General features: G+C 62.1%; 81 protein-coding genes, 1 tRNA gene and 5 pseudogenes. 40 read left to right on the forward strand and 47 right to left on the reverse strand.

Annotation, left to right across the window (positions count from 1 at the left end):
* Positions 1–49: 49 nt before the first annotated feature.
* Positions 50–126 (forward strand) — tRNA-Met (locus tag HHL25_RS22505).
* Here HHL25_RS22505 and HHL25_RS22510 read toward each other — a convergent pair.
* Complete coding sequence (locus HHL25_RS22510) at positions 83–1,813, reverse strand: recombinase family protein (RefSeq protein ID WP_169595566.1); 1,731 nt, start codon at positions 1,811–1,813, stop codon at positions 83–85. The genes HHL25_RS22505 and HHL25_RS22510 overlap by 44 nt on opposite strands.
* A 12-nt stretch (positions 1,814–1,825) precedes the next feature.
* A complete protein-coding gene (locus tag HHL25_RS22515) occupies positions 1,826–2,020 on the reverse strand; it encodes a hypothetical protein (protein ID WP_169595491.1) in 195 nt (64 codons plus the stop codon).
* 514 nt (positions 2,021–2,534) lie between these two features.
* Between HHL25_RS22515 and HHL25_RS22520 the strand changes: the two genes are divergently transcribed.
* From HHL25_RS22520 to HHL25_RS22570, 11 genes are read left to right on the forward strand one after another with little or no spacing between them, the layout of a single operon-like run.
* Positions 2,535–4,754 carry a ParB/RepB/Spo0J family partition protein gene (locus HHL25_RS22520; protein WP_169595492.1) on the forward strand — a complete coding sequence of 740 codons (2,220 nt, stop codon included), beginning with the start codon at positions 2,535–2,537 and terminating at the stop codon, positions 4,752–4,754.
* On the forward strand, positions 4,751–5,095 hold the full coding sequence (locus tag HHL25_RS22525; RefSeq protein ID WP_169595493.1) for a TrbC/VirB2 family protein: 345 nt from the start codon (positions 4,751–4,753) through the stop codon (positions 5,093–5,095). Before HHL25_RS22520 ends, HHL25_RS22525 begins: the two co-directional genes overlap by 4 nt.
* The gene (locus HHL25_RS22530) at positions 5,095–5,376 is read left to right on the forward strand and encodes a VirB3 family type IV secretion system protein (RefSeq protein ID WP_169595494.1); all 282 of its coding nucleotides are present in this window, start codon (positions 5,095–5,097) and stop codon (positions 5,374–5,376) included. Before HHL25_RS22525 ends, HHL25_RS22530 begins: the two co-directional genes overlap by 1 nt.
* Positions 5,377–5,385: 9 nt before the next feature.
* Complete coding sequence (gene trbE, locus HHL25_RS22535) at positions 5,386–7,932, forward strand: conjugal transfer protein TrbE (RefSeq protein WP_169595495.1); 2,547 nt, start codon at positions 5,386–5,388, stop codon at positions 7,930–7,932.
* Positions 7,929–8,699, forward strand: a complete 771-nt coding sequence (gene trbJ, locus HHL25_RS22540; protein WP_169595496.1) for a P-type conjugative transfer protein TrbJ — start codon at positions 7,929–7,931, stop codon at positions 8,697–8,699. The genes trbE and trbJ overlap by 4 nt, the downstream gene beginning before the upstream one ends.
* A gap of 14 nt (positions 8,700–8,713) precedes the next feature.
* Positions 8,714–9,028, forward strand: coding sequence for a putative entry exclusion protein TrbK-alt (gene trbK-alt, locus HHL25_RS22545; RefSeq protein WP_169595497.1), 315 nt, complete (start codon positions 8,714–8,716; stop codon positions 9,026–9,028).
* Positions 9,025–10,311 (forward strand): P-type conjugative transfer protein TrbL, encoded by a 1,287-nt coding sequence (gene trbL / locus HHL25_RS22550; protein ID WP_169595498.1) that lies wholly within the window; start codon positions 9,025–9,027, stop codon positions 10,309–10,311. Before trbK-alt ends, trbL begins: the two co-directional genes overlap by 4 nt.
* Positions 10,308–10,997, forward strand: a complete 690-nt coding sequence (gene trbF / locus HHL25_RS22555; RefSeq protein ID WP_169595499.1) for a conjugal transfer protein TrbF — start codon at positions 10,308–10,310, stop codon at positions 10,995–10,997. Before trbL ends, trbF begins: the two co-directional genes overlap by 4 nt.
* 20 nt (positions 10,998–11,017) lie before the next feature.
* A complete protein-coding gene (gene trbG, locus HHL25_RS22560; RefSeq protein WP_169595500.1) occupies positions 11,018–12,058 on the forward strand; it encodes a P-type conjugative transfer protein TrbG in 1,041 nt (346 codons plus the stop codon).
* Positions 12,055–13,251 (forward strand): TrbI/VirB10 family protein, encoded by a 1,197-nt coding sequence (locus HHL25_RS22565; RefSeq protein ID WP_169595501.1) that lies wholly within the window; start codon positions 12,055–12,057, stop codon positions 13,249–13,251. Before trbG ends, HHL25_RS22565 begins: the two co-directional genes overlap by 4 nt.
* The gene (locus HHL25_RS22570) at positions 13,248–13,481 is read left to right on the forward strand and encodes a DUF2274 domain-containing protein (RefSeq protein WP_169595502.1); all 234 of its coding nucleotides are present in this window, start codon (positions 13,248–13,250) and stop codon (positions 13,479–13,481) included. Before HHL25_RS22565 ends, HHL25_RS22570 begins: the two co-directional genes overlap by 4 nt.
* 201 nt (positions 13,482–13,682) lie before the next feature.
* Here HHL25_RS22570 and HHL25_RS22575 read toward each other — a convergent pair whose 3' ends face one another.
* Positions 13,683–15,059 carry a hypothetical protein gene (locus HHL25_RS22575; RefSeq protein ID WP_169595503.1) on the reverse strand — a complete coding sequence of 459 codons (1,377 nt, stop codon included), beginning with the start codon at positions 15,057–15,059 and terminating at the stop codon, positions 13,683–13,685.
* 167 nt (positions 15,060–15,226) lie between these two features.
* Here HHL25_RS22575 and HHL25_RS22580 point away from each other — a divergent pair, with 167 nt between their 5' ends.
* Genes HHL25_RS22580 through HHL25_RS22590 form a run of 3 tightly spaced genes read left to right on the forward strand, consistent with a single transcriptional unit; the run spans position 15,227 to position 19,118 of the window.
* A complete protein-coding gene (locus tag HHL25_RS22580; protein ID WP_246701951.1) occupies positions 15,227–15,619 on the forward strand; it encodes a hypothetical protein in 393 nt (130 codons plus the stop codon).
* A 58-nt stretch (positions 15,620–15,677) separates the two neighbouring features.
* Positions 15,678–17,816 (forward strand): ATP-binding protein, encoded by a 2,139-nt coding sequence (locus tag HHL25_RS22585; protein ID WP_169595504.1) that lies wholly within the window; start codon positions 15,678–15,680, stop codon positions 17,814–17,816.
* The gene (locus tag HHL25_RS22590) at positions 17,817–19,118 is read left to right on the forward strand and encodes a hypothetical protein (protein ID WP_169595505.1); all 1,302 of its coding nucleotides are present in this window, start codon (positions 17,817–17,819) and stop codon (positions 19,116–19,118) included. It abuts the gene before it with no gap.
* A 3-nt stretch (positions 19,119–19,121) separates the two neighbouring features.
* Here HHL25_RS22590 and HHL25_RS22595 read toward each other — a convergent pair whose 3' ends face one another.
* From HHL25_RS22595 to HHL25_RS22605, 3 genes are all read right to left on the reverse strand, one after another.
* Complete coding sequence (locus HHL25_RS22595) at positions 19,122–19,913, reverse strand: nucleotidyl transferase AbiEii/AbiGii toxin family protein (protein ID WP_246701952.1); 792 nt, start codon at positions 19,911–19,913, stop codon at positions 19,122–19,124.
* Between the two features lie 82 nt (positions 19,914–19,995).
* Positions 19,996–20,607 (reverse strand): type IV toxin-antitoxin system AbiEi family antitoxin domain-containing protein, encoded by a 612-nt coding sequence (locus HHL25_RS22600; RefSeq protein ID WP_169595507.1) that lies wholly within the window; start codon positions 20,605–20,607, stop codon positions 19,996–19,998.
* A gap of 59 nt (positions 20,608–20,666) precedes the next feature.
* Positions 20,667–21,197, reverse strand: a complete 531-nt coding sequence (locus HHL25_RS22605) for a very short patch repair endonuclease (protein ID WP_169595508.1) — start codon at positions 21,195–21,197, stop codon at positions 20,667–20,669.
* Positions 21,198–21,480: 283 nt separating this feature from the next.
* On the opposite strand from HHL25_RS22605, the gene HHL25_RS22610 reads away from it, so the two are divergent.
* The 7 genes from HHL25_RS22610 to HHL25_RS22640 all read left to right on the forward strand — a co-directional run bounded on the left by HHL25_RS22610 (position 21,481) and on the right by HHL25_RS22640 (position 34,169).
* Positions 21,481–22,884, forward strand: coding sequence for a DNA cytosine methyltransferase (locus HHL25_RS22610; protein ID WP_246701953.1), 1,404 nt, complete (start codon positions 21,481–21,483; stop codon positions 22,882–22,884).
* 117 nt (positions 22,885–23,001) lie between these two features.
* A complete protein-coding gene (locus tag HHL25_RS22615; protein WP_169595510.1) occupies positions 23,002–24,480 on the forward strand; it encodes an ATP-binding protein in 1,479 nt (492 codons plus the stop codon).
* Positions 24,473–27,199 carry a Z1 domain-containing protein gene (locus HHL25_RS22620; protein WP_169595511.1) on the forward strand — a complete coding sequence of 909 codons (2,727 nt, stop codon included), beginning with the start codon at positions 24,473–24,475 and terminating at the stop codon, positions 27,197–27,199. The genes HHL25_RS22615 and HHL25_RS22620 overlap by 8 nt, the downstream gene beginning before the upstream one ends.
* Positions 27,189–28,178 (forward strand): PD-(D/E)XK motif protein, encoded by a 990-nt coding sequence (locus HHL25_RS22625; RefSeq protein ID WP_169595512.1) that lies wholly within the window; start codon positions 27,189–27,191, stop codon positions 28,176–28,178. The genes HHL25_RS22620 and HHL25_RS22625 overlap by 11 nt, the downstream gene beginning before the upstream one ends.
* Entirely contained in the window at positions 28,175–30,256 is a 2,082-nt protein-coding gene (locus tag HHL25_RS22630; protein ID WP_315853113.1) for an AIPR family protein, read from the forward strand. The genes HHL25_RS22625 and HHL25_RS22630 overlap by 4 nt, the downstream gene beginning before the upstream one ends.
* 325 nt (positions 30,257–30,581) lie before the next feature.
* The gene (locus tag HHL25_RS22635) at positions 30,582–32,135 is read left to right on the forward strand and encodes a restriction endonuclease (protein WP_169595514.1); all 1,554 of its coding nucleotides are present in this window, start codon (positions 30,582–30,584) and stop codon (positions 32,133–32,135) included.
* A 348-nt stretch (positions 32,136–32,483) separates the two neighbouring features.
* Positions 32,484–34,169 carry a hypothetical protein gene (locus tag HHL25_RS22640; RefSeq protein WP_169595515.1) on the forward strand — a complete coding sequence of 562 codons (1,686 nt, stop codon included), beginning with the start codon at positions 32,484–32,486 and terminating at the stop codon, positions 34,167–34,169.
* A gap of 51 nt (positions 34,170–34,220) precedes the next feature.
* On the opposite strand, the gene HHL25_RS22645 is transcribed toward HHL25_RS22640, so the two are convergent.
* From HHL25_RS22645 to HHL25_RS23795, 4 genes and pseudogenes are all read right to left on the reverse strand, one after another.
* Positions 34,221–35,399, reverse strand: coding sequence for a hypothetical protein (locus HHL25_RS22645; protein WP_169595516.1), 1,179 nt, complete (start codon positions 35,397–35,399; stop codon positions 34,221–34,223).
* Positions 35,400–35,736: 337 nt separating this feature from the next.
* A complete protein-coding gene (locus HHL25_RS22650) occupies positions 35,737–39,561 on the reverse strand; it encodes an nSTAND3 domain-containing NTPase (RefSeq protein ID WP_169595517.1) in 3,825 nt (1,274 codons plus the stop codon).
* A gap of 178 nt (positions 39,562–39,739) precedes the next feature.
* Positions 39,740–40,672: a DUF4365 domain-containing protein gene (locus HHL25_RS22655; protein WP_169595518.1), complete on the reverse strand. Its 933-nt coding sequence runs from the start codon at positions 40,670–40,672 to the stop codon at positions 39,740–39,742.
* Between the two features lie 348 nt (positions 40,673–41,020).
* Positions 41,021–41,131 (reverse strand): annotated as a pseudogene (locus tag HHL25_RS23795) (transposase); the annotation flags it as partial.
* A 111-nt stretch (positions 41,132–41,242) separates the two neighbouring features.
* Between HHL25_RS23795 and HHL25_RS22665 the strand changes: the two are divergent.
* Entirely contained in the window at positions 41,243–42,442 is a 1,200-nt protein-coding gene (locus HHL25_RS22665; protein ID WP_169595519.1) for an aromatic ring-hydroxylating oxygenase subunit alpha, read from the forward strand.
* 72 nt (positions 42,443–42,514) lie between these two features.
* Here the strand turns inward: HHL25_RS22665 and HHL25_RS22670 are convergent, their stop codons facing one another.
* Positions 42,515–43,927 carry an aminotransferase gene (locus HHL25_RS22670; protein WP_169595520.1) on the reverse strand — a complete coding sequence of 471 codons (1,413 nt, stop codon included), beginning with the start codon at positions 43,925–43,927 and terminating at the stop codon, positions 42,515–42,517.
* 221 nt (positions 43,928–44,148) lie between these two features.
* Here HHL25_RS22670 and HHL25_RS22675 point away from each other — a divergent pair, with 221 nt between their 5' ends.
* Genes HHL25_RS22675 through HHL25_RS22685 form a run of 3 tightly spaced genes read left to right on the forward strand, consistent with a single transcriptional unit; the run spans position 44,149 to position 47,001 of the window.
* On the forward strand, positions 44,149–45,069 hold the full coding sequence (locus HHL25_RS22675) for an ABC transporter permease (RefSeq protein WP_205927989.1): 921 nt from the start codon (positions 44,149–44,151) through the stop codon (positions 45,067–45,069).
* Positions 45,066–45,887 (forward strand): ABC transporter permease, encoded by an 822-nt coding sequence (locus tag HHL25_RS22680; RefSeq protein WP_169595521.1) that lies wholly within the window; start codon positions 45,066–45,068, stop codon positions 45,885–45,887. The genes HHL25_RS22675 and HHL25_RS22680 overlap by 4 nt, the downstream gene beginning before the upstream one ends.
* A 7-nt stretch (positions 45,888–45,894) precedes the next feature.
* Positions 45,895–47,001, forward strand: coding sequence for an ABC transporter ATP-binding protein (locus tag HHL25_RS22685; RefSeq protein ID WP_169595569.1), 1,107 nt, complete (start codon positions 45,895–45,897; stop codon positions 46,999–47,001).
* 2 nt (positions 47,002–47,003) lie between these two features.
* Here HHL25_RS22685 and HHL25_RS22690 read toward each other — a convergent pair whose 3' ends face one another.
* From HHL25_RS22690 to HHL25_RS22705, 4 genes are read right to left on the reverse strand one after another with little or no spacing between them, the layout of a single operon-like run.
* Positions 47,004–47,258 carry a hypothetical protein gene (locus HHL25_RS22690; RefSeq protein WP_169595522.1) on the reverse strand — a complete coding sequence of 85 codons (255 nt, stop codon included), beginning with the start codon at positions 47,256–47,258 and terminating at the stop codon, positions 47,004–47,006.
* A gap of 9 nt (positions 47,259–47,267) precedes the next feature.
* The gene (locus HHL25_RS22695; RefSeq protein WP_169595523.1) at positions 47,268–48,488 is read right to left on the reverse strand and encodes an aminomethyltransferase family protein; all 1,221 of its coding nucleotides are present in this window, start codon (positions 48,486–48,488) and stop codon (positions 47,268–47,270) included.
* The gene (locus HHL25_RS22700) at positions 48,485–50,044 is read right to left on the reverse strand and encodes a phytoene desaturase family protein (RefSeq protein ID WP_169595524.1); all 1,560 of its coding nucleotides are present in this window, start codon (positions 50,042–50,044) and stop codon (positions 48,485–48,487) included. Before HHL25_RS22700 ends, HHL25_RS22695 begins: the two co-directional genes overlap by 4 nt.
* A complete protein-coding gene (locus tag HHL25_RS22705) occupies positions 50,031–51,650 on the reverse strand; it encodes a phytoene desaturase family protein (protein ID WP_169595525.1) in 1,620 nt (539 codons plus the stop codon). The genes HHL25_RS22700 and HHL25_RS22705 overlap by 14 nt, the downstream gene beginning before the upstream one ends.
* 340 nt (positions 51,651–51,990) lie before the next feature.
* On the opposite strand from HHL25_RS22705, the gene HHL25_RS22710 reads away from it, so the two are divergent.
* Together HHL25_RS22710 and HHL25_RS22715 are read left to right on the forward strand one after the other, a co-directional pair.
* Positions 51,991–52,659, forward strand: coding sequence for a TetR family transcriptional regulator C-terminal domain-containing protein (locus HHL25_RS22710; protein ID WP_169595526.1), 669 nt, complete (start codon positions 51,991–51,993; stop codon positions 52,657–52,659).
* 24 nt (positions 52,660–52,683) lie between these two features.
* The gene (locus tag HHL25_RS22715) at positions 52,684–53,757 is read left to right on the forward strand and encodes an ABC transporter substrate-binding protein (RefSeq protein ID WP_169595527.1); all 1,074 of its coding nucleotides are present in this window, start codon (positions 52,684–52,686) and stop codon (positions 53,755–53,757) included.
* A 101-nt stretch (positions 53,758–53,858) separates the two neighbouring features.
* Here the strand turns inward: HHL25_RS22715 and HHL25_RS22720 are convergent, their stop codons facing one another.
* Positions 53,859–54,791 (reverse strand): ABC transporter ATP-binding protein, encoded by a 933-nt coding sequence (locus tag HHL25_RS22720; RefSeq protein ID WP_169595528.1) that lies wholly within the window; start codon positions 54,789–54,791, stop codon positions 53,859–53,861.
* Positions 54,792–54,941: 150 nt separating this feature from the next.
* Here HHL25_RS22720 and HHL25_RS22725 point away from each other — a divergent pair.
* Positions 54,942–55,321 (forward strand): annotated as a pseudogene (locus HHL25_RS22725) (DDE-type integrase/transposase/recombinase); the annotation flags it as partial.
* 57 nt (positions 55,322–55,378) lie between these two features.
* Here HHL25_RS22725 and HHL25_RS22730 read toward each other — a convergent pair.
* Entirely contained in the window at positions 55,379–56,248 is an 870-nt protein-coding gene (locus HHL25_RS22730; RefSeq protein WP_169595529.1) for a LysR family transcriptional regulator, read from the reverse strand.
* Between the two features lie 99 nt (positions 56,249–56,347).
* On the opposite strand from HHL25_RS22730, the gene HHL25_RS22735 reads away from it, so the two are divergent.
* Genes HHL25_RS22735 through HHL25_RS22745 form a run of 3 tightly spaced genes read left to right on the forward strand, consistent with a single transcriptional unit; the run spans position 56,348 to position 58,175 of the window.
* Complete coding sequence (locus tag HHL25_RS22735; RefSeq protein WP_169595530.1) at positions 56,348–57,355, forward strand: zinc-dependent alcohol dehydrogenase family protein; 1,008 nt, start codon at positions 56,348–56,350, stop codon at positions 57,353–57,355.
* A 28-nt stretch (positions 57,356–57,383) separates the two neighbouring features.
* Positions 57,384–57,674, forward strand: coding sequence for an SDR family NAD(P)-dependent oxidoreductase (locus HHL25_RS23590; RefSeq protein WP_169595531.1), 291 nt, complete (start codon positions 57,384–57,386; stop codon positions 57,672–57,674).
* A gap of 27 nt (positions 57,675–57,701) precedes the next feature.
* Positions 57,702–58,175, forward strand: coding sequence for a nuclear transport factor 2 family protein (locus tag HHL25_RS22745; RefSeq protein ID WP_169595532.1), 474 nt, complete (start codon positions 57,702–57,704; stop codon positions 58,173–58,175).
* Positions 58,176–58,636: 461 nt separating this feature from the next.
* On the opposite strand, the gene HHL25_RS22750 is transcribed toward HHL25_RS22745, so the two are convergent.
* Together HHL25_RS22750 and HHL25_RS23735 are read right to left on the reverse strand one after the other, a co-directional pair.
* On the reverse strand, positions 58,637–58,978 hold the full coding sequence (locus HHL25_RS22750; RefSeq protein ID WP_205927990.1) for a nuclear transport factor 2 family protein: 342 nt from the start codon (positions 58,976–58,978) through the stop codon (positions 58,637–58,639).
* A gap of 298 nt (positions 58,979–59,276) precedes the next feature.
* Positions 59,277–59,540, reverse strand: a pseudogene (locus HHL25_RS23735) (SDR family oxidoreductase); the annotation flags it as partial.
* Between HHL25_RS23735 and HHL25_RS22760 the strand changes: the two are divergent.
* A pseudogene (locus HHL25_RS22760) lies at positions 59,489–59,617 on the forward strand (alcohol dehydrogenase); the annotation flags it as partial. The pseudogenes HHL25_RS23735 and HHL25_RS22760 sit on opposite strands and share 52 nt — an antisense overlap.
* A 64-nt stretch (positions 59,618–59,681) precedes the next feature.
* Positions 59,682–61,177, forward strand: a pseudogene (locus HHL25_RS22765) (aldehyde dehydrogenase).
* Between the two features lie 571 nt (positions 61,178–61,748).
* Here HHL25_RS22765 and HHL25_RS22770 read toward each other — a convergent pair.
* The 3 genes from HHL25_RS22770 to HHL25_RS22780 all read right to left on the reverse strand — a co-directional run bounded on the left by HHL25_RS22770 (position 61,749) and on the right by HHL25_RS22780 (position 64,705).
* Complete coding sequence (locus HHL25_RS22770; protein ID WP_169595533.1) at positions 61,749–62,951, reverse strand: NnrS family protein; 1,203 nt, start codon at positions 62,949–62,951, stop codon at positions 61,749–61,751.
* 162 nt (positions 62,952–63,113) lie between these two features.
* Positions 63,114–63,587, reverse strand: coding sequence for a hemerythrin domain-containing protein (locus tag HHL25_RS22775; RefSeq protein WP_169595534.1), 474 nt, complete (start codon positions 63,585–63,587; stop codon positions 63,114–63,116).
* A gap of 221 nt (positions 63,588–63,808) precedes the next feature.
* Positions 63,809–64,705, reverse strand: coding sequence for a LysR family transcriptional regulator (locus HHL25_RS22780; RefSeq protein ID WP_169595535.1), 897 nt, complete (start codon positions 64,703–64,705; stop codon positions 63,809–63,811).
* Between the two features lie 469 nt (positions 64,706–65,174).
* On the opposite strand from HHL25_RS22780, the gene HHL25_RS22785 reads away from it, so the two are divergent.
* The 4 genes from HHL25_RS22785 (at position 65,175) to HHL25_RS22800 (ending at position 76,280) form a co-directional block, all read left to right on the forward strand.
* Entirely contained in the window at positions 65,175–71,993 is a 6,819-nt protein-coding gene (locus HHL25_RS22785) for an Ig-like domain-containing protein (protein WP_169595536.1), read from the forward strand.
* A 179-nt stretch (positions 71,994–72,172) separates the two neighbouring features.
* Positions 72,173–73,900, forward strand: a complete 1,728-nt coding sequence (locus HHL25_RS22790) for a type I secretion system permease/ATPase (RefSeq protein ID WP_169595537.1) — start codon at positions 72,173–72,175, stop codon at positions 73,898–73,900.
* A complete protein-coding gene (locus HHL25_RS22795; RefSeq protein WP_169595538.1) occupies positions 73,897–74,895 on the forward strand; it encodes a calcium-binding protein in 999 nt (332 codons plus the stop codon). The genes HHL25_RS22790 and HHL25_RS22795 overlap by 4 nt, the downstream gene beginning before the upstream one ends.
* Positions 74,896–74,963: 68 nt before the next feature.
* Positions 74,964–76,280, forward strand: a complete 1,317-nt coding sequence (locus HHL25_RS22800) for an HlyD family type I secretion periplasmic adaptor subunit (protein ID WP_169595539.1) — start codon at positions 74,964–74,966, stop codon at positions 76,278–76,280.
* A gap of 118 nt (positions 76,281–76,398) precedes the next feature.
* Here HHL25_RS22800 and HHL25_RS22805 read toward each other — a convergent pair whose 3' ends face one another.
* The 10 genes from HHL25_RS22805 to HHL25_RS22850 form a co-directional block, all read right to left on the reverse strand.
* Complete coding sequence (locus HHL25_RS22805; protein WP_169595540.1) at positions 76,399–77,433, reverse strand: AraC-like ligand-binding domain-containing protein; 1,035 nt, start codon at positions 77,431–77,433, stop codon at positions 76,399–76,401.
* Positions 77,434–77,672: 239 nt separating this feature from the next.
* Complete coding sequence (locus HHL25_RS22810) at positions 77,673–79,988, reverse strand: right-handed parallel beta-helix repeat-containing protein (protein WP_169595541.1); 2,316 nt, start codon at positions 79,986–79,988, stop codon at positions 77,673–77,675.
* A 319-nt stretch (positions 79,989–80,307) separates the two neighbouring features.
* Positions 80,308–81,222: a TIM barrel protein gene (locus HHL25_RS22815; protein ID WP_169595542.1), complete on the reverse strand. Its 915-nt coding sequence runs from the start codon at positions 81,220–81,222 to the stop codon at positions 80,308–80,310.
* 28 nt (positions 81,223–81,250) lie between these two features.
* Complete coding sequence (locus HHL25_RS22820) at positions 81,251–81,997, reverse strand: glycerophosphodiester phosphodiesterase family protein (protein WP_169595543.1); 747 nt, start codon at positions 81,995–81,997, stop codon at positions 81,251–81,253.
* A gap of 33 nt (positions 81,998–82,030) precedes the next feature.
* Positions 82,031–82,864 (reverse strand): ABC transporter permease, encoded by an 834-nt coding sequence (locus tag HHL25_RS22825; protein ID WP_246701958.1) that lies wholly within the window; start codon positions 82,862–82,864, stop codon positions 82,031–82,033.
* 61 nt (positions 82,865–82,925) lie between these two features.
* A complete protein-coding gene (locus HHL25_RS22830) occupies positions 82,926–83,852 on the reverse strand; it encodes an ABC transporter permease (protein WP_169595545.1) in 927 nt (308 codons plus the stop codon).
* Positions 83,853–83,865: 13 nt separating this feature from the next.
* Complete coding sequence (locus tag HHL25_RS22835; protein ID WP_169595546.1) at positions 83,866–84,852, reverse strand: ABC transporter ATP-binding protein; 987 nt, start codon at positions 84,850–84,852, stop codon at positions 83,866–83,868.
* A complete protein-coding gene (locus HHL25_RS22840; RefSeq protein WP_169595571.1) occupies positions 84,853–85,851 on the reverse strand; it encodes an ABC transporter ATP-binding protein in 999 nt (332 codons plus the stop codon).
* A gap of 125 nt (positions 85,852–85,976) precedes the next feature.
* Positions 85,977–87,611, reverse strand: a complete 1,635-nt coding sequence (locus HHL25_RS22845; RefSeq protein WP_169595547.1) for an ABC transporter substrate-binding protein — start codon at positions 87,609–87,611, stop codon at positions 85,977–85,979.
* 137 nt (positions 87,612–87,748) lie between these two features.
* Positions 87,749–88,468, reverse strand: a complete 720-nt coding sequence (locus tag HHL25_RS22850; protein WP_169595548.1) for an HAD family hydrolase — start codon at positions 88,466–88,468, stop codon at positions 87,749–87,751.
* A gap of 190 nt (positions 88,469–88,658) precedes the next feature.
* On the opposite strand from HHL25_RS22850, the gene HHL25_RS22855 reads away from it, so the two are divergent.
* Positions 88,659–89,594 (forward strand): sugar-binding transcriptional regulator, encoded by a 936-nt coding sequence (locus tag HHL25_RS22855; protein ID WP_169595549.1) that lies wholly within the window; start codon positions 88,659–88,661, stop codon positions 89,592–89,594.
* 54 nt (positions 89,595–89,648) lie between these two features.
* Here HHL25_RS22855 and HHL25_RS22860 read toward each other — a convergent pair whose 3' ends face one another.
* From HHL25_RS22860 to HHL25_RS22915, 12 genes are all read right to left on the reverse strand, one after another.
* Positions 89,649–90,593, reverse strand: a complete 945-nt coding sequence (locus tag HHL25_RS22860) for an acetamidase/formamidase family protein (protein ID WP_169595550.1) — start codon at positions 90,591–90,593, stop codon at positions 89,649–89,651.
* A 45-nt stretch (positions 90,594–90,638) separates the two neighbouring features.
* Positions 90,639–91,628: an ABC transporter ATP-binding protein gene (locus tag HHL25_RS22865; protein ID WP_169595551.1), complete on the reverse strand. Its 990-nt coding sequence runs from the start codon at positions 91,626–91,628 to the stop codon at positions 90,639–90,641.
* The gene (locus tag HHL25_RS22870) at positions 91,625–92,650 is read right to left on the reverse strand and encodes an ABC transporter ATP-binding protein (protein WP_169595552.1); all 1,026 of its coding nucleotides are present in this window, start codon (positions 92,648–92,650) and stop codon (positions 91,625–91,627) included. The genes HHL25_RS22865 and HHL25_RS22870 overlap by 4 nt, the downstream gene beginning before the upstream one ends.
* A 3-nt stretch (positions 92,651–92,653) precedes the next feature.
* Positions 92,654–93,625, reverse strand: coding sequence for an ABC transporter permease (locus tag HHL25_RS22875; protein ID WP_169595553.1), 972 nt, complete (start codon positions 93,623–93,625; stop codon positions 92,654–92,656).
* 12 nt (positions 93,626–93,637) lie between these two features.
* Positions 93,638–94,663, reverse strand: coding sequence for an ABC transporter permease (locus HHL25_RS22880; RefSeq protein ID WP_169595554.1), 1,026 nt, complete (start codon positions 94,661–94,663; stop codon positions 93,638–93,640).
* A gap of 74 nt (positions 94,664–94,737) precedes the next feature.
* Positions 94,738–96,435, reverse strand: coding sequence for an ABC transporter substrate-binding protein (locus tag HHL25_RS22885; RefSeq protein WP_169595555.1), 1,698 nt, complete (start codon positions 96,433–96,435; stop codon positions 94,738–94,740).
* Between the two features lie 74 nt (positions 96,436–96,509).
* A complete protein-coding gene (locus HHL25_RS22890; RefSeq protein WP_169595556.1) occupies positions 96,510–97,403 on the reverse strand; it encodes a proline iminopeptidase-family hydrolase in 894 nt (297 codons plus the stop codon).
* A gap of 31 nt (positions 97,404–97,434) precedes the next feature.
* Positions 97,435–98,025, reverse strand: a complete 591-nt coding sequence (locus tag HHL25_RS22895; RefSeq protein WP_169595557.1) for an ANTAR domain-containing response regulator — start codon at positions 98,023–98,025, stop codon at positions 97,435–97,437.
* Entirely contained in the window at positions 98,022–99,197 is a 1,176-nt protein-coding gene (locus tag HHL25_RS22900) for a transporter substrate-binding domain-containing protein (protein ID WP_169595558.1), read from the reverse strand. The genes HHL25_RS22895 and HHL25_RS22900 overlap by 4 nt, the downstream gene beginning before the upstream one ends.
* A gap of 362 nt (positions 99,198–99,559) precedes the next feature.
* The gene (locus tag HHL25_RS22905) at positions 99,560–100,471 is read right to left on the reverse strand and encodes a DMT family transporter (protein ID WP_169595559.1); all 912 of its coding nucleotides are present in this window, start codon (positions 100,469–100,471) and stop codon (positions 99,560–99,562) included.
* Positions 100,472–100,648: 177 nt separating this feature from the next.
* Positions 100,649–101,740, reverse strand: coding sequence for a hybrid-cluster NAD(P)-dependent oxidoreductase (locus HHL25_RS22910; RefSeq protein WP_169595560.1), 1,092 nt, complete (start codon positions 101,738–101,740; stop codon positions 100,649–100,651).
* Positions 101,730–102,983, reverse strand: a complete 1,254-nt coding sequence (locus tag HHL25_RS22915; protein WP_169595561.1) for an aromatic ring-hydroxylating oxygenase subunit alpha — start codon at positions 102,981–102,983, stop codon at positions 101,730–101,732. Before HHL25_RS22915 ends, HHL25_RS22910 begins: the two co-directional genes overlap by 11 nt.
* 166 nt (positions 102,984–103,149) lie before the next feature.
* Between HHL25_RS22915 and HHL25_RS22920 the strand changes: the two genes are divergently transcribed.
* On the forward strand, positions 103,150–104,064 hold the full coding sequence (locus tag HHL25_RS22920) for a LysR substrate-binding domain-containing protein (protein ID WP_169595562.1): 915 nt from the start codon (positions 103,150–103,152) through the stop codon (positions 104,062–104,064).
* 51 nt (positions 104,065–104,115) lie between these two features.
* Here HHL25_RS22920 and HHL25_RS22925 read toward each other — a convergent pair whose 3' ends face one another.
* The 3 genes from HHL25_RS22925 to HHL25_RS22935 form a co-directional block, all read right to left on the reverse strand.
* The gene (locus HHL25_RS22925) at positions 104,116–105,138 is read right to left on the reverse strand and encodes an Ldh family oxidoreductase (RefSeq protein ID WP_169595563.1); all 1,023 of its coding nucleotides are present in this window, start codon (positions 105,136–105,138) and stop codon (positions 104,116–104,118) included.
* Between the two features lie 177 nt (positions 105,139–105,315).
* Positions 105,316–106,407, reverse strand: coding sequence for a quaternary amine ABC transporter ATP-binding protein (locus HHL25_RS22930; RefSeq protein ID WP_169595564.1), 1,092 nt, complete (start codon positions 106,405–106,407; stop codon positions 105,316–105,318).
* Positions 106,400–107,079: ABC transporter permease (locus tag HHL25_RS22935; protein WP_169595565.1), on the reverse strand; the 680-nt coding region annotated here is incomplete at its 5' end. The genes HHL25_RS22930 and HHL25_RS22935, both read right to left, overlap by 8 nt.

The following is a 107,079-nucleotide window of genomic DNA, read 5'->3' on the forward strand; positions in this document are numbered from 1 at the left end:
CAAGCAGAACTTCTGAAATGACGTGGACCAAAACCACGCCTCTTGGTGACGCGGGGTGGAGCAGCCCGGTAGCTCGTCAGGCTCATAACCTGAAGGCCGCAGGTTCAAATCCTGCCCCCGCAACCAATGACCCCTGTGATCCCAATGAGCCCCCTCCGCGGGGCTTTTTGCGTTTCTGGGCGCCCGAAACCGTAGTCTGTCCCATCAGATCCTCGATAACCGCCTTCTGCTCAAGGAAGGCGGGGTTCTTCTTACCGGCTGCGAAGGTCAGGATGGCGGCGAGGTCGCCGCGCAGCACGATCGCCAGTTCTTGTCCGTCTGGCACAAGCTCGATCCGGTTGACGAGCGTGCGCAACATCTGAGCCGCCCGGCCGCGCGTCTCCTCATTGCCGAGTTGGTCGTGAAGGGCCGAGATCTCCTCGTGATAATATTTTGCAAGGTTGGGATGCAGCAGGGGCGGCGGTTCGTAAGCTTCATCGAGAATCCCGGCGAGCTCCTTCTTTCGCGCTTCGAGCTTGCCGCTACGCTCCTTCAGCATATCCACTGGCATCGCGTCCTTGAGATACAGATCGAGGATCTTCTCATGCTCCCGCTCAACCCGTTTGAGTTCGGCTTGGGCGGCTTCGATCGATACACGGGCCTCCATGCGTGCCTTGTTGACCTCCCGAGTGAATTCGTCGCAGAACTCCTTGAACAGCTCTGGCTCCATCAGGTGCTCGTCGAGGCCATTCAGGACGCTCGCTTCCAGTGTGTCGCGACGGATATTGAGTCGGTTGTTGCAGGTTCCCTTCGTACGGGCATTGGTGCAGCCGAGCATGTCCTTGGAGATCATCGAATAGCCGCCACCACAGCAGCCGCATTTGACGAGGCCGGTGAAGAGATGTTTGGGGCGCCGGCGATCGTTCAAACTCAAATTGTCACCAGGCTTCGCTCCGGGCTCCAGCGCCAACTGGTTCTGACGCTCCTTCACAAGCCTCCAAACACTTTGGTCAACTATTCGAAGCTCCGGGACGTCTTGGATGACCCAATCGCTTTCCGGATTGAGCCGCGACACGCGTTTACCCGTGTTCGGGTCCTTGAGATAGCGCAGGCGATTCCAGACCAGTGCGCCGACATAGAGTTCATTGTTGAGGATCCCGGTCCCGCGCTTCGGATTGCCATGGATGGTCGACGGTCCCCATTCGCTGCCCTGCGGCCCGGGTACACCCTCGCTGTTCAACATCATCGCGATCGTCCGCGACGACTTGCCGGCGAGATACTCAGCAAAGATCCGGCGCACGATATTGGCCTCGATCTCGTTTATGGCCCGCTCGCCGCGGCTGGTCTCCCCGGCAGTGTCGATGTGGCGCACGACGTCGTAGCCATAGCAGAGGCCGCCGCCCGACTTGCCTTCCTCGACCCGGCCGCGCAGGCCTCGGCGCGTCTTGTCGGCGAGATCTTTGAGATAGAGCGCGCCCATCGTACCCTTGAGGCCGATATGCAGTTCGTTGACTTCCCCCTCGGAAAGCGTGACGATGCTGACGCCGGCAAAGCGCATGCGCTTGTAGAAACCGGCAATGTCTTCCTGGTCGCGGGAGAGACGGTCCAACGATTCAGTCAGAATGAGATCGAAGCGACGCTTCAGCCCGTCCGTGATCAGCTCCTGGACGCCCGGGCGCAGCAGTGATGCGCCCGAAATCGCCCGGTCGGAATAGCTGTCGACCACCTTCCAACCCTCGCGCTCGGCGCGCGCGCGGCAAATGCGCAGTTGATCCTCGATCGAGGCGTCGCGTTGATTGTCGGACGAGTAGCGGGCGTATAGCGCGACCTTCATGCACCGGTCTCCCTAGTCGGGGAGACAGTCGCGGGACACGCGCTCCCGTTCAGCTTCGACGAATTTGCGCGCCGCATGTCGCGCCAGCAGGCGGACGAACTCGCGAAGACGCGGATCAGGCTTTGCCGGATCGTAGGTCGGCATGGACTCGGATGGATGGAGAACCATCCGGACGCTGCTTGCCGCCGTTCCTTTCCGCTTCGCCACGACTTCATCCTCGCCGAAAAACGGACCATTCCGCTCCGGCTGAAGACTGGGCTCAATGCCCTGATCTGTGAATGCGAATTCCCGGGCATTCTGGAAAACTCCGGCGCATAGCATTGCTTGGCTTGCGTCTCGGGCGCATTCGGACGTAGCCCATGCGGCGGGGACAGCAAGCTCGGGCGCAACCATAGCGGAAAATCGCGAAGGGCGAATCCCCGAAAATCGATTTTTTCGTTCACATGTTTCCTTGGAAACCGACCAAAGACCCACGTGTCAAATGGGGAGCCAAGGGGTCTTCCCCCTTGCTCCCTGCAAACGCCGCCTGCGCATGGCAGGGCCGCCAGCTCGCAGGCCGAGGCACAGTCCACCCGTTCATTTCTCCGATCCGTCCCGCTCGGCCTGGCAGCCCGGCGATGCTCGCCGTCATTTGCCCCCTCCATCCCCGCGCGCTCACGCGCCCCCGGGAGGCATGTCGGGGACATGCCTCCGGCATTGACCAAGCAAAGGGATTGGAACAATGGCAAGGACAGCGAAGAAGGCGAAGGCCGTCACAATTACGACGGCGGAAGATGTGGCAACGGACCAAAACGTGCTCAGCATCGCAGAAGCTGCGGCGGATGTGATTGCGGCTCGGCCCGCTACAGAGGGCAGTGCGGCGGAAACAACAAGCGGCGGGGAAATCATGATTCCGCTCGACAAGCTCAAGAAGTCGCCGCGCAATGCGCGCAAGACTCCCCACAGCAACGAAACGATCGAAACCTATGCGGCGAGCATCGCCGCCAAAGGCATCCTCCAGAACCTTGTCGTCGAACGGGAAATCGGCGCCGACGGCAAGCCGACCGGCTTCTACTTCGTGACTATCGGTGAGGGCCGCAGGCTGGCCCAGGTCCTGCGCGCCAAGCGCAAGGAGATCGAACCCGCCGAGCCGGTCCGCTGCGTCATCGATACGGAAAACGATCCGTTCGAAATCAGCCTGGACGAAAACGTCTCGCGCACCGACCTCCTGCCCGCTGACCAGTTCGAGGCTTTTCGGGAGCTTTCCGAATACCGTGGTTGGGGCGCGGAAGAAATCGCCGCCCGCTTCGGCGTGACGGCCCACGTGGTCAAGCAGCGGCTTCGCTTGGGTGCCGTCAGCCCGAACCTGATGCAGGTCTATCGCGACGGAGGTTTGACCCTTGAGCAACTGATGGCCTTTGCCGTCACCGACGATCATGTCCGGCAGGAGCAGGTTTATGACGGGCTAGGCTATAATCGCGAACCCTATATCATCCGCCGCGAACTCACCCGGACACATGTGCAGGCTAACGACCGCAAAGCGATCTTCATCGGCGCGGAGGCCTATATCGATGCAGGCGGATCGATCCTGCGCGACCTCTTCACCGAGGATCGCGGCGGATACTTCGAAGATGCAGCACTTCTGGACCGGCTGGTTCTGGAGAAGTTGCAGGGTATAGCCAACGAGCTACAGTCGGCGGAGGGATGGAAGTGGGCGGAGGTCTTCATCGACTATCCGCACGCCCACGGACTTCGCCGCGTCTATCCGCAGCCGGTCGATCTTTCGGCGGAAGACCTCGCTGCCCGCGAGGCGGCACAGCAGGAGTTCGACCGTCTGACAGCGGAATGGGAGAACACCGACGAAGACCTGCCGCCCGATGTAGATCAGCGTTTCGCCGAGCTTGAAGCCGAGATCGAGCGCCTTGACGGCCTGCGGCATGCCTACGATCCCGAGGATGTCGCCTGCGGCGGCGTGTTCGTCAGCCTCAACTATGAGGGCGTTGCCCGCATCGAACGCGGCTTCATCCGGCCCGAAGACGCAATACCCGAACCCGAAGCGAGTGGCATGGGGGATGGCGAAGCCATCATCGACGGCGTGCGCGTCAATGCTGACGGAGAAGTCATCGAGGATGCTGAAGGGCAGGGCAGTGACCATGCGCAGGAGGAGGACGAAGGCGATGCGGCGCAGCCGGTTTCCGACATTCTCACCCGCGACCTGACCGCGCATCGCACACTTGGCCTCCGCCTTGCCCTTGGCGAACAGCCGGAAACTGCGCTGATCGCCGTCACCCATACGCTCGCCGCGCAGGCTTTCTATCGAGGTGTGGAAGCCCATGCCCTCGAAATCCGGCCCACGAGTGCCGCGCTGGCCGGTCATGCGGACGGCATCGAGGACACGGCGGCGGCAAAGATGCTGGCGGATCGCCACGCGGGTTGGGCGCAGGACATGCCGCGCGACGTGGCCGATCTGTGGGGCTTCATCGCCGGATTGGATCAGGTGAGCGTCATGGCGCTGTTTGCCCATTGTGCATCGATGACGGTCAATGCCGTCAAGCAGCCATGGGAGCAGCGCCCGCGTGCCCAGCGCACCACCGACAGGCTGGCAACAGCTCTGACTTTGGACATGAGCCAGCATTGGAAGCCGACGGTGCGCAGCTATCTTGGTCGCATCACCAAGGCGCATATCCTCGCAGCCGTTCGGGAGGCCTGCGGCAACGAGGCGGCGGAGCGGATCGCGGACATGAAGAAGGCGCCGATGGCCGAGGTTGCCGAGCAGCTTCTTGGCGAAACCGATTGGTTGCCGCCGCTCCTGCGTACGGAACGGCCCGCCTTGCCGGCCTCTGAGGTTGACAGCACTGCGGGTGCAGAGACGTCGGACCCGAGCATCAGCGGCGACGTCGATCCTCGCGAAGCGGAGCGGTGGAACGAAGACCCGGAGGCCTTCGACGGAGAAGAGGAATGACCTTATCCGTTGTATCCCTGTTCCGCCCGTCTCACCGCCGCTTCACGCTGGCGACGGCGCTCGCGTCCGTCTTCGTCCTGACGGCATTGCCGGCGCATGCCTCCGGCTCCTCCATGCCGTGGGAAGAGCCGCTGCAAAAGATCCTCGAAAGCATCGAGGGGCCGGTCGCCAAGATCGTCGCTGTGATCATCATCATCGCTACGGGCCTGGCGCTAGCCTTCGGCGATACGTCCGGCGGCTTCCGGCGGCTGATCCAGATCGTCTTCGGCCTGTCGATCGCCTTTGCCGCCTCGAGCTTCTTCCTCTCATTCTTCTCTTTTGGCGGCGGGGCGCTGGTCTGATGGCGGCATTCGGCTCCGAGCAGGACGAGATCCGCGGCTTCTATGCGCCGGTCCGCCGGGCGCTGACCGAACAGATACTGCTCGGCGGTGCGCCGCGCAGCGTCGCCATCGTCAACGGCACGCTTGCCGGAGCCGTAGGCCTCGGCCTTCGCCTCTGGCTTGCCGGTCTCGCCATCTGGGCGATCGGCCATTTCGCTGCGGTGTGGGCCGCAAGGCGCGATGCGCAGTTCGTGGATGTCGGCCGGCGGCACCTGCGCTATCCGGCGCATATGGGCGTGTGAGGTTCGGCCATGTTGAACCTCAGCGAATACCGCAAGAAGAATGCCGGCCTTGCTGACTTCCTGCCCTGGGTCGCGCTGATAGCCCCGGGTGTCGTCCTCAACAAGGATGGCTCGTTCCAGCGCACCGCGCGTTTTCGCGGTCCGGACCTCGATAGCGCCACTCCGGCTGAGCTGGTTGCCGTCACCGCACGCCTCAACAATGCGCTGCGACGCCTCGGTTCCGGCTGGGCCGTGTTCGTCGAGGCGCAGCGCAATCCCGCCAATGACTACCCGGAGAGCCTGTTTGCCGATGCCGCATCCGCGCTTGTCGATGTCGAACGGCGGGAACAGTTCGAAGGTGAAGCCGATCAGGGATCGCTCCAGGGAAGCGATCGCCGGCCGAACGGCGTCCTGTTCGAGAGCAGCTATTTCCTGACCTTCGTCTGGCTGCCGCCGGCGGAAGAGGCTTCCCGTATGGAGGGCTGGCTCTATGAGGGGCGCGAGCAATCTGGCGTCAATCCCTGGGAGCTCCTCAACGGCTTCGTCGACCGCACTGACCGGGTGCTGCATCTCTTCGAAGGCTTCGTTCCGGAAGCCGAGTGGCTCGATGACGCGGAGACGCTGACCTATCTGCATTCCACCATCTCGGCCACCCGCCAGCGCGTCCGCGTCCCGGAGACCCCAATGCACCTCGATGCGCTGCTCGCCGTTGAGCCGCTGGCCGGCGGTCTGGAGCCGCGGCTGGGCGACGTGCATCTGCGCACGCTGACAGTGATCGGCTTTCCGACCGTCACCTTTCCCGGCATTCTCGACGATCTGAACCGCCTTGCCTTCTCCTATCGCTGGGCGACCCGGGCCATCATGCTCGACAAGACGGATGCGACGCGCCTTGTCACCAAGATCCGGAGGCAGTGGTTCGCCAAGCGCAAGTCGATCGCAGCGATCCTCAAGGAAGTGCTGACCAACGAACAGTCGGTGCTCGTCGATTCCGATGCCGCCAACAAGGCGAACGAGGCCGATGCCGCCCTCCAGGACCTCGGCTCCGACCAGATCGGCGAAGCCTATGTCACCGCCACCGTGACAGTCTGGGATGCCGATCCACGCATCGCCGAGGAGAAGCTGCGGCTCGTCGAGAAGATCATCCAGTCCCATGATTTCACCTGCATTGCGGAAACCGTCAATGCGATCGAGGCCTGGCTCGGCAGCCTTCCCGGCCATGTCTACGCCAATGTCCGCCAGCCGCCAATATCGACGCTGAACCTGGCGCACATGATCCCGATCTCGGCGGTCTGGGCCGGGCCGGAGCGTGACGAACATCTCGATGCGCCGCCGCTCTTCTATGCCCGGACGGAAGGTTCGACGCCTTTCCGCTTTTCGCTGCATGTCGGCGATGTCGGCCACACAATGGTGGTCGGCCCCACCGGTGCAGGCAAATCCGTTCTTTTGGCGCTGATGGCGTTGCAGTTCCGCCGCTATGAGCGCTCGCAGGTCTTCGCCTTCGATTTCGGCGGCTCGATCCGCGCGGCGACGCTCGCCATGGGCGGCGACTGGCAGGATCTGGGCGGTGCCATCTCGGATGCAACCTCATTCCTCAATATGGTGGCGCTGCAGCCGCTGGCCGGCATCCATGACGCGCCCGAGCGCGCCTGGGCCGCCGACTGGCTGGTGGACATCCTCATCCGGGAAGGCGTAGAAATCACGCCCGAGGTCAAGGAGCATCTCTGGACGGCGCTGACCTCGCTAGCCTCCGCGCCGGTGGCGGAGCGGACGATCACCTGCCTGACCGTGCTTCTGCAGTCGACGACGCTCAAGCAGGCGGTCCGGCCCTACTGCATTGGCGGCGCTCACGGCCGGCTGCTCGATGCGGAGATCGAATGGCTGGGTGATGCTTCCGTCCAAGCCTTTGAGACGGAGGGCCTGATCGGAACCGGGGCGGCGCCTGCCGTGCTTGCCTATCTCTTCCACCGGATCGAGGCGCGCTTCGATGGGCGGCCCTCGCTGCTCATTATCGATGAAGGCTGGCGGGCGCTCGACGACGGCGGCTTTGCCCAGAAGATCAAGGAATGGCTGAAGACGCTGCGCAAGAAGAATGTCAGCGTCGTCTTCTCCTCGCAATCGCTTGCCGACATCGAGGCCTCGCCGATCGCGCCGGTGCTGGTCGAAAGCTGCCCGACCCGGATCTTCCTCGCCAATGAGCGTTCGGTCGAGCCGCAGATCACCGACGTTTACCGGCAGTTCGGGCTCAACGACCGGCAGATCGAGATCGTCGCTCGGGCCACGCCGAAGCGCGACTACTACTGCCAGTCGCGGCGCGGCAATCGGCTGTTCGAACTGGGCTTGGGGGAGGTGGCGCTCGCGCTCTGCGCTTCCTCGGACAAGGCCGCCCATGCGGCGATGAACGCGCTGGTCGAAGAGGGCGAGCGCCCCCGCTTTATCGAAGCCTGGCTGATGGCCCGCGGCCTTCGCTGGGCCGCCGATCTCATTCCGGTCCTCACCAATATCGCCGAGCCGACGCCGTCCGCGGCCGACAACCATGCCCGTCATTCCAAATCATCCAAAGAGGAGACCATTCGATGATCCGTTCCGTTTCCCGCTCCGGCCATGCCGGCCGTGCTCTCGCTCTCGCACTTGGCGCCACGATGCTGTTGCCCATCGCCGCCGCCACACTCGCGCCGCAGCCGGCTCATGCGCTGATCGTCTTCGATCCGAAGAACTATGGTGAAAACCTGCTCTCCGCCGCCCGGGCGCTGGAGCAGATCAACAACCAGGTCACCTCGCTGCAGAACGAAGCGCAGATGCTGATCAATCAGGCGCGCAATCTCACCAGCCTGCCGACGTCGATGCTCTCTCGGATCGAACAGAACTTCTCCGAGATGAAGAGCCTGCTCGATCAGGCCGAGCAGCTTGCCTATGATGTCCAGAACATCGACCAGCAGTTCAGAAGCACCTACGAGACCTTCCCCGCCGGAAAGAGCAGCGAGCAACTGGTGACCACGGCGCGCGAGCGTTGGCAGCAGTCGGTCTCGGCCTTCGAGGATTCGCTGAAGACCGGCGCCGTTGCCGTCAATGGCATCGCCAGCACGCAAGCGCAGACCTCGACGCTTGTGACCGCCAGCCAGTCGGCCGTCGGCGCGCTGCAGGCCGCCCAGGCCGGCAACCAGTTGCTCGCGGTACACGCAAAGCAGATGTCGGATCTCACGGCCATGCTCGCCGCCCAGGGGCGGGCCGAAGCGCTCGAGAAAGCGCGCGAGGCCGCAGCTGAGGTGCAGGCGCGCGAGCAGTTCAGCCGCTTCATGACCGGTACGGCCTATAGCCCGTCCAGCGTCCGCATGTTCCACGAATGAGGAGCAAGGAAGCAATGGACCTCAGGATCGCCGCCCGGATGACCGCTGTCATTGCCATTGGAGCAGGACTGACCGCGACGCTCATGGCCATGAGCCAGCGACAGGGACCGGAAGAGACCCCCGTCTTCCGGTCCCTCAATCCGGGCGGCGAGCCTGAGAATGAGGCGCGCAGGGAGTTCATACGCTGCCGGGACATCGGTGCCGAGGCGCTGAAGGACAAGACCTGCCTGAAGGCCTGGCTGGAAAGCCGCCGACGCTTCCTGAAACCCTCGCAGTCCGGCCAACCCGCAGCACCAGGCGTTGGCGCCGATCAGACGGTGAAGCCATGAACTCCGGCATCATCGACCGCTTCCTGGAGACTTTCACCTCCTACATCGACTCAGGCTTCGGCCTGCTCGGCAGCGAGGTCGCGTTCCTTTCCTCGACGCTGATCACGATCGATATCGTGCTGGCCGGTCTCTTCTGGGCCTGGGGCGCGGATGAGGATGTCATCCAGCGTCTCGTCAAGAAGACGCTCTATATCGGCTTCTTCGCCTACATCGTCGGCAACTTCAACAGTCTTGCCCGGATCGTTTTCGAGAGCTTCTCCGGCCTCGGTCTGAAGGCTGCCGGGTCCTCGCTTTCCAGCACCGAACTGCTGCAGCCCGGCCGCGTTGCACAGGTCGGCATCAATGCCGGCAATCCGATCCTGCAGGCCGCTGGCGACCTGATGGGCTATGTCAGCTTCTTCGAGAACTTCGTGCAGATCTTCGTCACACTGATCGAGTTCAAGCTGACGACGCTTGCCGGCTTCGTGCTGATCCCCTTCGCCTTCTTCAACAAGACCGCCTTCCTCGCCGAAAAGGTGCTCGGCAACATTGTGGCCTCTGGCGTGAAGATCCTGGTGCTTGCCGTCATCGTGGGCATCGGCTCGGGCCTCTTCAGCGAGTTTACCGCCGGCTTCTCCGAGCAGCCGACCATCTCGGAAGCGCTGTCGCTCGTGCTCGGTGCGCTTGCGCTGATGGGCCTCTCCATCTTCGGTCCCGGCATTGCGACGGGTCTCGTCTCCGGTGCGCCGCAGCTCGGCGCCGGTGCTGCCGTCGGAACCGGTCTGGCGGCCGCGGGTCTTGGCGCTGCCGGTTATGTCGGCGCTCGTGCCGGCATGGGTGCAGCAGCGGGCGCGATCGGTGGCGCGATGCGGGGAGGGGCGGCTGCCGCAGGCGGGGCCAGCACCGCTTATGGGCTTGCCAGCGCCTCGACCGATGCAGGCAGCGCCGGACGCGCCGCGGCCGGTCTCGCCGGCATGGCCAAGGCCGGCGCCGGCTTTGTCATGAGCAAGGCGAAGGAAGCGGCAGGCCGGTCCAACGAAACGCTGCGCGCGAGCTACGGGGCAGGGCAGGCTGCTGCCTGGAAGACGGGCGGCGGCAATGATGTCGGCGTCGGTGCGTCGGGAACCGGCGGTGAGCCCGGGGGCGTAGCTGCGCAATCTTCTTCACCACCGCCCTGGGCCGAGCGCATGCAGCGCAAACAAGCCTTCCAGCACGGCGTCAGCACGGCCGCCCATTCCGTCCGCTCCGGCGATCATGGCGGCGGCTCGCTTTCCGTTTCCCTCAATCAGGATGACCGCAGATGAACCCCTTCAAACGCGCCTCCGTGCGCTATGCCCGATCCCCCGAGCCCGAAACACCCTACCAGAAGGCCGCCCAGGTTTGGGACGAGCGGATCGGCTCCGCCCGCGTGCAGGCAAAGAACTGGCGGCTGATGGCCTTCGGTTCGCTCATTCTCGCCGGCGGCTTTGCGAGCGCCCTGATCTGGCAGTCGACTCAAGGCACCGTGGTCCCCTGGGTGGTGCAGATCGACAAGCTCGGCGAGGCGCAGGCCGTGGCACCCGCGACGGCCGACTACCGGCCGACCGACCCGCAGATCGCCTGGCATCTCGCCCGCTTCGTCGAGAACGTCCGCGCGATCCCCGCCGACGCGGTGATCGTCCGCCAGAACTGGCTCCGCGCCTACGAGTTCACCACCGATCGTGGGGCGGTGGCGCTCAACGACTATGCGCGTGGCAATGATCCGTTCACCAAGGTCGGCAAGGTGCAGGTCGCCGTCGACGTCTCCTCCGTCATCCGCGCTTCACCCGAGAGTTTTCGCGTCGCCTGGAGCGAGCGCCGCTACGAAAACGGGCAACTCGCATCCACCGAGCGCTGGACCGCCATCCTCACCGTCGTGATCGAACAGCCGCGCACGCCAGACAAACTGCGCGCCAATCCGCTTGGGGTCTTTGTCAACGCCATTAACTGGTCAAAGGAGCTATCGCAATGAAGGGGGCAGCAGGAACATCGATGAACAGGATCCAATCTGGCAGGGCGGTCGTGGTCGTTGCCGCGCTGCTGGCAGCAACCATGCTCTCCGGCTGCGCCAAAAAATACATTCCGCCGGAGATCGATTACGACGATGCAGCGCCCGCCGTGAAGCTTGCCGATCCGGTCGGGCCGGTAAAGGTTGTGGAACTGCCGAAGCCGCTGCCGCTCCCGGGCCAGCTGAAACCGATCGACGAGGGCAAGAAGAAGCAGGACAGCCCCGATCCGAAGGCGCGGATCGCTGCCGCCAACGAGGCAGCCCGCATGCAGCCAGTCCGCGACGGCTTCATCAATGCCGTCCAAGTCTACCCTTTCGCGATCGGCGCGCTCTATCAGGTCTATGCCGCACCCGGCCAGGTGACCGACATCGCGCTGCAGCCGGGCGAGCAACTGGTCGGCGCCGGTCCCGTCGCCGCCGGCGACACGGTGCGTTGGATCATCGGCAATACCGAGAGCGGCTCGGGTGCCGCGAGACAGGTGCATATCCTGGTCGAGCCGACACGGTCCGAGCTGCAGACCAATCTCGTCATCAACACCAATCTGCGCACCTACCATCTCGAACTGCGCTCGACCGAAAAGACCTATATGGCCTCGGTCTCCTGGCAATATCCGGCCGACCAGTTGATCGCGCTTGGGCGCCAGAATACGCGTGCGGCCGAAACAGAGGCTGTGGCAAGCGGTGTCGATCTCCAGAGCCTCAATTTCCGCTACGGGATCGAGGGCGACAGCGCGCCGTGGCGGCCGTTGCGCGCCTTCGACGACGGGTCAAAAGTCTATATCGAATTCCCCTCCGACATCGCCCAGGGCGAAATGCCGCCGCTCTTCGTCATCGGCCCGTCCGGCAATTCCGAACTGGTGAACTACCGCGCCCGGCAGAACTACTATGTCGTCGACCGGTTGTTCGCTGCGGCGGAGCTCCGGCTTGGCGACAAGGACAGCCAGCGCCGCGTGCGCATCGTCCGCACCGACGGCCGCCGCATCGGAAACCGCACGGCGCTGTTTTCGTCGGAGAGAAGCCGATGACAGGACCGTCCGATCTCAAGGCGGAGTTCCGGCTGCGTCCAGAACCGCCACGCGTCACCCGCCTGTCGCGCAAGGTGCTGATCGGTCTTGGCGGTGTCTCGGGCCTTGCCATCGCCGCAGCCCTGTTCTTCGCGCTCGACACCAACAGGCGACAGGGCGAGGCCCCATCCGAGCTCTACAACACCGAAAACCGCACGCCGGCCGACGGTCTCTCCAACCTGCCGAAGGATTACACCGGCATCCCGAAACTTGGGCCGGCACTTCCCGGCGATCTCGGCAAGCCGATCCTGAAAGCTCAGGAGGAAGGCAAGCCGGTCATTGTGCCCTCGATCCAGACGCCGCGCGCCGATCCGGAAGAACAGCGCCGTCTCGCCGAAATCGAGGCCGCGCGCGTCGCCAAGCTCTTCACCGAGAGCCGCGGCGAACGCAACGACAGCAACCAACCTGTTGACACGCGGACCACCACGGCTGATCCCAATGCGCTGACACAGCCTGACGCTGTCCCGCCGCTCGACACCGGAGCGGCCCAGAACATGCAGGACCGCAAGCTTGCCTTTGTCAATGCCGAGGCCGATCGGCGCACCGTCAGCCCCGATCGGGTCGAGGAAAAGGCGTCACCCTATGTCTTGCAGGCCGGGTCTGTGATTGCCGCAGCCCTCATCACCGGCATCAAGTCAGATCTGCCCGGATCGATCACCGCGCAGGTGACGGAGAATGTCTATGACAGCCCGAGTGGCGCGCATCTCCTCATTCCGCAGGGCGCCCGTCTCATCGGCCACTATGACAGCCAGGTCGCCTTCGGACAGTCGCGTGTGCTGCTCGTCTGGAACCGCGTCGTCATGCCGAATGGCACCTCGATCGTCCTTGAGCGCCTGCAGGGCACCGATCCGCAAGGCTTCTCCGGCCTCGAGGACGAGCTGGATTATCATTGGGGCGAGTTGTTCAAGGCGGCCGCACTCTCGACGCTGCTCGGCGTCGGCACGCAGATCGGCAGCGACGACGAGGAGAGCGAGATCGCCCAGGCGATACGGGAAAGCGCCCAAGGCACCGCCTCGAATGTCGGCCAGCAAATCGTCAGCCGGCAGCTCAACATCCAGCCGACGCTCACCGTCCGGCCGGGCTTCCCGGTTCGGGTTATCGTCAACCGCGATCTCGTCATGCAGCCCTATGGGGCAACGAAGGAGCCCACATGACCAAGCTCAAGCTCTCCGCCATCCCCGACGACAAACCGGTCAAAGTAACTGTCGAGTTGCCGGCGGCGGTGTTTCGAGACTTGCAAGCCTATGCGGCGATCCTGGCAAAGGCGGCCGGCGATGCGATGCCACCGGAGCCAGTCAAACTGATCGTGCCGATGATCACCAGGTTTATGGAGGCTGACAGGGGTTTTGCGAGGGCAAACCGGGCTCATTCTGACAAGGCATAAAGGAGATACATACGAACTCCTGCATGGGTCAAAATTCCAGGCCTGGACACAAAGGTCGACCGCCAAGCTCAGCTCGGCCGGTTTTTCTGTTGTGCGAAACTGTCGCCCGTTTCGACATCTCGCTGCCGCGGGTTCAGGGTGCGATCACTGGCTGTGGCGTTTGTCGACATGAGTGAAATGCGTGCAATCAGCTCACACTTTCTAGCTTTGATCACCAACGGCACGATCCAGCGCAAAACTCATTGTCTCACCAATCTTGCCAAGCGTACCATCTTTGCGGAACCGCTTGCCGGAGATCACAAACGTCACGCGCTTGTCGGTAGTGTAGAGCGAAACAGATTCCGCTGCAATTCTTACGAGTGCGCCACCCCGTTGTGAAGCAACAATATCCCCAGGCCTGACCCCGAGGACGGCTTGCGCCAACTGTGATCGCTGGGCCTCAAGTTGCCGCTCCCAATGCTCCAGATCAGTTTCGATATGGGCGAGCGCGTCGCGAGCGGCTTGGAACGGCCGATCGTCTCCAAACCAGATCCGATCAGCCATGGCCAGGATTTCGTTCGGAACTGACCTGTCCAGGGCATAAGTCGCATTCGTAATCATCTCGTAGATTTTTTCAGCTTCGTCGAGTGCCTGGAGACGCGACTGATACCGCTTGACCCTCGCCTCCAGAATGGTTGGGGGCAGAAGCTTGTCGCCTGCTCCGTCGAGAAAGTCGATTGGCATCACGTCACGCAAGTTGATCCTGTTCGTCGAGTGCCGTTCCGGCGGGTTTTCTTCGCGCCACGATCGCCGATACCATTCGATCCAAGCGGCGTCCTTTGATATGCATAGGTAGCTGTTCAGAATGAAGTCTGACTCGGGCTGATAGAACTGGACAGTCGCCCATGCGTGGTCCGCCGCCGACAGCGGCTGCACCACATGGCTGAGATCCTGAGTACGGGCGATAGCCGCAAGCGCCGCGACTCTGGTCTGAAGTTGTGCCGTCCACCTGATGAACACAATCGGCCCTGAAGCAGAAAAGGAATGGCGTTTGCCCTCCGTCTCGAAAACCAGCAACTGCGGACGGGCAAGCGGCATCAATCGCTCGACAAGTTTTCCAACGCTTGCCCTGACCGACGTTCCCCAGTTGACGGCCACCCGACCATTTTCCGCCCATTTCTGCGCCTGACCCTGGATCAAGAGCAGCACCTGCGCGGCGATATCCTGATTGAGGCTGGCGATATGCTTCATGCGCGAAGTATCGGCCTGGGCTTCGACGCCGCGTTTGCGAAGTTCGTCGAGTGCGGCATTCACGAATTTCAATTGAAGCTCAGTGAAATGTCCCGCAGAACGGGCCTGGATCCTGCCCTTGCGTTTCACTTCGAGCTCCTCTCGAAATGCTTTCAGAGCTGGCCGTCTCGGCGACTGGCCGGCTTCCACGCGCGCCCAGTAGCCTCGGGGCGGTTTGGGAACCTGAAGTTTCTCACAAAGCTTTCCGACGGCAACGTCCGAGATGCCGAGGTCACTGGCGATGTCGCTGGTCGGGCGCTCCCAAACCATTGCAAAAAGTTCTTCTCTCGAAAGGTCACGCTTCGTCATAAGGAAAATTCTCGCAAGGTCCTGGGGCTGCCACATCCGTTTACAGAAAGTTCCTGCATCATTCGCCGGTCGCCTGAGAGAATCCACAGGCCGTCAGCGTCGCATCCTGGGGGCAGGGCTCGACGTCCAAACATGACGCCGGGCGCTAGGAGACGGATTCTGAACCTATGGTGCGCCCATTATTGGAGATCCTGCTGAACTCGGTGCGCATCACAAGCATGTCGCCCTTGACTCCGGGTCGCTCCAGGGTTGAAACACAGGGTGTCGCGGATGTGGGAGGCAAGCTGATGGAGTTTGATTTGCCGGATGGACTTGATCCATTCATCGATCAACGTCTCCCCCTTTCCGATCTCACCATGATCGAAATGCCTGCGGACCTCGAGCAGCTGCTGCGAACTCAGGCAGAGGCAAGTGGCATCGAAATACTTCGCGGTTCTCCGGTCGAACTCAGATGTCAGTCTGCAGAATTTCCGGACGCCACCTTCCTGGTCTTCTGGCCGCACGAAGATGATCGCCTGCACCTGCTGGCTCCCAGAAAGTTCGGGGTCGGACTTGCATAGACCTCTGCCCGCGTGCTGCCGTGTCTGGTAGGCAGGGACATTTTACTGGGGATCTGATTTGACGGACGAACGCATCTTACAGCGCGCTTTCAGGCCACGAGCCCGCCTGCTTCAGCTGCTCGGCGATCAGCTGATCGGATCGGCACGACTGGCGCTCTTCGAACTTGTGAAGAACGCATATGATGCTGATGCGAGCGAGGTCACGATCACCTTCACGAAGCTGGGGACACCGGATGCTGCCATCTCGATCAGGGATGATGGCCAGGGCATGTCTCTGGATGTCATCGAGAACATCTGGCTTGTTCCCGGCGACGATCATCGCGAGCGAGCGCGCGGGAGTGCTGTCAGATCTCCAAGGTTTCAGCGCCTTCCGCTGGGTGAAAAGGGAGTTGGCCGCTTTGCGGTCCACAAGCTCGGCGACACGATCAGGCTCGTGACCAGAGCCGAAGGACAACCCGAGTGCGTGGCGGAATTCGACTGGGACAGACTGCTCCAGGAGACCTATCTGACCGATGCGGAGATCACCGTCCGCGAGCGTGCGCCGGAAGTGTTTTCTTCCGGGACGGGCACGCTGATCGAGGTCACTCGACTGAGAAGCGAAGACTGGACACGAGGCACGATTCGCGACCTCTACCGTCAGGTTACATCCATAGCCTCGCCGTTCGGAGATCGGGGCGGCAATTTCGAGGTCAAGCTGGAGGTGCCCGAACATCCGGAGTGGCTTGCAACACTCCCCGGACTTCGCCAGCTTCTCGAGATGGCCCCGTACCGCTTCGAGTTCGACTTCGACGGCTCGCGGCTGCATTATCGGTACGAGTTTGTCGGCATCCCCGGGGTCAAGCTGGAAGGACGCATCTCCGAACGAGAGGAAGTCCACTTTCAGATACCGCCAGCGGACGAGCCGGACGACCTTGACCCGATCGATGAACCGAGACCGAAGCGCCGGACCCGAATGACTGCCGATCCTTCGACGCTCGAAGGCATCGGCAGGGTATCCGGAAAGTTCCATATCTTCGACCGCGACAAGAAGGTCCTGCCGAACTACGGCGACACTCGCTTTCTCGAACGCTTCCTGAACCAGAATGGCGGTGTGCGTGTCTATCGCGATGGCGTGCGCGTCTACAACTATGGTGAACCCAGTGACGACTGGCTTGGCCTTGATCTGCGCCGCGTCAACGAGCCGACCAAGCGCCTCAGCCGGAACATAACGATCGGTGTTGTCGATCTCGGCCTGGCGGAAAGCCCGGGATTGCAGGAAAAGACGAACCGCGAGGGTTTTGTCGAGACTGCTGCTTACGAGCGCCTGCGCCGCGTCGTTCTTGGCGCACTCTGGATATTGCAGGTCGAGCGCAACCTCGACAAGGAGCGGATCCGTGAAGTGACCGGGGGCGCAAGCGAGGTGCCACAGGGACTGGCAGGCCCTTTGACCGAACTTCGTCGTCTCGCACGTGAGAACAGCGTCGGTGACGTGCTTGAGCCGACCATCCGCAGGATCGAAGAAGACTATCAGACCCTGCGAGAAAACTTCGCACGCTCCGGCGTGTCACACGCGGGTCTGGCCATCATCTTCCACGAGGTCGAGCGTGGTGTCAGGGTTCTGACAGGTTCGATCAATGACCCCAGCATGACGATCGAAAGCCTTCGCGATCAGGCCGGCCAGCTGCAGGGCGTGCTTGAGACCTCCTCGCAGCTACTTCGAAACACGACGACGAAACCGGGGTCTCTGAGAGATATGGTCCGCACGGCTCGCGATCTGAGCCTTCTGCGCTTTCGACTGCATGGCATCAAGCTCGAATGCCCTGCGCTCGAGGATCACGGCCCGGACGCCACTGCAACCTTTGCCTCGGGGCTTGTCCTGGGCGCCCTGACCAACCTGATCGACAATGCGGTGCACTGGGTCAAGGTGCGTCATCCCGAGCCAGGCGAACGCCGGATCTACGTGAATGTGATCCCTGACTATGAGGGCGGTCCGGCGATCGTGGTCGCCGACAATGGTACCGGGTTCCTCGATGATCCTGCGACCATGGTCAGCCCGTTCTTTACCCGGCGACCAGGGGGCAGCGGGCTGGGGCTCTATTTTGCAAATCTGGTGATGGATCTGAACGAAGGCAGACTTGTGTTTCCGACCATGGATCAGGCGGAGGTGCCTGACGGCTATGACGGGGCGGTCGCAGCGCTCGTGTTCGGGAGAGTCTGATTGTTTACGCCTGCACGCTATATCGTTCTCGACGATGAAGTCGCCGAACTCGCAACTCTTGTTGATGCGCTTCATGTTCTGGGTGCGCCCTGCATCGGAATTCGTTTCGATCCGCTTGATCTTCCGAAGCCGGCGCATTTCAAAGGGCTGCGAGTTCTGTTCAGTGATCTGCATCTTGTGAAGGCTCAGCCAGCCGGAGTGCAGCATTACAACACTCTCGCGGGCCTTCTTGATCGTTGTGTCCCGGAAAGCCATGGCCCCTATCTGCTTGTCCTGTGGACATCGCATGAGCACGAAAGGGCGGCGCTTGCAGCGCGTCTCGAAGAAATACTGCCCGCGTCCAAGAAACCCATTGCCGTGCTTGCAATCGACAAGGTTCAGTTTCGACACGGAGCGGTATGGGATGCGGCGGGTCTGCAGGAAGCAATCGAGGCGCGCGTCGGTTCCATGCCGCAGCTCCAGGCACTTCTGAACTGGGAACGCGATGTTCTCGCGGCAGCGAATGAGACGCTCGCGGTGATCGGCGGGCTGGTGCCGGCGGAACAGCGAACCGTTGCACAATATGCCGGCGCGCTTGATGGGGTCCTCAGTCATATCGCGGTCGCCTCGGCGGGCAATGCCAATGCCCGGAATGACAGGAAAGGCGCAGTGACTGCTGCCCTCGCACCGCTGCTTTCCGATCGAATAGCGAACCGCCCCCAGGATGCCGATGCAAACGCCCTGTGGCTGCAGGCGGTGACATTCCCGCAGGGACCGGAACTTCAGGCTGCGCAGAAGGCGCGAATGAACAGGATGCTCCATCTCGCCGTGTCGCCGAATGAGCCTGTCAGCCGGTTCGACTGGGGTGCGATCATTCCCCTCGGGAACGATCAGCTGAGCGACGCCGCCATGAATGCAAGGTTCGGCGTCGCGGCGGACCATCTCCGTGATAGGGAATTCAAGCTGAGACCTGAACGTCGGACGGAGGGACAGCTGGTTGTGGTGCGCGCCGGTGCTGCCTGCGACCAGGCCCAGAATCAGAGCGGGCCCATTCCATTGCTCCTCGGTCTTCTGGTTCCGAGCACGGCGCTTTCCCAGAACAAGCGGTCGCCGGCAATCCACGTCTGCGACGAGAAGTTCGAGCTCGACGGCTATCAGGAGCCGGTCAGTCTTCTGATCCATGCGCGTTTCAGCACGACGACCGTGGCGCAGGAGCTTCAGAACTGGCCAGCGGCCACGCTTCGGCTGCGCGAACAGCTGCTGACGACGATTCTTGTTCACGTTGCTTCGCATGCGATGCGACCGGGGACACTTCGCTTCTAGCGATCAGGGTTCCCTGTCGGCGTCCGGTTCGGCAAGCAGGCGGGCGCAGGATGGGCCGACCAGGGTCCAGATTGCGTCCGTGACTTCTTCAAGCGCCAGGTCGGCGACCTGGATCGACCGGGCATAGTTTCGCCACTGGGCCTTCTTCCCGTTATCCTCGAAGAAGATACTGGACAGACCCGGTGGTCTTGCTGACGGGATCGGCGTTCGTCTGCGCTCGAACGTCGCACTGATCGCCGCATCGAGCTCCAGATCCGGGATGCTGACGGCCTGAGGGATCGCCCAGAGGTCGAAATAGTCCTTCATTCGGCCGTTGATGACGCCGAGCTGCACCATTGCCTGGAATTTCTCGGCAATGACGACCGCGGGCGGATAGCTGCGGATGCGTGGGGATTCCATGCCGAGCAGGGACGGGTAGGAGGTCATTTCGGCTCCCGTCAAAGCATCGCCGAACCCGATGTCGATCGTAATCGGTATTCGTGTTCGCTCCAGCAGGGCCACCGTGCGAAGCCGCACACCGTTGTATTCCATCTCCTCGCGGATGACCTCCGCCTGCAGCCCGCCGACATCGAAGACGAGCCCGTCATCGTATTGAGCTGCCATGATGTCTGCGAAGATCAGTTTCAGCGTCTCTCCGTCTGCCTGACCGTATCCAAGGAAATCGACGTCGCGGGTTTCGCGGTTGTCCCCCTCCAGCCAAAGCGTGACAAGCATTCCACCCTTGAGGATGAAACGATCGGCCTTGTCGGATGCTGACAGCCGAAAGAGCAGTCGCTCGAGAGCATATCGGACCATGACAATTTCAAAGACCCGCCCTTCACGACGGGCAAGGTTGCTGAGCTGCTGCTTTATGGAAGCCGCCCTGTTTCTGATTTCCCTAGCCATTTGAGGTCAGAGCCTCCAGATAGGGTTTCATCTTCCTCCAGGCGCCGTTCGCCATGGCAGTCTCGGTTATGACCGCCGGGCTCGCCTTTCGCTGCTGGAGCGCAGCGCGCAGCGCCTCTATGGCAACGGATCGATCAACGAGCCTGCTGCGGAAGACATCGGCAAGCGACTTCGGGGCTGAAAAAATCCGAACTGCAACTCCGGAAATCTGATGATGCTCTACGCCCTGCTTCATGTAGGCGTCCTTGAATTCCGTAATTCTAATAGGCGGATAGGCGGGCGCAACTGCCCAGTCCTTCTGGCTGACCGCCATCCATACTTCGCGTGGGATCTGGTCCGTAAGACCGTGAAAGGCGAGCGCTGAGGTCAGAGCAATGACGCCTTGTGGAACCAGTTTTGCTGCTTCAGCCAGAGCCTGCAGCGTGTCAAGATCTGCGTCCGGACGCTGATAGAGCCCGCGCGACAGTCGCACAAGCTCTCCTGCCTCCACGGCGCGGGCGATGGTCATCGCGAATATGCCTGCCCGCCGCAGCTCATGGAACCGTACGATCGGGTGTTCGGCGATGTAGTCACGCAGCAGGTGCTGCTGTTTCGATGCGGCCACTTGTTACCTATCCTGGGTGTAATTCAAGTTTTGACCCAGGATAGGTAACATAAGATTCGTTACTTATCCTGGGTGTAGATGCGTTCTTCACCCAGGATAGGTAACAATTTCGCGGACTGTTGTCTCTCCGTCTCGCTTCGAGGCCGCACCAGGTCGCTCTCGAAATTTCCGGCACCGTTGCGGATCCAATGCGCGACCTCGTCGAGTGTCGTCTGGAGCCACGGGGAGCGAAGGCCACATTCCCAGACGGTGCCCACCCGCCATCCGGATGAGTTCAAGGCGTTGCGAACTTCCAGGTCCCGGGCGATGTTGCGTGCGAACTTTGCGGCCCAGAACTCGGGGTTCGATGCTGGTGTGGTGCACCAGTGACAGCCCTCGTGGCGGTGCCAGAAGCAGCCGTGGACAAACACGACTGCCCCTCTCGACTTGAACACAAGGTCAGGCCGACCGGTTACATCCGGATCGTGGAGACGAAACCGAAGGCCAGTCGCGTGAAGATGACGTCGAAGTGTCAGCTCCGGCTTGGTATTCTTGCCGCGGATGCCAGACATCATCTGCGATCGCTTTTCCGGACCCACTACGTCGATCATGACGTTTTGCCTGTCATTTCCACACGAAGATGATATTCATTGCGAATACTGTCTACAACTCCGAAGTGCGTGATTCTTGCCATCATATTCCGTCGTCGACATCTTTGCAGGGCCGGGAGGGCTCGCGGAAGGCTTTTCGAGCGTTCCCGGCATGGGGGATGAGCGTGCCTATCACATTGCTCTTTCGATCGAGAAGGAAAGGGCTGCACATTCCACCCTGCGTCTGAGAAGCTTCCTGCGCCAGTTCAACGGCGTGCTCCCTCAGCAGTACTATGACTTTCTGATGCGCGGTGGTGGCGAGCCGGACTGGGCGACGGAATATCCGCGTGAATGGGCCAGGGCCGTGGACGAAGCGTGGCAGCTGGAGCTTGGCAAGGAAGATCCGGACCAGCGGCTCAATCGACGTATCGACGAGATCCGCGAGCAAAGCGGTGGCAACTCGATCCTGATCGGCGGTCCACCATGCCAGGCCTATTCGCTCGTCGGCCGTGCTCGCAATCAGGGGAAGAAGGATTACGTCGCCAGCGATGATGAGAAACACTTCCTCTACAAGGAATATATCCGGATTCTGGACCGCCTGCAGCCGGCTGCCTTTGTCATGGAGAACGTCAAGGGCATGCTGTCGTCATCCGTGGATGGCGAAAACCGGATCTTCGATCAGGTCCTTCGAGACCTTCGCGGAGAAAGGCTAGGGGCCACCGAATATCGGCTGGTTGCGCTTGACCCGAGATCCCGCCGCCAGCTGGATTTGTCGGCCTTCGAGCCACGCGCTTCCGATTTCATCGTGCGTGCCGAAGACTTCGGCGTTCCACAGGCCCGTCATCGGGTCATCGTCGTAGGACTGCGCGCCGATGTCGCGGAAGGTCTGCCGACGGCCGCCTTGGCTGATCTCATGGTGCGGCATACTCTCAAGACGACTGTTCAGCATGTCCTCGACGGCATGCCGAAGCTGAGAAGCGGGCTGAGCCGTGGTATCGACGGCGATGATGAATGGCGTGCCGTGGTTGAAGATGCCATGGCCTTCGTGGCAGATCTGGACATCGGTCTGACCGAGGACCTGCAGCAGTCCTTCACTGTCCAAGCACGAAAATGCCTTGCCGCCCTGAGGGGGATGAACCGGCTTCCGGGCCGCCAAGCATGGGGAAACGGGATTTCCGCCGAATGCCCCGCCGAACTGCGGGACTGGCTTGTTGACGAAAGGCTTTCCAACCTTCCGAACCACGCGACGCGAAGCCATATGCCGAGCGACCTTGCACGGTATTTCTTTGCGGCGGTATTTGCCCAGGTGGTCGGTCGATCACCCAAGGCAACCGATTTTCCCGAAGAGCTTTCCCCGAACCATGAGAACTGGAAGACCGGCAAGTTTGCAGATCGCTTTCGTGTCCAGATTTCCGGCGGGCCCTCCACGACAGTGACGAGCCATATTTCGAAGGACGGGCACTATTTCATCCATCCGGATCCGCTTCAGTGCCGCAGCCTTTCGGTACGAGAAGCAGCCAGGCTTCAGACCTTCCCCGACAACTATTTCTTCAAGGGAAATCGGACGGAGCAGTACATCCAGGTCGGCAACGCGGTCCCCCCCTTGCTCGCCCGCTGGATCGGCGAGGCGCTGTTTTCCATCCTCACAGCGCATGCCGACGCTGCAGACGACCAAATCGGAAGGGCCAGACTGTCGAATGTCGCCTGATCACGACGTTGCCAGTCCGGGAGCAGGGGAACTCTTCGAGTGCCCGCGAGCTCTGCTTCCCGACTCGGGCCGAGCTGGCAGACACAATCTGATACGATCGGAGCAGGCGGGGGCGTCGTGAAGAAAAAGGCGAGGACGTTTCCGGCTGCACCTATTGCTGCAACCCTCATCGAGAGTTTGCGGGACATTGGCTACTCTCTCGAAACAGCCCTCGCAGACATCATCGACAATTCGCTCGCAAGCGGTGCCAGTCTGATTGACATTCTCGCGGACACCGCTGGCGATGATCCGAAGATTGCCATTCTGGACAATGGGAGTGGCATGTCCCCGGACGAGCTGATGGCAGCGATGCGTCCAGGAAGCAGGAATCCTCTCGAAGAGCGTTCTGGCACGGATCTCGGAAGGTTTGGTCTGGGACTGAAGACCGCATCGTTTTCGCAATGCAGGCGTCTAACCGTCATCTCTGCCAGGGACGGCGTGAGATCTGCAGCGATCTGGGACCTTGATTTCGTGGCGGAGCAGAATGAATGGCTCCTGCAGCTACCTGACCCGAGCGAAGCTCAGCCGTGGGGCGATCAGCTTGGGAGCCAGGGAACCCTGGTGATCTGGGAAGCCCTTGATCGGCTTGCCCCGAAGGGTGAGCGTGGGGATCTGGTCCGGTCTCTCGACCTGGCACGCGAACACCTCGAGCTGGTATTCCATCGATACATTTCGGGAGAGCGCGGCCACGCCCGTGTGCGAATGCGACTCAACAATCGCGAACTCAAAGGCTTTGATCCGTTCGATCAGAGCAATCCGGCGACAATAGTCGGTCCTACGGAGGAATTCCGCTCCGGCCGACACATTGTCACCATCCAGAGCTTCACGCTTCCCCACCACAAGAAGCTTCCTGCGGCGGACTGGGAGCGCAATGCAGGTCGCGCCGGCTACCTCAAGAACCAGGGCTTCTACGTCTACCGGGCACGTCGCCTCATCATTCACGGGACATGGTTCGGGCTTGCGCGGCAGACGGAGCTGACCAAGCTGGCTCGGGTGAAGATCGATATTCCCACGGGCCTGGACGCCGAGTGGAAAATCGACGTCAAGAAGGCATCGGCCCAGCCTCCGTTCAATGTTCGCGAAAGGCTTCGTCGCATCATTGAAACGATCGGCGCGACTTCGAAGCGAATATATACCGCACGCGGCAGGAAGCTGGTTTCCGATGCCCGCCTTCCGGTATGGAACCGGCATCAGGACAAGAACGAGATTTCCTACAGGCTGAACCCGGAGCATCCGCTGATCTCGGGTTTTGTCGAAACTCTCAGCGAGGAGCAGAAGGTAGCATTTGACCGCCTCACAGTCCTCATCGAATCGGCGATCCCGATGGAAAGCCTCTATGCAGACATGGGCAGTGAGCCGGAGAACGTGCGAAACACGGGCATCCCGGACGATACCCTGCGCAGGATCGTCGAGTTCACAGCAGAGAATCTGGTCAACTCAGGCACGTCAGCCGATGAGGTGAGGCTGATGATGCAGGTGACCGAGCCGTTCCGATCGCACTGGGCCACAACGGAAGACATGCTGAACGAAAGATTTGGGGGCAGGGGAGATGACTGAAAACTACGAGAATCTGCGGATGGCGGTCGAGCCGTTCATCGCGAAGGCGGTGCTGCCAACTCCGGAAACAATAAGATCGTGGATCACACAGTTCAGGCTGGTGCCCGATTGCCAGGTTGATGACGCAGACGCGGAAAGGCTAGCTCGCGAGCTCGAAGCCCAGCACGGCGTATCGATGAAGATTGGCTCGGTGCTGGTCGACCGGGAATGGGCGCCGTGGCTCGAGAGCGAAAAGCCGACGATGGACCGCTACTACTGGATGAGATATCGGCGGCTCCTCGTCGAGAAACGATTTTCAGGGCAGGTTCTTGCAACGCTTGACGCAGTGACCGACCGTATCCTGGGCCTGATGGAGAATCCTCGGAAGGAAGGTGAATGGGATCGGCGAGGCATGGTCGTGGGGCACGTCCAGTCGGGAAAGACTGCTAACTACACCGGTCTTATCTGCAAGGCCGCTGATGCGGGTTACAAGCTCATCGTTGTCATCGCTGGTATACACAACAACCTGCGCAACCAGACGCAGCTTCGAATCGACGAAGGGTTTGTCGGCAGGGACAGCGCCCGCCTCGGGTCAACCAAAGGTGACCGCATCATCGGGGTGGGGCGCTATGACAGCTCGCGCCATCCCTGGACATTCACCACATCCGTTCGCGACTTCAACTCGACTGGCGCCGGCCAGGGTGGCGGCAACTTGGACTCCCTTTCAGTACCTGCCGTGTTCGTCATCAAGAAGAACAGCAGCACGCTTGGTATTCTTCTCGAATGGCTGGGAAACTACAATCGCAAGCGTGGCGCCAAGACAATCTCGGCTCCCATGCTTGTCATCGATGACGAAGCCGATAACGCGTCCATCAACATCAAGCATGGGAAAGGGGCTGTCTCCAATATCAACGGGCAGATACGTTCGCTTCTCAAGCTTTTCGACCGGAGCTGCTATATCGGCTACACCGCAACGCCCTTTGCGAACATCTTCATCGATCCGGATACTGTCGACGAGATGAGGGGCGCGGACCTGTTCCCGAGAAACTTCATCGTCAGTCTTGATCCACCTTCCAACTATTTCGGCGCGAACAGGGTGTTTCTCGACCAGCCGAGGCAGATCATTCGCCACATCGAGGATCACGACGAAATCCTTCCCCTCAAGCATTCCAGGGACACGGCGATCACCGCGCTGCCCGACAGTCTTCTCAAGGCGATAAGAACATTCATTGTCGCGAGGGCAATACGGCTCGTCCGGGGCCAGCAGTCGGCGCACAACTCGATGCTCGTGAATGCATCGCGCTTCACGGACGTTCAGCAGCAGCTTCGGAATGAGATCCACGACACTCTTGAGGCCATCAAGGCAAGTATCAGCGTGAACGGGGCCCAGTCCGAGCGGGACGCCTTGCGAGATCCGGAAATCCGCGCGCTTCACGAGGTCTGGCAGGAGGAGTATTCAATCACGTCGGAGACAGAGTGGAGCGAAGTGCAGGCGGCTCTTCATTCGTCCGCCGCGCCGATCAGTGTCGTCGAGGTCAACAGTCGTTCAGCGGGCAATCTCGCCTATGCTGATCATGAGAGCTCCGGCCTGAATGTCATCGCCGTCGGCGGGTTTTCCCTTTCGCGCGGGCTCACCCTCGAAGGCCTGATCGTCAGCTACTTCCTGCGCAATTCCATGATGTACGACACGCTCATGCAGATGGGCAGGTGGTTCGGCTATCGACCGGGTTATGATGATCTCTGCCGAGTCTGGATGCCTGAAGAGGCGGAAGGATGGTATGCCCATGTCGCGGAGTCGATCGACGAACTCAGAGATGAGCTGCGGCGCATGGAGGCGGCGAACGCTACCCCCGAACAGTTCGGTCTCAAGGTGCGCAGCCACCCCGACACACTGCTCGTCACGGCCAAGAACAAGATGGGCTCTGGAGAACGGCTGGTTGTCTCCATCGGTCTTGCCAATAGCTTCGTCGAGACCGCAATTCTCCATCGGACGGCCGACAAGCTGAAACTCAACCTCAAGGCCGCGAAGAATCTCGCAGCGAGCCTCAAGGAACACGGCTATTCGTTGACAGGAGCCGCGACCGTCACAGGCGGTCGGCTGGTGACCGGAGCACCAGTTGCTCCCGTTCTTCAGTTTTTGAAGGAGTTCCAGAACCACGAAGGGGCATTGCTGACAGACGGAGATCCTCTCCAGCGCTATATCCTTGCTCGCGCTGATGACGAGCTCAAGAGCTGGGATATCCTGTTTGCAGGCGTCGAGCGCGGCAACGAGGACACGGTCGACGACAATCTCGGTATCACGCTGAACCGTCAACGTCGAACCGCCGGGAAGCAGAGCACTTCCAAGACTCTGCATATCACCAACAAGCAGCGTGTCGCCTCGAGAGGGGTCGAAGCGACAGGGCTTGAGGCAGACGAAATTGCGTCGGCGCGCAGTGACTATCTCGCCAGGCTCGAGCAGGACGGAAAGCTGCCCGCAGAGGGTGAGCCGGTAAACTTCCCGGACAAGATCTATCGCGCTGTTCGGCGACGCCCCCTCCTGATCGTTCATCTCCTGAGGATAGATCCGGAATCCGACAAGGTTGCCGACGATCCGCAGCCTGTGGTCGCATACAGCATCAGCTTCCCGAGGACGGCAAGGGAGGAGGACACGGTGGAATACATCGTCAACACCACCTGGATCAGGGAGCACTTCCGTAACGAGGGCGACGAGGAGGAGATGGCCGGCGATGAGCAGTGATCCATGGAGGACCCTGAGCGTCCCCGTCGGTGCAGAAACAGCCAGCGCCCGGCGCGTCGATGCCGCAGGTCGATGGAATTTCTTCTGGGCAAAGGATGTGGCGGGAAGGTATCTGCTCCTCCTGGAGTACCAAGGGTTGCTTGAGGCTGTCCCGTCGCTGCCTCGACTGCATGGGATAGAGGTGGCGATCCAGTCGCGCGAGGACGGGACAGGGGGACGCCTCCTGATCCGTCTGCTCGACAATTCCCTGAAAGACATATTCCTCGAGCTCTGCAACAGCATTCTCTCTTCCACATCTCAGGCGACAAGCGAAACTGACGCGATCGGTCGGGCGGTGGCGAGAACATGGCGCTGGCATCACCTGCTTCGTGGGGGGTCTTCGATACTTCTGTCCGCGGAAGAGCAGAAGGGGCTTATCGGCGAACTGATAACACTGGAGAGGCATTTTCTTCCCGTCATTAGCGCGAGTGATGCGGTGATGGCCTGGATCGGACCTACGGATGCACCAAAGGATTTCGAGATCGGCCTGACGGCGGTCGAGGTCAAGACGCGGCGCGCCGGCGCGGTCAGTGCTGTCGTCATATCGTCAGAGCATCAGCTGGATGATGCGGGTCTCGACCGGCTGTTTCTTCACGTTCTGGATCTTTCGGAGGCGCAGTCTAGCCATCCGGAAGCCCGAAGCCTGAACGACTACGCCACCGGAATCCGTATGAGGATCGAGAGCCAGGATCAGGGTGCACTGCTTCTGCTTGACGAGCGGCTGCAGGCTGCAGGCTTCAGATGGGAAGACGACTACTCGACATCGCTCTGGGTCGAGGGCCAGTTCGAAATCTTTCAGGTTCGCGACGGGTTTCCACGATTGACGACAGCGTCCTGCCTTCCGGGAGTTGAGCGCGTGAAATACACGGTAGCGTTGTCGGAGTGCCAGGAATATGCTCTGCCGGAAGAGTCGATAAGATTGTGTCTCAGCGGGGGGTGAGATTGTCCGAGGAACTGGCAGAGTTCAACCACGAGTTTTTTCAGGATGTGCTGGCATCTGCCGATGCAGAGGGTCAGTTTACGGAAGATGCGTTCTTCGACCTCTTCTGCAAGCAGCTGATCGATGCGGGTGAACTCGACACTGCAGATCGCGCACTTTATCAGTCGACGCGAGGCATACGTGTCGATGGCTATGCCGGCGATCCGAATTCGAATGAAGGCGAACTCACGCTCATCATCGTGGACTTTTCCCAAGCTTCGGAGATCAGATCACTTTCGCGCGCGGAGATGGATGCGGCGTTCAAGAGGCTGACGAACTTCATTTCAAAGGCGCTTGAGCCGACGTTCAGACAGGGTCTGGAAGAAACCTCGCCAGGCTTCGGCGTGGCCGACATGATCGCAAAGCGCTGGAACACGATCGAAAAGATCAAGCTTGTCCTCATTACCAATCGACAGCTCAGCAGCAGGGTCGAAGGCAGGGGATCCGATGAACTTCGGGGTATTCCCGTTGCATACTCGGTCTGGGACATAGCCCGACTGCACCGTTTTGTTTCTTCCGGCCATGGCCGAGAAGAGATCGAGATTGACCTTTGCGAAGACTTCGGCGGCTCAATCCCAGCGCTGCCGGCACACCTGTCGGAGGCAGGCTACGAGGCCTATCTCCTTGTCATTCCGGGGACGACCCTTGCTGCTATCTACGAGCGCTGGGGCGCGCAGCTTCTCGAGCAGAATGTCCGGGTATTCCTTCAAGCCAGAGGCAGTGTGAACAAGGGAATCAGGACGACAATCGAACGCGACCCGGAAATGTTCTTTGCCTTCAACAACGGGATAACGGCCACCGCCGAGAGCGTGAAGGTCACCCAGGGCGGCGGGACCCTGGCGATTGCCTCCATCAGCAACCTTCAGATCGTCAACGGCGGACAGACGACCGCGTCGATTCATGCTGCGAGCAGAAAGAAGGAGCCGGGCCTCGACAAGGTGTTCGTTCAGATGAAGCTGTCGATTGTCGAGCAGTCGATGGCATCCGACGTGGTCCCGAAAATATCGGAGTTTGCCAACAGTCAGAACAAGGTGAATGCGGCCGACTTCTTCGCAAATCACGCCTTTCACATCCGGTTCCAGGAGTTCTCGCGGCGCATCTTCGCGCCGTCACCGGACGGGACATTCAGGGAATCGAAATGGTTCTACGAACGGGCCCGGGGCCAGTATCAGGACGCAAGGAACCTGCTGAAGGCGGCGCAGAAACGAAAGTTCGATGTCGAGTTTCCGAAGAGCCAGATGATCGACAAGACGGATCTTGCAAAGTTCCTGAATCCCTGGCGAGGCTTTCCCGAAATCGTCAGCAGGGGCTCGCAGAAGAACTTCGTCCATTTTGCAGACAGTATCGGCAAGGAATGGGAAAAGAACTCGGACGCGTTCAACGAGGATTTTTTCCGCCACTCGATAGCCAAGGCAATCATATTCCGCGAGGCAGAGCGACTTGTGACGAAGCAGTCCTGGTACCAAGGCGGGGGCATAAGATCCCGCGTCGTGCCTTATGCCATCGCAAAACTGCAGTTCGATGCTGCCAGGATCGAAGGTGTCGTTGACCTCGACAAGGTCTGGCGACGGCAGGGGCTGACCGATGTTCTTGAGCGCACTCTCTGCAGCGGGCTGGAAGCCGTACATGGGGTGATCACCGGAGGCCCGGGAGAAATCGCCAACCCGCTTGAGTGGGCCAAGCAGCAGGCGTGCTGGGCGAGGGTCAAGACCCTGCAGGTCTCATGGCCGGAAGACTGGGAGGATACGCTCGTCGGGCGGGACGAACATCGTGCAAACAGGCGAAGCGCAGTGCGCGACCAGCGAATGCTGAACGGCATCGAGGCGCAGACCGAGGTTATCAGGCGTGGCGGCGGGTTCTGGTGCGAGGTCAAGGCGTGGGGTACCCGCCGGAGGGCCTTGTCGCCCGATGAAGCTTCGATCCTCGCTGTTGCCGCAGGAATGCCGGGACGGCTTCCGACAGAGCGACAGTGTGCCCGGCTTCTGCAGATACTCCAGCGCCTCGAGGCCGACGGATTTCAAACATCTGCGCATGCATGAGTGTTGACATGGCAGCATACATTCGAAGGGTGTCAATCTGGACGGCTAGTGCAAGACAGGAGCTCTCGTCGAGCGGCCCCGCAGAATTCATCGCAACACCCGATGTTGACGCACATCCTGGCGGCGTGGGTAAAGGAGACGCAGCCCCTCCAGCCGTGGCAGCGGTCGCGTTCCTTCAGCCTGGCAAAACTGGCTGCGAGTGGAAAACCACCCGGCCGCAAGCAGGCGACGCACGGAGAGAGATCATTGCTGAAGCGCGATCGCTTGGGTTAGTTGATAGCATAAGTGCGTCAGCCCGGCCCGTACATAAATAAGGATGAACAAGATGGAGATCGATGCCGAGGCCAGTGCCAGAACGCTTGAGGTCGATTTCGGCGAAGAGTTCGAAATGAATATTCGGACGCTTGATCCAAATGCCTACGACCGGATCATCATCTACGTCCCACTCCCTTCGTTCGGGTCAACCCAGTCCTATCGCGACATCTGCGGAGACCTCCTCGATGCGTCGTGGGCCATCGAGCGCATGGCCGCATATGCGAAGTTTGTCAAAACAGAAGTCCCACCCGGAGATCACCGTTGCATCCGAACAGTTCTCACGGGTCCAAGGCCGGGAATATTCGAAGCCATCGCCGACTGCGCGCTTTTGATCAGCGATTTCGATGAAGATTTCACAGACGATACAAAGCTAGAGGAACTGCAGAACCTTCGCGGTCAGGTGCATGACTACGAGGACAACCTGGAATCCTATATTCACCGAGCGCCGGATATCATCGACTGGTATTTCGTGAACCTCCACGTAGCGAACGAGGAGCTGCGATCCGAAGCACCGGAAGTATGGAGCAATCAGATGGCGCGCTTCCCAGAGCGTCGCCTTGGCTTGCATCGCAGCGGCTTCAGCGGCGCAATAGGCGGAAACTGCTATGCCTCGCGGGCTGGGTGGCTTGTACCTCTCGCGGTAGGCCCTGACCAATTCTTTCTGGCGACGGATCAGAAATATCGTCTGAACGACTTCCTGCCTGCCGGCTTCCTAATCATTGACGGCGAGGCGTTCGTGCATCATGAGGGCCTCCTGGTCCGCTTTCCATCAAACTGCTATTTCAAATCCCAGGTTTGCGCAGGGCTCGTGACTCAGGACGACGAGTATGCCGAACGCTGGTCGTCAGACCCATTTAGAGCACTTCGTTCACCGGCGGCAACGACAACCGCGCCCATAGGCATCTCGACTTCGGACGCTGTAGAGGGCGTTCCAGCGCTAGCAGAAGGCTGTTATCTACACGAGACTGGCACACTTGTTTTCGTCAATGATGGCCACTTCCTCCACTTCCTCTACGACATCCGGCCGGCGCAGTTGCAGACGGCAAAGGCGCTTCGCGAGGCTTCGGCCCAGGTGACAGAGGAGCTGTCCACCGCTACCGGCGCCGCGCCGTCTTTTTATTGTGATTGGACGAGCTTGGACGACGAGGCCTTTGAAGAGCTTTCCTACCAGCTCATCTTCGACAACCCGAAGTTTAATTCCGACACAATCCGGAAGCTCGGTAAATCGCGGTCAAGGGATGGTGGCCGCGACATTGTCGTGCACGAGGCTACAGTAGGCCCTTGGGTGGAGCCGAGGAAGTGGATTTTCCAGTGCAAGCTTGTCACCAACGGCTCATCCCTTGGATCCACGCGACTGACGGATGTCGGCGACATGCTTGAGCAGTACGGCGCTCAGGGATTCGGCGTGATCACATCAGCCCAGATGGACGCCACACTCTACGACAAGCTCGACGCGATCTGCGGGAAGCGCCGGGTCGAGCAGTACCACCTGTCGGTCCTGGAACTTGAACGGGCGCTGGGGCGCAATCGCCGCGTCAGACAGAAGTTCTTCCCCGGTTCATAGAAGGCAGGCCCACGCGCCGGGGGCTGTCGGTCCCGGTTTCCGGCTTTTTGCCGGCACTATGTTAAACCTCCTGCGGCAACCCTCTTAACCGGTCTTGTGGGAGGCGAACGGCTTTTGCGGTTCCCGCTACAGCTGGTATGCCCGTTTTCTGCAAGGATAATTCCTCTCAGACATTCCACAGCCTATCACCGCATGAAACTGCGGAATTTTGATAACTGCTGGCAAGTTCGCTGCAATCGTACCGACAGGTTGATCTGCATAGGATGGCCGTGTTTTGATTTGGGCAGATTGGTAGATAGCCAAAGGTCGTCATCTTTAAAATTCGTGCACCTGCGCGCTTGGAGTCGAATGGATAATTCGAGGTTAATTGCGGAACAGAAGCTGTCCGCATTGCTTGCCAAAATCGAAGCAAGCGAAATGGCTCTTATGGAGGAAGTTGCTGGGACTGAACGACCGGTTTTGCTGGACGTCATCCGAGCTATTGATTCCATTGGTTATTTGAGAGCTTTCGCGCCGAACCATAGAGTGTCTGATCTCCCTGGCTACCTCGACATCTGCTGGCTGGGTGCCAATCGGGCGCTTTCGCTATTTCTCCCTGGCGGAATGGTCGGTCCCGGTGCGGCTTGGGCACCTACAAGTAACGACCGGTCGCGGTGGGCGAGTTCTTTGCTTTATCGCTCAGGTCTCATTTCTCACCTAAAACGATTGGTCGATTTTCTGCGATATGGCTTGGCCACGCTCGAACTTAATAAAAGTGGGGCCATACGTTTTGTGATCACAGCCGCTGATTTTGAAGCCATCGATCGCAATGCCATCATCTGGTTTACTCAACACATCAAGAAAGCGGACCGTCCATTTCTGAAGGCATTAGAGGCGGATCAAGGAGAATGGGTCACCGAGGAACTGGAAGCTCGCGTGCAAAGGGACGCCACCTTCGGCATCCGGTACTCCTCGTCCAAGGAACTCGAGGAATATTTCGAGACTTACGCCGAGCTCCGCGCTCGCGGCCTGCCGGGCAACGACAGCCTGCCCGATGACTGCAGGATTGGTCCCATTTCATTCGGCCAATATCGCACTGCGATCGTGACAGGAATGGCGCGTTGTCTGAAACATACCGCATTTGTCGATACGCTTCTGGTGCGACATAATCCGCCGGCAGCTAGGGATATCCTTACAATCTTTGCGTTTGATCACGAACTGAGGGAGCAATGGGGCGGATTGCTTAACTTGAAAGACGACGAGGCAGATATCATGCTTGAAGTGCTGGGCATCTCAACGTCCGATTCTACCCACCTGAAATTGATCCCCGATTGTCCGCAAGCATTGCTAATCAGGGGAGGCGACCAATGCTGGCACAAACCGGTATTCGGCGGCCTCAATAATCCCTTCCCATGGGTGAATCGCAAACTTCAGAGAATGTTTCGCTCCGACTGGGACAGAGCCGTCAATCTGCGGGAGGCGGTGTTCCGTGACGATCTGCGGGCGCTTTTTCCGGAACCTCGCTTCTTTATGCCTTCAAAGCCGCGTCGCTTGCGGGAGGGAGGGCGCGTCTTGACCGATATTGACGCAGCGATCTTTGATCGGCAGACAGGAACTCTGGCTGTTTTTCAGATAAAATGGCAGGATTCGTTCGAGAACTCATTGACCGAACGGGCAAGCCGCCAGAGCAACCTGGTCAAGGAAGGCAATGCCTGGATTGAGGTCGTTTCCAACTATTGCGCGGGACTTGGCGGCGACGAACGCGCCCTGCAACTCGGTTTGCCGAAAGATATGGCTGCGAGCGCGAAGGCGATGTGCCTTTTCGTACTCACCCGCAATGGCGCAAAGTTTTCGGGCGGTGAACCTCAAGACAGTCGCGCAGCGTGGTTTTCTTGGTTTGATCTTCTCAAGCGCTGCCACAGCTTGAGCCCAGGCAACGACCCGCTACTGGAGCTTTGGAAAAGCGGACGAAAGACCCGCCCTCCGCGCGGACGTCGCGAAGTTCAGAGTTTCGAACTACACGGTGTGAAAATCGAGTCGGTTGTTGTGAATTAAGACGGGTGGCGCGCTGCTGGTCCAGCTCGTGTTGTAGAACACGACTGCCATCTATAAGGACGGATCGTCTAGGTGACATAGGAATTGACCGGACCTGACCGGATCAATTTTGTCCGCTTCTCCGAGAGCCCATTGCTCCCAGGCTGCCAGCCTTGCCTCGCCAATCTCAGCGGAGCCTTCTGTGATTGCCATACGCACACTCTCTACGAGGGCGCGGATATCTTGTGCTCGACGCAGCAGGTCGCCGGATATCTTTAGATTATCTAGTCGTTGCTGGTTCAACTTTTGGAGCTGCTCTTGCCGTTGCCTCTCTTTTTCCTGACGGGCCAGTTCTGCCTTCTGTTCAGCTTCTTTCAGGCTTTCTCTAAATTTTGCTTCTCCCGCCACGATGAGTTCCGCCGCGATGATTGGGATCTTGTCCTCAAGTCGACCTTCGTCATCATCCTGCCAGCTTTTCGAAACTCGGCCAGCAAAATCTGGGGCGAGGCTTAGCGCTAAGGTTGTCGACGCCGGTAGATCAGGGGACGGTCTTTCATACCCATTCCGGCGTACTTTCTTGTGCTTCCCGACGATAGCCAGATTCAGACCAAGATAGGTGTCCCCGATGATTGCTCGGGCATGGAGTTCCTGGTTATTTTCTTGTGCGTCACCATCATGACCACGCTTGCTGAGCGCGAGAAACAGACCATTCAATATCCGAAGGCACCGTTTCGAGAGCGGTGAATCAAATATTGGCCGATCCCAGTCCCAGTTGCTTTTCGAAAACTTTTCTTGTCTGCGGGTTTCCTGTCTCAGAACATGCGCGATTCCTCTGTGGGGAACGGCAATGGTTTTCGGCGCCACAACGCGTCCGATAGCCTTCACTTCTTGGGCGAGAAGGTCATCCAATTTTTCAGGAACGGTAGCCGAGGCAAATGGACCCGCAGACGTCATAGCTTCGGCAATCGAGAGAACCTTAGCGTAGCGGGCGTCCACCTTCACCCGTCCCATTTCGCCAGGGCGCCTGGGACGAGGACTAGGGCGAGGGGGTAGAGACTTTCCGGCATGCACTTTGTTCCAGTAGCCTTGAGGCGGCAAAGGAACACCATAGTTGGACAGTTGCTTCCGCAGCCCAACATCGGAAATATCAAGCTTTCCGGCAAGATCGCGCATTGGGGCCGACCATGCAAATGCAATCAACTCTTCTGGCAAAACGAGAATATCGTTCCAATTACCGTATCGATTGGGCATCCATAATCTCACTTCTTGAAATTGCAAATGGTCTTCATGTCAGCGAAGCTCGCTGCGCGGTCCAAGCGCGACCTGGATCTCAATTGTTGGCACTCCCAGCAGCGGGCGAGGCAGCCCAAGCGAGCTTTTTCGCGATGACCGCAGCAGGAGTCCACGGTTCGATCCCAGCCACGCATATCAATTGTCTAATTATGCTTCCAGTCGTGGGGCCGGACCGGATACCCCGCGAGCTCGTTAACGTACCGTTGTTAAATTCCACTTCCTCTATGCCGCCGGGGCATGTGGTTCCCCGGTTCGAACCCGTCAAGTCTGATCGGTCCCGTCGCGTCCTGCCAATTCACGCCGTTCTGTAGTCTCTCCACCCCAGCAGCTCTGGTTCTGGCGGGAAGAAGGACCGCGACTTTTTGACAGCGAAATGACGCTCAATTGCTCTGCTCCTTTCAGCAGTCGCCTGTTCCATGGTCGACCCCGAGGCATTCAATTGCTTGAGTTTCCAGGTTATCAAATCCCATGTTCCGTAAAGCTTGGGTCCTGCCCTCAAACACTCATCAAAGAGTTGGTCGGCAATGAGCGAACTGATCCTTTCCAGATTCTCTCGGGAGATGTTATCGTTGTCCCGCTCGATCCTTTCAAAAATCTCATCAATGTTTGGCATATCCTTAACACGGAGAAACGCCTGATAATCCGCGTCAAGAGATGCAATTACCCGGTTCGTTAAGTCGGTTCGGCCGAAAGTGTCGGCGACCTCCGACAGATCCTTGAATGCCTCTGCAACCTCAATCGCTCTCTTTGCCCAAATTTCGAGATTAAGTTCCAGCCCTCGCTCAAGAAGGACAGACCAGGTTTCTTTCACATAGCTTTCTGTTTCGACCGTGAAGTTTAGAAGTATATTAAAAACTCGATCCAGTGCCGTATCGGGAAGCGCTTGAATCGCCGTCAACAGTTCGGCCCCGGGGTCTCTCATCAGCTCGGCCAAGGCGACTTCGAAAAGCGAGTTGGCGGGGTCAGACGCTAGATCTTTAACGGACTGACGCCAGAATTCGGAGTTCTTGTGGTGCGTGGCATACCACCAAAGGGGCTGCGGCCAGCCGATGTAAGTGTAGAACGCCGCATCAAATTGGTCTTTCGAGAGCAAATTCTGCGCCTCTGCGGTCGTGAGATCCAGGCGATCACGACTGAATATTGCTTGCAGAAGTGTCTGCGGAGGAGAGCTTGAGGTGAGGACCACGGCTTGCAGCCAACGCTGATCCACGCGTGGCTCGAGAAGTTTGCTTTTAAGCATGCTCCGTTCCGCATCGTCGAGCTCGCCCCAATATTTGATGAGCCATGAGATGAAAACCATCAGCGCACCCGTATCATCAACGGCGAGCAGCTGCTCGATGATAGGTCTGCGGGATTCAGCCGAGAGTGCTCCGATTAGTAAATCCACGATCGCAAGATCGAATTCGCTAAGCTGCGAGGAGTTGAGTCGCTTGACGATCGTCTCTGACCAGAGTTTTAAAAGAGGCAGGAGCTCCTCCCTGCAGCCGGAACCAATTGCTTCTTCGACCACGTTTGCGAAACGCCCGTCGATAAACGAGACGCTCGCGGGCAAGGTCTGGAGAACGTGCGGCATTAATGATGTCAGGAGCTCATAAGGCGGGTTTTCTCCGAAGTGCTCGACGCGATCAAGTATGACCAGCCTAACGAACAACACGCTCGCTATGGCCGGTGTATTCGCCTGATGGGCAAGAAGGTCCAACAGAGCTGTCCGACGCGAATTTGACATTGAAGACCAATGTCTTCCCAGCTGCTTAAGGAGGGTGACCGCAATCGACGGCACCGCGTCATTCCTGAGCTTTGCAATCACAGCTTCATCGTGGTCACGGGGAATTTGGAACCAGACCCGCGCCGCTTCCGCACGAACCATGGCCTGATCTGCCGCGAGGAATCGCATTAAGGTTGTGAAGCCCATTTCCGAGGGATGTCTTCGGAGGGTTGTGAGCAGTCGTTTCGACAGCACCAGATCAAGATCCAGCGTCTCCCCATTTTCCAATGCATCCAGATATGGGCGAATGGCCGAAAGAGGTTCGGGGTGCAACCAGGAAAACGCCTTGTTGATGAAACCGAAGCCGTGAGTGACGTCAATGTCTTCCAGACTGATGATTGCACCTTCTGCCCAGTGTGGGATTTCCTCCGATAGTTCGGGTGTTAGCTCGTCCGCGAAGCTGGTAACGAAAGACAGGCTTTCGTCACGGGTAGCCGGAAAAATAGAACGCAAGCCAGCACACGCTATATCGAAGGCCTCCGAAACCCCGGTCTTGTCATTCAAAGGCAGCAGTGACCGCATCCAGAATAGGTTTCGTGCGGTCGCCAGCGACACGCGATCAGAGAGGCACGCGATGCTGCGAGTAGCTTGGGCCTTCACTAGGTTGCGCGTATGACGCGTGTCTGCTTTGAGGAGTGCTTGCGCGCCGGCACGAAGGTATGGATGAGAAAAGAGGGTTAGATCGCCGACCTCATCGATAACTCGCCGACGCTGCAAGCCATCGAGTGCCGCCAGCTGATCATCTCCGAATGAAGGCTCCACCTTATATTGCGGAAGGGGAGGCGCATCACCACCAAGTCTCCAAACTGCCAACTCTGGTACCAGCCCAGGCTCGTCATCTCCTCCATTGATGATAAAAGACAGTTCCGTATCCGAGGCACCGTCTGCGTTGGACGTCGCCAAAGCAATGGCCCGCAGTAGGTTCTCATATGCCGCGCCTTTCTCCGCGAGTTGGACTACGAAATCGAACGCGTCGCCACGCGCTTGGCGAACGATATCGGCATCGGAAGCTTTAGGAGGCAACTGCGTGTAAGTCTGGGCAAGGTATGCAATAGCCCCAATGTCTCGTAAATCCTTTCCATCAGCGATAAGCGTTTCGACGCGACGCCGCAGATGGATCGGTACATCGTGAATCTCTGCAGTTTTGGACCAAACGGCAAGTGCAAGATCGCGACTCAGTTCTCCCACAGCAACCCAGCCGTGCGGGCCTAGAGCACAGTGGGCTATGCTTGTGTGACGGGTAACTTGCAGCAAGACGGGCTCAGACTGAGCGACGATAAGACGCCGGTTCCTTGGAACGCGCCCAGCGAGACTACGAAGGCTGGCCAGTGACGCACTCGCACTGGGCAGCGGCTCGCGTGATCCCAAAGGATCGTCGAGCAGATAAAGCCGCTCGCCACCGGCGGCTTCAGTTAGAAAACGTTCTGCTTCATCGACATGTTGTCCAACGCGCACTTCGAAGCCGGCGACTTGGAGCGCGCTGGCAATCTGTTTGGCGATCCAAGTCTTACCTGTTCTAGGTTGGCCGGTCAGAAGAAGTACCAGCTCGGAATTCAGCACATTCGTGAGGTCGCTTTCGCTGCCTCGGTGTAAGTAGCCTTGAGCGCCAACTGAATCGGGTGCCAGTTGCTTAATACGGTCGACGATCGGAGCAATGATGTCGGACTGAGTGCGCTTGGACCGCGAGACAATATCGGTAAGGTGCGCAATGGTGCCGCGAAGAGATTGGGAATCGATCCTCTGTGCCCGCAGGGCGGCCTGTAGCCTGACCTCCACCGACGCATCGTTTTGCTGCTCGATGATGAATACCCTGGACAGAACCGATGCCACCTCTACGTCGGGAAATCTCTTTAACGATGCGATCGTGCTGCGTCTGTCCTTGGCCAGCTTGGAGATCTTTTCCTTGGATGGGAGCGGATGCGTGGCAAGGAGTTTTGGGAAAAAGAGCTGCGCAACCTGTGTCGAAATTGGTCTATCCGAGAAGATGTCGTCGGTGCTTGCGTGCAGAAAGGGAAGAAGTTGATCGTCACCTCGCGCCGTAATCACAAAGACGGCTCGCCGGTTCGGATCATGTAGCAGTCGCTCAAAGAGGCAGTTCTCGTTGCTTCGATCGGGGAAGTGCGAAAGATACTCTGCCAAGTCCCCGAGGGTTGCAGTCCCTTCTGCGCCTTTCACCTGTATTTCTGCTATGAGCCGCGCGCCGGTTGGATTGAGCCAAGTCAGCGTCCCGTCTTCGCCGAACTTCGGCTCAGCTATAAACGTAGCACCATCGACCCCGCGAAACCGGTGCGCGATGTCCACGCAAACGAGATCTTGGAACGCAAACTTTTCAGGCGCGGTAATCGCAATCGTCATCGGGCTCTTCGTGTCCTCGTTACGTCATCGTGTCTGTGCATCATCGGTCGGGCGGTCCGATCGCACGCACTTCGGCAAACATGTACCGTCGTATGCAGTGCCTGCCTCTAACAGCTAGCATATTGTCGAAAACCACCTCCATGGGAGTATAAGTTCCGGAAATGAAAGGCCGTTCGAGCTAGCCGTAGGGGTCTTTCTCGATGGCCCGTTTCATCATGAACGCATTATATTCGTCGTCCGTCCATGCATCTTCGTCATCCGGTGGCGACGGAGCGACCTCATCCGGATATCCGTCTTTGAAGAATTTCTCCGCTTCCAGGTAGGCGAGAGCGGCGGGTCGGGGTTTGACCTTCAGCACGTGGAGAACCACTTCCCCCTGGATTTCGCGAAGCGGCCGATCATAAGAATATTCGGCCCAAGGAAATAGCCTTGTCATGATAAGATGAAGGTCGTTGGTCGGGATCGCATATTCGATGGATAGATCTGGCGTCCCGGCGATCTCGTCGAAATAAACCTTCAGATTCCGGAAAGTGAGCGACTTGTTCACCCACTCTTCCCAGACGAAATAGGTGTCCGATTCCGCGCTGTACTCGATAAGTTCGTCGTCGAGTTCGAAATTTGCCCGCAGGGCCTCTGCTGGGGCCAAACTTTCCGTCGCCTCGAATGCCGCCTTGGCGCTGAAATTCAGGACGTTCGATGATGGGATGACGATCGACCAGTGCTTTTTGTGGAGTTTGCATTTGTCACGCTCGACTCGCTGCCACAGGAGCGCGTTGTCGTGCGGATTATACATAATAATGAATACTGGAAGAGGATAGGTCGTCCAGTATTCGAGGTGCCTCATTTTTCCATAATAGATAAAGTCGTTCCCGCGCTTTCGAAAGTAAGAGCTTCCCGTCTTGATCTGAAGGGCAACGATCTTCACCTTGCCCTTCACTGGCTTAATGGCCTCCGCATATGCATCGATGCCTCTGTCGGAGACGGTTATCTCGCGAAACAACCACCCAAACTCCTTGAGGAAAACGCCGTTGGATTCGTGAACTCCTAGTCGCGAGGTCAGCTCCGAATCCCAGTCTTCTTCTGGCTCCCAATTCTCGTCAGTGGTCGTCACTCAAAACTCCCCTTCTCGGCAATCGCAGTTTCGCTCCGCAGGCATTCGCGTTTGCGTTCAGATGATAAGGCTTGCAACCTCTCGGCGTGTTGTATGATTTCTGCGTTTTCAAAACGATAAAATGAAATGGAAAAGGCATCCGACCCTCTATCGGCCGTTTACGCGGCCAACTGGGAGATTTTGAGCTCGACTAGTCGCAGGAATCGTTGGTTGCGAGCCCCCGCAACCAATTCAAACATAAAAGTTTCACCGCCTCGGTATAACCGGGGCGGTTTTTGCGTTTGAGTGGGATATCGACGCTATGTACGCGAGTTAGACCTCGCGGGTCCCGAACAAAAAAGTCTGTTCCTTCAGCCGACGGTTCTCATCCTGCAGAGCCTTCATCTGGCTGATCATCGAGGCGTCCAAGACGCCATACTTCTAACACCACTTGTAGAAGCTCGCAGTGAACATCCCGTGGTGCGTCGGCATTACTCCGGCAAAGTGAGGCCGCGTTGCGCCGTCAAGCGCTTCACATTCATCGGCGATTGTGTTTATATTGAATGAACGTTCAGCAAATAAGAGGCCGCCATGAACGAGCTTGTCCGCGATGTCGACGTGCCTGCAGACTGGGATCGTCGGGGGCTTCCAGGCTGGTGTTACCATTCGGACGCGCTCCTGGAGCTCGAGAAGGAGCATGTCTTCCGTACCCATTGGCAGATCGCCTGCCATGTCTCGGATGTGCCGGAGACCGGGTGCTATGTCACGCTCGACATTGTCGGTGAACGGATCCTCGTTCTGCGCGACAAGGCCGGGGTCGTGCGCGCCTTCAATAATGTCTGCCGTCACCGCGGTTCCCGTCTGGTAACAGATGAGGCGGGGCAGTGCCGCGGCGCTCTGGTCTGTCCGTTTCATGGATGGGTCTATAATCTCGACGGAACGCTGCGGGGGCCGTCGCGGCCGGACAGTTTTCCGCCACTCGACAAACATGAATTCGGGCTATCAGGCATCGAGACGGAGGTCTGGCTCGGCTTCGTATTCATTCGTATCAAGCCGGGTCCGCAGGCCAGCGTGGCCGAGATCCTGAAGCCCTTCGAGGCAGAATTCTTGCACTATCAGAGCGCAGACATGGTGCCGACCAATGGATTTTGGGGGCATGAATCGCCTGTGAACTGGAAGTCGGTGCGTGACGTCGACAACGAGGGCTACCATGTGGCGATGGCGCATCCGGCGCTGCAGGATCTCTACGGCTCCAGCTACTACGACGAGCCCTTCGTCAATGGGGTCTGCCGGTCCTTCGCGACCTACAATCCCCATGCCGGTCGACGCTGGAGCGTACGCCAGTATCGCGCCATCGCCCCCGAGGCGGGGCATTTGCCGGCGGACCTGCGCAGGGCGTGGATCTATTACGGACTGTTCCCCAACAACGTGATCGCCGTGACACCGGAGACGGTGCAATTTTACCAGGAATTTCCGATCACGCGTGGCAGGACCCAGCTGCGCGGCGCGATCTATCGCTACCGCGACGAGGGCCGGGCGCAGCGTCTCGCCCGATATCTCGCAGCCCGCATCGACAGGGATACGATGGCCGAAGATGTCCAACTCACCGTCTGGTCGAACGAGGCGATGACATCACGAGCCTTTGCCGGCTTCTACCTCTCCGACCTGGAATACGGGGTGCGAACCCATCACGACCATCTGCGTGCCGTGTTGCCGGTGATGACCCTCGACGAGGCGCCTGCGGAGGAGCGCATGGCCGAGGTGAACGCACGAATGTCCAACTGCACCTGAATACAAAGGCGGACGTCCTGACCGAGAATGTGGCCGGCGAGACGGTTCCGCCGCCGGCTTTGGCAGCATCGGTCAGCCTTTCCAGAGACCTTCACGGACCAGTTCATCTTGTGTGAGTGCAATGCCTTGGCGCAGAATGGAAACGAGGTCGTCGATCTGTGGTCGGGATATGGTGAGCGGCGGTGACATCACGCACATATGGATGAGCGGCCGCACCAGCAGGCCGAGCTGCTGGCAATGGGCGTCGATCCGTTTGCCGACCTCGAGGTCCAATGCCAGCGGGTTGTTGCTCTCCCGGTCGGCAACACATTCGACGCAGGCCATCAGTCCTAACCCGCGAACCTCGCCGACGAGCGGCAGATCCTCCAGCGTCTTCAACTGCGCCTGGAAATAGGGCGCGATGTCCCGGGCGTGGGCGAGCAGACCGCCTTCCAGCAGATCGAGATTGGTTTCAGCAACCGCGCAGCCGATCGGATGGCTGCTATAGGTCAGCCCATGCGCGAACATCGCGTCTGCATGGTTTGACTGACGCAACCTCGCCAGAAGGGCGGCCGAGATCATTGCGCCGCCGAGCGGGAAGTAGCCGGAGGTAACGCCCTTGGCAAAGGTGATGAGGTCAGGTTCGATGCCGAAGACTTCCTTCGAGGCAAAGATGTTGCCGAGACGTCCGAAGGCGGTGACGACCTCGTCGGCAATGAAGAGGATGTCGTTCTCTCGGCACAATTCGCGCATGCGGGTCAGGTAGCCAGGCGGCGGCACGATCACACCGCCGGAGGCCATGATCGGCTCGGCGACGAAGGCGCCGATGGTCTCTGCGCCCAGTGTTTCGATTGTCGTGCTAAACTCCTCGACCAACATGTCGCAGAAGGCCTCGACCGATTGGCCGGCCGGGCGACGGAACGGGTTGGGGCAGGAGAGCTTGACCACGAGATCGCCGGCGCTGTCCATCCAGTCATGGTCCCGCGGTCGGCCATTCAGCGAGGCCGAGAGATAGGTGGAGCCGTGATAGCCGCCCTGGCGGGCGACGATCCTCTTCTTGGTTGGGCGGCCGAAGACATTGTTGGAGAACTGCATGAAGCGCAGCGCCGTCTCCACCGCCGACGACCCCCCCGTCGTATAGAAGACATGGTCGAGATCGCCCGGCGCGTGGGCGGCCAGCCGCTTGGACAGGCGGACCGAGGGTTCACTCGCCGTGTACCAGGGGGAATTGTAGGAGAGTGTCATCGCCTGTTCGTAGAGGGTTCGGGCAATCGGCTCGCAGCCATGGCCGACATTGGTGCACCACATGCCGGCGGGGCCGTCGATGAGCCTGCGTCCTTCAATGTCGGTGACATAGATGCCGTCGCCGGCGATGATGCCGCCCCGCGCCTCCGCACCGATCTCGCCGGCAACCGGCCAGGGCTGGATCAGGTGCCCTTTTGCCATCTCGGCAAAGTCCAGGCGTTCGGTTGCAGACATGGTCTCGACATTGCGGATAGCTGCCATTGCGAGCCTCTTTCGTATCGCTTCAAGCGTATGAATTTGATTGAAGAATAGCACTATATTGAATGGACGTTCAATCAGATTCGAATGAGGGGTGCTTGCATTCCGTCAACAATTGCGCTCATCATGCGAAACGGAACGGAAGAGGCGGAAAGCCGGAGGGCTGCCATGCGTCGCTTGCTGCATTACGCCTGTTGTCACGCAAACCTCGGGGAGGGACGCTGATGGCGATGGCTGTGGATCGGTCAGCCTCTGCGGTGGAAAATGACCTGCCTGCAAGGCCGTCATGGCTGCGTGGCGAGGAAGCGGCCGGGCTTGCTCTCATTTCGCCGACGGCCCTTTACGCCCTGCTCCTGCTGGGCATCCCGATCCTCACCGTCTTCGCCTACAGTTTCTGGACGCAGAACTACCTGGAGATCGATCGCAGCTTCACCTTCGAGAACTACCGTGTCGCCCTGACGGAGCCCATCTACCGCGATCTGCTGCTGCGCTCGCTGGCCATCTCCCTCGTCGTGTCCGTTGTGACGGTCGTCGTTTCCTATCCGGTCGCATGGTTCATCTCCTTTCACGGAGGGAGCCACAAGAACCTGCTGCTCTTCCTGATCACCGTGCCCTGCTGGACGAGTTACCTGCTGAGGGTCATGTCCTGGAAGATGATCCTCGGCTATCAGGGGGTCCTCAACACAGGGCTGATGTCGCTCGGCATTACCAGCGAACCGATCGCCTCGCTTCTCTATAATTCCAACGCGGTGGCCATCACGCTGGTGCACAGCTGGGCGGCTTTCGCTATCCTGCCGATCTACGTGTCGCTTGAAAAGATCGACCGCTCCCTGGTCGAGGCGGGGCGCGATCTGGGTGATGGGCCGGTGCGCAGCTTCCTGAGAGTTGTTCTGCCGCTCTCCATGCCGGGGGTCGTGTCCGCGCTCCTCATCGTCATGATCCCGACCGTCGGCGACTATGTCACGCCACGCCTCGTTGGTGGCAAAGACGGGGTGATGATCGCGACCGCCATCCAGGCGCAGTTCGGCAAGGCGGCCAACTGGCCGCTCGGTGCCGCCTTGTCGGTCACCACGATGGCGATCGTTTCCGTCATGGCCGGCGCCTGCGCGCTTCTTCTCAAATTTGCGGCGAGGCGGATCCGATGAGCCTGCTGAACCCTAAACGCTGGCGGTTGCTGCCGGTTTACATGGCCCTCTATCTCGCCTTTCTGTATCTTCCGATCCTGTTGCTTCCGGTATTCTCCTTCAATGATGCCGCTGCTACGCGCTTCCCGCTCGCCGGCTTCACGACCAAGTGGTACGCCTCGCTCTGGGGCAATCGCGAAATGCTGGATGCGGCCTTCAACAGCCTCATGGTCGGTATCTGCGTGTCGGTTCTGTCGACGGGGCTGGCGATCTGCGCCGCCCGTGCGGTGACCCGCTACCGCTTCCGGGGCCGCCGGGCTGCAAACGGCCTGATCATGGCGCCGCTCTTCCTGCCCGAAATCATCGTTGCCGTCTCCTTGCTGATGATCGTGCTTCAGATCGGCGTGCAACTCTCGCTCCTGACCGTCATCCTTGGACAGGTGGTGTTCTGCCTGCCCTATTCCATGGCTGTGCTGACGGCCGGTTTCGATGGCTTCGATCGGTCGCTGGAAGAGGCTTCGCTCGATCTGGGCGAAACCGCCTTCGGCACGTTCAGGCGCGTCACCTTGCCGGTGGTGGCGCCGGCCATCCTGTCCAGCCTGCTGGTCTCCTTCACCATCTCGCTCGACGAATTCCTGCTTGCATTTTTCCTGTCGGGTACCGAACCGACACTGCCGGTCTACATCTGGGGGCAATTGCGTTTCGCCGCCAAGCTTCCAGGCGTTCTAGCGCTCGGCAGCATCATGCTCGCCTTGTCCATTGGCCTGCTTGTCGTCGCTGAACTTTTGCGTCGGCGCGCCGAGCGGCAGCTTTCTGCGGGAGCCTTTGCCCATGTCTGACATGCCGATGATCACGATTTCTGGCGTGAACAAGTTCTACGGGATCTACAAGGCGCTGACCGATGTCTCGATCGACATTGCTGCTGGCGAATTCTTCTCGCTACTCGGTCCGTCCGGTTGCGGCAAGACCACGCTTCTGCGGTCGATCGCGGGTTTCGAGACACCAAGCTCCGGCGATATTCGCATCGACGGCCAATCGATGATCGGAGTGCCGCCGAACCTCCGTCCGACCAACATGGTCTTCCAGAGCTACGCGATCTTCCCGCATCTGAATGTCGAGGAGAACGTCTCCTACGGTCTGAAGCGATTGAAGCTGGGAGCAGTGGAGGAACGTCGACGTGTTGGCGATGCGCTCGATCAGGTGCGCCTTGGCCATCTCGGCAAGCGCCGCGGCCACGAGCTCTCCGGTGGCCAGCGGCAACGCGTGGCCCTTGCCCGGGCGCTGGTCTTGCGCCCCAAGGTGCTCTTGCTCGATGAGCCGCTGTCGGCGCTCGACAAGAAGCTGCGCGAGGAGATGCAGTCTGAATTGCGTGCCCTGCAGAAGGCCGTCGGCATTACCTTCGTCCTTGTGACCCACGACCAGTATGAGGCGCTGGCGCTGTCGGACCGGATCGCGGTGATGTTTGGCGGGCGCATCGCCCAGCTGGCGACGCCGAAGGAACTCTACCAACATCCCCTCACGCGGATGACGGCGGATTTCCTCGGCGGCATGAACTTTCTCTCCGGCAAGGTAACAGAGAAGGTCGGCGACATGCTGTCCGTTGAGACCGAACGTTTCGGACGGTTGCGGCTGGCCGCTGCCGCCTGCGGTGGTCGCCCGGGCGACTACGTCACGCTCGGCATTCGCCCCGAACGCCTGCGGCTTCTCTGGGATGGGGAGCATGCGGATCATGAGTTGCAGGGGAGGGTCACAGATCGGGCCTATTTCGGCGAGACGACCCATCTCTCAGTCCGCGTCGACGGACTGGAGCAGCCACTGTCGATGATCGAGACCAACACTTACGGCGCTGATGATCTGCCGATCGGAGCCTCCATCCGGCTGGCCTATGATCCGGAGGCTTTCGTAGCGCTGGCCGACGACGAGGCCGACGATCGTATCCGGAGGATCGGCTGACTTCACCCACAGTGGAAGCGGGACAGCCGGTCGAGCCAGTCGGCGCCGATGTGGTAACGCCGCAAGACGTCAGCGGGGTCTTCCGCGTCCAATCTGGCCAGATAGCGATAGACTTCGAGGGTTTGCACATCCATCTCGCCCTGCATGTAAAAATACATGGCCGCTGCATAACGTGTGCGTCCTGACCACTCGATCCCGGACGGCTGGGTGACGAGCTTCCATTGCGCCTGAGTTTCGCTTTCCAGATCGGCGGCCATGACGCGACCTCAGAACCGACCCGGCGGTGTGACTGTGCGGCGCGGCAGCTTGACGAAAGGACGCGGCACGATCTTGGCCCGCTTCATCAGCTTCTGGTACTGGAGTTCCCGCATCGCATAGATTTCCACCCAGAGATCGTCGAGGATCTGTTCGCCAAAGGGGCGAGTGAGCGTCGCGATCGCGATGTTGCGCTTGGCCGTCGGCGACCAGATGCCGGCGGTGACGATGCCGGCTTCGCGGCTTTTGCGATGGTAGACCAGCGCGTGCTCTGCGGGCACGTTGCCCTCGATCTCAAGCCCGACCAGAATGTATTTGAGTGACTTCGTTCGTCGCGCCTTGAGAATGGCGTCGCGTCCGTTGAAATAGGGCTTGTCGGGGTCCACCAGCCAGTCGAGCCCGATCTCGTCGGGAAGCCGTTGCCGGTCGGGGCGCAAGGCGGTTTCGGCGGTGGTGAAGTCTGTATTGGCGACGATGAAACCGGCTTCGATGCGGGTGCGGTTAAGCGCGCCGTAGCCGATGGCCTGCAGGCCGAACAACTGCCCCGCGGCCCAGATCCTATCCCAGAGCGACAGGGCGATCTCGGCGGGGGCAAAAAGCTCGTAGCCGAGGTCGCCGGTAAAGCCGGTCCGGGAGATCAGGATCTCGTGGTCCTGATGCTGGAATGTCGAAATCTGAAAAGGCTTGAGCGTCTCGACACCGGCAAATCCGGCAGCATCAAGCACCGAAAAGCTGGTTGGCCCCTGGAGTGCAACGGCGGCCAGTGTTTCGGTCTCTTCCTCGATCGTGACGTTGAAACCATCGGCGCTGTCGGTCAGCCAGGGCAGGTGACGCTCCTGGCAGCATAGGCGGAAATCGGTTTCCGCCAGGCGGAAGAGCGTGCCGTCATCCAGCACATGGCCGTGATCGTCGCACCAGGCGGTATACTGCACCCGGCCGGGCTGCAGCTTGCGCACGTCGCGCAGCGTCAGGCGGTTGAGGAAGCGTTCGGAATCGACGCCGCGGATGCGGTATTTGACCATCGGCGAGATGTCGAACAGGGCGGCCGTGGAACGGATGGCGAAGTATTCGAGTTCGTCGTCGAAGACCGAATGCGGCGCCTTGTAGCCGGCCCAGGAATACCAGTCATTGGTGGTCGACAGCGCCGCGATGCGGGAGTGGAACGGTGTTTCCAGTCGAGGCGTGGCGATGTGAATCTGGCCGGCGCGGCGCTGGGCGGGGTCGAGGATCATCGTTTCTCTCCGGCAAGAATTTGACGCGCCGCCAACAGTCCCGGCAAGCCCGAGATACCGCCGCCCGGATGTGCGCCGGCACTGGCGAGGAATAGCCCCTCGAGCGGCGTGGAGAAGCGCGACGCAGCGTGCACCGGGCGGTTCACCAGAAGTTGGTCGGCCTGCAGCTCGCCGTGGTGCCAGTGCCCGCCCGGCATGCGGTATGCGGCCTCAATATCGGGCGGTGCCAGCACCCGCGCGGCCTGCACGCTACGGCCTGTGCCCGGCGCGTGGCGCTCAAGAACGGCGAGGGCTGCATTTCGAAGCCGGTCCCTTCCGCTTTCCCAGCCCTCCTTCAGGGCATACGGCACGAAGGGGATCAGGGCAGACAGTGTCGCGGCACCTGATGGAGCAAGCGAGGGCTGTGACAGGCTCGGCAGCATCACCTCCATGACGGGGTCGGCCGGAAGCTCGCCGTATTTCGAGGGATTGAAGGCGGTTTCGACATGCTGCATCGACCGGCCGATCACCAGTCGGCCGGTCAGCGCATCCTCTGGAACGCCGGTGAAGTTTGGTGGTGCATCAAGGGCCAGATCGAGCCGGGCGACATTGCCCATTGAGCGGATGTTACCGATGGCGCGCCGGAAGCCGGTGCCGATCTCGGTTGCGTCGACGAGCGCAAGGAAGGTCGTCTTCGGATGAACGGCAGAGACAATGATTGGTGCCGTGAGCGTTTCTCCGCTTTCCAGCACGACACCGCTGACGACACCGCGATCTGCCAGGATCCGGCCGACGGCAGCTCCGGTTCTGAGCGTCACACCTGCCTTCAGCGCGCCGGCGACGAAGGCTTCGCCGAGTGCGGCCATTCCGCCTTCGGGCACGAACTGGCCACCAATGCGTCCATTCGCTTCGCCGGTCAGGCGATAGTAAAGGCCGAGCAGCGAGGTGGGCGAGCGCGGGCCGAGCTGGATGCCGAGCGTCGCATCAAAGGCAACAAGGGCCTTCAGGCGATCGTCGGTCAGGTATTCGTCGGCGACATCGGCGACATTCATCAGGAGCATGCGCAGGAAATCGCGCCCCTCTTCTCGCCCCTTGAACAAGAGGGCAAGGCCTGCCGTACCGAGTGCGGTGAGATCGCCCATGCCAATCTTTTCGAGTGGTGGCGGTGTGCGCTTGAGAAAGCGACGCAGGATGCCAGCCTGGAAGATCAGCTTGTCGCGCAGTGTCCGGAAACGCTCGGCTTCCTCGGGCGACACCCCGCTGATCCGGTCGCCATAGGCGCCTTCCAGGATAACTGGCGCTTCGGCGCCTGAGAGTAGGGTGGTTGGAAGCTCGCGGCCTCCGGCGAGGTTTGCCGGCAGCGCCATCAGCTTTGCGACATCAGGATCGAGCCGGTTGATGATCTGGCCTGGACCGTTCGCCCGGAAGCCGGGATGGAAGGTGTCTCCCCGCAAGGCGCCGCCGGCCTCCTGATGCGCTTCCAGGACCACCACCTTGCGACCGCTGCGGGAGAGGGCGGTCGCTGCGGTCAGCCCGTTGTGGCCGCCGCCGATCACGATGGCATCAAATGACGTCATGGGCTTCACTCATATGGTGCCGATCCCGCTTGAGGTCGCGCAGGATCTCCCGGGCGGCGTTGCGGCCGGGAGCCCCCATCACGCCGCCTCCGGGATGCGTTGAGGACCCGCAGATGTAGAGGCCTTTGACGGGGCTGCGATACTGGGCGTAACCGGGGACCGGTCGGTTGAAGAGAAGCTGGTCGAAGGTCAGTTCGCCCTGGAAGATATTGCCTTCTGTCAATCCGACCTCCGCCTCGATTTCGCGCGGCGTGCGCACCTCCATGTGCAGGATGCGATCCCGGAAGCCCGGCGAGTATTCTGCGATCTGGCTGACCACCGTTTCGGCGAAAGCGTCGCGATCGGCATCGGTCCAGTCCCGCCCGTCGACTTGTGGAGGGCAGTATTGCACGAAGCAGCTCATGAAATGCTTGCCAGGCGGCGCCATGGTCGGATCAAGCGTGGTCGGGATCATCATGTCGACGAAGGGGTCGGCCGACCAGCGCCCATCCTTCCAGTCGTCATAGGCTCGTTCCATGCGCTCCACGCTGTCGGTAAAGTGCATGTCGCCGCGAATGCAGGTGGAGCCTTGCGGCAGGGCCGGAAACTCCGGCAGGCTGTCGAGCGCGATGTTGAGCTTGCCTGACGAGCCGCGCATCTTGAAATGACGGACACGGTGGACAAAGCGTTCGGGCAAGTCCTTTTCCTCGACGAGCTTGAGGAAGGTTCGCTTGACATCGGCATTCGAGACGATCGTGCGGCCACGCACCTCCTCGCCATCGGACAACACCACCCCGGTCGCTTCGCCCGCGCGGGTCAGGACCTTGTCGACATCGGCGCCGGTGCGGATCGTTCCGCCTGCAGCTTGAAAGGAGCTTGCAAGGGCTCTGCTGATCGCCCCCATGCCGCCGCGGGCATAACCCCAGGCGCCGACCGATCCGTCGACTTCGCCCATATAGTGATGCAGCAGCACATAAGCCGTGCCGGGCGACATCGGGCCGAGTGCCGTGCCGATGATGCCGGACAGCGCCAGATAAGCTTTCACCACATCGGTCTCGAAGTACTCGTCGAGGAAATCCGAGATCGACATGGTCCAGAAGCGCAGCGTCGCGGCCATTTCGGCGGCGGAAAAGTCCCCGAAACGTTTTGCAAGGAACAGCAGTTCACTGACGTCGCGCGGCTTGAATGAAAAGGGATCGGGTGCCGTCCGCATCAGCAGGGGCTGGATGAAACGGCACTGGCGCGTCACGTCGCGGGCATAACGGTCATAGGCCTCGGCATCTCGTTTCGACCAGCGGGCGAATTCGCGCCGGTGGCTGTCATGATCCCGGTAGGAGGCGAGATAGTCGCCGTCACGCGTGAAGACCGCGCCGCCTTCGTAGGAGATGACCTGCAGTCCGTGTTTCGGCAGCTCCAGATCGCGCATGATCTCCGGCCGGAAGAGGGAGCAGACATAGGAACAGTTCGAATAGAGAAACCCCGGCGTCAGCTCGCGGCTGGTGGCGGCGCCGCCCACCCAGTCATTCTTTTCCAGCACCAGGACATCGAGGCCGGCCTTCTGCAGATAGCAGGCCGCGACAAGGCCGTTATGGCCTCCCCCTATCATCACCACGTCATGGGTTTTCATGCTGCCCCCAATCATGCGTTTCTCACAAAAGTGAATGAAAACCGGCGGCTTGTCCATCCATATTGAATGAACATTCAGCAAGTTTGTTGCAAAGTTTGTCGAATGCGCTACTCTTCGCAGAACGAAAGGGTGCCAATGATGGGCGATGGTTTCAGAGGGCAGGAGAGCGCGGTCGCCGAAGATTTGGGCGAGCTGCATTTCTCGTCTCCTGCGGTTTTGTCGATCAGAAGGTTCTTGACAGGAGCGGCTGCCGTCGCGCTCATCTCAGGGCTGACGAACCGGGTGCATGGCGATGATGCTTGAGCACGCGGACGGACACGTTCGGAACTGGACCCAGAGCATGAAGTCGACAGACGCCCTCCCGGATGCGGGAGTTCCCGGTGACAGGAAGGGTCGCAAGGCCTCCAAGGAGACCCGCCAGCAACAGCTCATCGAGGCGACGATCGATTCGCTGGCAAAGCGGGGCTATGCCGAAACAACGCTCGCCAATGTCGCCGATGGGGCGGGCCTATCGCGCGGCATCGTCAATTTCCATTTCGAAAGCAAGGAACGGCTGCTGATCGCCACGCTGCAATTCATGGCCGATGAATATGCCGGCCACTGGATGGGGGCCTACGAGAAAGCCGATCCGTCACCCGCAGCCAGGCTCTGGGCACTGGTTGCGGCTGACTTCGACCGCAAACTGACGACGCGGCGAAAGCTTGCGGCCTGGTGTGCATTCTGGGGTGAGGCAAAGTCCCGGCCGACATATCAGGCCCTCTGCGGCGCACGGGATGCCAGATATCAGCAACTGTTCGAGGATCTCATCACGGCACTGAAGGCGGAAGCCGGCTATTCGTTCGAGCCTCAGGCGACGACGCTCGCCTTGTGCGCCACACTCGAAGGTTTGTGGTGGCGCCTGATGATGAATGACGGCCTGACGCGCGAGAGCGCGCATGCGTCAGCCATCGAATTCCTCGTCGCATTTTTCCCGCGGCACATGACCCACGCGGGGCCCAACCCGACCTAGCAACCCAGACCAAGGAGACCGGCCATGAAGCCCAAAACTGCATTTCGACTGTCCGTCCTGCTTTCCGGTTTCCTGGCCAGCGTCGCCCCCCCGGCCATCGCGGCCGACAATATCGTCGTATTCGACTGGGCCGGCTATGAAGATCCCGCCTTCCATCCTTCCTATACGGCGAAATTTGGTAGCGAGCCGGATTTCTCCTTCTTCGGCGACGAGGAAGAGGCCTTCCAGAAATTGCGCTCCGGCTTCAAGGCTGACCTCGCCCATCCCTGTTCGCAAAGTGTGGCGAAATGGCGTGACGCGGGCTTGCTGGAGCCGCTCGACACCTCAAAACTTGCCAGTTGGAACGATGTGCTGCCCGGCATCAAGGCGATGAAGGGCCTGATGACCGCCGATGACGGCACGGCCTATTTCCTGCCGTTCGAATGGGGAAACACGGTTCTTACCTATCGCACCGACACCGTGAAGCCGGAGGATGTTACGTCGCTCAAGGCCTTTGCCGATCCCAAGTTCAAGGACCGCGTGTCGATCGGAGACAATGTCGATGACGCCTATGCGCTCGCGAGCCTCGCGATTGGCGTCAAGGACTGGACGAAGTTGACGGACGAGCAGTTCAAGCAGGCGTCGGATTTCCTGCGTGCCGTGCACCAGAATGTCCGGCTCTACTGGACCGACAATACCGATCTCAGCCAGGCCATCGCCGGCGGTGAGGTCGATCTTGCCTGGGCCTGGAACGAGACGGCAACGACGCTGGCCGCAGATGGCGTCCCAGTCGCTATGAACAAGGAGACGGCGGAAGGCATTTCGACCTGGGTCTGTGGCTATGTTCGTCTCAAGGGCGCCGCAGGCAGCGAAGAGCAGCAATACGGCTTCCTCAACGCCATCACCGATCCGGGCGTCAGCGCCTACATGGTCGAGAGCTGGGGATATGGCCACTCCAACGCCAAGGGTATGGCTGGTGTCGATCCCAAGGTGCTGGCCGACAAGGGATTTGCCGATATCGACAAGTTCACCGCCAATACCCTGTTCCAGTCACCGATGCCGACCGAGCTGCGGCAGCGGATGATTGCGGAGTTCGAGAAGATCAAGTCCGGCTACTAACAGCGCGCGAGGGGCGGCATCTTCCCTTGGTGTTCGCAGATCAGGATCACCGAGGCAAGCGGAAGCGTCCCGGCCCTACGCAGCGTCCATACGTCTTCATTTTAGCCCAGCGGAAAATGACAGGTGACCTCACGGCCGGCTGTGAGCGGCGACAGCGCAGGCCAGCTTTCGCGGCAGAGATCGGTGGCATAAGGACAGCGGGTGGAGAACTTGCAGCCTGGTGGGGGCGAGAGTGGGCTCGGGATTTCGCCCGTCAGCAGGATGCGGTCACGCTTGCCCCTGTTGTGCGGTTGGGGAATGGCCGACAGGAGCGCCCGCGTATAGGGGTGATGCGGCCGGGCATAAAGCGCTTCCGTCTCGCCCGACTCGACGATCGAACCCAGATACATGACCGCGACGCGGGTCGAGGCATGTCGGACGACGGCCAGATCGTGGGCGATGAAGACATAGGTGAGGTTCAGACGGTCGCGCAGTTCACCGAAGAGATTTTCCACCTGCGCCTGGACAGAGACATCGAGGGCCGAAACCGGTTCGTCTGCGACAATCAACTTCGGCTCGACCGCCAGCGCGCGGGCGATGCCGATGCGCTGGCGCTGGCCGCCGGAGAATTCGTGTGGATAGCGGGCGAGATATTCGCGGAGGAGGCCGACCAATTCCATCAACTCGTCGAGCCGTTTGCCGATCGCCGCACCCTCGCGAATGCGGTGGACGGTCAGCACTTCCGCCAGCATGTCGCGCATCCGCCTTTTCGGATCGAGCGAGGCGAATGGGTCCTGGAAAATCATCTGCATCTTGCGGCGGACGGGTTTGAGAGCTTTCGTATCGGCTTGGCCGATCTCCTGGCCATCGAAGGTGAGCTCGCCCGCGGTGATTTCGTAGAGACGGGTCAGGCAGCGGCCGAGGGGCGACCGCAGAACGTCCGGTTTGCCGTTGCATAGAGGTGTTGTACAAGTCTCTGTGCGTTCAGGCCCCCGCAACCAACGATCCCTGTAAAGTCTCCCATTCGAAATATTTGCGTTCAAGCTCCTCACCATAGCGGTGGAGGAGCTTTTTGCGTTTATCCTCCGTGTCGATCTCACCGGACGGAATATGCAGCCTTAAATCCTGCCACCCACAACCAACAACACGTCTGAACCCCCCGTCCAAGCCATCGGCACGGGCCTGTGGCGCGTCTGCAGTCAACAGGCTGTTCAATGCAGAGCCGTCAAACCACAGACGTCATGCTGCAGGCTCTGCTTATGGCGGTTTGCCGGCGCAAACCGAAGAACGAGGTGCCGATCCACTCGGACCAAGGCAAACAGTTCACCGGCATGGAGTGGAATGCCTTTCTCGAGCAGCACAATCTGGCTCACTCGATGAGACGCGAGGAACTTGCCATGACAATGCTGTCGCAGAGAGCTTCCTCAATCTTCTCAAGCGACCGCGCATACGCCGGAAAGTCTACCGCTCACGCGATGGAGCACGGCAAGACGTGTTCGATTGCATAGAGATGGCCCACAACCCGGAACGCAAGCGCGCCGGAAACGGGATGCTTTCGACCGTCGAGTTCGAGAAGCAGCAGTAAATCTAACCCGAGGGTGTCCACGAAACTCGGGGATATTCATGCCTTTGCCTTCGTTCGTCAGTGAGGAGGCTGCTTGATCCGTTCCAGGACAAGATCGAGCAGAGCGCGCAGACGCGGCAGGCGCTTGAGGTCCCGGTGATAGCCTATCCAGGTGTCGCGGGACGGTGGACTTGTGCCGAGATCGACCAACCGAATACCTGCCGTGGCATCGCCAAGCGGCCTCGGCAGCACGGCGAGCCCTGCACCGAGCGCGCACAGCCTCGCCTGGACCTCGCGATTGTTGCTGCGGCACACCACCTTTGCCCTCGGAAGAGCCTGCGTCACCCAGCTGACGTCCGGCATGCCGCCAAAGGCTGTATCCATCAGGACCAAAGGACACCCGTCGCCGTCTCCCATCACAGGGGATGCATGATCCGGGCTGGCATAGAGTCCGTAAGGGATGGTCACGAGCTTCCGTGCGATCACCTCCGGCTCCTCGAAGGGCGTGATCCGCATCACGAGATCGGCCTCCCGCCGCGATAGGCTGTAGAGGCGGGGATCGGTCAGCAGTTCCACTGTCACGTTCGGTTGGATCCGGCTGAACTCCGCCAGCACCGGGGCGAGCACGGTCGTACCGAACCAGTCGGAGCAGGACAGACGCAAGAGCCCATCGAGCCCAGCCGCGCTACCGGCCAGTTCGCGCTGGATGGAATGGGCTTCTTCCTCCATGCGGATCGCATGGGTATACATTGCTTCACCCTCGTCGGTCAGCACGAAGCCGTCGCGTGTCCGTTGGAAGAGCGCTGTACCGGCGGCTTGCTCGAGCGCCCTGAGCCGACGGCCCATGGTGGGTTGGGTCTGCTTAAGGCGTCGCGCGGCCTTTCCGAGGCTCCCCTCCCGGGCAATGGCAAGGAAGATGGGGAGATCGCTCCACTCAAGATCAGGCATAACTATATCCATGCATTTATGTATGGAAATCGTGCGGTAGTTTTCATCGCCATGCAAGGGGAGTTTGTCGGATAGTCAGGTCATCAAGAGGAGAGAGACATGACCCATCCGACAAAGACCATGAAGGCGGCAGTCGTCGAAATCAGTAACGGCCCCTTCCGCATGACGGAAACCGCCCGCCCGAGCGTCAGGTCCGGCGAAGTTCTGGTCCGCATCCACGCCAGTGGTATCAATCCGCTGGACGCGAAGATCAGGGCAGGTGCTGCCGCCCATGCGCGCCATCCCCTTCCGGCGATCCTCGGTCTCGATCTTGCCGGCGTGGTGGAGGAGGTTGCACCCGACGTCACCACGTTTCGTCCCGGCGACGAGGTCTATGGCATGGTCGGCGGTGTCGGGGGGCTCCAGGGCACGCTGGCCGAATATGTGGCCGTCGATGCACAACTACTTGCCATCAAACCCGCCAACCTCACCATGCGCGAGGCGGCGGCCCTGCCGCTGATCACCATCACTGCCTGGGAAGGGCTGGTCGACAGGGCAAAGGTGCGCACCGGCCAGACGCTGTTGGTTCAGGGTGGCGCCGGTGGCGTGGGTCACGTCGTCGTGCAGATCGGCGTTTCGCTGGGTGCCACAGTCTTTGCCGTCGATGGCGCGGCCAAGGCCGATTTCATCCGTTCGCTTGGCGCAACGCCGATCGATTATGCGAGCGAGACGGTCGAGGACTACGTGGCACGCCATGCCGGCGGCGCCGGTTTCGATTTCGTCTACGATACCGGCGGCGGCGCTGTCCTCGATGCATCCTTCAAAGCCGTGAAGCGGTTCGGCCATGTGGTCAGCTGCCTCGGTTGGGGAACCCATGCGCTGGCGCCACTTTCCTTCAAGGCGGGAACCTACTCGGGCGTCTTTACGCTGGCGCCGCTTCTCGACGGCCTCGGCCGCGCCCACCATGGCCAGATCCTGAAATCCGCCGCGGCAATGGTCGAGGCCGGTCAACTCGCGCCCCGTATCGATCGGCGCATCTTCTCCCTCGAGACGGTGGAAGAGGCCTTTGCCGCGATGTCGGATCGGAGCGCGCAAGGAAAGATCGTCGTTTCCATCATCGCGTCGTAAGCGCGACGACATTTTGAAGAGGCATAACATGAAGACCTGGTTCATCACCGGCGCGTCACGCGGCTTTGGTGCAAGGATTGCGGAAAAGGCCTTGGCGAGGGGCGATTGCGTCGTTGCAACCGCCCGCAAGCCCGGCACCGTCACGAGCCGCCTCGGTACCGCCCGCAATCTCCTCATTCTGCCGCTTGATGTGAATGACCCAAGGCAAGCGGCAGCCATAGTTGAACGCGCCGAACGGATACTCCGTCATAAAGGACCGAACTCCTTGCAGTCCTTAACTGCAGGCGAGCCTATCCCCGCAGATTGCCTAGGCCATTGAGGCCGGCCCAACCCAACGGATTTGACCATGTCAGACAGATCGGACGTTATCGAAGTGCTTTCCCGCTATGTGCGCGCTGCGGACCACCGTGACCCCGTGGCCATGGCCGCGCTGTTCCTGCCCGACGCGGTGGTCGAGATATTCCATGGCATCGGTGGAGCGCTGACGAAACTGGGGGAGCTCGCTGGCGCCGAGACCATCGGCGGCGCTGTCCGAAACATGATGGCGCCGCATCCGGCCCGCGGCTGGAGCCATCACACGACCTTCGACCATATAGTCACGATCAACGGGGATGACGCGAGCATCGATGCGCAGTTTATCGTCTACAACACCGTCGGACACCGCTTGCCTGACGCTGGCTGGCCCGCAGGTGTCAACGGCGCTCAAGGCTCGATCACCCCCGTCGAATCCGGCTATTATCGTCCGGTGCTGGGCAGGGTGGATGGATCGTGGCGCATCGCACATCATGTCATCGTGCATGACCTGCCGATGGCCTTCTAGACGTCGACGCCGGCGCTCTCTTCGTCCGAAGGCCGGACGTTGCCGGTGGGAACCGGTGTCCTCCTGCCGCCGTTGCGCGGGAGACACGTTCCTGAGATACAAGATGGCGTAGCGGCCGTTCGCCGCTGCGAACGCATCTTCGGCCAGTCGGTGACGGCAAAGAAATGGGTAACGAAGACATGACTGCGGGGCGACGCATCCGAGCGCATCAGCGTCCATGCTCTCGACCGTTCAAGCTCCAAGGGCGCTGCCTGGGGAACCCAGCGCCGAGGGGTATTTCCATTGCTGACGGGATGTCTGGGGCGTGTGTCTTCAGGCGGTATGTGATTTGTCCTCATCGCTCACCGTTGACGGGAACGTGCGTCGGGCCATTCGACGGTACGGGCTTTGACGGTTTCGCTCACCTCAGCCAAGCAATGGCGACCTTCCGTGCCACATGTCCCGCGGACTTTTCAGGGGATCTATTCAAGATCGGCATCCATCTGCACGATGCGGCCGTCCCCGCCAAATGCAAGCTTGAGCAGACCGACTTCGTGGCCGAAATCCCCGGTGAAATCGACACGCATGCGCAGACACTCGCCGCTGACAACCCTGAGGCCCAATATCTTGCTCACGGTGTGGCAGCCAATGAAATATCGCTCGACATACTCACGAACACCGGCATGTCCCAGGAAACGGTGACCTGTCGATGGGTCGTCAATCACGGCATCAGGCGTGACCAGGGTCAGGGCCGAATCGACATCGAAGGCGTTCGTGGCGGCGATCAGCGCAACGGCCGCCTGGCGAGGTGTCTTGGCGGTCATCGCATCATCTCCCACTTTGCCGACCCTTGAAGACCAATTCGAGAGGGTGGCCACCCGATTTGCGAACTTGCCTCGCATGGATGCGGGGATCGTAGTGAAGCTGCGCGCCCGGTCCGAGGATCTCGCTTACACCAGCGGCCAAGGCTTCGGCATGGTCGGCGGCCATCATTGGATCGGGGCCTGCTCCAAGACCAACATCCGCGGCGCAGCGCACTGCCGTTCCCTTGTCAGGCGAGCGGAACTTCCCGCCTTCGGCGGAGAAACCCTTTACGTGGCGATGGCCTGTCGGACTTCGACAGCCGCCATCGTCGGGTTCGCCGATGCGACCGAGCGCGGTCTGCCCGGCGAGCAGAACCTCGAATTCTTCGGAGATTCCTCCGCCGAGATCGGTGCGGATCGGTACGGGGGCGATCGAGTTGGCGCGGATGCGACGCTCGCCGAACTCCTTGGCCATGTAGCGTGTCAGCACTTCGAGCCCGCCTTTGAAGGAGGCGTAGGGGGCAACGCCGGCTGTTGCGACGCGGCAAGTTGCCTGTCGACAAGTTGCTGACGCACCGCCTTCGGCTCGATGACATCAATGAAGGCTTCGACCGGCTGGCCGACGGCTCGGCGGTGCGCCAGATCGTCGAATTTGATTGATTTTCCCTTGCCTCGGCCTTTTTCGAGCCGCGGCTACCTTTGCAAGACATACGGAGTGACCGGCATGGCCAGACCCGAAGGCATCACTGACTTTCTCTGCTTCATCGACGGCGAATGGGTCGCCGCGCAATCGGGCGACACGTTCGAGTCACACGATCCATTCACGGCAAAGGTCTGGGCCCGGCTCCCGAAATGTGATGCCCGTGATGTCGACCGTGCCGTGTCGGCTGCCCGTCGCGCCTTCGACACGGGAGAATGGTCGAAACTCAACGCGACCCAGCGTGGCCATCTCCTGCGGCGGCTCGGTGATCTCATCGCCCGCGATGCGGATCGTCTCGCGGCGATCGAAGTGCGCGACAATGGCAAACTGATCGCGGAAATGCGCGGTCAGGTCGGCTATATTCCGCAATGGTTCTACTATTTCGCCGGCATGGCGGACAAGGTCGAGGGCGGCGTTCCTCCGATTGACAAGCCGGACATGTTCACCTACACCCGTCACGAGCCGGTTGGCGTCGTGGCTGCAATCACGCCCTGGAATTCACCGCTTCTGTTGCTCACCTGGAAGATGGCGCCAGCGCTGGCGGCCGGCTGCACCATGGTCATCAAGCCGTCCGAATTTACCTCCGCTTCCACGCTGGAACTCATGCGATTGCTCGAGGAGGCCGGATTTCCGAAGGGTGTCGTCAATGTCATTACCGGTTTCGGGCAGGACGTCGGTGAGGCCATCTCGACCCATAACGGCGTCGACAAGATCGCCTTTACCGGCGGTGAGATCTCCGGCCGGCGCATCGCGCAGCAGGCGACCGGCAATTTCAAGCGACTGACTCTGGAACTTGGCGGCAAATCGGCCCAGCTCGTCTTCCCCGACGCCAATCTGGACAATGCCGTCAAAGGCGTGGTCTCGGGCATTTTTGCCGCGACGGGCCAGACTTGCATCGCGGGGTCGAGGCTGCTCGTGCATGAAACGATCCACGACGAGTTTCTGGAGAAGTTCCTCGAGCTTGCCGGCACGGCAAGAATGGGTGATCCGATGGAAATGACCACACAGGTCGGCCCCGTCACGACCCAGCCACAGTTCCAGCGCGTCCTGTCGATGATCGACAGGGCGAAATCCGACGGCGCAACGGTTGCGATGGGCGGCAGGCCGGCCGACCGACCCGAATGCGGAGATGGATGGTTCATCGAACCGACCGTGCTTTCTGGCGTGCGAAACGAGATGCGCATCGCTCAGGAAGAGGTGTTCGGTCCGGTGCTCTCGGTCATCAAGTTCAGCGATGAGGACGAAGCCTATCATATCGCAACGACACGCCCTATGGTCTTGCCGCCGGCGTCTGGACCTCCGACATGGGCCGCGCGTTTACCGCTGCCAGACGGTTGCGCGCCGGTACGGTGTGGACCAACACCTATCGCGCGGTCTCATACATGATGCCGTTCGGCGGCTTCAAGAATTCCGGCGTTGGTCGCGAAAGCGGCCAGGATGCGATCTACGACTTCCTCGAAACCAAGAGTGTCTGGCTGGCTTTCAACAAGGATGTGCCGAACCCATTTGTCATGCGGTGACTGAATATCCCCGAATTCCGTAGACGCCTCTTTCCCAATCGGAGGTCGGAGGCCTTCATGGGTCAAGCCAGTCTAAGCGACGATTTCGAAGGTATTGCGGGGTGTCAGTCCACCGAGAGTGGCCGTCTGCTTGCGAAGATTCGCAGCGGCCCCGGGGTCAGTCAGCATTCTCTCTGGCACGCCAGGATCATCCGAGGCGGTCCAGGAGACTCGGGGTCATCGGCAATGCGCGGCTTCTGAAGACGACCCGGATTTAACGGTAGGCACAAAGGCATCGCGCCCCGGTCGGCGGCCAGAGCTCCCGCCACCGGGGAAATCTTTGAGTCTCGGGATGCGCATGGCGCAACTTCGCCGACGAGGGCGCGGCGGTGTCGTTGCGGACATGTCATCCGGCCGATCGCGGGAAGCTCGCAGCGCCTCGCGCTGGCCAAACGCGGGCAATCGTTTCATCGGCAGCAGGCCCGCGCCATTGTCACAAGGCGTGAGCGGCGCCATCCAGATTGCGCCCCCGATAGCACGATGGCGCAGCCTGGTCTTGATGCTTGCCGTACCTGGCGCCAGATGGCCGGGCTCACCCAACTTTCCTGCGCAAGACAAGCGGACCATAGAAGCCTACGAAGCCCAGGAAGGCCGTGATCCAGAGGAGCCCGGCAAGCGACAGCAGGATCATCGTGTGTTCTGGTGCCAGTGCTGCGGCGATACGAAGGATGGCCGCAAGCACGATCGGGACATAGATTCCGAATGTGGTCGACGCTGGCGAACGCAACGCCTGACCCGAATGGCCGCGTGTTGCCCGGGTCATGACCGCAAGCGTCATGATGCCTATCGCGCCGGAGGTCCAGGCATGCACGCCGGCGGTGCCAAGGCTCGCATCATCAAGGAACAGCGCAGCGCCGTTCAGCAGGAAACCGAGCGGAACGAAGAAAAAGGCAACGTGCAGGATCGTCACCAGCGGTTCGGCCAGCGTCCTCTCCGGCTTCCAGCGGAGCTGTCGAACAAACTGGGCGATCGCGGCGATGATCAGCAGAATTCCGGCGAAAGGGACGATTGCGATCGTGTTGCTGGCGATCGGCCACGCGGCAAGAGCGACGCCGCAAAGCACCATGGTCCCCAGATCGAAGCGATTGAAGGCTGGGGGGATGGCTCCTTGATTGTTCTGGCGCAGCCAATTGCCGGTAAAGCTCGGTATGATCCGGCCGCCGATGAGCGATATCAGGAAAATGATGGTGGCGATGGCGATCCGGTTGGCAAGGTCGATGTGGCCGTAGCGGTCGAATTCCCAGAAGAAGGTCAGTTGCGCGGCAAACAGCACGCCTATGACGGCCACGACCTTGTAGTTGCGTCTGTTGCGGGCGGCAATGAGCTCCCTCAGGATCAGCCCTCCAAGGACCGGAAGGAAGGCGCCGGCCAGCAACATGGCGATCCCAAGGCCGATCTGCTCGGAGCTGGCGATCGCAAGACGGCCGGCGAGCCAGAGCCCGAAGAGGAGGGCAAGCGGCTGACCGGAAAACGCCTTGCGGCCTGTCCAGTTCGGTACGGCGGTGAGCAGGAAGCCGGCGATCACGGCGGGGACGAATCCGAACAGAAGTTCATGCTGGTGCCAGACGAGCGGCGAGAGTGCCGAAGGCACGTGGATGAAACCGAGAAACCACGGTACCCACAAGGCGATCATCAGGGCGGCATGCAGGGCCCCGGCAAGGAAGAAGGGGCGAAAACCGCCTGAGAAGATGTGGGCGATCAGCGAGGGGGTGCGTTTTTCGACAGGGTGGGACATTCTCAGCAGCTTTTGGAGGAAAGGGTTGCGCTCGACCAGAGCCAGAGGGCCAGCGAAAAAGCCAACGTATCGCGGCAAGGCCGTGTTGATCTTGTCATGTAACAGCGCGCCGTCTGCCGGTCTTCTTTGCGCCAGGACAGACTGCGGTCCGTGGCGTCCGGCTCAGGCGAAGACTTCGCGTCCCTCCGCCTTGGCCGCGAGAAGTGTCTCCATCATCAGGCGCTCGGATGATACGTGTCGGCGCAGGCCTTCGAGGAAGCCCTGCAGCATGTAGCGAACCGTCTCCGGCGGCAACGCGCAGCGTCCCTCGACCAAGGCCCCCAACGTCCTCACCATCTCCTCGCAGGCCAGTCCGTCGCAACGATGCTCGGCCTTAAGCCGTTCGATCATCATGGCGGCAAAGCACGATCCGGCGTTCTTGTCGAAGTCCGGAAAGAGGATCTCCTCCTCGAGCCTATGGGCCTCGCCCAGTAGCGGGCCGAGGGCTTCTGTGACCGCGCGGCACGTGGCGCTGTCGACGTCGAAGGGAATGGAATCGGCAATTTCCTCGAGCGTAAGGCATAGGCCAAGTAGCCCGGCATGATTGCGCTCGAGTGCGACCAGCCCCGCAGCATCGAGATCAGTGGTCAAGGACATCTTCGTTTCTCCTCGGAGCATGTGGGAGTCTTGACTGCCGCCAAGCGATCGGCCGTTTCCCCGCGCGGCATACTTGCGACTGCAATCGCACTATCGGTCATGTCACGCCGATCTTCTTTGTCATGACGCAAGGAATGGCGCGACGGGCACGGGTCGCGCTGCGTTGCAGGGCCGATCATCAGAAGCGGCTCCTGAAGGGCAAGGGTGATCCGAGATCCTGCCTATCCTGCCGGATCGTCGGGCGTGGCCGAATTCTGGGCCCAGATCGACACGTGGGAGAAAAAATCGCGGACCAGCGGCAGGTGCTGGCGTTCGGCGAGGCAGACGGCATATTCGCGCACGGCATGGGTGGCGTCGGCGATCGGGATGAAGGCCAGCCGACTGTCGTGGCCGATTTCGCGATCTGCAACGACACTTATTCCAAAACCTGCCGAAACGGCTTCGCGGATGCCCTCGCGCGTCGAGACTTCCATGACGGAGCCGAGCGAGATTTGATGATCGGCAATGTTCCTTTCGAAGACCTCCCGAGTCAGCGACCCCCTTTCCCGCATGACGAAGGTCAGCCCCGTCAGCTCCTCCATGTGTATCGAGCCTCGAGCGGCCAGTTCATGGCCGACCGGGACGCAGAGGCCGAGTTTCATGGTCAAGAAATGATGGGCGTGGATTCTGGGATCTTCCGGATAGCGCGCGGTAATGCCGACATCCGCCCGATAGCTCAGCAGCGCGTCGATGACCTTGTCGGAATTGTCGATGGCGAGGCCCACCCGCAAACCCGGCCTTGCATTCTTCAGGCTTGACAGGATGGGCAGCGGCAAGAAGGGGCCGTCGGCCGCGACACGCAGATGGCCTCCGGCCCGCCCCGCCTCGTTTCCCAGGAACTCTCGAACCTCGGCCTCGGCTGCGAAAAGACGGGTGGTCAGCTCGAACAGGGCCTGCCCATGGGGCGTTACGGTGGCGCCCCGCGGCTTGCGTTCGAGGAGACTGAAGCCGGAACTCGCTTCGAGTTGCCCGACCTGGACCGACAGGGTCGACTGGCTGGTGGCCAGTTCCCTGGCCGCCTGGGAAAAGCCGCCGGCCAGGGCGACATAGTGGAAGGCGCGAAGCTGTTTGATCGACATTCTGACTGTCCTGCGGTGCCGCGACATCGCCGTCGCCACCCGTCCGCTCATGCCTTCAATGGATATGAGCAACCCGGTGCGATCGACGTCCGTCGTCACCCTCTACTGTCATAGGGTCATGACAGTTTGACGGTCGCGGGCGACCGGCACGGCGCGATCGGCCATTTTCCGGACCGATGGTAAATATCGGTTTTTTGAATAGATCTGGCGCGGCGGCGTTAAGACCTTTTTAAGAAACTGACACAAACGCCCCCTATTGGTTCCCCGGCGGGCGATGGTTTCATCTGCAACGCAACACTTAAACGAGAGTCTTGACCGCGTGACACTGTCACCTGCGGATGCCTGATCGGCATTCGGAGGGAGAAAGTCTGCGCGTCCAAGGCAAAGACACAACCCTTGGGAACCGCCGGACTTCGGCGCCGGCGCGCTCCCGCATGATTTTCATCACCGGATTTTGGGGAAGACCACCGTGACAAATTTCATCAAGGCATCTGAACTGGGAGCGCCCCTGGCTGCGCCCATCACCGACTGGCTCCTCAGCTTCCCGAAGACCACGCAAAGCCAGGGGCTTCTGGTGAAGGCCGCCGGCGACGGCGTCACCTCCTTCAGCCTCGTCTTCGACGTGCTCTTCCCCTCGCAGGGGGTCGGCAGCTGGATCTCCTTCCTGCAGGTCGACACGACGAATGCCAGCGACGCCGACCTTTTCGGTGACGTCAACGGCGGCAGCTACGGGATCGGGATCAGCCAAACCTACCACGGCGCAGCCACTCTTGATGCCTGGCACCGCGTCGCCTTCGTGGTCGAGGCCGGTCAGACCGACTCGACCCTGACGAAGTATATCGACGGCGTTAAGGTCGGAAGCCAGGTCGTGCCGACCGCCCGCTTCACGCTTCATCCCGAGACCGGTTTCCTGATCATGAGCGACAATGACGGAGATGTCTCCGCCGGTCATCTCACCAGCTTTCTCTATACGGACCGGGTCCTCGGCGCCGACGATATCGCGACCCTCGGTGGCACCAAGACCGGTGGCATTCTGACGGCGCCGCCGCAGACCGGCAATGCCGTGCAGTTCGACTTCACCAACGGTCAGCTGTCGCCGACCTTCGGCGAAGGCACGTTGGCTCTACAGAATGTTGCGGCACCGGTTGCGACCACTGCGGATGCCGCCGTCCCGGCGCCGACCGATCCGAACGACTCCGGCCTGCTGGCGGTTCCCGCGTCGGTCAATGGCAAGGGCGGCTTCCTGGTCGACACGGGTGTCGACGCCGCGGTGAAGAACTATACCCTGGTGTTCGACCTTTTCGTCAGCCACAACGACATGGGCGGCTACAACGCGCTGTTCCAGACGGACGTCCAGAACGCGAGCGACGCAGACCTCTTCATGCGGTCCGACGACGTTGGCGCATCGTTCGGCCTCGGCATCAGCAGCACCTATAGCGGCAGCGCGGCTCTCGACGCCTGGCACCGTATCGCGGTGACCATCGACGAAAACGGCGACGGCACCTCCACGATGAAGAAATACATCGATGGCGCGCTGGTCGGCGAACAGTCGGTCAACAGCGACCGCTACACCATCTCCAAGGACGGCTTCCTTATCTTCGCCGACGAGGATGGTGAAAGTGCCGCCGGCCACCTCAACAGCTTCCTGTTCACCGACGAGGTGATGAGCGACCAGGACATTGCAGCGCTTGGTGCTACCGACCCGAATGGCATCCTGAGCCAGGCCCCGGCCACCGGCAATGCCTCGCAATTCGATTTCGACGAAGGCACGCTCGCACCGACCTTCGGAAACGCGACGATGACCGATACGCTGACTACCGTCACGCCGCCGGACGAAGAGCCGACCCAGGGCGTGACCCGCATCGGGCAGATCCAGGACATGATGGTCACGGTGGACGCGGAAAACCAGGTGATCGACCTGTCGACGATCTTCTCCGGCGACAACCTGACCTACAAGGTCGAAGTGGGCGAGAGCACCGTCATCAATCCGACGATCACGGCCGACGGCAAGCTGGTGCTCGATTTCGGCGAACTCGGCTTTTCCGATGTCCGCATCACGGCAACCGATGAATCCGGTGCCTCCGTCAGCGACGTGTTCCGCGCTCGCGTCGCCGGTGAAAACGCCTATACGATCGCCGTCTTCCCCGACACCCAGAACTATACCGCCACCGGTCAGCTCAATCACATTTTTGGCGACATGACTCAGTGGCTGGTCGACAACAAGGATGCCCTGAACATCCAGTTCATGATCCATGTCGGCGACATCACCAACAACAACACCGCCGCCCAGTGGGCTGTCGCCGAAGAGGCGCTGCGCAAGCTCGACGGCAAGATCCCCTACTCGCTGCTGCCGGGCAACCATGACCAGGCGAGCGGCGGTTCGGCGGCCGACCATTCCTCGGTCTATCTCGATAACCTGTTCTCCCCTGACAAGCAGGAAGCCGTCAACGGCGACACGTTCGGCGACGTTTACGACCGCGAACCTGAAAGCGCCCGCAACAGCTATTCGACCTTCACGGCTCCGGACGGCACCAAGTGGCTGGTCCTGTCGATGGAATTCGGCCCGCGCGACGACGTGCTGCGCTGGGCGAGCGATGTGATCGAGGATCACCTCGACCACCGCGTCATCATCAACAGCCACTCGCTGACGAGCTTTGCCGGCCGCCAGGATCCCACCGAAGCGCCGCTCTACGACGAAGGCGCCGGCTATGACTACGGCATCGGCCGCGATCCGGAAGGCGCCAATGACGGCGAGACGATCTACCGCGAGCTGATCGCCAAATACCCGAACATCTCGATGACATTCTCGGGCCACATCTTCGGCGACGGCGCGGAAACCGATGTGAGCTACACCCAGTACGGCACGCCGGTCTACGAATTCCTGGTCAACTACCAGAACGGCGTGGCCCGCGAAATCACCGGCAACGGCGACCCCTCACTCGGTGGTCGTGGTGGCAATGGTGCGATCCGCCTGGTGGTCATCGATCCGGAAAACAACACGATCTCGACGGAAACCTATTTCACCGAGTTCGACGACTATCTCGACGGCTATCGCGTCAAGCCCGAGCTCGACCGTGACGGCCTGACCGGGGAATATCGCGGTCACCAGGAAACCTTCACGGATGTGGACGTCAGCGCCCCCGACCTCTTTGCCATGGCAAAGGCCGGCAACGACATCGTCGCCGAAGCCAATGACGGGTCGATGACCGCGAATGTCCAGCTGGACGCCTCGCATTCGCTCAACCCGAAGAGCGAAGCCCTGACCTACAGCTGGACAGACGAACACGGCGACGTCGTGGCAACCGGTGCCGCACCTTCGGTGCAGCTCGGCGAAGGCAAACACATGCTGACGCTCACCGTCACCGACGGCGCCGGCATCAGCACCACCGACAAGGTGCTCGTGGTGGTCAAGGGTGACGATACCCTGCTTCACGACGACTTCAACGATGGCAACATCGACGGCTGGAGCACCGGTCCGCAGGAAGACATCGCCATCACCTTCGGAACGCCGGCCGACTTCAACATCCCGGCTCTCGGCAGTGACCAGGGCGTCGCGTCGGTCCCGGCGCTGAAGAATGCCGAACGGCTGTTCCTCGCCCCGCTTCCGGGCGCGCCCTCGGGCACCACGGTCACCAACTACACCCTGATGATGGACATCTACGTCCCGAGCGAAGGGGCCAACCAGTTCATCGGCCTGTTCCAGACCGACGTCACCAACAAGAGCGATGGCGAACTCTTCATCAAGAAGACCGGCGAGACGACCGGCGGCATCGGTATCTCGGGTACCTACGAGGGTGAGTTCCACTTCGACGCCTGGCAGCGGCTGGCCTTCGTGGTCACCGATCTGGGCGGCGGCAACATGCAGCTGGCCAAGTTCATCAACGGCGTCAAGGTCGGAACCCAGACGGTCGATGCCGCCCGCTTCACCATCGACGTGCACAGCGGCGCGCTGCTGTTCGGCGACGAGGACGGCGAGAACGCGCAGATCTTCACCTCCAGCGTGATGATCAGCGACAAGGTCTTCTCGGACGCGGAAATCGGCGCACTCGGACAGGCGAAGGAAGGCGGCATCCTCGCGCAGCAGCCGACGCCTTACTCGTCGCAGTTCGACTTCTCCGGCAACCTGAACCCCACTTTCGGCGCCGGCAGCATCAGCCTCTCGGATACCGCCGCCACCGGCGCCTTCATGGTCAAGGGAACGGTCTTCGCCCAGGGCGAGACCAGCGGTACCGTCGACGAGGCTCCGGAAGGTGCCGTCTACGACATGAGCGATGCCAGCGGCAACGTGCTGGTCTGGGCCGGGAACAATTCCGGCACCTGGTCGAACTATGTCTATGAAGTCGCGCTTCAGTCCACGGACAACGACGCTATCGGCGTGGTGTTCTATCACCAGGACGCGGAGAACTACTACCGCTTCAGCATGAACGGCGAAACGAACCGCCGAGAACTGGTGCGTGTCAAGGACGGCGTGGAGACGGTTCTTGCCTCGACGAAGGCCGGCTACCGGTTCAACGACGAACTCGCCGTCAAGGTGGTTGTCGTCGGTAACGAAATCACGGTGTTCCTGGATGGCGAGAGCGTCTTCCACGGCCCCGTCGTCGATGCCGATCCGCTGACGCATGGCACCATCGGGCTCTATTCCAGCGAACAGCGCAGCTCGATCTTCGATGACGTCCTGGTGACGAAGGCGACGCTCGAGGCGCATGCCGGCAGCGACAGCCGCATCGCAGACTTCGATGCGGACGGGCACGCGACCGTCGAACTCGACGCCGGCAGCAGCTTCGGCCAGCACGATATCGTCCGCTATGTCTGGACCGATCTCAACGGCACGGTCGTTGCCGAGGGCAAGACCGCCGATGTCGAGCTTTCGACCGGCGTCCACAAGCTCCTGCTGACGGTGACCGACAGCGCCGGCCGGACGGCGACCGACCGGGTCGACGTCGAGGTCATCGCCAAGGATCGGGTGCTGACGGCCGACGACTTCTCCGGCGACCTGTCGAAATGGACGATTGTCGACGAAGGCGAACTCGGCGGCATCGGTGCCGACGGAAAGTCCTCCGAATGGCACATCACCGAAGACGGCCGCCTGATCCAGACTACCGACCTCAAGAGCCGCGAACTGACCTGGACGAGCGCCGACGATGCGGACGTCTGGAAGGAAGGCTGGAGCCCGCTGGGTGACGGCGTCAATGTCCTGCGTCTCGGCACCTACGCGCTCTACAACGACCCGGCCGCGAAGGCATGGGACAGCTATGCGATCGAGGCCAAGTTCAACACGCCCGACAACGACGGTCTCGGCTTCCTGTTCCACTACCAGGACGCCAAGAACTACTACAAGCTCGAGCTGGATGCCGATGGCACCTATGACCGCAACCCTTCGAACGGCGCAGGCAGCATCTTCAACCTGATCCGCATGCGCAACGGCGTCGAGGAAATTCTCGCACAGGTTCCGGGCCGCTACGAACCCGGCATGGACAGCAGCCTGCGCGTCGAGATCATCGACAACAAGATCCAGGCCTATCTCAACGGAGACGCGATCTTCGCCTATCCGATCGAGGATCATGCCCATGAGACCGGCACGTTCGCCCTCTATTCCTGGGGCAACCAGGGTCTGACCTTCGACGACGTGGCCGTCTACGATCTCAGCAGCCAGAACAATGGCGGCAATGCCGGGACCGAAGGCGACGACATCCTGATGGGCACGGATCAGGCCGACATCATCAATGCGGGCGCCGGCAAGGACGTCGTCATCGGGTGGACCGGCAACGACATCGTATCCGGCGGCACCGGTGACGACACGCTGATCGGCAATGAAGGCAACGACACGCTGAAGGGCGATGACGGTGCCGACCTGCTCGACGGCGGCGAGGGCAACGACGCTCTGACCGGGGGTGACGGTTCGGACACCTATGTCTACATCCTGGGCTCCGGCTCGGACGTCATCTTCGAAGGGGCCGGAAAGGCGGGCGATCAGGATCGCCTGTTCCTCGACGACATCAATCGCGGCGACGTCGTCATCCATCGGCAGGGCAACGACATCGTGCTGGTCATCGGCAACGACACCATCACCCTGAAGAACCAGCTCTCCGGCGGCGGGATCGAAGTCATTTCCTTCGCCGACGGTACCGCGCTGGTGGGCAACCAGATCGCCCAGGCCGCCGTCAACCGCGGTCCGGTGGTCATCGCCACGCCGGTTCTGGAAACCGCCGAGGACACGGCCGTAACCGGCCACATCGGGGCCAGCGACGCCGATGGAGACAGCCTCTCCTTCGTCGTCAAGCAGGGCGCCGGCCCGGCCCATGGATCGGTGACTGTGGATGCAGTCACGGGTGCGTGGAGCTACAATCCGACGCTCAACTACAACGGGGCCGATCGGTTCACCGTTGTCGTCTCCGACGGACATGGCGGCACGATCGAACACCTGATCGAGATCGCCGTCTCGGCCGCCAACGATGCCCCGATCGCCGTCGATGACCTCGGCACGGTCTCGGGCAGCGAAACCAAGACCTTCGATCTCTTGGCCAACGATCGTGACGTCGACGGCGACACGCTGTCGCTCGCCCAGATCTCGGTCGACGGGGTCAATGGCATCAGCCTGTCGGCCGAAGACGCCCGGGACGCGTTCTCGATCGTCAACGGAAAGCTCGTCTTCAACCCCGGCCATCTGTTCGACGGCCTGGTTCGCGGTGAAACGGCGACCATCTCGCTTACCTACACCACGAGCGACGGACACCTCACCGACACCGGTACCTTCACGCTGACGGTCAACGGTGACGCCGAGCCGCGCAATGTCATGATCGGTCAGCAGGGTTCGGACCTGTTGGTCGGCACCGATGGCAATGACGCGATCAGCGCCTATGGCGGTGCGGACTATGTGTTCGGACGCGACGGGGCAGACGTGATCGATGCCGGCGACGGCAACGACTACGCCTATGGCGGCAAGGGCAGCGATGTCATCAACGGCGGAGAGGGCAATGACACCCTGTTCGGCGATGACGGCAACGACATCCTGATCGGCGACAAGGGCAATGACCGACTGATCGGCGGTGCCGGTGCGGACAGCTTCGCCTTCCGGGCGGGCTTCGGCCACGACACTGTCATGGACTTCGGCGCAGGCGACACGATCGATGTCTCGGCCGCCGAGTTCCACGACTTCGTCGAGCTCTCCGAGCATCTCGTCGACAGTGACCTCGGTGCCGTGCTCGCGCTGCAGGACGGCTCGACGCTGACGCTTACCGGCGTCGACAAGGACAGCCTGACGGCCGATCAATTCCACTTCTCGTCCTGAGCTTAAACCAGCGGCACCCCATCTTTTCGGTGGGGTGCCGCATTCACGTTATCCAACTGTCAAGATCGGCCGTTAGGAAGACGCGCAAGCGCGGTTCTACTCGTCCTGAAGGGCGAGAAACGTCTCCGGCGTGACTGTTTTTTGCGTATTCGTATTTCACAGAGTCATTGGTTTCATTCATGCGTACAGCCAATCCCGCCTCCGAAATCGCCGCCGCTCTTGGTGCATGCCGCGCCGCCTTCATCTGGATCGGAGTGTTCAGCGGCTTCATCAACGTTCTGGCGCTGTCGGGTTCGCTGTTCATGATGGAGGTCTACGACCGAGTCATTCCGAGCGGCAGCATCCCAACCCTTGTCGGTCTCTTTACGCTCGTTGCGATCCTCTATTTCTTCCAGGGCGGTCTCGACCTGATGCGCACCCGGCTTCTGACCCGGATCGGCGCCAATCTCGACCAGTCCCTTTCGCCGCGCATCTTCGATGCCGTGATCGGCCTGCAGCTCAAGGCGCCGCGCGTCGGCGAAACCAGCCAGCCGCTGCGCGATCTCGACGTCATTCGCAGCTTTCTCTCCAGTTCCGGCCCCGGTGCCTTCTTCGACCTGCCCTGGCTGCCCTTCTATCTGGGGATTTGCTTCCTGTTTCACTCGATGCTCGGCCTTGTCGTGCTGTGCGGGGCGATCTTCCTGATCTTCCTGACGCTCCTGACTGAAATCTGGTCGAAGCTGCCCACCCAGGAGACCGCCCGTCACAGCGTGTCGCGCAATCGCGGCATCGAGATGAGCCGCCGCAACGCGGAAGCACTGGTGGCCATGGGCATGGCGGGGCGGGTGCGCGACCGCTGGCAGGAGATCAGCCGCAACCATATCGAGGCGCAGCAGTCGACCAGCGATACCTCCGGCGGCTTCGGCGGCATCAGCAAGGTGTTCCGCATGCTGCTGCAATCCGGCGTTCTCGCCGTCGGCGCCTATCTGGTGATCGGGCATGAAGCCACCTCCGGCGTGATCATCGCAGGCTCCATCCTTTCGGCGCGGGCGCTGGCGCCGATCGACCTGGCGATTTCCAACTGGAAGGGATTCACTGCCGCCCGCCAAGCCAAGCAGCGCCTCGACAACCTTCTGCTGCTGTTGCCAAAGGCGAGCGATCCGATGCCGCTGCCGCGGCCGCAGTTTTCCTTTTCCGTCGAAAACGTCGCAGGCGCACCGCCCGAAGTCCAGCGCATCGTCATCCAGGATGTCAACTTCTCGCTCACGCCCGGCAGTGGCCTCGGGATCATCGGTCCGAGCGCATCCGGCAAGTCCTCCCTGGCGCGCCTGCTGGTGGGCGTGTGGACGCCGCAGCGTGGCGTGGTGAAGCTCGACGCTGCGCCGCTCGGCCAGTGGTCAAACGAGGCGCTCGGCGCCCATATCGGCTACCTGCCGCAGAGCGTGGAGCTCCTGGAGGGGACGATCGCCGAGAATATCAGCCGTTTCGATCCGGAGGCGACGCCCGAACGGATCATTGCGGCCGCCAGGGCAGCCTTCGTCCACGACCTGATCGTCGGCCTGCCGAAAGGCTATGACACGCTGGTCGGCGAACAGGGCGAGAGCCTGTCATCGGGACAGCGGCAACGCGTGGCGCTTGCCCGGGCGCTCTACGGTGACCCCTTCCTGGTGGTGCTCGACGAACCGAACTCCAATCTCGACGCCGAAGGAGAGGAAGCGCTGACGCGCGCGATGCTCGGCATTCGCGAGCGGCAGGGGATCGTCATCGTCATCGCCCACCGGCCAAGTGCGCTCGCCGCCGTCGATCTGGTGCTGGCGATTTCCGGTGGACGCCAGCAGGCATTCGGCCCCAAGGATGAGGTGCTCGCCCGCGTGCTGCAGCCGACGACCAATCTCAAGGTAGTTTCAGGCGCGGGACCGAAGGGATGAGAGCACCTTCACCCAGGAAGTCGGAACCCCGCACCTTCCGTCGCGAGATGATGATGGCCACCGGCGTGCTTGTGCTTGCCGAGACCGGCATCGGCTCGATGGCGCATGCCATGGATACGATCGCGGCTGCAGACGCGCTCAAGTCCTCCGACGCCGAAGAACAGCCGGAGGCGAAGAAGAGCCGCCCCGGCGGCGCGAAACTGGACGGTGCAGCAAGTGCGGGTCCTGACCAGCCCTCCCACGAACCGCGACACACACTGACCGGAAGCGACCGAGGCACGCCCATGTTTTCGGACGCGAGCGACGACGATGCCGTGGAGATTTCCACCGTCGGTGCAGGCGATGACGCCGGTTTCTTTTATGCTGGCGGGGCGGCCCCGGCCTTCGATCCATATATCGGGCGTGCGCATTTCGGCGTGGCGCGTTTCGGCCGGCCGAATGCTCCCGACGCCCCCTCAGTGGGCCAGGTGGACGGCACATCATCACGCCCCGATCGGGGTGAGGGTGCGCACGACCCGCAATCCGGCGGCGACAGCTTTCCGGTCCTGCTCGGTGGTGACAATGCCGACGTGCTGACCGGAACCGCCGAGGCGGACTACATGTTCGGCGGTGCCGGCGATGATCTCATGATCGGCGGGCCGGGCAGGGATCGGCTGTTGGGCGGCAAGGGCAACGACAGTCTCGTGGGCGGTGCCGGCAATGATCTTTTGTCAGGCGACAAGGGCAATGACCAACTGAGCGGCGGCGGTGGTAACGACACGTTTGTGTTCCGCAGCGGTTTCGGCCATGACGTGATCGCCGATTTCGGCGCCAACGGCGATCAGGACGTGATCGACCTGGCCAAGGCCGAGTTCGCCAACTTCGCCGCCCTGCTCACAAGCATCGCAGACAGCGAATACGGCGCGATGATCACCCTTCACGACGGCTCGACCCTGACGCTCTACCACCAGACGAAAGACAGCCTGTCTGCGGCCGATTTCCGCTTCATGGTGTGAGTTGGGCCCAAGAGATGACCGCCGTTCATGCAGGCAATGACAACAGTAAAATTCAGTGTGAGTTAGACATGCAGCCCATCAACCAGAATTCGCGACGGATCCGCCGATCGATCAATGCACATATCTTTGCGGGTATTGCGCTGGTGGCGCTGCTTGCCGGCGGCCTTCTGGGCTGGGCCGCGACGACCGACATTGCCGGTGCCGTCATCTCCCCGGGCTCGGTGATAGCCTCCAGCCACGTCAAGCAGGTGCAACACCCGACCGGCGGCGTGATCAAGGAAATCTTCGTGCGGAACGACAGCCTGGTCAAAACCGGCGACCTTCTGGTGCGGCTCGACGACACGGTCACCCGGGCCAATCTCGCGATCACCACCAAGGGGCTGGACCAGCTGCGCGGACGCAGGGCACGGCTTCAGGCCGAGCGCGACCACAGCCCCGAGATCATCTTCCCCGCAGAGCTGCTGGCCCATGCCGACGAGCCTCGCGTGCGCGACCAGATCGAGGCGGAACGCCGTCTGTTCGAATTTCGTAACACCGCACGCGAGGGGCAGCGCCGCCAGCTGCGCGAGCGCATCAGCCAGCTCGAGGAAGAGATCAAGGGGCTCGAGGCGCAGCGCGTCGCCAAGCACGACGAACGCGGGCTGCTCGGCAGGGAGGTGGAGCGCGAGCGCCAGCTTCTGGCGAGGCAGCTGGTCGAGGCTACCCGGCTGAATTCGCTGGAGCGCGACGCCACGCAGCTGGAAGGCCAGCTTGCCCAGCTGACCGCCTCGATTGCCGCCTCGCGGGGCAAGATCGCCGAGACCGAACTGCAGATCCTGCAGATCGACGATGATCTGGCGAGCGAGGTGGCCGACGAGATGCGCGACATCGACGCCAAGATCGGCGAACTCGAAGAGCGCAAGATCGCCGGCGAGGACCAGTTGAAGCATATCGACATCCGCTCGTCTCAGGACGGATATGTTCATGAACTGGCCGTCTACACGATTGGCGGGGTCGTCGCGCCGGGCGATGTCCTGATGCAGATCGTGCCGAGCGACGATCTGTTTTCGGTCGAGGCGCGCCTCAATCCCCAGGATATCGACCAGCTTCATCTGGGGCAGGAGGCTCGCCTCCGCTTCTCCGCCTTCAGCCAGCGGACGACCCCCGAAATCGGCGGTTACGTCGATCAGATCTCCCCGGACGTCTCGACCGATCGCCGTACCGGCGCGCCCTACTACAGCGCCCGCATTTCCATCCGCAACGAGGACCTGCCGCGCCTGGGAGACCAGCCGCTGGTTCCGGGCATGCCGGTGGAAATCTTCGTCCAGACCGGGGAACGCAGCGTCGCTTCATATTTTGTGAAGCCGTTCCACGACCTGATGATGCGTGCCTTCCGCGAGAGTTGAGTGGGCCGATCGCCCTGGCTCGCAAGAAAAGGGACGCGCGTTCAGGCAAGTTGGAATTGCGGATGCTTCTTCAAGTGCGTCGCGGTCCTCGCCGAGGACGGTGACGTTCGAGCGGTCGTCACGGGCTGGGGCTAAGGTTGTCGAGCCAGTCCTGCATCCAGTTGTCATTGCTGGCGCCCCGGGTGGCCTTGAGGCGCGTGCCTGCCCGGGTGTTGCGGATCGCCTCGCTGGGGGACATCCCAAAGCGCCGCTGGAATGCGCGGGAAAAGGCGACTTCGCTCGAAAAACCTGTTCCAAAGGCGAGTTTCGCCACGGCCCCTTTACCGGGGCTGACCGAGGCAAGTTTGAGGAAGGCGAGCTTCAGACGGCGCTCGCGGATGTATTCGGCGATCCCGCCGATCGGTTCGAACAGCCGGTAGAGTGCCGAGCGCGACAGGGCGAAATCGCGCATGATGCTTTCGGTGGAAAGTGAGGCGTCGGCCAGATTGCGCTCGATGAAGATCTGGATGGCCTGGAGACCGGTGTCGGTGAGGTGTGGGCGCTCCGTCGCGAGCGGCTTCGAAAATCCGCTCGAAACAACGGCGAAGGTCGCCTCGGCGGCCATCCGGATCTCCGGGTCGGCAAGTCGCGGCGCAATCCGGACGAGCGTCTTCAGATGCTCTCCCACGAGGACGCCGAGGCTGGACGCGCCGTCGACGCGCGCGCCGTGAAGACCATCGATCACAGGAGGGGCAAGTCGGACCGCGGAACGCGGCAGGATCAGGCTCACGGTGTCGAGGTCTGTCGACCGGGCGCTCATCGGGCGGCTGAGATCGAAACAGACGATGTCGCCGGCGGTCCCGACAGCATGGCCACCGTCCGCATCGTATCGGCACTCGCCTGCAAGATAGAGCTGGATCAGCAGATGATCGACGCCGGCGGCGGCGACGTGTTCTTCTGAGCGTTGGAAATGCTGGGCGCTCGCCGAAGATTCGGCGATGAGGAAACAGCCGAGATTGTAGCTGGCAAGATCGGCCCGAAAGTCCCTTGCATCGTCGTGCGGGCAGGTGACGGCGAAGAGGCTCGACACAGCGGCTTTCCACTGCTCGAAGTTTTCCCGGGGACCGAGGTGGGCCGAGCGGATCAATTGCCGTTCGATCACTTGCGTCGTCACGCCCTTTTCTCCGGATTCCGTCTCGGCAATTGCCCAGCGGAAGCCGGCAGACTTTCTCGCTCGGGAGCTTCCCGCAGGTGGTGGCAGGGCGGATTGATGCCACAGTTCCGCGGGCCGGCAAACGACCAAATCTGGAGTGATCTCGTCCGCGTCGAGGAGGCGCAAGCCGAAGATCCGGACTGATGTTATTGGCGGCTATTTGCAGACCCAGTTTGGGACGGGCGATCCCAATTGCGCCCTCAAGGGGTGTTGCCGGAGATCGTCGTGTCTCCCTCCGACGTCCACACACCGCTGTTGCCGCGGCCGACCAGGCGGTTTCCGCGAATGGTCACGCCGGATGCCATGTTGACGACAACATTTGCGGTCCCGCCGAGGACCGTCACCGTATTGCCTTCCGCCGTGCCATTGTCGCTATAGATACCGAAGTAGATGCCTGTCGCGGTGCCCATGTTGGTCGTGGTGACGACGTTGTCCCGGACCATCGCCGAGGTCGACCGCAAGACGGAAACGGCGCTTGCGCCTTCGCCTGCGGTGGTCACCGTGTTGCCCTCGACCAGATTGTCGCTGCCATAACGGATATAGATGCCGTGGCCACCGCGCATCTGGGTGGTGATCACGTTATCGCGAATGGACAGGTTGCTGCTTCTGTCGGTCATCAGGCCGAATGCAATCGTCAGGTAGGACCAGTTCGTGTCGTCGGTCGTGCGGGTGGCGATGGTGTTGCCGGAAAGGGTCGCGTTGTTGCTGTCGAGCAGATGGATGCCGCGTGACATGTAGTTGTTGGTCGTGATCGAATTGTCGGAGATCTCGATCCCGGCGCTGTTCGTCACGTGGATGCCGTTGGCCTGCGTGCCGTTGGTCGTGATGGTGTTGCCGCCGATCGACAGGCTGCCGCTGTTGTTGACCTTGACGGCATGGGCGGGGCGGGCCGAGGGATCGATGTCGTCGAGGCCATTGCCATTGCCATTGGTGGTGATGCGGTTGTTGCTGATCGTGCCGGCGGCATTGTCGGCCCGAATGCCGAGGCCGCTTGCGCCATTCTGGACGATCGCCGCATCACTGACGTCAAGTCCGGTGCTGTTCGTCAGATCGAGGGCGCTGCCCTGGTTTGCCGTGACCGAGCCGCCCTCAAGGGTGAAACCGGTCGTGCCGTCGGCCTTCACGCCATTGGCCGAGGAGATGATGTCGACCTTGTCGAGCGTCGCGCCGCTTGCCCCGACGACGGCGAAATCGTTGGCACCCGTGGCGGTGTTCTCCACGGAAATGCCGCTCAAGGTGCTACCGGTCGCCATCTCGACCAGCGCGTCGTCGGCGCCGGTGATGCGGCCAGAACTGCCCGCGGCGGTGAAATCCACCTCGACGCCGCTCGATGCACCCCTGAGCTTCAGGGTGGCGCCGCCGCCGATAAGGGTCTGGTTGGCGTTGAGCAGAATGCCGCCGGGGGCTGCGAGGTTGCCGGTCAGGAGCACGACGCCACCCGTGCCGGCTGCATCGAGCGCGGCCTGAAGGGCGGCGAGGTCCTGCGTCGCGCCGTCCACCTGGGCGAAAGTGCTCACGACGTCGCCGTTCCAGGTGTTGATCGCGTCCTCCGTGGAAGAGAGCGTCGTGTCGGTTGAATTTGTTGCATTGCCGGTATTGGAGACGATGTCGACGTCGCGCACGACGGCATCCATCATCCGTCGCTCCATGTGGGAAAGCTCCTGGTCCGGAGCAGAGGCGGGAGGCTGCAGCGGTACGCGCAGCCGCGCCTCGGCGATCCACTGATCGCCGCGGACATTGTCGGACTGATAGGTGACGCCGCCGGTCACCTTGACGCCGGGAATGCCGGCAAGGTCGTGGGCAGTGAGTTCCAGTCTTGCGCGGGGTCCGCCGACCGCTTCGACACCGGAGCCGTCGAAATAGTAGCCGCCGAAAAATGCCCGGAGATCGAAGCCGGAATCCGGCTCGAACACCGGCAGGCGGACACCGACCTCGGCATCGACACCCGCCATGGCCTTTTCGACCTCGTAGCTGGTGGTCGTCGTCTTCACCGCCTGATGCTGGATCGCCAGAGAGGTGCCGGTGATGACGGCCTGGCTGGTCCACGGGCCGGTGCTCGAGGAGGAGGCGCTGCCCATCCGCACCTCGCTCTCACCGACAGGAAGATAGGCATTGGCGCGAAGATCGAAGGTCTCGCTGAGCGCTTCGGCGCCCAGCGTCACCTGATGAAACGTATTGCCGTAGGATGAGCGGCGGATGTCATAGTAGCCATAGGCGCCGACATTCCAGCCGGACGAGAGCATCTGGCGCAGGCCGAGGCCGAAATTGCCCTCGCGGGCATTCTGGTCGTCGAACATGCCGCGCAGGTCGGTGAAGAGGAGTGTGTCGCTATCCTGGGAGAGCGGAACGAACAGGTTCGCCTCGCCGAGCGAACGGTTGGTGCTGACCTGGCCACCGCTCTCGAACCAGGGTCCCCACCTTGTATCGAAGATGGATTCCGCATGGGCATAACGGGCCGTGCAGGTCGCCAGAATCGAGACCGATGCCGCCAGGGCGACCGTCAACTTGCTGCGCATTCCCATCATTCTCTTCGGCTGGCAGCGTTGACGGCAGACGATTGTCGCCGACGCCTGCCCGGTCTTCGGGGTTGAAAGCCTTGAAGAAATAGTCGGCAAGAAGAGCCGTGACCAGCGTGCGACGATGCCATATCGTCCCCCGATAACGGCTTTTCGTCCCACTGCAATTTTCGTTTGTGCTTGTGGGCGCTGTTCGCCCGTCATTGCGCTCGTGATGGACAGGCTCGGTTGGCAACGAGCGCCAATGCCCCCCTCAAGTCAGGTGAAAGGTTCAGGCCGCCGAGCTTGACGGCGGCCCGAAATGGCGAGGATCGGCGCGTTACTCCGCGGCGACAGCCCGGGCGCGGCTGTTGAGCGCGATGAGATTGCGGGCCCGCTTCAGGCTTTCGGGCTGTTCGGCGCGGTAGCGGGCGCCAATTTCCATCATCAGCACGGTGCCGGGCAGAAATTCCAGCTCGCTGAAGATATCGTCCCAATCGATGTCGCCCCAGCCGAGCGGCATGTGCAGGTCGCCGATGCCCATCGCCGTGTTTTCCTGCAGATAATGACCCTTGTAGAAACCCTGCGGGCGACCGAAGGAATCGTGGACATGCAGATGTCCGGCGACTGGCGCCATGGCCCGGAGCTGGTCGCGGAAGTCGAGGCCGCGATAGGTCGATTCGATATAGGCGTGGCTGAAGTCGATCAGCGCGACGATGTTCGGATGGTTCAGGGCCTTCACGGTGGTCGCGACCTCGGCCGGTGTCTGGCGGTATTGGCCCGGCTCGGTGGTGAAGATGTTCTCGAGCGCGATCCGGACGCCATAGGGCTTGCAGAACTCGGCGAGTTCCAGCAGCGCTTCCCGCTCGCAAAGGTCGGCATCCTTCCGTTCGGCGATCTGGTTGGGACGCAGTGCGCCGCCGTGCTGGACGAGGATGCGGGCGCCGACGCGGTCACAGATCGCGGCAAGAGCCTTGGCGGCGTCGATCTGATAGCGGCAGGTGTCCGGATCCATGAAGTTCGAGGATACGAGGCCGTGCACCGTATAGCGGAAGTCGAACTGGCTGGTCAGCGCGACGAGCCGGTCGGCCCGTTCCTTGATGATGCGTCCGCCGGCGATCAGGTCGACACTCGTGATGCCGAGTTCGACCGTGTCGACGCCGATTTCGGCAAGGGCGCGAAGGTCCCCTTCAAGGCTTGCAAATTCGCCGTCGGTCGAGCCGACGCAGAAGCCGGTTCCGATGAGGTTGCTCATGGTGTTCTCCAGAAAGGTGTAAGGGAAACTATGCGTGTTCGGTGATTTCAGCGCGAAGGCGGAGCGCAAGATCGGGGCTGTCGGAGGTCAGGTGACCGATGCCGCGTTTCAGCCAGGGCCGGATCAGCGATTCCTCGTTGAGCGTCCAGACGCAGAGGCGCTCGAGCGGCAGCCGGGCGGTGATGAGGTCCCATTCGGCCTGCATCAGCTCGTGATGGATGGCGACGATGTCGACGAGGCCATCGACCTTGTCGAGGAAGGCGGCAAGTCCGCCCTGCCGGTCGGCCCAGTCCCTGTTGACCGACACGAGGCGGGCGACCTCAGGGGCCGCCTCGCGGCAGCCTTCGAGGATCGAGGTGTCGAAGGAGGTGAGGTGCGAGCGTTCGGTAACGCCGAAGCGGATGGTTTCGGCAACGACCTTCTCGACGATACCCGGATAGGGTTTCCCGGCCTCGTCGACCTTGATCTCGATGTGCAGATCCTTCCCCGAGGGGGCGAGAATGGCAAGCACGTCGGCAAGGGTCGGGATGGTGTCGTCGGAGCCTTTGAGCCTGGTTGCGGCACGGGCTTCGGGCGAAAGCGCGCGAACCGGGCCGGTGGCCTCGGTGGTGCGGTCGAGCGTTGCGTCGTGGATGACGACCAGTTCGCCCGCATCCGTCAGGTGGACGTCGAATTCGACGGCGTCGACGCCAAGCGCAAGCACGTTGCGGAAGCCAGTGAGGCCGTTCTCGGGCCAGAGATTGCGAGCGCCGCGATGGCCGGTGATTTTCGTCATGGGTTTGTCCTGTTCCGGGGAGTTTGGAAGCGTTCAGCGGACCGTCGGGTCGAGCTTGTCCCGCAGCCAGTCGCCGACGAGCGAGATGGAGAGCGTCGTCAGCATGATGACGATGGCGGGCGCGAGCATGATCCAGGGGGCGCGGGTGAGATATTCGCGGCCGAAGCCGACCATGTTGCCGAGGCTGGTTTCGGGCGGCTGGACGCCGAGACCGAGGAAGGAAAGGCCGCTTTCCATCAGGATGATTTCGGGAAAGGTCAGCGTCATCGAGACGATGAGGGTCGAGGCGACGTTCGGCAGGATGTGGCGCATATAGACCCGGAGCGGCGTGGCCCCGAGCTGGACCACGGCAGCGGCATAGCCCTGGGCGCTGGCCGAGATCGCGAGGCCGCGGGCGATGCGGGCATAGCGCTCCCAGCCGTAGAAGCCCATCAGGCAGACGAGCAGCGTCATGGACGAGCCGAAAAAGGCGAGCACGGCGAGCGACATGATGAGGAAGGGGAGAGCCGCCTGGAAGTCGGCGAGAACCAGCACCAGATGCTCGACGGCGCCGCGGAACTTCGCCGCGAGGAAACCGAGCGTGGTGCCAAAGACCGCGGAGATGATCGTCGCGCCGAAGGCGATGACGAGCGAGACGCGGATTGACTGGATGAGGCGCGAGAGCACGTCGCGACCGAGCTCGTCGGTGCCGAGCAGGTGGCCAGGGTGGCCGGGCAAAGCGAGGCGGCTTCTGAGGTCCATGGCAGTGATGCCGTAAGGGCGGATGGTGTCAGCGAATATGGCGACGAACACCATGGCCGCAAGCCAGAAGATGCCCAGGCCGACGGAGAGGGGCACATTGCGGCGGAGCATGCGGATGAGGCGCATGGTTCCCCGCGGGGCCGTTTGAGTGTGGGAGATCTCGACGGAGGTCATGGCGTGATCCTCTTCAATGGGCGGCCTGGCTGCGAAGCCGGGGGTCGAGCCAGCCGTAGAGCAGGTCGACGGCGAGGTTGGAGAGCACCATGGCGGCGGCGATGATCAGCAGGATGCACTGGACCACCGCGAGGTCGCGATTGGTGACCGAGACCACCAGCAGGCGGCCGATGCCGGGCCAGGAGAAGATCGATTCGACCACGACGGCGCCGGCAATCAGCGAGCCGACCATGAAGCCGACGATGGTGACGATCGGGACGGCCGCGTTGGGCAGGGCATGGCGCCACACGACGTCCGGCCATTTCAGCCCCTTGGCGGAGGCGGTGCGGATATAGGGCTGGCCCATCACCTCGATCATGGCGCTGCGCGAGAAGCGGGCGAGGATGCCGATGCCGCCGATGCTCATGGTCACCGTCGGCAGGATGCCGTGCATCCAGGTGTCCTGGCCGCCCGACGGCAACACGCCGAGGATGACAGAGAAGATCAGTACCAGCAGCAGGCCCATGACGAAGGACGGGATGGTGAAGCCGAAGATTGCCGCAAGAATGACGCCGCGATCGACGGCGCTCTGCCGATGCAGCGCGGCGTAGACCCCGGCGGGAATGCCGATCGAGAGCTTCAGGAGAAGAGCCGGGACGGTCAGCTGAAGCGTCGCCGGGACGCGTTCCAGGACGAGCTGCAGGGCGGATGCCCTGTCGCGCATCGAGACGCCGAAATCGCCTGTGAAGATCGACTTGATATAGGCGAGGTACTGGATCCACAGCGGCTGGTCGAGGCCCCATGCGGCGCGGAAGGCCTTCAGCGATTCCTCCGGCACGTCCGGACCGAGCATGACCTGGGCGGGGTCGCCGGACATGCGCAGGACGACGAAGGCGAAGGTGATCACCGCGAGGATGGTGATGGCCGCCCGGAGCAATCGCGTGAGAACGAAACGGATCATGCCTTGTCCTCCTTCAGGCGGCGATCGACGCGTCGGCGCCGTCGGTCAGGTGACAGGCGGCGGAGCGTCCGGCGCCGAGGTCGCGCAGAGCAGGAACCGCTCTGCGACAGATTTCGCCGGCGAGCGGACAGCGCGGGTGGAAGGCGCAGCCCGACGGGCGGCGGGCCGGGTTGGGCGGTTCGCCCTGCAGGATCATCCGGCCCGTCAGCGGCTTGCCGGGGACGGGCACGCTCGACACCAGAGCCCTGGTGTAGGGATGGCGCGGCGAATGGAAGATCACGTCGGAGGAAGCCTCCTCGACGATCCGGCCGAGATACATGACGGCGACGCGGTCGGCGATGTTGCGCACGACCTTGAGGTCGTGGCTGATGAAGACCATGGCGATGCCGTTCTTCTCCTGCAGGTCGCGCAGCATGTTGACGACCTGTGCCTGGATGGAGACGTCGAGCGCCGAGACCGGTTCGTCGCAGACAAGGAGTTTCGGGCGGGTGGCGAGCGACCGCGCGATGACGGCGCGCTGACGCTGGCCGCCGGAGAGTTCGTGCGGATAGCGGTCGGCCTGATCGCGGCGCAGGCCGACGGCGGCCATCAGTTCCTCGACGCGGGCGGGCCGATCGCTCTTCTCGAGCAGGCCGTGGATTTCGAGCGGTTCGCCGATCTGGGCGGCGATGGTGAGACGGCGGTCGAGGGCGGCCAGAGGATCCTGATAGACCAGCTGCATGCGGGCGCGGAGCGCGCGCCACCGCGCGCTGCCCATCTCAGGCATCGGCTGGCCTTCGAAGTTGACCTTTCCGCCTTGGGCGGGATCGATGCCGAGCAGCATGCGGCCAAGGGTCGACTTACCCGAACCGGATTCTCCCACGATGCCGAGCGTTTCGCCGGGCTGGACGGTGAGGGACACGCCATCGACGGCCCGGACGGGCGTGGGCTTGCCGAAGAGGCCGTGGCGGATCTGGTAGATGCGGACGAGCTCGTCGGCTTTGAGGAGCGGGGCGGACACTTAGACGCTTTCCAGGATCTTCGTCTCGGCGCGCGGGACGGCGTTGACGGGAACGGGGTTGAAGCAGGCGAGACGGCGGCCGTCGTTCAGGGTTTCCAGTGCGGGCCGCAGGGCATGGCAATCGTCTTCGGCGTGGGCGCAGCGCGGAGCAAAGGCGCAACCGGTCGGAAGGTTCCTGGGGTTCGGCACGGTGCCGGGAATGGGGATCAGCCTTTCGCGCGGGCCGTCGAGGCGCGGGATCGCGTCGAACAGGCCCCGCGTATAGGGATGGCGGGGTTCGGCAAAGAGGCGGCCGATGTCGCCCTGCTCGACGACGCGGCCGGCATACATGACGCAGACGCGCTCGCAGACCTGGCTGACGGCGCCGAGGTCATGGCTGATGAAGACAGTCGCCATGCCGGTCTCGGTGCGAAGCTTTATCAGCAGGTCGAGGATCTGTGCCTGGATCGTCGCGTCGAGCGCGGTCGTGGGTTCGTCGGCGATCAGGAGGTCGGGCTCGCCGGCAAGCGCCATGGCGATCATAAGCCGTTGACACTGGCCGCCGGAGAATTCGTGAGGATAGAGATCGAAGCGGCGGCGGGCATCGGGAATGCCGACAATGTCCATCAATCTCAGGGCTTCGGTCATTGCCGCTTGTCCGTGCAGTCCGCGATGAAGCGAAAGTGCTTCCGTGATCTGGCGGCCGATCCGCAGGACGGGATTGAGCGAGCTCGACGGGTCCTGGAAGATCATCGCGATCCGTCCGCCGCGCACCGCTTCCAAGGCCGATCTCGGGCCTCCGCAGAGTTCGCGGCCGTCGACGCGGACCGATCCGCTGACGGCCGCCTTGCCGGGCAGCAGCCCAAGTGCTGCGAGCCAGGTCACGGACTTGCCGCAGCCGGATTCGCCGACGAGGCCGAGCGCTTCGCCGGGCCGGACGTCCAGATCGATGCCGTGCAGGACCTGCACGCCGTCGAAGGCAACTTTCAGGTCACGGATTTCCACCAGATGGGTGCTCATGGCGATCACCTTCTTCAGGGCCAGCGCGGGGCCGGGGGCCGGATGCGGGCTGTCCGAGCGGCCGGCGCTCTTGTTGCAGAACGGAAGATCCGGCGGCGCGGGGCCGCCGGATCGCATCGGACCGATCACATGGTCCAGTTGTTGGAGCGGAAGTCCATTGCGAAGGCGGGAGCGGCCTTCCACTTCAGGGAGGACTTCATGCCGGTGAACACGGCGTTCTGGTGCAGGACCTGGTAGGCCGGGTCTTCGCGCTCGGCGATTTCCAGCATGCGGGCAAAGGCCTTCTTGCGCTCGGCGTGGTCGGTGGAGGTTTCCATGATGACGGACAGCTTGTTCAGCTCCTCGTTCGACCAGTCCTTCTTCTGCTGCATTTCGCCGTTCGGGCCGAACTGCGTGACCATCGGGGTGATCGGGTCGTTGATGGAGTTGCCGGCCGACCAGTCGCGCACGCCCTTGACGCCCTGCGGATCGTGGATCTGCGCCCAGTTTTCCTTCATCTCGATCTCGACGTTCAGGCCGACCTGCTTCCACATCTCGACCATGATCTGCGCATTGGCGGTCTGGTTGGTGTAGTAGTTGTTGAGCAGGCGGTAGGGGATCGCGTCGCCCTTGTAGTTGGCTTCCTTGAGAAGCTGGCGGGCGAGTTCCGGGTTGAACTCGGGTGCTGCCCAGCCGTCGATGAACATGTCGTTGTTCTTGTAGGAGTCGAACTGCAGGCCGGCGGGGATGACGGTCAGGCCGCCCCAGAGGGCTTCGACGATCGCCTGGCGGTCGATCGAGTGCGTCATGGCGCGGCGAACCAGCGGGTTGGCGAGGATTTCGTTCTCTGTGTTGAACACCGAGATACGGTGGTTCCAGATGGTCGAGCTCTGCACCTCGAAGCCGGATGCGGCCTGTACGGTTGCCACCTGGTCCGGCGGCAGGTCGCAGGCGAAGTCGTACTGGCCCGACAGCAGGCCGTTGACGCGCGAGGCGACTTCCGGGACCTCGACGAAGCGGATTTCCTCGAGCGGCGGGCGGCCACCCCAGTATTCGTCGAAGGCGACGAGGGTGAGCGAGACATCCGGCTTGTAGTCGCCGACCATGTAGGGGCCGGTGGTGATCGGCTTGCGGGCCCAGTCGGTGTAGCTTGCGGCCTCATCCCAGGCGCGGCGGTTGGCGATCTGGCTGCCGCCGGAATAGAGGCGGCCTTCCAGCGTCACGTCCGGCGTGGCGTTGTGGAAGCGGACGGTATATTTGTCGACGGCTTCGACGCCGGCGAGTGCCGGCCAGAGGCGGCGACCGATGCCGGGAACGGAGGCCGGCAATTCCTTGACGGTGGTCGGCTTGTGGTCGGCTTCAAAAACGGTCTTGCCGCCCTTCGGTTCGGTGTTGCCGAATACGCGTTCCTTGGAGAAGGAGAAGACGACGTCGTCGGCGGTCAGTTCGTCGCCGTTGTGGAACTTCACGCCCTGGCGGAGCTTGAGCTCGATCGTCTTGTCGTCGATGCGACGCCATTCGGTGGCAAGCCCCGGAACCGGACCCTGATTGCCCATCCAGTCACGCAGGATCAGGCCTTCCCAGAAGTTCGGATAGAAGATGCGTTCGCCGACATTGGACTGCTCGTTCCAGACGTCGAGGGTGTTGTTGTTGGTGATCTTCTGCACGGCGATCGTCACCGAAGGGCGCTTGCCTTGGGCGAAGGTCATGCGTGGCAGGATGAGGCTGCCGGTGGTTGCGCCCATAAGTCCGAGCGCGCTACGTCGTGTGATGGGAAGCATCGGGATACTCCTTTTCGCAAGGGGGGACGGCATGGAAAGCGGACGCGGGTTCTTTGCGCTTTCCGGGTGTCCGTTTGTTAATGGCGGCATGAATTTTTGGTGATATCGCCCGTCGCGGAGACCGCGGCAGGCAGCGATCAGGCGTCCACGGGCAGATCCGTGGCGTCACGCAGGCGGGCGTGGCGCGATGTCCCGGAGAGGGCCGTGTCGAGAGCTCTTGAAAGTCCATCCGCACCGATGGCGACGCTGACGGCGCCGGCCTCGGTCAGCACGGCGTGACGACCCACACGCGGATCTTCTGGGTCGACGAAGCCGATCGCCCGCATGCCGGCCGCGACGGCACCTTCGATGCCGTGGGGGCTGTCGTCGATGACCAGGCAGCGCGCCGGCTCGATGCCGAAGCGTTCTGCACACAGGAGGAAGAGGTCCGGCGCCGGCTTCGGCCTTGCGACCATCTCGGCGCTGAACACGTTCGGCGCAAACTCGTTCCAGAGATCGAACAGGCCGAGGCTCTTCTTCAGCCTTTCCTCAGTGCTGTTGGACGCGACGCATTTCTGTTGTGGCAGCGCGCCCACCAGCGCGGGGATGCCCGGCATCGGAGTGAGCGAACGGGCAAATTCCGGATAGAGACGGGCGGACGCGTCGATGAAGACGCTGTCGACGTCGGTCACCCCGAGTTCATCGATGCAGATGCGCCTCGCGTCCGTTTCCGAGTAGCCGGTGAAGCGCCGGTGGACCTCGGCATGCGAGATCTCGACGCCGGCTTTGCGCAAGGCCTGCCAGAAGACCCGGCTTGCCAGCGGTTCGCTGTCGATCAGCACGCCGTCGCAATCGAAGATGATGAGGTCTGCCGTCACTGTTTCAATGCCCGTGCTGTCCGGCGATGCCGGGGCGGAGACATGACAGTCGGAAAAACCGCCCCGTCGCCCGCTATGAGGTTGCTGATCGGCGGGCTTTCCGTGACATTGCCTGTGGACCCGCGATCGTCTATGCGGTGTCTCTAGGTTACATATGTTACGTCAGTGTGACATTTGTTCGGGGGGTGGTTTGGAAAATCAGGAACTGATGGTGCGGGCGTCCTGGCTCTACCATGTCGAAGGGCTGACGCAGGCGCAGATCGGTGAGCGCATGAACCTCACTCGCAGGCGTGTCAACGAGCTCCTGGCGGCGGCGCTGGAGGAGGGCGTCGTGCGCATCAGCTTCGCTTCTCCGCTTTCAGAAAATGTCGAGTTGGAAGCACGATTGTGCCAGCGTTTTGGCCTCCAAGATGCAGTCGTTGCTCCGACGCCGATGGATCCGGTGCATATGCACGCAGTGATCGGACGGGCCTCGGCATCCTATCTCGACCGTCTCCTCCAGGTGCGCAAGCCGCGCTCGCTGGGCGTCGGCTGGGGGGCGACCCTGCATGAGACGGTCAAGCAGATGACGGGCGCCAACGAGCCCGAGATGCGCGTGCGCTCTCTGATGGGCGGCCTGACGCGCGGTTCCGAAATCAACACGTTCGAGATCGTCCGGAGCTTCGCCCAGGCGCTCAATGCCAAATGCCACTATTTCGCCGCGCCGATCTATGCGGGCAGCGAGGAGGCGCATGCGGTCATCATGGCTCAGCCCGTCTTCCAGGAGTTCCTGCGCGACGGTTCGAATGTCGAGGTATCGTTTCTCAGTGCCGGCGATGTCACGGGCCGTTCGCTCCAGGTCCGCTATGGCCTGCCGCCGCAGGCAGATATCGGTGAACTCGTCGCGGCCGGGGCCGTGGGCGACCTTCTCGGGCGCTATCTCGATGCCGAGGGCAGGCCCGTCGACCATCCGCTCAATCGACAGGTCATCTCGCCGACGCTCGATGCCTATCGCGGCATTCCGAACCGCATCCTGGCGTCAGGGGGAGCGCACAAGCATGCGATCCTTCTGGCGATCCTACGGGCTGGGCTGGCCACCACGGTCGTCACCGATGCGGAAAGCGCACGGTTCCTGCTGGACGCCTGAACTGGTGATCCCGGCACCACTTCATCTGCCGCGAATGTCCTTCGCCGACGGCGATTATTCGAAGACGATGCGGGGGAAGTAGAAGCTCACCACCCAATTCGGCAGGTCGACGATCTCGCTGATCCTGAGATCGGCGCAGACCGAGCAGAGCATGTAGGCGTCGACCGGGTTCAGGCCATGTTCGGCGCACAGCAGATCGACCATGCGCGAGACGGCCTCGCGGGCGGCGGTCATCAGGTCGGGGCCGATGCCGGTCGTCACCTCGTAGCCGGCGCCGTCGAGATGGCGGGTGACCGGTCCGGACGTGGTGAAGCGGGGTGCGGCAAGGCGCGCATCCTTGACGAGTTCGACCTTCACTTCCACGTCCATGCGGCTCTCGATGGCCGTGCCGCAGACCTCGCCGTCGCCCTGGGCGGCGTGGGTGTCGCCGATCGACAAGAGCCCGCCCTCGACCTCGACAGGGAGATAGAGGGTGACACCGGCGGTCAGGTCGCGGATGTCCATGTTGCCGCCGACACGGCGCGGCGGCACGACCGAATGCAGGCCTGCCTCGGCCGGTGCGAGGCCGATGGTCCCGGTGAAGGGTTTCAGCGGCACGCGGCCTTTCGGTCCGAAGGCGGCCGGGGCCATCTGGTTCTTGTCATAGGTCCAGACATGGAGCGCCGGCTCTTTGAACTGGTCGGCCAGAAGACCGAAACCGGGAATGTTGGCAGTCCAGCCAAGGCCGGACGGATGGAAGGCGTTGAGCGTGATCTTCAGCGCATCGCCCGGCTCGGCGCCTTCCACGTAGACGGGGCCGGTCACGGGATTGATGCGGCCGAAATCGAGGCTGGCAAGCGTGTCCAGTGTCGCATCGGCACCGATCTGGCCGCCGGAGGAATCCAGGCATTCGAACAGGATAGTCTCGCCGGATCTGGCGACGATGGCCGGGTCAAAGGCCCGGTTCCAGCCGAAATGGCTCTGGGCGCGATGGATGGTGTGGGTGCAGGCGACGCACATGGCGATGTCCTTTGTCGGTCCGCGTTCTCTCGGGAACAGCCGGTTTCAGTCGAGCGGAAAATGACAGGCGACCCGCCGTTCGGCGGAAATGGAGACAAGCTCCGGCCTCTTCTCGCGGCAGAGATCCTGCGCATAGGGGCAGCGGGTGGAGAACTTGCAGCCCGAAGGCGGCGAGAGCGGGCTTGGAATTTCACCCGACAGCAGGATCCGCTCGCGCTTGCCGCGGTTGTGGGGCTGCGGAATGGCCGAGAGCAGGGCGCGGGTATAGGGATGGTGCGGCCGGGCGTAGAGTGCGTCCGTCTCGCCGGTCTCGACGATGGAGCCGAGATACATGACCGCCACGCGCGTCGATACATGGCGCACCACTGCCAGGTCGTGGGCGATGAAGACATAGGTGAGGTTCAGCCGGTCGCGCAGCTCGCCGAAGAGGTTGACCACCTGCGCCTGGACCGAGACGTCGAGGGCAGAGACGGGCTCGTCGGCGACGATCAGCTTCGGCTCGACGGCAAGCGCCCGGGCAATGCCGATGCGCTGGCGCTGGCCGCCGGAGAACTCGTGGGGATAGCGGTCGAGATATTCGCGGCGCAGGCCGACGAGTTCCATGAGCTCGTGCAGCCGCTCCCCGACGGCGGCACCCTCGCGGATGCGGTGAACCTCGAGGATTTCGGAAAGCATGTCGCGGACGCGTCGGCGCGGGTTGAGCGAGGCCGACGGGTCCTGGAAGATCATCTGCATCTTGCGGCGCACGGGCTTCAAGGCGACGCTGCCGGCCTTGCCGATCTCCTGGCCGTCGAAAGTGAGTTCACCGGAGGTGATGTCGTAGAGGCGGGTCAGGCAGCGGCCGAGGGTGGACTTGCCACTGCCGGATTCACCGACGAGCCCCAGCGTCTCTCCCGGGAAGACGTCGAGATCGATGGTATCGACCGCATGCAGCACGCGGCCGGAGCCGGGCAGGATGGTCTTGCCGACGACGAAGTTCTTGGTGAGCCCTCGGGCCTTGAGCAACGGGGTCGCTGCGGCGGTTTCGGCGCTCATGCGATTTCCTCCAGGGGAAGGGCGGTCTGGCGGAGTGCCGGCCGTTCGTCGTCGCCGATGACGCAGAGCGCCGTCTGGTCGCCGACCTTCTGCAGGGGCGGTCGCTCGGCGCAGGCCGAACGGGCGAAGGCGCAGCGCGGCGCGAAACCGCAGCCCGCGGGAATGGTCTCCGGAGACGGCGGCATTCCGGGGATCGAGCGAAGCTTGTCGAGCCGCGCGCCGGTGAGCGGTGGAATGGAGGCCATAAGCCCCCAGGTGTAGGGATGGAGCGGTGCCGCGAACACGTCCTCGGTGCGCCCCCGCTCAACGATGCGGCCGGCATACATGACCGCCACCTGCTCGGCGACTTCAGCGACCACGCCCATGTCGTGGGTGATGAGGATGATGGCGGAGCCGAAATCCTTGCGCAGCCTGAGCAGCAGGTCGAGCACCTGGGCCTGAACGGTCACGTCGAGCGCCGTCGTCGGCTCGTCGGCGACCAGAAGTGCGGGGTTGCAGGAGAGCGCCATGGCGATGACGGCGCGCTGGCGCATGCCGCCGGAGAGTTGGTGCGGATAGCGGTCGACCGCCTCGCCCGGATTGGAGAGTCCGACCTCGCCAAGCAGCTCGATGGCGCGGCGACGCGCGGCGCGCGCCGAGATTGCCTCATGGGCACGGATCTGCTCGGCGATCTGCCAACCGATGGTGTAGACCGGCGTCAAGGCCGTCATCGGATCCTGGGAGATGAGGCCGATCTCTCGCCCGCGGATCGCCCGCATCCGGCTCGCCGGCAGATCGAGGATGGGCCTGCCCTTGAAGGAGACGGCACCGTCGACGCGGGTGGTCTTGGCGTCGTGCAGGCCGAGCAGGGACAGCAGCGTCACGGACTTTCCGGAGCCGGATTCGCCGACGATCGAGAGGATCTCGCCCTCGCGGACGCGGAAGGAGACGTCGCGCACGGCGGGGACCATACCGCGGTCCGTGGCAAAGGATACCGACAGGCCGTCGACGTCGAGAAGGATGGGTTTGTCCGTGGGGCTCATGGCTCAGTTCCCCCTCACGCGCGGATCGATCAGCACATAGACCATGTCAACCACCGCGTTGGCGATCACGACGAAGAAGGAGGCATACATGACGGTGCCGAGGATCATCGGCAGGTCGAGGTTGAGGAGCGCCTGGTAGGTCAGTCGGCCGACGCCGTTCAGGCCGAAGACCACTTCCGTCAGGAGGGCGGCACCGCCGACGAGCACGCCGAAATCGAGGCCGAACATCGTCACGAACGGAATGAGCGAGGTACGAAGCGCATGGCGCAGCATGACACGCGCCGGCGACAGGCCCTTGGCCCGGGCGGTGCGGATGAAATCCTCCTGGTAGGCTTCCACCAGGTTCGCCCTCAAAACGCGGCCGTAAATGCCGATATAGAGGGCGGCCAGCGTGAACCACGGGATGACCAGCGTCTTGAACCAGCCAACCGGATCCTGCAGCAGCGGCTTGTAACCCAGCGCCGGTACCCAGGAAAACAGCCAGGTGTCGTGGAAACGGCTCTGGCTGATGAGGTTCATCACCTCGCCCAGCCAGTAGACCGGCATGGAAACGCCGATCAAAGCGAGTGCCATCAGGCCGCGATCCACCAGAGTGTCGCGCGTCAGCGCGGCGAGGACGCCGACGAGGATGCCGCCGGCGATCCACAGGACGGCGGCGCCGGCGACCAGCGACAGCGTCACGGGCGCGGCCGCGGCGACGGCCGGCACGATGCGGTAGCCGCGATTGACGAAGGAGGTGAGATCCTGCGTCACGAAAAGCCGGTTCATCATGATGGCGTATTGCACCGGTAGCGGCCGGTCGAAGCCGAACTCCTTGCGGATCGCCTCGACGGTTTCCTGGGAGGCGTTGCGGCCGGCGAGGCGGGCGGCCGGGTCGGACCCCGGCGTCGCGAAGAAGATCAGGAAGACCAGGGCGGAGATGCCGAACATCACGAAGAGCATCTGGCCGAGGCGCTGTAGGACGGAGAAAAACATCTAAAACCCTCCTCAGGCCAGCTTGGTGCGCGGATCGAGCGCGTCGCGCAGGCTGTCACCCAGCACGTTGAGCGAGAGCACGGTGAGCACGATGGCGATGCCGGGCGCCAAGGCCACCAGCGGCCGCGTGTAAAGCAGCGTCTGCCCGTCCTGGATGATCGTGCCCCAACTCGCATCGGGCGCCTGCACGCCGATCGACAGGAAGGAGAGCGAGGATTCGGTGATGATGTTGAGACCCATCATCAGCGGCACGAAGACGATCAGCATGGTCGCGACATTGGGCAGGATGTCGTGCAGCAGGATGCGCCAAGACGGGATGCCCAGTCCGCGGGCGGCGAGCACGAATTCGCTTTCCCTAAGCGCCAGCACCCGACCGCGCAGCGGGCGCGCGACATAGGGTACGTAGATGATGCCGATGATGAAGATCGGCAGGGCCAGGCTGTCGGCGCCGATCTCGATCGGCCCGATGACGATGCCGTTGGAGATCAGCACGATCGAGAGCGAGATGGCGAGGAGATAGACGGGGAAGGCCCAGAGAATATCGAGGATGCGCGACAGGACGTTGTCGACCCAGCCGCCGAAGAAGCCGGCGGAAATGCCGACGAGTGCCGCGAGACAGAGACAGATGGCGGTGGCGGCAGCGGCGATGAACAGCGAGTTGCGGCCGCCGTAGAGAAGGCGGGCGGCGACGTCGCGCCCCTGCGTGTCGGCGCCGAGCAGATATTGCGACCCCCAGGTCGGACCGATCGGGGTGACCCCGAGGCCGAGGCCTTCGGTGGAGGCCTGCATCACCTTCACGCGCTTGCCGTCGAGCATGATGCGGGCGCTCAAGTTGGAGCGGAAGGGATCGGTCCCGGCCACATAGCCGGCATAAAGCGGGGCGGCGAGGCTCGCCAGAACGATCAGCAGGAGGACGGCCGCAGCCACGAGCGTCGCGCGGTCGCGCTTCAGGATGTGCCAGGCGCGCCGCCAGGGCCCGGAAGACGGGCGCGCGGCGACGGGCGCCTCGGCGCGGATGGTCTCAGTAACGTCGGTCATCTGTTCCCCGGGAAGCCGAATTGGGTTTGTGGGCGGCAGGAAGACCCGCCGCCCACCGATTGCTCAGCCAGGTGTCACTGCACCCAGGACTGGGAGACGATCCAGCGGTTCTGCTTGTTGAACAGGTAGTTTCCGAGGCGGGCCGAGGTGAAGTTCACGCTCTTCGGGGTGAAGAGCGGGGCGAGCGGCGCCTGTTCCATGAAGCCCTTGTCGATTTCGGCCCACTTGGCGTTGGCCCCCTCGGGGTCGGTCAGCGCAAGGGTCATCGCTTCCTTCATCTTGGCGTCGAGATCCTTGTTGCAGTAGCCCGCCATGTTGATCGAGGCGTCGCTGCCGGGCGTGAACGAGGCGCAGGACAGCAGCACGTTGAGGAAGTTCGACGCTGCCGGATAGTCCATGTACCACTGCGAAACGCTGATCTGGACGTTGTTGTTGGTGTTCTGGATGTAGGTGAACTGGATGTTCGGCGAGACGGCCTTCATCGACGCGTCGTAACCGAGGTCGGTGAGCACGCTCTGGATATAGGTGCCGATGCCGCGCGAGGTGGCATTGTCCTCGGCGATCACGGTGACCTTCTGGCCCTTGGTGCCCGATTCCTCGATCAGCGCCTTGGCCTTGTCCATGTCGGGGCCGGCCCATTCCGGTCCGGGTTCGGCCGAATAGATGCAGTCATCGACATGGCCGGGGAAGTCAGGCGGCAGGATCTGGCAGGTCGGCTGGGCGAGCGCTTCGCCGCCGAACAGGCCGACGAGCGCATCGCGATCGAGTGCGTAGTTTACGGCCTGGCGCACCTTGACGTTGTCGAAGGGGGCGAGATTGGTGTTCATCGGCGCGTACCAGAAGGCAGCCAACGGATCGAGATGGACCTGGCTTGCGTATTTCGCGCCGATTTCCGGCAGGCGGTCCGCCGGCGGCGTGTCGTACATCCAGTCGATCTGACCGTTGATGATCGCGTTGATCGTCGCTTCTTCCGTCAGGCCGAACTTGTAGACGATCTCGTCGGCAAAGCCGTCCGGCTGGGCGTCCGCGCTCCATTCCTTAAAGTGGGGATTGCGCTTCATGACCAGCTGTTCCGTCGGGTTGTAGCTGTCAAAATAGTAGGCACCGGTGCCGGGGATCGGCGTGGTGCCGGCGTCGGCGGCCGGCGCGTCGGCGGGCAGGATCGAGGCGTGCGGCACGGCGAGTTTGGAGAAGATCTCCGAATCCGGCGCGACGAGGTTGATGGTCACGGTGCCGGCCGCATCGTCTCCGACGACACCGCCTTCGAGCGTGCAGGTCGCACCGTCTGCGATGCACTTGTCCGCGCCGACGATGCCGCTGTAGAAGCTGCCCATGGTCGGGCCCTTGACCTTGAAGATGCGCTGGAACGAGGCGACGACGTCGGACGGCATCAGGTCCTTGCCGTTGGAGAACTTGATACCCTTGCGGATCTTGAAGAGATAGGTCTTGCCGTCATTGGTCGGCTCCGGGATCGCCTCGGCGATCGAGGGCACGATCTCGAAACCCTCGGTGCCGCCGGCCTGCTTGAACTTGACGAGGCCGTCATAGGTCATCTGGTAGAGCTGCCAGAACTGGGCCGTGTAGTTGATCATCGGGTCGATCGTGCCCGCGGCCGAAACGGCGGCGAGCGTCATCGTGCCACCCCGGTGCTTGGCCATGAGCTCGGCCCGGTCCTCGGCGAACACGGCGCCTGACAGCGCCGTCTGCGCGAGCAGTGCGCCGGCGGCAAGGATACCGGCGCGGCGGACGAAGGGTTTCAGGTATATCGTCATGATGCAGTTCCCTCTGGTTTTTGGTGTGGTTATCGATCGCGCCCTTTGCCGGGCGGCTTGTTGTTTTCAAATGCTCAAGCTGCCTTGTCGTCGAGGAAGGCGGCAACTTCGGCCATGCAGGCTTCACGCTCCTCGACATGCGGCATGTGGCTCGACTGTTCGAAGATGCGCCAGCGCACGTCGGGGATCTCGTTCGCATAGGGCTGGACGCAGGCTTCGGTTGCTTCGTCATAGCGGCCGGAGATCAGGAGCGTCGGTGCGGAGATGGTCGAAAGCCGGCCGACGATCGACCAGTCCTTCATCGTGCCGATGACATGAAATTCGTTCGGGCCGTTCATGGTGTGGTAGACGGTCGGGTCGGCGGCAATCGCGTCGAAGGTCCGCTTGACCTCCGGCGGCATGGGCACGACCCGGCAGACATGGCGCTGGTTGAAGACGTCGGTCGCCTCCATGTATTCGACGCTGTCGGTGGTCTCGGCCTGCTCGTGCTTCAGCAACGTCGCCTGGACCTCGGGGGGCAGGGCCTCGCGCAGCCGGTTGGCCTCGGAGATCCAGGTCTTCATGGCGGCCGGGGAGTTGGCGATGATCAGGGCCTTGAGACCCGCCGGGCGTTCGACGGCGAATTCGGCGGCAAGCATGCCGCCCCAGGACTGGCCAAGCAGGCAATAGGCGTCGCGGATGCCGAGATGGTCGATCAGGTTGTGCAATTCGGTCCGGAAGAACGGGACGGTCCAGAAGTCGCCGCCCTTTTCCGGCAGATGGGTCGACTTGCCGTTGCCGACCTGGTCGTAGTGGATCACGGCGCGGCCGGTCGCCGCGATGTCCTTGAAGCTGTCGACATAGTCATGCGTGCAGCCCGGTCCGCCGTGGGCGACGATGAGCGGCGGCTTGCCGGAGCCGAGATCCCCAATGATCCGGTACCAGGTCTTGTATTCGCCGTAGGGCGCATAGCCTTCAGTAGTCGACACGTTTCGTGCTCCTTTTCGTCTTCGTCCTGTCTTAGGCACCGCTCCTGGTGCGGCGATCGTCGCGGCAGATGGCTTCGGCGGTTTCCTCGATGGTCATGCCCCAGTCCATGGCGATTTTGCGCAGGCGCTTCCATGCGCCTGCCTCGTCGAGCCGTTCCTGCTGCAGGAGCTTCAGGACGGCGCGCACGACGATGGGCCGCTGGCGCAACCTGTCTTCGAGGGCCCTGATATCGTCGGCCTGGCTGCGCGTGACCTGATAGGCATGGGCGGCGATCAGCAGCGCGCTGTAGGCGCCGGTCGAGCCGATGGGTTTCAGCAGATGAGCGTTGGAGCCCTGGGCCAGCGCCCATTCGACGCGGCCGGGTGCCTCCGAGCCTATGAGGGCGATCATCGGCATCGGTGCGAAGCCGCGGGGCCAGGGAAACTGGCCGTCATGTCCCATGTCCGCGTCGAAGAAGACGACGTCGCAGTCGGCATCCGCGCCGTCGACTTGCGGCCAGACCACGCTGACGCGGATATGCAGGAGCTCGAGCTGGCGCTTCAGCGCATCCACGGAGGGATGGTCGCGGTGGAGGATGACGGCATGCCAGCTGGCAAGGGCAAGGCGGTCGGCTCGGCTCATTTGATCACCTTCAGCGTGTTGCCGGACGTCGGTCCGGCCGCATCCGTGCCGCCGGTGGCCAAGGGGCGGGCGAGCGAGCGCACCAGATAGGGATCCGCCACGACGGGGCCGGGAGCGCTGTGGAAGATGTCGAATTCACCCTGTGCATTGGAGAGGCCGATATGCGGCCGCAATGCCGCGTGATGGGTGCGCGGATCTATCGACACCGGACCGACGGGCGTGTCGAAGAGACGTGAGGTGACGACGCGGCGGACCGCTTCCGGTGCGTCGGTTGCCGCATCGGCGATCGCCCGCGCGAGAATAGACACACTCATATAGGCCGCGACGAAGGAGGTCGTCAGCCGCCGATCGCTGCCGTGGCGAAGCGCCATGCGTGCCTTGAAGTCGCGGTTTTCCTCGGTGTCCAGACCGTTGAAGTAGGGCGAGGACGAGATATGGCCGGAACGGGCGGACGACGACAGACCGTCGAGCTCGATTTCCGACAGGTTGCAGGCGACGACCGGCGGCGCGGACGGGATCCTGCCGCGAAGCTCGTCATAGGCGGCGAGGAAGGCGGTCGACGATTCCCCGACCAGATTGCTCAGGATGAAATCGGGCTTCTTCTGCTCGATCTCGGCGATCAGGTGCTCGACCTCGATCGAGCCAAGCGGCACGAAACGATCGGATACCACCTGTCCGCCGGCTGTCTCGGCGATCTCCCGGGCGATGCGGCTGATCTCCCAGCCCCAGATGTAATTGGATCCGACAATGAAGGGTCGGCGGCCATGGCGCGGCAGGACATGCTCGAACAGCGGCAGAAGGTGCTGGTTCGGGCAGGCGCCGAGATAGATCGCGCTGTCGCTCGCCTCGTAGCCTTCGTAGGGAAAGGCATACCAGAGCAGCGCGCCGTGACGCTCGATCGCTGGCAGCACGTCCTTTCGGCTCCAGGAGGTGATGGTTCCGATCACATGACGGCATCCGTGCTGGCGGATGGCCGCCTCGGCCAGAAGCGCGTAGTGCTCGGCCCGCCCGGCCGGATCGTCGATCTTCGGTTCGATGCGAAAGGGGATGCGGGCATCGGCATTGACCTCGGAGATCGCAGCCATGGCGCCGGCAACCGCTTCCCGACCGAGCGCGGCATAGGCCCCGGTGGTCGAATAGAGGAGGGAAACCGGCACCGTTTCGCGCTTCATCGCGAGCACACTCCCGACCGCGGCAACCCGCGACCCTCTGCGTTCATCGACACTTCCCATGGCTTCATTGCCCGGTTCCCGTCCACGCTTGTGTTCCACTCGACCGGTCTCGGCTGCGCGAAACAAAAAAAGCCCCGCACCGCGTGTCTCGCGGTATCGGGGCTCGTTTGCCGTCGGCAGCTCCTGCCGTTTTCTCAATGAAAGCTAGGATATGACTGCAATGTAGTCAAACACTTTGTTTGCCTAAAACTTGGCCAATAGTGCTTCTTTCCGCCCCTGCCGGCCTTCTTTCTGGCAACGGGTAAGGTCTCCCCTGCCGACACAAACGGCATGTGGCTGCGCGGGCATTCGCTTCGCCGGCTTCAGTGCCGGTTCTTCCGTCGTCCCTCCATCGCTGCCATGGCGGCGCCGGCGAGCACGAGCGGGAGGGCGACGAGGAAGGCGGAGGAGAGTGGTGCGCGGAAGATCACCAGATCGGCGAGCACCGGCCAGACGATCGCGAGGTATTCGAAGGGGGCGAGCCGGGAGGCTTCGGCATGGCGGAAGGCGAGGGTCATCGCAATATGGGCGAGGCCGCCGAACAGGCCGGCCAAAACGAGCAGCAGCAGGCCGCGGGCATCCGGCATCACCCACCCGAAGGGAAGCGTGGCGATCCCACCCAGCATCGAGGCCACCACGAAGTAGAAGGCGATCGCACCGGGACTTTCGCTTCGGCTGAGGCTGCGTACCATGATCAGCGCGCAGGCCGTCAGCAGCCCCATCAAAAGGCCGAAGACGTAACCCCAGATCCTGTCGGCATCCGCCGTCCCGTTGCCGATCTCCGGCCAGACCAGCGCCAGCACGCCGCAGAGGCCGAGCAGGACCCCGCCGACGCGCCAGACGGTCAGGCGCTCGGAGAGCAGGACGACACCGGCGATACCGGTAAATGCCGGCGAGAGATAGCTTATGAGCGTCGCCTCGGCGAGCGGCAGGCGTGCGATCGAGGCAAAGGAGGCGAACATGGCGGCGGCTCCGAAGCCAGAGCGCACCAGATGGCCGAAGGGTCGCCGGGTGGCGAGGCCGCCCGGAAATTCGCCGCGCAGCGACAGGAAGGCGACGAGCGGGATGAGGGCGAAGGCTGAGCGAAAGAAGACGATCTGGCCGAGCGGCACGTGTCCGGACAGCGCCTTGACGAAGATCGCCATCGCGGCAAACAGGAGCCCGGAAAGGACCCTGAGGCCGATCCCGAGGGCTGGTCGCTCCAAGCCCCGGGGCGAATTGTCCGTCGTCGTCATGGGCTCAGCTCCGGGCGCCTTCATTCGGGCGGTCCCGAGAATCAGTCACGGGGCTTCGGGCCGCGCGGCTCGATAGCACAGTTTGGCGTGGCTGACGCAAGATCCTGCCGTTTCCGGGACGTGCCGCTTTGTCGGCGTCGTCCCCGGCACGCCTTGCCCAATTCTCTCCGCAAGCCTCTACCGTTCGATCACCAGGTCGGTCAGCGGCCGGGAGCAGCAGGGGAGGAAGAGGCCGGCGTCGATCTCGCGCTGCCGGATGCCGCCATTGTGTTGCATGTCGACGGAACCGGACAGGAGCTTCGACTTGCAGGTGCCGCAGATCCCGTTGGCGCAGGACGACGGGATGCGGATGCCGGCCTTTCTTGCGCAGGACAGGACCGTCTGCTCTTCGGTGACGTCGATCGTGCGCCCCTGTTTCGAAAAGGTGACCGAGAAGGTTCTGGCGCCCGCCGGTTCGGACGGCGCCTCGACGGTTTCGTCGATCACCGCGGAGTCGAAGCTCTCCTCGACATAGTTCGATGCGGGCACGCCGAGTTCGCCGACGATCGAACGGGCGGCGGCCATGAACGGGGCGGGACCGCAGCACATCACGATGCGTCCGGCGATGTCGGGCACCGCGAGCCTCAGATAGTCGCTGGAGATGCGACCCGACAAACCCGGCCAGGACAGCTCGCCGGTCCGGTCCTCGGGCAGGAAATGCAGCCGCAATCCCTTGATCTTCTCCGCCAGGCCGGCGAGTTCTCCGCGGAAAATCAGGTCGCGGGGCGTGCGCGCCGCATGCAGGAAGACGACGTCGGCGTCCTCGCAGGTGTCGGCCATGTCGCGCAGCATCGACATCATCGGCGTGATGCCCGAACCGCCCGAGAGCAGCATGAACCTGCTGCCGGGGCGGTCGTTACGGACGAAGCGGCCAAGCGGACCGTTCGCCTTCACCCTTGCGCCGGCCGCCAGATTGTCATGCAGCCAGTTGGACACCTTGCCGCCGGCAACGCGTTTCACCGTCACGGAAAAGGCGTTCCCACGCTGCGGCGAGGATGAGATCGAGTAACAGCGGCTTTCGACCGCGTCGTCGATCTCGAAGTCGAAGAGGAAATACTGCCCCGCATCGAAGACAAAGCTCCGATGGTCGGCCGACGCGAAGGTGAAGGTCTTCACGTCGTGGGTCTCCTGATGCACACCGATGCAGACCAGCGTGTCGTCGAGCTCCGGGTTCCAGAGTTCTGACCGCCGGCCGGTCTTCAGGGCCGTTCCAGCGCTCTTAATATCCATTGGCGCGCATCCGGTCGATGTACCACGAGGCGAACTTGTCGAGGTTGGTTTCGGAGAAGCGCGAATAGGGGCCGGGCACATAGGCCGGATCCTTGACGCCGGCATGGGAGCGGGCCACCAGCTCGGCATCCTGGTCGGTGGTCGCCAGCCAGACGCTGGTCAGCTTGTCGAAATCATAGTCGACACCCTCGACGGCGTCCTTGTGCACCAACCACTTGGTCCGGACCAGGGTCTTGTCGGCCGAGAGCGGGATGACGATGGCGATGACCGCGTGATCGCCCATGAAGTGGTTCCAGCTGTTGTGGCCCCAGAGGTGGGTGTCGCCGGTGTCCTTGCGGGTCATGTGGCCGAGCAGCTTCGAGGAGGCTGACGTCGCGTCCGGGGTCTGGCTCTCGCCGGCACCGGAGATGATCAGGCGCTGGGTGCGGAAGTTGGTCACGCAGTCGGAGAGGCGCTCGACGGCCTTCGACGGATAACCCTCCGCTTCCCAGTTCTCGGTCCGTCGGGCATAGAGCGCTTCATGTTCCCGTGCCACTTCCCTGTCCTCTGGGCTCAGGCTGTCGGGATCGAAGCCGAAGTCGAGGTCGATGAAGGACACGCACAGTTCCGGATGGTTGGCGGAACAGTGATAGCATTCGCGGTTGTTCTCGATCGTCAGCTTCCAGTTGCCTTCCTCGATCACGTCCGCCTGGTGGGCGATCCGCGCATTGGCGATGTCATAAGGTGCCAGCCGCCCCGCCATGACTTCGGCGAGGAAGTCGATGTCTTCCGGCGGGTCGTCGGAGAGGCAGGCATAGATCAGGCCGCCGATCAGCCGGAAGGCGACCGGCTTCAGGCTCTTGCAGCTCTTGTCGAAGTCGGCGCCCATGTGAGGGGCGTAGGCGAGCTCGCCCGACAGTTCATAGGTCCACTGGTGATAGGGGCAGACGAGCTTCGAGACCACCGTCGGGCCCGGATCGAGAATGCGTGCGCCGCGGTGGCGGCAGACATTGCGCACGACCCGGATCGCCGCGTCGTCGTCGCGCAGGATGATGAGGCTCGAAGTGCCGATGTCCACGACGGTCGCGTCACCGGGTTCGGGCACGTCGCATTCGAGGCCGATGCAGATCCAGTGCTTGCGAAAGAAGACGTCCATGTCGGCTTCGAAAACGTCCTGGCGGGTGTAGAGGCCGGCCGGCAGCGAATGGCCGTCGGCTCTCGCGTCGAGCAGTGATGAAATGGAGGAAGCGAAGGTTTGCAGCATAATCAGGCCTCATGATTTGACGGCCGATCATTTCTTGACGAACAGCAGATCTCAACGGCATAAATGGGCCGAATTCGCATAACGAAATGTAATTTAAAACGCTTGTGCAGATCCAGGCCGATTCTTCAGGGATCGGTCGGAACGAGATGGAGAGGATGGAGCGAAGATGGCCCGGTTCCGGCGAAAATTGCCGCCTCTGACGGGGTTGACGGCCTTCGAGGCCGCCGCGCGGCTTTCGAGCTTCACCAAGGCGGCGAGCGAGCTTGGGGTTACCCAGGCGGCGGTCAGCCGGCAGATCCATCTCATCGAGGAGGGGCTCGGCTTTCCGCTGTTCCGGCGGCTGCATCGCCGGATCGAGCTTACCGACAAGGGGCGTGCGCTTTCCTCTTCGACGAGCGCCGCCTTCACGCTCATTGCCGAGACGATCGATGACATCACGCGGGAAGAGACCGCCGACGGGCTGACGATCTCGGCGAGCGTCGCCTTCTCGCATTTCTGGCTGCTGCCGAAGATCGCGTCCTTTTCCAGGGCCTGCCCTGGCGTCGCGCTCCGCATCGTTTCCCAGGACAACAATGCCGCGCTCGACAGCGGGGACGTCGACCTGGCGATCCGCTATGGCAACGGCATGTGGCCGGACGGGCGCGCGGAACTTCTGTTCGACGACGAGGTCTTTCCGGTCTGCACGCCGGATTATGCGGAAAAGCTCGGCGAGCATCCGGATCTCGCCGAGCTCGTGCGCCACCCGCTGATCAGCTACGACACCGAGGATCCGAGCTGGACGGGATGGGACGAGTGGCTGGCGGCCTTTTCGATGACGCTTCCGAAACGTATATCCGGCATGCGCTGCAGTTTTTACACCGAGGCGATCTATGCGGCGCTGAACGGCCAGGGGATCGTTCTCGGCTGGCGGCGGCTGGTCCAGAATCTCCTCGACCAGAAGGCGCTGGTGCGGGTGACGGGCCAGTCGATCGCCACCCGGAACGGCTACTTCGTCGTCGCGCCGCCGCGAAGCGCGCGGAACGAGCGCGTGCGCGAGTTCGTGGCATGGCTGAAGGCCGAGGCGCAGGGCGCCGTTTCCTGACGGAGAGAGAAGACGGCGCGACTTGACTTGTGCGCCGGCCGATGCCGAGGCTCAGCGGTCCGGGACGGCGCCGGCCAGATCGGCGAAGCCGCTGATCTCCGCGAGCAGATCGCCGTCGATCGGCAGCATTGCGGTTTCATCGACGTCCGACGGGATCTGCCCGCCGGGGATGTGCACGCCCATGGCCCGTAGCCGCTCGAACTGGGCGGCGACGCGTTCGGCAAAGTCTGGATCGGCTGCAACCGGAGAGATGGCAACGATGGTCATGCCGGCTGCAGGTGTCTGGTTGCCGGTGCGGAAATCGGGGGACTCGGTCGACCACGCGGCGCCCGAGAGGCCGGCCGAAAGGATCTCGACGAGCAGCGCTATGTTCGCGCCCTTGTAGCCGCCGAAGGGCAGGAGCGCGCCGAGCACGGCCCTTGCCGGGTCGGTGGTGATCGCGCCGGTCTCGTCGGTCGCCCAGCCGGGAGGGATCGCGCCTCCTTCTTCCGCCGCGCGGACGATGTTGACAAAGGCGGTCGCACTCGTCGCCTGGTCGATGACCAGCGGCGGCAAGGGGGAGGGCAGAGGCGCGCCGAAGGCGAGCGGGTTCGTGCAGTAGACGCGGCTGCCACCTTCTGCCGCCGCCATCAGGGCCGGCCCGTTGGAGCCGGCGATCGACAGCAGTCCGTCCTGTGCCAGCCGGCGGACGTAGTAGCCAAGTTCGCCGGCGGTGTAGCTGTTCTTCTGCGTGAAGACCGCGACGCCGAGGGTGCGGACGCGATCGGTGAAGTCGTTGTAGATCTGGTCGAAGCCGAGCTGGGCGATGCCGCCGTCCGCATCCGCGTGGATCACTGCCGGCAGGACGTGGTCGAAGCGGGGGCTGGCCTTGCCGGCGATCCTGCCGTCACGGATGCTGTGCAGATAATCGAGGAAATGCGGAAATCCCATGCCGGGGCGTCCGGAACAGGCCGCGGACAGCGTGGCGTCCGCCAGGGCATCGGCCATGGCCGGGCTTGCGCCGGCGCCGAGGCAGGCGTCGTAAGCGAGACGGCGTCCATCCCTGATCGATATGCTCTTCATCTGTCCGGACATCGGGGCTCCAGTGCAGTGGTATGGGAGAGGTGAAAGGTCAGGGCAGCAGAGAGGTTGCTGTCGCCGATGACACCGGGCCGGCAGGTGCCTCGCCATCGGGGAAGGAAGGAAAAGTCCCGGGGCGGGATGGCGCCCCGGGGTCGTCTTCATTTGGTCATACCGTCCAAGGCCGTCCGGTCAAACCGCCAGCGCCGGCGCGGCATCGTGCCGGTGCCCGGTCTCCTGGGCATTGACCATAGCGGCGGCGAGTTGTCGGAATGTCACGGCGCCGATGGGTTTTCCGTCTTGTGCGGTGACGATGACGTCGCCGTCTGGGGCGGCTGCGAGCATTCGGACGGCCTCCTCGATGGTGGTGCCGGCGGTGATGGTGGCGCGGCCGTCGCGATGGGCTGCTGTGACGGCGGGGGTAAGGGGCGTCATGATCGCCTCGACATGGACGACGCGGCCGCGGTTCACCTCCTTGACGAAGTTGGCGACATAGTCGTCGGCGGGGCGCAGCACGATGTCCTGGCTGGTGCCCTGCTGGATGATCTCGCCGTCGCGCAGGATGGCGATCTGGTCGCCGAGCCTCAGCGCCTCGTCGAGGTCGTGGGTGATGAAGACGATGGTCTTCCTGATCTCCTTCTGGATGTCGAGCAGCACGGTCTGCATGTCGGTGCGGATCAGCGGGTCGAGGGCGGAATAGGCCTCGTCCATCAGCAGGACGGGCGCGTCGTTGGACAGCGCCCGGGCGAGCCCGACGCGCTGCTGCATGCCGCCGGAGAGCTGGTTGGGGTATTTCTGCTCGAAGCCCTTCAGCCCGACGCGCTCGAGCCAGCGCATGGCGATCTCGACGGCCGCCTTGCGCTCGATGCCGTGGACCTCGAGGCCGAAGACGGTGTTGTCGAGCACGCTGCGATGGGGCAGCAGCGCGAACTTCTGGAACACCATGGCGGTCTGGTGGCGGCGGAACTCGCGCAGCTCGTTCTCGTTCATCTTGACGACGTCGACGCCGTCGACCAACACCTCGCCCGCGGTCGGGTCGATCAGCCGGTTGATGTGGCGGATCAGCGTCGACTTGCCGGAGCCCGACAGGCCCATGACCACCTGGATGCAGCCCGAGGGGATCTCGATGTTGATGTCGCGCAGGCCCAGCACATGGCCGTGGCGGTCGTTGAGCTCGGCCTTGGTCATGCCGTTGTGGACGGCATCGACATGGGCGGCCGGGTTGGGGCCGAAGATCTTGTAGAGGTGGCGGACCTTGATGCCGCCGAAGGCATGATCAGCCATGGACGATCTCCCGATGCTTCTGGAGCCGCTTGCCATAGGCCTGGCTGACCCGGTCGAAGATGATGGCGATGCCGACGATGGCAAGGCCGTTGAAGATGCCGAGCGTGAAGTACTGGTTGGCGATCGCCTTCAGCACCGGCTGGCCGAGACCCTGGACGCCGATCATCGAGGCGACGACGACCATGGCGAGCGCCATCATGATGGTCTGGTTGATGCCGGCCATGATGGTCGGTAGCGCCAGCGGCAGTTGGACCTTGAAGAGCTTCTGGGACTTCGACGTGCCGAAGGCGTCGGCAGCCTCGAGCACGTCCTTGTCGACGAGGCGGATGCCGAGGTCGGTGAGGCGGATCATCGGGGGAATGGCGTAGATGACGACGGCGATCAGGCCTGGAACCTTGCCGATGCCGAGCAGCATGACGACGGGGATCAGGTAGACGAAGCTCGGCATGGTCTGCATGACGTCGAGGATCGGGTTGACGATCCGCTGGACGCGGTCGGAGCGGGCCATCAGGATGCCGATCGGAATGCCGATGGCGATCGACAGAAGGGTGCAGACGAAGATCATCGAGATCGTCCGCATGGTGTCGTCCCACATGTCGAAGTAGCCGATCAGGAGCAGGGTCACGAGACAGCCGAGAACGATCTTCAGGCTGCGGCTGGCGAACCAGGCGA

Origin of the sequence: Rhizobium terricola, from assembly GCF_012927355.1 — a bacterium.
Classification (GTDB): domain Bacteria; phylum Pseudomonadota; class Alphaproteobacteria; order Rhizobiales; family Rhizobiaceae; genus Allorhizobium; species Allorhizobium terricola.

Excerpts from the sequence above, each read along its gene's own strand:
- HHL25_RS22510 (WP_169595566.1), bottom strand. The coding sequence starts at position 1,813 with ATGAAGGTCGCGCTATACGCCCGCTACTCGTCCGACAATCAACGCGAC.
- HHL25_RS22520 (WP_169595492.1), top strand. The coding sequence starts at position 2,535 with ATGGCAAGGACAGCGAAGAAGGCGAAGGCCGTCACAATTACGACGGCG.
- HHL25_RS22525 (WP_169595493.1), top strand. The coding sequence starts at position 4,751 with ATGACCTTATCCGTTGTATCCCTGTTCCGCCCGTCTCACCGCCGCTTC.
- HHL25_RS22530 (WP_169595494.1), top strand. The coding sequence starts at position 5,095 with ATGGCGGCATTCGGCTCCGAGCAGGACGAGATCCGCGGCTTCTATGCG.
- trbE (WP_169595495.1), top strand. The coding sequence starts at position 5,386 with ATGTTGAACCTCAGCGAATACCGCAAGAAGAATGCCGGCCTTGCTGAC.
- trbJ (WP_169595496.1), top strand. The coding sequence starts at position 7,929 with ATGATCCGTTCCGTTTCCCGCTCCGGCCATGCCGGCCGTGCTCTCGCT.
- trbK-alt (WP_169595497.1), top strand. The coding sequence starts at position 8,714 with ATGGACCTCAGGATCGCCGCCCGGATGACCGCTGTCATTGCCATTGGA.
- trbL (WP_169595498.1), top strand. The coding sequence starts at position 9,025 with ATGAACTCCGGCATCATCGACCGCTTCCTGGAGACTTTCACCTCCTAC.
- trbF (WP_169595499.1), top strand. The coding sequence starts at position 10,308 with ATGAACCCCTTCAAACGCGCCTCCGTGCGCTATGCCCGATCCCCCGAG.
- trbG (WP_169595500.1), top strand. The coding sequence starts at position 11,018 with ATGAACAGGATCCAATCTGGCAGGGCGGTCGTGGTCGTTGCCGCGCTG.
- HHL25_RS22565 (WP_169595501.1), top strand. The coding sequence starts at position 12,055 with ATGACAGGACCGTCCGATCTCAAGGCGGAGTTCCGGCTGCGTCCAGAA.
- HHL25_RS22570 (WP_169595502.1), top strand. The coding sequence starts at position 13,248 with ATGACCAAGCTCAAGCTCTCCGCCATCCCCGACGACAAACCGGTCAAA.
- HHL25_RS22575 (WP_169595503.1), bottom strand. The coding sequence starts at position 15,059 with ATGACGAAGCGTGACCTTTCGAGAGAAGAACTTTTTGCAATGGTTTGG.
- HHL25_RS22580 (WP_246701951.1), top strand. The coding sequence starts at position 15,227 with ATGGTGCGCCCATTATTGGAGATCCTGCTGAACTCGGTGCGCATCACA.
- HHL25_RS22595 (WP_246701952.1), bottom strand. The coding sequence starts at position 19,913 with ATGGTCCGATATGCTCTCGAGCGACTGCTCTTTCGGCTGTCAGCATCC.
- HHL25_RS22605 (WP_169595508.1), bottom strand. The coding sequence starts at position 21,197 with ATGATCGACGTAGTGGGTCCGGAAAAGCGATCGCAGATGATGTCTGGC.
- HHL25_RS22610 (WP_246701953.1), top strand. The coding sequence starts at position 21,481 with ATGCGCGGTGGTGGCGAGCCGGACTGGGCGACGGAATATCCGCGTGAA.
- HHL25_RS22620 (WP_169595511.1), top strand. The coding sequence starts at position 24,473 with ATGACTGAAAACTACGAGAATCTGCGGATGGCGGTCGAGCCGTTCATC.
- HHL25_RS22625 (WP_169595512.1), top strand. The coding sequence starts at position 27,189 with ATGAGCAGTGATCCATGGAGGACCCTGAGCGTCCCCGTCGGTGCAGAA.
- HHL25_RS22635 (WP_169595514.1), top strand. The coding sequence starts at position 30,582 with ATGGAGATCGATGCCGAGGCCAGTGCCAGAACGCTTGAGGTCGATTTC.
- HHL25_RS22640 (WP_169595515.1), top strand. The coding sequence starts at position 32,484 with ATGGATAATTCGAGGTTAATTGCGGAACAGAAGCTGTCCGCATTGCTT.
- HHL25_RS22645 (WP_169595516.1), bottom strand. The coding sequence starts at position 35,399 with ATGCCCAATCGATACGGTAATTGGAACGATATTCTCGTTTTGCCAGAA.
- HHL25_RS22650 (WP_169595517.1), bottom strand. The coding sequence starts at position 39,561 with ATGACGATTGCGATTACCGCGCCTGAAAAGTTTGCGTTCCAAGATCTC.
- HHL25_RS22665 (WP_169595519.1), top strand. The coding sequence starts at position 41,243 with ATGAACGAGCTTGTCCGCGATGTCGACGTGCCTGCAGACTGGGATCGT.
- HHL25_RS22670 (WP_169595520.1), bottom strand. The coding sequence starts at position 43,927 with ATGGCAGCTATCCGCAATGTCGAGACCATGTCTGCAACCGAACGCCTG.
- HHL25_RS22675 (WP_205927989.1), top strand. The coding sequence starts at position 44,149 with ATGGCGATGGCTGTGGATCGGTCAGCCTCTGCGGTGGAAAATGACCTG.
- HHL25_RS22680 (WP_169595521.1), top strand. The coding sequence starts at position 45,066 with ATGAGCCTGCTGAACCCTAAACGCTGGCGGTTGCTGCCGGTTTACATG.
- HHL25_RS22685 (WP_169595569.1), top strand. The coding sequence starts at position 45,895 with ATGATCACGATTTCTGGCGTGAACAAGTTCTACGGGATCTACAAGGCG.
- HHL25_RS22690 (WP_169595522.1), bottom strand. The coding sequence starts at position 47,258 with ATGGCCGCCGATCTGGAAAGCGAAACTCAGGCGCAATGGAAGCTCGTC.
- HHL25_RS22695 (WP_169595523.1), bottom strand. The coding sequence starts at position 48,488 with ATGATCCTCGACCCCGCCCAGCGCCGCGCCGGCCAGATTCACATCGCC.
- HHL25_RS22700 (WP_169595524.1), bottom strand. The coding sequence starts at position 50,044 with ATGACGTCATTTGATGCCATCGTGATCGGCGGCGGCCACAACGGGCTG.
- HHL25_RS22705 (WP_169595525.1), bottom strand. The coding sequence starts at position 51,650 with ATGAAAACCCATGACGTGGTGATGATAGGGGGAGGCCATAACGGCCTT.
- HHL25_RS22710 (WP_169595526.1), top strand. The coding sequence starts at position 51,991 with ATGAAGTCGACAGACGCCCTCCCGGATGCGGGAGTTCCCGGTGACAGG.
- HHL25_RS22715 (WP_169595527.1), top strand. The coding sequence starts at position 52,684 with ATGAAGCCCAAAACTGCATTTCGACTGTCCGTCCTGCTTTCCGGTTTC.
- HHL25_RS22720 (WP_169595528.1), bottom strand. The coding sequence starts at position 54,791 with ATGGTGAGGAGCTTGAACGCAAATATTTCGAATGGGAGACTTTACAGG.
- HHL25_RS22730 (WP_169595529.1), bottom strand. The coding sequence starts at position 56,248 with ATGCCTGATCTTGAGTGGAGCGATCTCCCCATCTTCCTTGCCATTGCC.
- HHL25_RS22735 (WP_169595530.1), top strand. The coding sequence starts at position 56,348 with ATGACCCATCCGACAAAGACCATGAAGGCGGCAGTCGTCGAAATCAGT.
- HHL25_RS23590 (WP_169595531.1), top strand. The coding sequence starts at position 57,384 with ATGAAGACCTGGTTCATCACCGGCGCGTCACGCGGCTTTGGTGCAAGG.
- HHL25_RS22745 (WP_169595532.1), top strand. The coding sequence starts at position 57,702 with ATGTCAGACAGATCGGACGTTATCGAAGTGCTTTCCCGCTATGTGCGC.
- HHL25_RS22750 (WP_205927990.1), bottom strand. The coding sequence starts at position 58,978 with ATGACCGCCAAGACACCTCGCCAGGCGGCCGTTGCGCTGATCGCCGCC.
- HHL25_RS22770 (WP_169595533.1), bottom strand. The coding sequence starts at position 62,951 with ATGTCCCACCCTGTCGAAAAACGCACCCCCTCGCTGATCGCCCACATC.
- HHL25_RS22775 (WP_169595534.1), bottom strand. The coding sequence starts at position 63,587 with ATGTCCTTGACCACTGATCTCGATGCTGCGGGGCTGGTCGCACTCGAG.
- HHL25_RS22780 (WP_169595535.1), bottom strand. The coding sequence starts at position 64,705 with ATGTCGATCAAACAGCTTCGCGCCTTCCACTATGTCGCCCTGGCCGGC.
- HHL25_RS22790 (WP_169595537.1), top strand. The coding sequence starts at position 72,173 with ATGCGTACAGCCAATCCCGCCTCCGAAATCGCCGCCGCTCTTGGTGCA.
- HHL25_RS22795 (WP_169595538.1), top strand. The coding sequence starts at position 73,897 with ATGAGAGCACCTTCACCCAGGAAGTCGGAACCCCGCACCTTCCGTCGC.
- HHL25_RS22800 (WP_169595539.1), top strand. The coding sequence starts at position 74,964 with ATGCAGCCCATCAACCAGAATTCGCGACGGATCCGCCGATCGATCAAT.
- HHL25_RS22810 (WP_169595541.1), bottom strand. The coding sequence starts at position 79,988 with ATGCGCAGCAAGTTGACGGTCGCCCTGGCGGCATCGGTCTCGATTCTG.
- HHL25_RS22815 (WP_169595542.1), bottom strand. The coding sequence starts at position 81,222 with ATGAGCAACCTCATCGGAACCGGCTTCTGCGTCGGCTCGACCGACGGC.
- HHL25_RS22820 (WP_169595543.1), bottom strand. The coding sequence starts at position 81,997 with ATGACGAAAATCACCGGCCATCGCGGCGCTCGCAATCTCTGGCCCGAG.
- HHL25_RS22825 (WP_246701958.1), bottom strand. The coding sequence starts at position 82,864 with ATGCGCCTCATCCGCATGCTCCGCCGCAATGTGCCCCTCTCCGTCGGC.
- HHL25_RS22830 (WP_169595545.1), bottom strand. The coding sequence starts at position 83,852 with ATGATCCGTTTCGTTCTCACGCGATTGCTCCGGGCGGCCATCACCATC.
- HHL25_RS22840 (WP_169595571.1), bottom strand. The coding sequence starts at position 85,851 with ATGAGCACCCATCTGGTGGAAATCCGTGACCTGAAAGTTGCCTTCGAC.
- HHL25_RS22845 (WP_169595547.1), bottom strand. The coding sequence starts at position 87,611 with ATGCTTCCCATCACACGACGTAGCGCGCTCGGACTTATGGGCGCAACC.
- HHL25_RS22860 (WP_169595550.1), bottom strand. The coding sequence starts at position 90,593 with ATGTGCGTCGCCTGCACCCACACCATCCATCGCGCCCAGAGCCATTTC.
- HHL25_RS22865 (WP_169595551.1), bottom strand. The coding sequence starts at position 91,628 with ATGAGCGCCGAAACCGCCGCAGCGACCCCGTTGCTCAAGGCCCGAGGG.
- HHL25_RS22870 (WP_169595552.1), bottom strand. The coding sequence starts at position 92,650 with ATGAGCCCCACGGACAAACCCATCCTTCTCGACGTCGACGGCCTGTCG.
- HHL25_RS22875 (WP_169595553.1), bottom strand. The coding sequence starts at position 93,625 with ATGTTTTTCTCCGTCCTACAGCGCCTCGGCCAGATGCTCTTCGTGATG.
- HHL25_RS22880 (WP_169595554.1), bottom strand. The coding sequence starts at position 94,663 with ATGACCGACGTTACTGAGACCATCCGCGCCGAGGCGCCCGTCGCCGCG.
- HHL25_RS22885 (WP_169595555.1), bottom strand. The coding sequence starts at position 96,435 with ATGACGATATACCTGAAACCCTTCGTCCGCCGCGCCGGTATCCTTGCC.
- HHL25_RS22895 (WP_169595557.1), bottom strand. The coding sequence starts at position 98,025 with ATGAGCCGAGCCGACCGCCTTGCCCTTGCCAGCTGGCATGCCGTCATC.
- HHL25_RS22900 (WP_169595558.1), bottom strand. The coding sequence starts at position 99,197 with ATGAAGCGCGAAACGGTGCCGGTTTCCCTCCTCTATTCGACCACCGGG.
- HHL25_RS22905 (WP_169595559.1), bottom strand. The coding sequence starts at position 100,471 with ATGACGACGACGGACAATTCGCCCCGGGGCTTGGAGCGACCAGCCCTC.
- HHL25_RS22910 (WP_169595560.1), bottom strand. The coding sequence starts at position 101,740 with ATGGATATTAAGAGCGCTGGAACGGCCCTGAAGACCGGCCGGCGGTCA.
- HHL25_RS22915 (WP_169595561.1), bottom strand. The coding sequence starts at position 102,983 with ATGCTGCAAACCTTCGCTTCCTCCATTTCATCACTGCTCGACGCGAGA.
- HHL25_RS22920 (WP_169595562.1), top strand. The coding sequence starts at position 103,150 with ATGGCCCGGTTCCGGCGAAAATTGCCGCCTCTGACGGGGTTGACGGCC.
- HHL25_RS22925 (WP_169595563.1), bottom strand. The coding sequence starts at position 105,138 with ATGTCCGGACAGATGAAGAGCATATCGATCAGGGATGGACGCCGTCTC.
- HHL25_RS22930 (WP_169595564.1), bottom strand. The coding sequence starts at position 106,407 with ATGGCTGATCATGCCTTCGGCGGCATCAAGGTCCGCCACCTCTACAAG.